Annotated in this window: 105 protein-coding genes, 1 tRNA gene, 2 pseudogenes and 2 CRISPR repeat arrays (1 of these 110 cut by a window edge); of the genes and pseudogenes, 55 read left to right on the forward strand and 53 right to left on the reverse strand. The window is 60.3% G+C overall.

Annotated elements, in window-relative coordinates; all coding sequences use genetic code 11:
- Positions 1-258: 258 nt before the first annotated feature.
- The 3 genes from HMPREF2912_RS08305 to HMPREF2912_RS08315 form a co-directional block, all read right to left on the reverse strand.
- Positions 259-1,449, reverse strand: coding sequence for an MFS transporter (locus tag HMPREF2912_RS08305; protein WP_070530499.1), 1,191 nt, complete (start codon positions 1,447-1,449; stop codon positions 259-261).
- A gap of 101 nt (positions 1,450-1,550) precedes the next feature.
- Positions 1,551-2,834, reverse strand: a complete 1,284-nt coding sequence (locus tag HMPREF2912_RS08310) for a D-arabinono-1,4-lactone oxidase (protein ID WP_070597605.1) — start codon at positions 2,832-2,834, stop codon at positions 1,551-1,553.
- Complete coding sequence (locus HMPREF2912_RS08315; protein ID WP_070597604.1) at positions 2,831-4,003, reverse strand: alanine racemase; 1,173 nt, start codon at positions 4,001-4,003, stop codon at positions 2,831-2,833. The genes HMPREF2912_RS08310 and HMPREF2912_RS08315 overlap by 4 nt, the downstream gene beginning before the upstream one ends.
- A gap of 90 nt (positions 4,004-4,093) precedes the next feature.
- On the opposite strand from HMPREF2912_RS08315, the gene HMPREF2912_RS08320 reads away from it, so the two are divergent.
- Positions 4,094-5,641 carry a succinic semialdehyde dehydrogenase gene (locus tag HMPREF2912_RS08320; protein WP_070597602.1) on the forward strand — a complete coding sequence of 516 codons (1,548 nt, stop codon included), beginning with the start codon at positions 4,094-4,096 and terminating at the stop codon, positions 5,639-5,641.
- Between the two features lie 11 nt (positions 5,642-5,652).
- Positions 5,653-6,615, forward strand: a complete 963-nt coding sequence (locus HMPREF2912_RS08325; protein ID WP_070597600.1) for a winged helix DNA-binding domain-containing protein — start codon at positions 5,653-5,655, stop codon at positions 6,613-6,615.
- Here HMPREF2912_RS08325 and HMPREF2912_RS08330 read toward each other — a convergent pair.
- Positions 6,601-7,509 (reverse strand): cation diffusion facilitator family transporter, encoded by a 909-nt coding sequence (locus HMPREF2912_RS08330; protein WP_070597598.1) that lies wholly within the window; start codon positions 7,507-7,509, stop codon positions 6,601-6,603. The genes HMPREF2912_RS08325 and HMPREF2912_RS08330 overlap by 15 nt on opposite strands.
- Before the next feature lie 144 nt (positions 7,510-7,653).
- Here HMPREF2912_RS08330 and HMPREF2912_RS08335 point away from each other — a divergent pair, with 144 nt between their 5' ends.
- The 6 genes from HMPREF2912_RS08335 to HMPREF2912_RS08360 are packed head-to-tail and all read left to right on the forward strand — an operon-like array spanning position 7,654 to position 12,600.
- Positions 7,654-8,307: an HAD family hydrolase gene (locus HMPREF2912_RS08335; RefSeq protein ID WP_070683823.1), complete on the forward strand. Its 654-nt coding sequence runs from the start codon at positions 7,654-7,656 to the stop codon at positions 8,305-8,307.
- Positions 8,308-8,339: 32 nt separating this feature from the next.
- The gene (locus HMPREF2912_RS08340; protein ID WP_070597595.1) at positions 8,340-9,326 is read left to right on the forward strand and encodes a phosphate/phosphite/phosphonate ABC transporter substrate-binding protein; all 987 of its coding nucleotides are present in this window, start codon (positions 8,340-8,342) and stop codon (positions 9,324-9,326) included.
- Between the two features lie 31 nt (positions 9,327-9,357).
- Entirely contained in the window at positions 9,358-10,158 is an 801-nt protein-coding gene (gene phnC, locus HMPREF2912_RS08345) for a phosphonate ABC transporter ATP-binding protein (RefSeq protein WP_070597593.1), read from the forward strand.
- The gene (gene phnE, locus HMPREF2912_RS08350; protein ID WP_046649249.1) at positions 10,155-10,949 is read left to right on the forward strand and encodes a phosphonate ABC transporter, permease protein PhnE; all 795 of its coding nucleotides are present in this window, start codon (positions 10,155-10,157) and stop codon (positions 10,947-10,949) included. Before phnC ends, phnE (HMPREF2912_RS08350) begins: the two co-directional genes overlap by 4 nt.
- Positions 10,946-11,746, forward strand: coding sequence for a phosphonate ABC transporter, permease protein PhnE (gene phnE / locus HMPREF2912_RS08355; protein WP_070530510.1), 801 nt, complete (start codon positions 10,946-10,948; stop codon positions 11,744-11,746). Before phnE (HMPREF2912_RS08350) ends, phnE (HMPREF2912_RS08355) begins: the two co-directional genes overlap by 4 nt.
- Positions 11,747-11,757: 11 nt before the next feature.
- Positions 11,758-12,600, forward strand: a complete 843-nt coding sequence (locus HMPREF2912_RS08360; protein ID WP_070530512.1) for a MurR/RpiR family transcriptional regulator — start codon at positions 11,758-11,760, stop codon at positions 12,598-12,600.
- On the opposite strand, the gene HMPREF2912_RS08365 is transcribed toward HMPREF2912_RS08360, so the two are convergent.
- Positions 12,597-13,787, reverse strand: a complete 1,191-nt coding sequence (locus HMPREF2912_RS08365) for an amidohydrolase (RefSeq protein ID WP_070530515.1) — start codon at positions 13,785-13,787, stop codon at positions 12,597-12,599. The genes HMPREF2912_RS08360 and HMPREF2912_RS08365 overlap by 4 nt on opposite strands.
- Before the next feature lie 31 nt (positions 13,788-13,818).
- On the reverse strand, positions 13,819-14,904 hold the full coding sequence (gene ychF / locus HMPREF2912_RS08370) for a redox-regulated ATPase YchF (RefSeq protein WP_070597590.1): 1,086 nt from the start codon (positions 14,902-14,904) through the stop codon (positions 13,819-13,821).
- Between the two features lie 47 nt (positions 14,905-14,951).
- Here ychF and HMPREF2912_RS08375 point away from each other — a divergent pair, with 47 nt between their 5' ends.
- Genes HMPREF2912_RS08375 through HMPREF2912_RS08385 form a run of 3 tightly spaced genes read left to right on the forward strand, consistent with a single transcriptional unit; the run spans position 14,952 to position 18,325 of the window.
- A complete protein-coding gene (locus HMPREF2912_RS08375) occupies positions 14,952-16,439 on the forward strand; it encodes an AI-2E family transporter (RefSeq protein WP_070597588.1) in 1,488 nt (495 codons plus the stop codon).
- A 36-nt stretch (positions 16,440-16,475) separates the two neighbouring features.
- Positions 16,476-17,546, forward strand: a complete 1,071-nt coding sequence (locus HMPREF2912_RS08380; protein ID WP_070597615.1) for a DNA recombination protein RmuC — start codon at positions 16,476-16,478, stop codon at positions 17,544-17,546.
- A 35-nt stretch (positions 17,547-17,581) separates the two neighbouring features.
- The gene (locus HMPREF2912_RS08385) at positions 17,582-18,325 is read left to right on the forward strand and encodes a DUF6542 domain-containing protein (protein ID WP_246816501.1); all 744 of its coding nucleotides are present in this window, start codon (positions 17,582-17,584) and stop codon (positions 18,323-18,325) included.
- Here HMPREF2912_RS08385 and HMPREF2912_RS08390 read toward each other — a convergent pair.
- Positions 18,322-19,281 carry a 4-hydroxy-3-methylbut-2-enyl diphosphate reductase gene (locus HMPREF2912_RS08390; protein ID WP_180952102.1) on the reverse strand — a complete coding sequence of 320 codons (960 nt, stop codon included), beginning with the start codon at positions 19,279-19,281 and terminating at the stop codon, positions 18,322-18,324. The genes HMPREF2912_RS08385 and HMPREF2912_RS08390 overlap by 4 nt on opposite strands.
- Positions 19,282-19,423: 142 nt before the next feature.
- Between HMPREF2912_RS08390 and xseA the strand changes: the two genes are divergently transcribed.
- From xseA to HMPREF2912_RS08405, 3 genes are read left to right on the forward strand one after another with little or no spacing between them, the layout of a single operon-like run.
- On the forward strand, positions 19,424-20,665 hold the full coding sequence (gene xseA, locus HMPREF2912_RS08395; RefSeq protein WP_070597584.1) for an exodeoxyribonuclease VII large subunit: 1,242 nt from the start codon (positions 19,424-19,426) through the stop codon (positions 20,663-20,665).
- Between the two features lie 39 nt (positions 20,666-20,704).
- Entirely contained in the window at positions 20,705-20,992 is a 288-nt protein-coding gene (locus HMPREF2912_RS08400; RefSeq protein WP_070597582.1) for an exodeoxyribonuclease VII small subunit, read from the forward strand.
- Positions 20,993-21,346, forward strand: coding sequence for a hypothetical protein (locus HMPREF2912_RS08405; protein WP_070597580.1), 354 nt, complete (start codon positions 20,993-20,995; stop codon positions 21,344-21,346).
- Positions 21,347-21,350: 4 nt separating this feature from the next.
- Here HMPREF2912_RS08405 and HMPREF2912_RS08410 read toward each other — a convergent pair whose 3' ends face one another.
- The gene (locus HMPREF2912_RS08410; protein WP_070530527.1) at positions 21,351-21,941 is read right to left on the reverse strand and encodes a DUF4245 domain-containing protein; all 591 of its coding nucleotides are present in this window, start codon (positions 21,939-21,941) and stop codon (positions 21,351-21,353) included.
- A 201-nt stretch (positions 21,942-22,142) separates the two neighbouring features.
- Here HMPREF2912_RS08410 and glpX point away from each other — a divergent pair, with 201 nt between their 5' ends.
- The 4 genes from glpX to HMPREF2912_RS08430 all read left to right on the forward strand — a co-directional run bounded on the left by glpX (position 22,143) and on the right by HMPREF2912_RS08430 (position 27,021).
- Positions 22,143-23,162: a class II fructose-bisphosphatase gene (gene glpX, locus HMPREF2912_RS08415; RefSeq protein ID WP_070530529.1), complete on the forward strand. Its 1,020-nt coding sequence runs from the start codon at positions 22,143-22,145 to the stop codon at positions 23,160-23,162.
- 98 nt (positions 23,163-23,260) lie between these two features.
- Entirely contained in the window at positions 23,261-24,661 is a 1,401-nt protein-coding gene (locus HMPREF2912_RS08420) for a class II fumarate hydratase (RefSeq protein ID WP_070530531.1), read from the forward strand.
- Positions 24,662-24,829: 168 nt separating this feature from the next.
- Complete coding sequence (locus HMPREF2912_RS08425; protein ID WP_070530532.1) at positions 24,830-25,453, forward strand: TetR/AcrR family transcriptional regulator; 624 nt, start codon at positions 24,830-24,832, stop codon at positions 25,451-25,453.
- The gene (locus HMPREF2912_RS08430; protein ID WP_070530533.1) at positions 25,447-27,021 is read left to right on the forward strand and encodes an MDR family MFS transporter; all 1,575 of its coding nucleotides are present in this window, start codon (positions 25,447-25,449) and stop codon (positions 27,019-27,021) included. The genes HMPREF2912_RS08425 and HMPREF2912_RS08430 overlap by 7 nt, the downstream gene beginning before the upstream one ends.
- A 150-nt stretch (positions 27,022-27,171) precedes the next feature.
- On the opposite strand, the gene HMPREF2912_RS08435 is transcribed toward HMPREF2912_RS08430, so the two are convergent.
- The 5 genes from HMPREF2912_RS08435 to HMPREF2912_RS08455 form a co-directional block, all read right to left on the reverse strand.
- Positions 27,172-28,308: a hypothetical protein gene (locus tag HMPREF2912_RS08435; protein ID WP_070530535.1), complete on the reverse strand. Its 1,137-nt coding sequence runs from the start codon at positions 28,306-28,308 to the stop codon at positions 27,172-27,174.
- Positions 28,309-28,390: 82 nt separating this feature from the next.
- Positions 28,391-28,966, reverse strand: a complete 576-nt coding sequence (locus HMPREF2912_RS08440; RefSeq protein ID WP_070523963.1) for a GNAT family N-acetyltransferase — start codon at positions 28,964-28,966, stop codon at positions 28,391-28,393.
- Between the two features lie 71 nt (positions 28,967-29,037).
- Positions 29,038-30,396, reverse strand: coding sequence for a PhoH family protein (locus HMPREF2912_RS08445; RefSeq protein WP_070683825.1), 1,359 nt, complete (start codon positions 30,394-30,396; stop codon positions 29,038-29,040).
- 373 nt (positions 30,397-30,769) lie between these two features.
- Complete coding sequence (locus HMPREF2912_RS08450; protein ID WP_070683828.1) at positions 30,770-31,432, reverse strand: LGFP repeat-containing protein; 663 nt, start codon at positions 31,430-31,432, stop codon at positions 30,770-30,772.
- A gap of 127 nt (positions 31,433-31,559) precedes the next feature.
- Positions 31,560-32,261, reverse strand: a complete 702-nt coding sequence (locus HMPREF2912_RS08455) for a LysR family transcriptional regulator substrate-binding protein (RefSeq protein ID WP_070597570.1) — start codon at positions 32,259-32,261, stop codon at positions 31,560-31,562.
- 98 nt (positions 32,262-32,359) lie between these two features.
- On the opposite strand from HMPREF2912_RS08455, the gene HMPREF2912_RS08460 reads away from it, so the two are divergent.
- Positions 32,360-32,680 carry a DUF5997 family protein gene (locus HMPREF2912_RS08460; protein WP_083299207.1) on the forward strand — a complete coding sequence of 107 codons (321 nt, stop codon included), beginning with the start codon at positions 32,360-32,362 and terminating at the stop codon, positions 32,678-32,680.
- Here HMPREF2912_RS08460 and glyA read toward each other — a convergent pair.
- Positions 32,677-33,978, reverse strand: coding sequence for a serine hydroxymethyltransferase (glyA, locus tag HMPREF2912_RS08465; protein ID WP_070683830.1), 1,302 nt, complete (start codon positions 33,976-33,978; stop codon positions 32,677-32,679). The two genes, HMPREF2912_RS08460 and glyA, sit on opposite strands and share 4 nt — an antisense overlap.
- Positions 33,979-34,173: 195 nt before the next feature.
- On the opposite strand from glyA, the gene coaA reads away from it, so the two are divergent.
- Positions 34,174-35,100: a type I pantothenate kinase gene (coaA, locus tag HMPREF2912_RS08470; protein ID WP_070523949.1), complete on the forward strand. Its 927-nt coding sequence runs from the start codon at positions 34,174-34,176 to the stop codon at positions 35,098-35,100.
- A 14-nt stretch (positions 35,101-35,114) separates the two neighbouring features.
- Here coaA and HMPREF2912_RS08475 read toward each other — a convergent pair whose 3' ends face one another.
- From HMPREF2912_RS08475 to mca, 3 genes are read right to left on the reverse strand one after another with little or no spacing between them, the layout of a single operon-like run.
- Positions 35,115-35,885: an isoprenyl transferase gene (locus tag HMPREF2912_RS08475; protein ID WP_070523948.1), complete on the reverse strand. Its 771-nt coding sequence runs from the start codon at positions 35,883-35,885 to the stop codon at positions 35,115-35,117.
- 20 nt (positions 35,886-35,905) lie between these two features.
- A complete protein-coding gene (locus HMPREF2912_RS08480; protein ID WP_070523946.1) occupies positions 35,906-36,199 on the reverse strand; it encodes a hypothetical protein in 294 nt (97 codons plus the stop codon).
- A gap of 3 nt (positions 36,200-36,202) precedes the next feature.
- Entirely contained in the window at positions 36,203-37,093 is an 891-nt protein-coding gene (gene mca / locus HMPREF2912_RS08485; protein WP_070524017.1) for a mycothiol conjugate amidase Mca, read from the reverse strand.
- 117 nt (positions 37,094-37,210) lie between these two features.
- On the opposite strand from mca, the gene HMPREF2912_RS08490 reads away from it, so the two are divergent.
- The 3 genes from HMPREF2912_RS08490 to HMPREF2912_RS08500 all read left to right on the forward strand — a co-directional run bounded on the left by HMPREF2912_RS08490 (position 37,211) and on the right by HMPREF2912_RS08500 (position 38,650).
- Positions 37,211-37,702, forward strand: a complete 492-nt coding sequence (locus tag HMPREF2912_RS08490) for a DUF4307 domain-containing protein (protein ID WP_070523944.1) — start codon at positions 37,211-37,213, stop codon at positions 37,700-37,702.
- A 117-nt stretch (positions 37,703-37,819) separates the two neighbouring features.
- Complete coding sequence (gene greA, locus HMPREF2912_RS08495) at positions 37,820-38,341, forward strand: transcription elongation factor GreA (protein WP_010187368.1); 522 nt, start codon at positions 37,820-37,822, stop codon at positions 38,339-38,341.
- Positions 38,342-38,389: 48 nt separating this feature from the next.
- Positions 38,390-38,650 (forward strand): hypothetical protein, encoded by a 261-nt coding sequence (locus tag HMPREF2912_RS08500; RefSeq protein ID WP_070523942.1) that lies wholly within the window; start codon positions 38,390-38,392, stop codon positions 38,648-38,650.
- An 80-nt stretch (positions 38,651-38,730) separates the two neighbouring features.
- Here the strand turns inward: HMPREF2912_RS08500 and HMPREF2912_RS08505 are convergent, their stop codons facing one another.
- The 9 genes from HMPREF2912_RS08505 to HMPREF2912_RS08545 all read right to left on the reverse strand — a co-directional run bounded on the left by HMPREF2912_RS08505 (position 38,731) and on the right by HMPREF2912_RS08545 (position 47,839).
- On the reverse strand, positions 38,731-40,236 hold the full coding sequence (locus HMPREF2912_RS08505) for a hypothetical protein (RefSeq protein WP_070597613.1): 1,506 nt from the start codon (positions 40,234-40,236) through the stop codon (positions 38,731-38,733).
- A gap of 353 nt (positions 40,237-40,589) precedes the next feature.
- Complete coding sequence (locus HMPREF2912_RS13030; protein WP_070683832.1) at positions 40,590-40,841, reverse strand: hypothetical protein; 252 nt, start codon at positions 40,839-40,841, stop codon at positions 40,590-40,592.
- Between the two features lie 1,269 nt (positions 40,842-42,110).
- Positions 42,111-42,914 carry a Bax inhibitor-1/YccA family protein gene (locus HMPREF2912_RS08515; protein ID WP_070597568.1) on the reverse strand — a complete coding sequence of 268 codons (804 nt, stop codon included), beginning with the start codon at positions 42,912-42,914 and terminating at the stop codon, positions 42,111-42,113.
- A gap of 260 nt (positions 42,915-43,174) precedes the next feature.
- Positions 43,175-43,251: transfer RNA gene (locus tag HMPREF2912_RS08520), tRNA-Leu, on the reverse strand.
- Positions 43,252-43,338: 87 nt separating this feature from the next.
- A complete protein-coding gene (locus HMPREF2912_RS08525; RefSeq protein ID WP_070597567.1) occupies positions 43,339-44,292 on the reverse strand; it encodes a Ppx/GppA phosphatase family protein in 954 nt (317 codons plus the stop codon).
- A gap of 16 nt (positions 44,293-44,308) precedes the next feature.
- Positions 44,309-44,857: a DUF501 domain-containing protein gene (locus HMPREF2912_RS08530; protein WP_070520905.1), complete on the reverse strand. Its 549-nt coding sequence runs from the start codon at positions 44,855-44,857 to the stop codon at positions 44,309-44,311.
- A 34-nt stretch (positions 44,858-44,891) separates the two neighbouring features.
- The gene (locus tag HMPREF2912_RS08535) at positions 44,892-45,395 is read right to left on the reverse strand and encodes a septum formation initiator family protein (protein ID WP_070530555.1); all 504 of its coding nucleotides are present in this window, start codon (positions 45,393-45,395) and stop codon (positions 44,892-44,894) included.
- A gap of 231 nt (positions 45,396-45,626) precedes the next feature.
- Entirely contained in the window at positions 45,627-46,904 is a 1,278-nt protein-coding gene (gene eno / locus HMPREF2912_RS08540) for a phosphopyruvate hydratase (RefSeq protein WP_070520900.1), read from the reverse strand.
- A gap of 143 nt (positions 46,905-47,047) precedes the next feature.
- Positions 47,048-47,839 carry a lysozyme family protein gene (locus HMPREF2912_RS08545; RefSeq protein ID WP_070597565.1) on the reverse strand — a complete coding sequence of 264 codons (792 nt, stop codon included), beginning with the start codon at positions 47,837-47,839 and terminating at the stop codon, positions 47,048-47,050.
- A gap of 239 nt (positions 47,840-48,078) precedes the next feature.
- On the opposite strand from HMPREF2912_RS08545, the gene HMPREF2912_RS08550 reads away from it, so the two are divergent.
- Positions 48,079-48,501, forward strand: a complete 423-nt coding sequence (locus tag HMPREF2912_RS08550) for a hypothetical protein (protein WP_070520896.1) — start codon at positions 48,079-48,081, stop codon at positions 48,499-48,501.
- Here HMPREF2912_RS08550 and HMPREF2912_RS08555 read toward each other — a convergent pair.
- Positions 48,498-49,112, reverse strand: coding sequence for a MazG nucleotide pyrophosphohydrolase domain-containing protein (locus HMPREF2912_RS08555; protein ID WP_070597563.1), 615 nt, complete (start codon positions 49,110-49,112; stop codon positions 48,498-48,500). The two genes, HMPREF2912_RS08550 and HMPREF2912_RS08555, sit on opposite strands and share 4 nt — an antisense overlap.
- An 81-nt stretch (positions 49,113-49,193) precedes the next feature.
- Here HMPREF2912_RS08555 and HMPREF2912_RS08560 point away from each other — a divergent pair, with 81 nt between their 5' ends.
- Positions 49,194-50,681 (forward strand): amino acid permease, encoded by a 1,488-nt coding sequence (locus tag HMPREF2912_RS08560; RefSeq protein WP_070597561.1) that lies wholly within the window; start codon positions 49,194-49,196, stop codon positions 50,679-50,681.
- Here the strand turns inward: HMPREF2912_RS08560 and HMPREF2912_RS08565 are convergent.
- The 3 genes from HMPREF2912_RS08565 to HMPREF2912_RS08575 are packed head-to-tail and all read right to left on the reverse strand — an operon-like array spanning position 50,678 to position 55,416.
- Positions 50,678-51,157: a hypothetical protein gene (locus HMPREF2912_RS08565; protein WP_070597559.1), complete on the reverse strand. Its 480-nt coding sequence runs from the start codon at positions 51,155-51,157 to the stop codon at positions 50,678-50,680. The genes HMPREF2912_RS08560 and HMPREF2912_RS08565 overlap by 4 nt on opposite strands.
- Complete coding sequence (gene mfd / locus HMPREF2912_RS08570; protein ID WP_070683904.1) at positions 51,157-54,795, reverse strand: transcription-repair coupling factor; 3,639 nt, start codon at positions 54,793-54,795, stop codon at positions 51,157-51,159. The genes HMPREF2912_RS08565 and mfd overlap by 1 nt, the downstream gene beginning before the upstream one ends.
- Positions 54,796-54,807: 12 nt before the next feature.
- On the reverse strand, positions 54,808-55,416 hold the full coding sequence (locus HMPREF2912_RS08575) for a TetR/AcrR family transcriptional regulator (protein ID WP_070520882.1): 609 nt from the start codon (positions 55,414-55,416) through the stop codon (positions 54,808-54,810).
- 479 nt (positions 55,417-55,895) lie between these two features.
- On the opposite strand from HMPREF2912_RS08575, the gene HMPREF2912_RS08585 reads away from it, so the two are divergent.
- Positions 55,896-56,084, forward strand: a complete 189-nt coding sequence (locus HMPREF2912_RS08585; protein ID WP_070562534.1) for a hypothetical protein — start codon at positions 55,896-55,898, stop codon at positions 56,082-56,084.
- 462 nt (positions 56,085-56,546) lie between these two features.
- Here HMPREF2912_RS08585 and HMPREF2912_RS08590 read toward each other — a convergent pair whose 3' ends face one another.
- The 9 genes from HMPREF2912_RS08590 to HMPREF2912_RS08630 all read right to left on the reverse strand — a co-directional run bounded on the left by HMPREF2912_RS08590 (position 56,547) and on the right by HMPREF2912_RS08630 (position 71,391).
- Positions 56,547-57,266 (reverse strand): trimeric intracellular cation channel family protein, encoded by a 720-nt coding sequence (locus HMPREF2912_RS08590; RefSeq protein WP_246816511.1) that lies wholly within the window; start codon positions 57,264-57,266, stop codon positions 56,547-56,549.
- A 237-nt stretch (positions 57,267-57,503) separates the two neighbouring features.
- Positions 57,504-57,716: a CRISPR direct-repeat array (repeat unit 29 nt; unit sequence CGAGCTATCCCCACGTGCGTGGGGCGTAC).
- A 64-nt stretch (positions 57,717-57,780) separates the two neighbouring features.
- A CRISPR array of direct repeats spans positions 57,781-62,081; the repeat unit is 28 nt; unit sequence GGCTCATCCCCGCTCACGCGGGGAGCAC.
- Positions 62,082-62,172: 91 nt separating this feature from the next.
- Positions 62,173-62,529 carry a type I-E CRISPR-associated endoribonuclease Cas2e gene (gene cas2e, locus HMPREF2912_RS08595; RefSeq protein ID WP_070683833.1) on the reverse strand — a complete coding sequence of 119 codons (357 nt, stop codon included), beginning with the start codon at positions 62,527-62,529 and terminating at the stop codon, positions 62,173-62,175.
- Positions 62,526-63,464, reverse strand: a complete 939-nt coding sequence (gene cas1e, locus HMPREF2912_RS08600) for a type I-E CRISPR-associated endonuclease Cas1e (protein WP_070597553.1) — start codon at positions 63,462-63,464, stop codon at positions 62,526-62,528. Before cas1e ends, cas2e begins: the two co-directional genes overlap by 4 nt.
- Positions 63,464-64,156 carry a type I-E CRISPR-associated protein Cas6/Cse3/CasE gene (gene cas6e, locus HMPREF2912_RS08605; RefSeq protein ID WP_070562514.1) on the reverse strand — a complete coding sequence of 231 codons (693 nt, stop codon included), beginning with the start codon at positions 64,154-64,156 and terminating at the stop codon, positions 63,464-63,466. Before cas6e ends, cas1e begins: the two co-directional genes overlap by 1 nt.
- Entirely contained in the window at positions 64,153-64,869 is a 717-nt protein-coding gene (gene cas5e / locus HMPREF2912_RS08610) for a type I-E CRISPR-associated protein Cas5/CasD (protein WP_070565817.1), read from the reverse strand. Before cas5e ends, cas6e begins: the two co-directional genes overlap by 4 nt.
- Positions 64,870-64,885: 16 nt before the next feature.
- Positions 64,886-66,040, reverse strand: a complete 1,155-nt coding sequence (gene cas7e / locus HMPREF2912_RS08615) for a type I-E CRISPR-associated protein Cas7/Cse4/CasC (RefSeq protein ID WP_070562520.1) — start codon at positions 66,038-66,040, stop codon at positions 64,886-64,888.
- 33 nt (positions 66,041-66,073) lie between these two features.
- Positions 66,074-66,742 carry a type I-E CRISPR-associated protein Cse2/CasB gene (gene casB / locus HMPREF2912_RS08620; protein ID WP_070565815.1) on the reverse strand — a complete coding sequence of 223 codons (669 nt, stop codon included), beginning with the start codon at positions 66,740-66,742 and terminating at the stop codon, positions 66,074-66,076.
- On the reverse strand, positions 66,735-68,480 hold the full coding sequence (gene casA, locus HMPREF2912_RS08625; RefSeq protein ID WP_070565813.1) for a type I-E CRISPR-associated protein Cse1/CasA: 1,746 nt from the start codon (positions 68,478-68,480) through the stop codon (positions 66,735-66,737). Before casA ends, casB begins: the two co-directional genes overlap by 8 nt.
- Positions 68,481-68,580: 100 nt before the next feature.
- Entirely contained in the window at positions 68,581-71,391 is a 2,811-nt protein-coding gene (locus HMPREF2912_RS08630) for a CRISPR-associated helicase/endonuclease Cas3 (RefSeq protein WP_070565811.1), read from the reverse strand.
- 253 nt (positions 71,392-71,644) lie between these two features.
- Here HMPREF2912_RS08630 and HMPREF2912_RS13240 point away from each other — a divergent pair, with 253 nt between their 5' ends.
- Together HMPREF2912_RS13240 and HMPREF2912_RS08640 are read left to right on the forward strand one after the other, a co-directional pair.
- Positions 71,645-72,139, forward strand: coding sequence for a GIY-YIG nuclease family protein (locus tag HMPREF2912_RS13240; protein ID WP_246816504.1), 495 nt, complete (start codon positions 71,645-71,647; stop codon positions 72,137-72,139).
- A 185-nt stretch (positions 72,140-72,324) separates the two neighbouring features.
- Positions 72,325-72,660: a hypothetical protein gene (locus tag HMPREF2912_RS08640; RefSeq protein WP_246816505.1), complete on the forward strand. Its 336-nt coding sequence runs from the start codon at positions 72,325-72,327 to the stop codon at positions 72,658-72,660.
- Here the strand turns inward: HMPREF2912_RS08640 and HMPREF2912_RS08645 are convergent.
- A complete protein-coding gene (locus tag HMPREF2912_RS08645; RefSeq protein WP_070565809.1) occupies positions 72,657-74,291 on the reverse strand; it encodes a multicopper oxidase family protein in 1,635 nt (544 codons plus the stop codon). The genes HMPREF2912_RS08640 and HMPREF2912_RS08645 overlap by 4 nt on opposite strands.
- A 70-nt stretch (positions 74,292-74,361) precedes the next feature.
- Between HMPREF2912_RS08645 and HMPREF2912_RS08650 the strand changes: the two genes are divergently transcribed.
- The 14 genes and pseudogenes from HMPREF2912_RS08650 (at position 74,362) to HMPREF2912_RS08710 (ending at position 86,808) form a co-directional block, all read left to right on the forward strand.
- Positions 74,362-75,621 (forward strand): MFS transporter, encoded by a 1,260-nt coding sequence (locus HMPREF2912_RS08650; RefSeq protein WP_070565807.1) that lies wholly within the window; start codon positions 74,362-74,364, stop codon positions 75,619-75,621.
- A 64-nt stretch (positions 75,622-75,685) separates the two neighbouring features.
- Positions 75,686-77,137 (forward strand): bifunctional UDP-N-acetylglucosamine diphosphorylase/glucosamine-1-phosphate N-acetyltransferase GlmU, encoded by a 1,452-nt coding sequence (glmU, locus tag HMPREF2912_RS08655; protein ID WP_070565805.1) that lies wholly within the window; start codon positions 75,686-75,688, stop codon positions 77,135-77,137.
- A gap of 36 nt (positions 77,138-77,173) precedes the next feature.
- Positions 77,174-78,148, forward strand: a complete 975-nt coding sequence (locus HMPREF2912_RS08660) for a ribose-phosphate diphosphokinase (RefSeq protein WP_070520869.1) — start codon at positions 77,174-77,176, stop codon at positions 78,146-78,148.
- A gap of 170 nt (positions 78,149-78,318) precedes the next feature.
- Positions 78,319-78,366: pseudogene (locus HMPREF2912_RS13245) on the forward strand (hypothetical protein); the annotation flags it as partial.
- 74 nt (positions 78,367-78,440) lie between these two features.
- Positions 78,441-78,578 (forward strand): annotated as a pseudogene (locus HMPREF2912_RS13250) (DNA alkylation repair protein); the annotation flags it as partial.
- A 265-nt stretch (positions 78,579-78,843) separates the two neighbouring features.
- Complete coding sequence (locus HMPREF2912_RS08670) at positions 78,844-79,500, forward strand: 50S ribosomal protein L25/general stress protein Ctc (protein ID WP_070529222.1); 657 nt, start codon at positions 78,844-78,846, stop codon at positions 79,498-79,500.
- 91 nt (positions 79,501-79,591) lie between these two features.
- Positions 79,592-80,140 (forward strand): aminoacyl-tRNA hydrolase, encoded by a 549-nt coding sequence (pth, locus tag HMPREF2912_RS08675; RefSeq protein ID WP_070683835.1) that lies wholly within the window; start codon positions 79,592-79,594, stop codon positions 80,138-80,140.
- Between the two features lie 5 nt (positions 80,141-80,145).
- The gene (locus HMPREF2912_RS08680; RefSeq protein WP_070565799.1) at positions 80,146-81,024 is read left to right on the forward strand and encodes a fumarylacetoacetate hydrolase family protein; all 879 of its coding nucleotides are present in this window, start codon (positions 80,146-80,148) and stop codon (positions 81,022-81,024) included.
- A gap of 95 nt (positions 81,025-81,119) precedes the next feature.
- A complete protein-coding gene (locus HMPREF2912_RS08685; protein ID WP_232770831.1) occupies positions 81,120-81,584 on the forward strand; it encodes a PepSY domain-containing protein in 465 nt (154 codons plus the stop codon).
- A gap of 75 nt (positions 81,585-81,659) precedes the next feature.
- Complete coding sequence (gene ppk2, locus HMPREF2912_RS08690; RefSeq protein WP_070447108.1) at positions 81,660-82,565, forward strand: polyphosphate kinase 2; 906 nt, start codon at positions 81,660-81,662, stop codon at positions 82,563-82,565.
- Positions 82,566-82,595: 30 nt separating this feature from the next.
- Positions 82,596-83,801 (forward strand): sensor histidine kinase, encoded by a 1,206-nt coding sequence (locus HMPREF2912_RS08695; protein WP_070520859.1) that lies wholly within the window; start codon positions 82,596-82,598, stop codon positions 83,799-83,801.
- Complete coding sequence (locus HMPREF2912_RS08700; RefSeq protein WP_070520856.1) at positions 83,782-84,453, forward strand: response regulator; 672 nt, start codon at positions 83,782-83,784, stop codon at positions 84,451-84,453. Before HMPREF2912_RS08695 ends, HMPREF2912_RS08700 begins: the two co-directional genes overlap by 20 nt.
- 86 nt (positions 84,454-84,539) lie before the next feature.
- Positions 84,540-85,283: an ATP-binding cassette domain-containing protein gene (locus HMPREF2912_RS08705; RefSeq protein ID WP_070520853.1), complete on the forward strand. Its 744-nt coding sequence runs from the start codon at positions 84,540-84,542 to the stop codon at positions 85,281-85,283.
- Positions 85,284-85,386: 103 nt separating this feature from the next.
- Entirely contained in the window at positions 85,387-86,808 is a 1,422-nt protein-coding gene (locus HMPREF2912_RS08710) for an ABC-2 family transporter permease (RefSeq protein WP_232770828.1), read from the forward strand.
- 177 nt (positions 86,809-86,985) lie between these two features.
- On the opposite strand, the gene HMPREF2912_RS08715 is transcribed toward HMPREF2912_RS08710, so the two are convergent.
- Both HMPREF2912_RS08715 and HMPREF2912_RS08720 read right to left on the reverse strand, forming a co-directional pair.
- The gene (locus HMPREF2912_RS08715) at positions 86,986-88,440 is read right to left on the reverse strand and encodes a glyceraldehyde-3-phosphate dehydrogenase (protein ID WP_070597535.1); all 1,455 of its coding nucleotides are present in this window, start codon (positions 88,438-88,440) and stop codon (positions 86,986-86,988) included.
- 64 nt (positions 88,441-88,504) lie between these two features.
- Entirely contained in the window at positions 88,505-89,488 is a 984-nt protein-coding gene (locus HMPREF2912_RS08720; protein ID WP_070597533.1) for a nitronate monooxygenase, read from the reverse strand.
- Positions 89,489-89,527: 39 nt separating this feature from the next.
- On the opposite strand from HMPREF2912_RS08720, the gene pth (HMPREF2912_RS08725) reads away from it, so the two are divergent.
- From pth (HMPREF2912_RS08725) to HMPREF2912_RS08735, 3 genes are read left to right on the forward strand one after another with little or no spacing between them, the layout of a single operon-like run.
- Entirely contained in the window at positions 89,528-90,205 is a 678-nt protein-coding gene (pth, locus tag HMPREF2912_RS08725; RefSeq protein ID WP_070597531.1) for an aminoacyl-tRNA hydrolase, read from the forward strand.
- Positions 90,206-90,246: 41 nt separating this feature from the next.
- Positions 90,247-91,104, forward strand: coding sequence for an SDR family NAD(P)-dependent oxidoreductase (locus tag HMPREF2912_RS08730; RefSeq protein WP_070683839.1), 858 nt, complete (start codon positions 90,247-90,249; stop codon positions 91,102-91,104).
- A gap of 24 nt (positions 91,105-91,128) precedes the next feature.
- On the forward strand, positions 91,129-92,760 hold the full coding sequence (locus tag HMPREF2912_RS08735) for a peptide chain release factor 3 (RefSeq protein ID WP_070683841.1): 1,632 nt from the start codon (positions 91,129-91,131) through the stop codon (positions 92,758-92,760).
- Here the strand turns inward: HMPREF2912_RS08735 and HMPREF2912_RS08740 are convergent.
- Positions 92,757-94,322: an aspartate-alanine antiporter-like transporter gene (locus HMPREF2912_RS08740; protein ID WP_070683843.1), complete on the reverse strand. Its 1,566-nt coding sequence runs from the start codon at positions 94,320-94,322 to the stop codon at positions 92,757-92,759. The two genes, HMPREF2912_RS08735 and HMPREF2912_RS08740, sit on opposite strands and share 4 nt — an antisense overlap.
- 122 nt (positions 94,323-94,444) lie before the next feature.
- On the reverse strand, positions 94,445-95,314 hold the full coding sequence (locus tag HMPREF2912_RS08745) for a patatin-like phospholipase family protein (protein WP_070683845.1): 870 nt from the start codon (positions 95,312-95,314) through the stop codon (positions 94,445-94,447).
- A 35-nt stretch (positions 95,315-95,349) separates the two neighbouring features.
- Between HMPREF2912_RS08745 and HMPREF2912_RS08750 the strand changes: the two genes are divergently transcribed.
- A complete protein-coding gene (locus tag HMPREF2912_RS08750; RefSeq protein WP_070530594.1) occupies positions 95,350-95,757 on the forward strand; it encodes a hypothetical protein in 408 nt (135 codons plus the stop codon).
- A gap of 6 nt (positions 95,758-95,763) precedes the next feature.
- Positions 95,764-96,309: a gamma carbonic anhydrase family protein gene (locus tag HMPREF2912_RS08755; RefSeq protein ID WP_070520833.1), complete on the forward strand. Its 546-nt coding sequence runs from the start codon at positions 95,764-95,766 to the stop codon at positions 96,307-96,309.
- 128 nt (positions 96,310-96,437) lie between these two features.
- Here HMPREF2912_RS08755 and HMPREF2912_RS08760 read toward each other — a convergent pair whose 3' ends face one another.
- Positions 96,438-97,094: a hypothetical protein gene (locus HMPREF2912_RS08760; RefSeq protein ID WP_070683847.1), complete on the reverse strand. Its 657-nt coding sequence runs from the start codon at positions 97,092-97,094 to the stop codon at positions 96,438-96,440.
- A 246-nt stretch (positions 97,095-97,340) separates the two neighbouring features.
- On the opposite strand from HMPREF2912_RS08760, the gene HMPREF2912_RS08765 reads away from it, so the two are divergent.
- Genes HMPREF2912_RS08765 through HMPREF2912_RS08775 form a run of 3 tightly spaced genes read left to right on the forward strand, consistent with a single transcriptional unit; the run spans position 97,341 to position 100,843 of the window.
- A complete protein-coding gene (locus HMPREF2912_RS08765; RefSeq protein WP_070563427.1) occupies positions 97,341-98,537 on the forward strand; it encodes an NAD-dependent epimerase/dehydratase family protein in 1,197 nt (398 codons plus the stop codon).
- A 6-nt stretch (positions 98,538-98,543) separates the two neighbouring features.
- Positions 98,544-99,686 carry a glycosyltransferase family 4 protein gene (locus tag HMPREF2912_RS08770; RefSeq protein ID WP_070683849.1) on the forward strand — a complete coding sequence of 381 codons (1,143 nt, stop codon included), beginning with the start codon at positions 98,544-98,546 and terminating at the stop codon, positions 99,684-99,686.
- Positions 99,687-99,706: 20 nt separating this feature from the next.
- A complete protein-coding gene (locus HMPREF2912_RS08775; RefSeq protein WP_070597518.1) occupies positions 99,707-100,843 on the forward strand; it encodes a DUF6882 domain-containing protein in 1,137 nt (378 codons plus the stop codon).
- Positions 100,844-100,846: 3 nt separating this feature from the next.
- Here the strand turns inward: HMPREF2912_RS08775 and HMPREF2912_RS08780 are convergent, their stop codons facing one another.
- Complete coding sequence (locus HMPREF2912_RS08780; RefSeq protein ID WP_070597516.1) at positions 100,847-101,881, reverse strand: enoyl-CoA hydratase/isomerase family protein; 1,035 nt, start codon at positions 101,879-101,881, stop codon at positions 100,847-100,849.
- A gap of 99 nt (positions 101,882-101,980) precedes the next feature.
- Between HMPREF2912_RS08780 and HMPREF2912_RS08785 the strand changes: the two genes are divergently transcribed.
- The 3 genes from HMPREF2912_RS08785 to HMPREF2912_RS13110 all read left to right on the forward strand — a co-directional run bounded on the left by HMPREF2912_RS08785 (position 101,981) and on the right by HMPREF2912_RS13110 (position 105,795).
- A complete protein-coding gene (locus tag HMPREF2912_RS08785) occupies positions 101,981-102,778 on the forward strand; it encodes an HAD family hydrolase (protein WP_239248546.1) in 798 nt (265 codons plus the stop codon).
- A gap of 85 nt (positions 102,779-102,863) precedes the next feature.
- Positions 102,864-103,058, forward strand: a complete 195-nt coding sequence (locus HMPREF2912_RS13105; protein WP_154762160.1) for a hypothetical protein — start codon at positions 102,864-102,866, stop codon at positions 103,056-103,058.
- Positions 103,059-103,245: 187 nt separating this feature from the next.
- The gene (locus HMPREF2912_RS13110) at positions 103,246-105,795 is read left to right on the forward strand and encodes an acyltransferase family protein (protein ID WP_246816507.1); all 2,550 of its coding nucleotides are present in this window, start codon (positions 103,246-103,248) and stop codon (positions 105,793-105,795) included.
- A 69-nt stretch (positions 105,796-105,864) separates the two neighbouring features.
- On the opposite strand, the gene HMPREF2912_RS08795 is transcribed toward HMPREF2912_RS13110, so the two are convergent.
- Positions 105,865-106,185 carry a putative quinol monooxygenase gene (locus HMPREF2912_RS08795; protein ID WP_070520811.1) on the reverse strand — a complete coding sequence of 107 codons (321 nt, stop codon included), beginning with the start codon at positions 106,183-106,185 and terminating at the stop codon, positions 105,865-105,867.
- A gap of 99 nt (positions 106,186-106,284) precedes the next feature.
- Positions 106,285-106,875, reverse strand: coding sequence for a hypothetical protein (locus HMPREF2912_RS08800; RefSeq protein ID WP_070683852.1), 591 nt, complete (start codon positions 106,873-106,875; stop codon positions 106,285-106,287).
- A gap of 157 nt (positions 106,876-107,032) precedes the next feature.
- On the opposite strand from HMPREF2912_RS08800, the gene HMPREF2912_RS08805 reads away from it, so the two are divergent.
- Entirely contained in the window at positions 107,033-107,947 is a 915-nt protein-coding gene (locus HMPREF2912_RS08805) for an AEC family transporter (protein WP_070683854.1), read from the forward strand.
- 36 nt (positions 107,948-107,983) lie between these two features.
- Here HMPREF2912_RS08805 and HMPREF2912_RS08810 read toward each other — a convergent pair whose 3' ends face one another.
- Positions 107,984-109,819 carry an ABC-F family ATP-binding cassette domain-containing protein gene (locus tag HMPREF2912_RS08810; protein WP_070683856.1) on the reverse strand — a complete coding sequence of 612 codons (1,836 nt, stop codon included), beginning with the start codon at positions 109,817-109,819 and terminating at the stop codon, positions 107,984-107,986.
- Between the two features lie 91 nt (positions 109,820-109,910).
- On the opposite strand from HMPREF2912_RS08810, the gene HMPREF2912_RS08815 reads away from it, so the two are divergent.
- Positions 109,911-111,221 (forward strand): hypothetical protein, encoded by a 1,311-nt coding sequence (locus tag HMPREF2912_RS08815; RefSeq protein ID WP_070683858.1) that lies wholly within the window; start codon positions 109,911-109,913, stop codon positions 111,219-111,221.
- A gap of 27 nt (positions 111,222-111,248) precedes the next feature.
- Here the strand turns inward: HMPREF2912_RS08815 and HMPREF2912_RS08820 are convergent, their stop codons facing one another.
- From HMPREF2912_RS08820 to HMPREF2912_RS08835, 4 genes are all read right to left on the reverse strand, one after another.
- Positions 111,249-112,187 carry a 4-(cytidine 5'-diphospho)-2-C-methyl-D-erythritol kinase gene (locus tag HMPREF2912_RS08820; protein ID WP_070623680.1) on the reverse strand — a complete coding sequence of 313 codons (939 nt, stop codon included), beginning with the start codon at positions 112,185-112,187 and terminating at the stop codon, positions 111,249-111,251.
- On the reverse strand, positions 112,184-113,026 hold the full coding sequence (rsmA, locus tag HMPREF2912_RS08825; protein ID WP_070623677.1) for a 16S rRNA (adenine(1518)-N(6)/adenine(1519)-N(6))-dimethyltransferase RsmA: 843 nt from the start codon (positions 113,024-113,026) through the stop codon (positions 112,184-112,186). The genes HMPREF2912_RS08820 and rsmA overlap by 4 nt, the downstream gene beginning before the upstream one ends.
- A 33-nt stretch (positions 113,027-113,059) precedes the next feature.
- Entirely contained in the window at positions 113,060-114,208 is a 1,149-nt protein-coding gene (locus HMPREF2912_RS08830) for a resuscitation-promoting factor (RefSeq protein WP_070683860.1), read from the reverse strand.
- Between the two features lie 246 nt (positions 114,209-114,454).
- On the reverse strand, positions 114,455-114,493 hold the end of the coding sequence (locus tag HMPREF2912_RS08835) for a TatD family hydrolase (protein WP_070565737.1). It continues 786 nt past the right edge of the window; the window shows 39 of its 825 coding nt (coding positions 787-825); its start codon lies off the right edge, out of view; its stop codon occupies positions 114,455-114,457.

Below are 114,493 nucleotides of genomic sequence, written 5' to 3' on the forward strand. Positions count from 1 at the left end.
CCCGAGAAACATGAGTTAGAAGAAATGTTCTAACTCATGTTTCTACCAACCCTCACCGCACATGGCTATAGCCAGTAGTAAATTCACGTCAAGTCGTTACTACAAACGGGGGTAGCCACCACGGGTTAGCTAGGCCGTTCGATCCTTAATCAGTAGCGGTGACTGGCACAAAACGAATAATGCCCCACGCGCGTTGTTGGTAGCACGTGGGGCATGGGGATCTACTGGGCGTCGGAAAGCGCGACGCCAGTGAGTAATTTATTCGTACCGCACATCACCGCGCGCGATGTCCTTGCGCCCGTGAACGAAGAAGTAGACCACCGAGGCCACCAGCATCAAGGCAGCCAACATCCAGTACATGACGGAGTAACCCGCCGCGGAGATGATCTGCCCCAGCAGAATCGGACCAAAGCCAATACCTAGGTCTAGCAGCAAGAAGAAGGTCGAGATCCCCGCACCCATTTCGTGCATCGGCACCAGGCGCACGGCGATAGCCTGGCCCGCCGGAAGAATTGAGCCGTAACCAAAGCCCACCAAGGCACCCGCAGCAATGATCTGCCAATCAGCTGCAGCCAGAGCAAGGACTACCAAGCCAGCAATAAAGAAGACGAGCGAGGAATAGATGATGATGTTGTCACCGCGACGATCTTGCAGCTTGCCCAGCACAAAGCGCAGAATGAGGCTCACCACCGCATAGGCCAGGAAGAAGTAGCTAGCGCCCTTCTCCAAGCCTGCATGGGAGGAGTAGCCGTTAAGAAACGTAATGATGCCCGTGTACGCGACGCCAACCAAAAGGATAAAGACGCCAAAAGGCGCCACCGCTGGGTGCACGATATTTCCCAAGGAAAAGGAGACGCTTCGACGCTCCTGCGCCGGTGCCTTGACGACGAGTCCCAACCCCAAGGCCACTACCGTAAGCGTCAGCGCCACCATAAACACGGTGTTATAGCCAGCTTGGTGGACAATCGCCAAACCAGCCGCTGGACCAAAGGCAGTGGCTAGGGTCGTCCCCAAGGCGAAGTAGCCGGTCCCCTCGGCACGACGGTGGTCCGGAATCACCGATTGCGCCACTGCCATCACAGCAGTCGAGGCCACCGCATAACCGAAGCCGTGCAAAATACGGACGGCAAAAAGCATCGGCAACGAGTGCGCTGGCATGTACAGCGCCATGGCTACAGCCACCACAATAAGCGAGGCCACCAACGAGCGTTTTCGCCCAGCCGCGTCAACGATGTAACCGGAGAAGAGACGAGCAATTGTCGCCCCCACCACAAAGGCACTGGACGCAAACCCGCCCGCCGTATCCGAAGCCTGAAACTGCTCCACGGCATAGAGCGCCATGATGGTCACAAGCAGATAGAAGACCGTGAACTGGGCGAAATTTACCAACCACGCAAACACGAATGTCGGCGTAATGAGGGACTGGGATTCAGAGGACGTTTGAGACACCTTCTTCGATAGCGTTATGGAATTAAGACTTCCACACGCTACCAAAGATCAGAGATACTTTCGAATCCAATCCCCGGGTTGCACTGCGCTTGACGACGCCCCTACCCGAACAGTTTCCGCAGGTAGGATGAACCAAACTTCCACTCCGGATCCATCTTTTCACGCAGCTCGCAGAACTCATCAAATCTTGTATAAAGTTGAGCAAAGTCCTTTCGGGACAAGGAATTCATCTTACCCCAGTGCGGACGGCCACCGGCCGCGCGGAAAATGGGTTCCAGCTTCGGCATGTAGTCCTGCGGATTCAACGCACGCGGAATGTGGAATGCAATGTACATCGACTCACGGCCCGATGCCGTCGAGAGAGCAACGTCATCCGCGGCCGTCGTGCGCAGCTCCATCGGAAATCCGATGCGCCAATCCTGCTCGTCGATGAAGCGACGGATTTCGCGGACGGTGGCGGGGCCGTCGGCAAGCGGCACCGCGTACTCCATCTCGTGGAAGCGCACCCGGCGCGGGCTGACAAACACGTCATGGGCGGCGGCGCGGTAACGGTTATTGGAAATCACCGAGGTGGCGAACTTATTAAGGGTCGGAATCGTTCCCGGAATCAGGCGCCCCAACGCCAAGGCGGCGGCAAAGGCGCCGTTGCCAATGAGCTCGTCGTCGATAAGTGCTTTGAGCCGTGAGCGGCGCTCCCCATTCGGTTCGAGGCGCGTGTTGGCCTTGACCATCGCGCGGTCGGTATGCGGGAACCAATAGGACTCGAAGTGGTCGACGCTGCGGGAGAGCTCCTCCCAGTTGTCCATCAACTCATCGAAGGCAATGCCGGACTCCTCTGCCAGCAGGTCGAAGGCATCCACACACTGCATTTCGACTTCGACGACCACGCCGAGCGCGCCCACGCTGACCACCACGAGGCGAAGTAGTTCTGGATCCTCGTCGATGGAATAGGTGCGGACGTTGCCGTCGGCGTCGATAAGCGTCAGCCCCGTGACCGTGCCTGCAAAGCCCGTGTAATTGATGCCGGTGCCGTGGGTCGAGGTCGAAATCGCACCCGCTAGCGACTGCGGGTCCACATCTCCCTGATTGGCCAGGGCAAGCCCGAATGGGCGCAGCAGTTTAGGCACGTCCCGCAGGCGGGTGCCCGCGAGGAAACGAACGCGCTTGCGCTGCTTATCGACGCTCACCAGCCCACTCACGTGGTCGAGGTTGAGCATCGTCTCCTCCCCCGCCGCGATAGGCGTGAAAGAGTGGCCGGCACCCACCGCACGCACGCTGCGGGCGCGGCTAATGATTCCGGGGATCTCGTCTATGCGGGAGGGCTGTACAAACTCCTGCGGTTTCGTGGTGACCGATCCTGCCCAATTGCTAAATGTGGTTGTCATCGGAGTGTCCATCCTTGTCCTCTATAGGTGTCCCATACATCAACGCCGTCGTGCCCGACGGCGAGGAGGCGGTCGACGTTTTCTGTCATTTCGCCGGCTTTGGCGTGGCGGAACCACACCAGGTCCTCGACTTCTAAGTCAGCCCCGCGCAGCGGGGTCTGCACCTCACCGGCGCCCTCCGTGCTGGAGTAGCTCAGCCCTGCTGGCCACACCGGAACCGGAACGCGATCCTTCGCGGGAGGGCCCGAGGCGATCCAGCCGCCGGAGTTGACCGTGGCCCAGCCCGGCGCGGGCACACGGGATACTTGGCAGACGAAGAACGCGGCCGCCTTGTGGTTAATGCCAGTGAAATCATCGAAGATCGCTGGCGTATAGAAACCAGAGCCTGCGGCCAGCTCGGTCAAGGTTCCCTCGGCCGCGGATTCTTGGAGGCTGCCCGTGCCACCGCCGTTGACGAATTCGATGTCCGCTACCTCCCGCGCGGCCGCCACGCAGGCTCGGCGCCGCGGGGCGAGGTCCGCCATGGACTTTGAACGCAACCAACGCTTGACCGCTCCCACCGGCCCCGGCAGGCCATCCGCTACGGACGCCACCTGCCCTTCATAAGCCATGAGCCCCACAAGCCTGTGCCCGCGCCGAACGACTTCACGCGCCAGCGCTGAGACCTGTTCCGGAGTGCGCACGGGCGAGCGCCGCGGGCCGATGACCGCGCCCGGCAAGTGGAGCGTGCAGTCAATATCGATGGCCACGCGTACAGAACCCTCGAGCAGGCTCAACAGCTCCACGCTATCCACCATGACGGTGATGGACTCGCGCGCCGTGTCATCTGCGGCGAGCTCACGCAGGGCCTTCCGATTAACACTCGGGTAGGCCACCACGATGTCGCGGAAACCCTCCCCGACCAGATGCAGCGCCTCCGGAACGGAATACGCGAGGATGCCTCGGTAGCCCTCATGCTCGAGGGCACGGCGTAGTGCCGCCACGCTGCGTATTGACTTCGAGGCCACGCGGATGGGCAGTCCCCCGGAGCGGGTCGGCATCTGTACAGCGTTGTAGTCGAATGCATCGAGGTCGATAACGCCGACGGGCGCTGGGCTTTCACCAGACCTGACGAGCGGCTCAACGGCCGAACGCACCTGGGCCTGTGGAGTGGTCGCGAGGATTGGCATAGCGTCATCCTAACCACAACTAGTTTAGTTTGTGAGACAAATCTCGAAAAACTCATAGCGGCGTCCCATATTTTTGGGACAATAGACCGCATGAAAACCTTCACTCAGACACGCCTGCCCCAGCGAGTGCACAATTTCTTGGATACGGACCCCGCCCGCGATGTCTGCGGCACGGGTGAGCAGCACCAGGCCCACGCGCCGTTTAGCGGTGACGAGCTCTTTAGCTTCCCCGTCGCCACCGCCGGGGACGTCGAGAAGGCAGTCACCTATGCGCGCGCCGGCGTTGGCCAAGGCGACCGCGCCGCCATCCTGCTGCGCCTGCACGACCTCGTCCACGAGAACGAGGAGCTCATCCTCGACCTCATCCAGACCGAGAATGGCAAATCCCGCTCCCATGCTTATGACGAGCTGATGGATTTGTATAACTGCGCGCGCTTCTATGCCGTCAACATCTGCAAAGCTTTCGGAAACGACCGCCACCCCGGCGCGCTTCCCGTACTGACCAAGACACGCACGCAGCATTACCCGCTGGGCGTGGTGGGGCTCATCTCCCCGTGGAACTACCCACTGTCCCTGGGTGTGGGCGATGTTCTGGCAGCGCTCTCCGCCGGCAATGCCGTGGTGCACAAGCCGGACTCCCAGACCACGTTGACGGCAATTCTGCTTCGGCGCCTCGCCATTGAGGCGGGCCTTCCGGAGGCCGCCTGGCAGCTGGTTCCCGGCCGGGGTGCCGAGGTGGGTGACGCCCTGGTTCCGCTGGTGGATGGCCTCTCCTTTACCGGTTCCACCCAGGCTGGCAAGTCGATTGCCACCCGGGCCGCGGGGCGCCTCATCCCCACCATGTTGGAGTTGGGCGGCAAGAACCCGATGCTCGTGCTTGACGACGCCCCCCTTAAACCCACCGCCCAAGGTGCGGTACGCACCGCCTTCTCCTCCTCCGGGCAGCTGTGCATGTCCGCCGAGCGCGCCTATGTCCACGAGAGCGTCTTTGAGGAGTTCCTCGCAGAACTCAAGAACGCTCTGGACCAGCAAGTGCTCGGGGCGGCATTCTCCGATGCTGCCACCATCGGCTCACTGACCTCGCAGCGCCAGCTCGATGCCGTGGTCGCCCACGTCGAGGACGCCGTTTCCAAGGGCGCCACCGTGGTTTATGGCGGAAAGGCTCGGCCGGATCTTGGGCCCTTCTTCTATGAGCCCACCGTGCTCACCGGCGTGACCCCAGAGATGGATCTCTATGCCACCGAGACTTTCGGCCCAGTGTTGGCGGTATACCCGGTGAGCTCCGATGCCGAAGCCATCCAGCGCGCCAATGACACCACCTACGGTCTTTCTGCCTCAGTGTGGTCCGGAAACTCCCGCCGCGCGTGGAAGGTTGCCTCCCAGCTAGAGGCCGGCATGGTCAACATCAACGAAGGCTTCGCCGCCGCCTACGGTTCTATCGCCGCGCCAGGTGGAGGCGTCAAGGAATCTGGCCTGAACCACCGCCACGGCATTACCGGCATGCGCCTGTGGGCCAACGAGCGCACCGTGGCCGAGCAGCGCCTGCACCCACTTGCGCCGTCGGAGTACGTCTCACCGGAGCGCTTCCGCCAGCTGGTATCGACGGGCATGCAGCTGATGAAGACCTTCCGGCTCTAATGTAGACAGCCATGAAGGAACTTAACCGCGACGAACTTCTAGCACGCCGGCTCATTGCTCAAGGTCTCGCCCCATCGGCCGCGAGATCACAGCTCGCCTCGGCGCTGGACGTCGCTGAGCATCTCCTCGCTCTGCAGGGTCAGACCTACGATGCCGGCATCACAGCACTTGCCCTTCGCGCCGGCTGCACTGATCAAGAGGTGCTCGGTGAAGTTGGACACTATCGCGTGGTGCGCTGTTGGCCACAGCGCGGCACGCTGCACTTCATGCCGGCCGCCGACGTCCGCTGGATGTCCCGCTTGCTCTATCCGCGCGTGGCCTCCAGCCAGAAATCTCGGCGACCGAGCTTGGGGCTCAGCGAAGACATGGTGGCAGCAGCTTCGGAAGCACTACATGGCGCAGCCACCGAGCCTCTCACTCGCACGGAAGTCTACGAGATTTTCGCTGAGGCTGGAGTGAACCCCACAGAAGGCAGGGGCTCCCACCTACTCCGCGCATTCGGCGGTGCCGGTGACTTGGTACAGGGCCCAAAAGCTGGCAACCAAGAGACCTTCCTCCATGTCGACGCGCTGCCTAGCGTCCAGCGCAAGCCAGAGAAGCCACTCTCAGAGCTAGCCCAGCGCTATGTCGAAGGCCACGGCCCCGTATCCGTAGCCGACCTCCAAACATGGTCCAAGCTCAGCAAATCCCAGGCTGCCAAGGCTCTTGCGAGCACGGAGGCCACGACCGTTAGCCATGACGGGCAGACACTGTGGATGGCGGGCTGGCAGGAGGATGTCACCGCGAGCGAAATCGACGGTGCCTTAAAAATCCGGCTCGAACTCCCCGCCTTCGACGAATACCTGCTGGGCTATGCCAACAAGGATTGGATCGTGCCCGATGAGATCCGAGCAAACGTCCTCACTCGAAATGGCCTCAGTTGGCCGTGGGTCATGGAAGGCGGGCGCGGTGTAGCCAGCTTACGGCATCCGTAGGATGCGGCGATGAACCGTTCCTTCGGGCTCGACGTGAATGAAGACCTCGGCGCCGGGAAAAAGCTCATCGATGGCGTCTTCGATGCGGTCGGCGATTGTGTGCGAGTGCAGCACCGTCCACTCGCCGGGAACATCCATGGTGAGGTAAACAAGGCGCTGGCGCCCTGCCGCGACCGTGCGGCGTGAGGTGAAGGAAACATCGTGACGGCCCTCCAGCTCATTGAGCAAAGCATCCAACTTGGCGTGTTCCTCTTTGGGCAGGGACTCCGACAACAGGGAGCTCAAGGATTCCTTGAGCAGCTTATACCCAGTCCACAAGATGTTAATGCCCACTGCCAGCGCAATGACGGGATCCAACCACAGCCAGCCAGTCAGTGCGACCGCACCAATGCCGAGGAGGACGCCGACGGACGTCCAGACGTCGGTAAGCAAGTGCTTTCCGTCCGCCTGCAAGGTAGCTGAGCGGTGTTGCTTGCCTGCGCGCACGAGCAGGAGGCCCACGCCCAAGTTCAGCAAGGAGGCGATGAGTGACAGTAAGAGGCCGAGCCCAGGTTGCTCCAGCGGCTGCGGAGCCAGAAATCGGCGGATGGCCGTGTAGATGATCATCGCGGCGGCCACGAAAATCATCGCGCCCTCTACCAACGCGGAAACATACTCGGCCTTGCCGTGGCCGAACTGGTGGTTTGCATCTGCCGGCTTCGCCGCAATTTTGATAGCCACAAACCCCACGACGGCGGCTACGAGGTTCACGCCGGATTCGAGGGCGTCGGAAAGAAAGCCCACCGATCCCGTCGCCGCAGCAGCGACGACTTTGAGCGCGATCGTGGCCACTGCGGTGGCGATGGAGAGCTTCATGAAGCGTTCGAGCAGCAGTTGCTCGGTTGGAAGAGACATGTGCGTCTTTCTATATGTCCCTCGCTGAGGAAAATTTCTATTTACCGTGAGTCAGGGTACCAAAGGCAAGTGTGTACGTACTGTTCACGCATTGTTTACCGCGTGTGGTCGTAAAGTACATAAACCGTCGTTAGTTTGTACTTCATGTCCAAAGACATATCTCCCCCAGTTCTCCTCTTCGATTTCGATGGCACCGTTAGCCTGGGCCACGGGCCCGTGCTGGCCTATGCTCGCCACATCGGGGAGGCAACCGGAAACCACTCCATCCCCCACACCGCCGAGCATATGCTCTCAACGAACGACGCCTCCCTAGTGCACTATCGCGACGGCTACGACCTCGTCCGCAGCCTCGCCACGGATTGCGATGCCCCGGAGGACTCCTGCCAACAGGCCTACATGGCCTCCCGACTAAACCTTGCGGACACCGGAATCACAGCGCCCGAAGGCCTCGCCGAGTTTCTAGGCTCGTATCCCGGCCGCGTGGTTCTCGCCACCAACTCCCCCGAAACTGGCCTCGCAGAGGCGCTTAAGGTTTTGGGGCTGAGCAACTCCTTCGACGCCATCTACACGAGGGTGGGCAAGCCCGACGGCTTGACTCGAATCCTCGAATCTGATTTCCCCGATAGCCCCATCATCGCTTTCGGCGATATCTGGGATTTCGATCTCGCTCCCGTGGCTGCCCGTGGCGGGCGCACCGTTCTATTGGAAACACCGTTCGCCACCCCCGCAGACGCCAACCCCACGTGGCGCGCTCAGCGCGTCACCGACATCTTTTCTGAACTATCTTCCGCCTTCTAGCACTCCACCCCTCGACACAGAAAGACATTCTCATGCGCCGTTTCTCCGCCCTCGCTGCCTCCGCCCTTGCACTGTCGCTCTCCTTGACCGCCTGCTCCTCTGACTCCTCCTCAACCGATGGCTCGAACTCCCCCGACAAGCTCACCCTCGCACTCATCCCGAACGAGAAGGTCAACGATCTCGTCACCACCGCAAAGCCGCTGACTGACTACCTCTCTGAGGAGCTCGGCATCGAGGTCGAGGGGGTCGTGACCAAGGACTACCAGGCCGCCGTCGAGGCCATCGGCTCCGGCCAAGCAGATATCGCCATCGCCTCCGCCGCGCAGCTGGCCTCCGCCGAAGACATGTACGGCGCTCACGCCGTGCTGCAGGACGAGCGCTTCGGCGCGGATTCCTACGCCGGCCAGTTCGTCACCAACAACCCCGACAAGTACTGCGAGGACGAGCCGGTGGCCTCCACCTATGCTGCCAGCGGTGCCGACTACCTGTACTGCAACGGCACCGCCACCCCGGAGGAGAACAAGGGCCAGGGTCCGAAGGGCCTCGAGGCGCTCAAGAAGATCGATGGGGAGACCACCGTCGCCATGCTGGGTGCTACCTCCCCCGCCGGATACCAGCTGCCGGTCATGGCCATGGAATCCCAGGGCATCGACGTCGACAGCCTCAAGAAGGTGCCAGTGACCTCCAACGATGCCTCCATCATGGCGGTCTACAACGGCGATGCCGAGGTGGGCTTCAGCTTCTGGGATGCGCGCTCCACCATCGACGCATCGGAGGCCCCAGATCTGGCCGAGAAGCTCGTGGTCTTCGGCTACACCGACATGTACCCCAACGGTGGCGTCGTGATTTCTGATGAGGTGCCGGAGGATCTGCGCGGCCAGATCACCGACCTCATGGACGGCTTCTCCGAGGTTGACCCGGACACCATGTCCGCCATCTTCGACATCACCGACTGGGTTCCCGCCAAGCAGGAATCCATCGATATGGCGCGCAAGGTCAACGAGCGCTTCGCCCAGTAGCCTGACGCCCCTACTCAGAAAGGCTTCACCCATGATGGAGGAGAAAGCGTGGGGAATCCGCTTCGAGAATGTCTCGGTGCGCTACCCCAACGGAACGCTGGCGCTTGACGATGTCTCCGTGGACATCGCTCCCGGCGAATTCGTCGCCATCGTCGGCCTGTCCGGCTCTGGCAAATCCACGTTCATCCGCAGCATCAACGGCCTCGTGCAACCGACATCCGGCAAGATTTTCGTCGGCGACCACGAGATTTCTGCGGCGAAGGGAGCGCAGCTGCGGAAGCTGCGCGGCCGCATCGGCATGATCTTCCAGGAGTTCAACCTGGCGGACCGCGCGAGCGTCTTCTCCAATGTCCTCGTCGGGCGCTTTTCTCACAATCCCAGCTGGCGCACCCTGTTGGGAATCTCTACCGCCGAGGACAAAGCAATCATCGCCGAAGCCCTCGACTCCGTAGGGATCCTCGACAAGGCGTGGAATAAGGCCGGCGCCTTGTCGGGCGGCCAGAAGCAGCGCGTGGCCATCGCCCGCGCCCTGTCCCAGAAGCCGGCGATCATGCTGGCCGATGAACCCGTCGCCTCCCTAGACCCGCCCACTGCCCACTCCGTGATGAAGGATCTACGCCGCATCAATACCGAGCGGGACCTGACCACCCTGGTGAACTTGCACCTGGTGGATCTGGCGCAAGACTACGCCTCGCGCATCATCGGCATTCGCCACGGCAAGATAGTTTTCGATGGGCCCGCCGCGGGCTCCACCGTGGAGGATTTCGAAGCCATCTACGGCCGCCGCATCCGCGAGGAAGACCAGCTGGGAAGTCAGGAGAGCCGGGCATGACGGCGGTACTTCCCCCACGGCAGCGCAACTGGCCCGGCATCCTTGGCGGGCTGGCTGCTTTTCTCGCGCTCACCATCGCCACCTGCGTCCCCGCCTGGGGCGGAATCGAGATCGACTTTGGGCAGATCGCTCGCAACTGGCGCAACGGCGCCGACCGCTTGGCCCTGATGTTCAGCCCCGACTGGTCCATCCTCCCGCGCACGTGGGAGCCGATGCTTGAAACCCTCGCCATGGCCGTCGTCGGTGCCGCCATCTCCGCGGTCATCGCTCTGCCCCTATCCCTGTGGGCGGCGCGGCCCACCAACCCATCGACACCGTGGCGCTCGCTAGTGCGCGGCATCGTCAACGTTGTCCGCGCGGTGCCCGACTTGGTCTACGCCACCATCCTCGTGGCCATGCTCGGCGTCGGTGCCCTGCCCGGCATCATCACGCTGGTGCTCTTCGACGTCGGCATCGTGGTCAAGCTCGTCTCCGAAGCCATCGACTCCGCAGATGATTCTTATATGGAGGCCGGCCGCGCCGCCGGCGGCACGCAAACCCAGATCAACCGGGTTACTGCCCTGCCGCAGACCTGGCCGGTCTTTGCCAGCCAGGTGATCTACTCCCTCGAGCTCAACGTCCGCATCTCCGCGGTCCTCGGCCTCGTGGGCGCTGGTGGCATTGGCCTGCTGATCGACGAAGTCCGCGGCTTCTACCGCTATGACGCACTCTCCGCCATCGTGCTCGAGCTGCTCGTCGTGGTCATCGCCCTGGAGATCGTGTCCGTCAACCTGCGAAAGAGGCTGCGATGAGCACTGCACATGTACTTCCCTCCCGCTCCCGCAGCTGGGGAGTCTTCGCTGCGTGGGCCGGAATCCTTATGATCTTGGCGCTGTCCTTTGGCTACATTCGCGTTGATCTGACGGCTCTTAAAGATTTGCCCTCGAACATCTGGCACTACCTCGTGCTCATGTTCTCCAACCCGGACTGGTCCAAGCTGGGTGAGGCCCTCCTGCAGACCTGGCGCTCCGTGGCGATGGCCTGGATCGGTGCGCTGCTCGGCGTGTTCCTCTCCACCATCCTCGGTGTCCTAGCTGCCAATACGGTCTCCCCGGGGTGGGTATGCCTACCACTGCGCGCGCTGTTTGCCATCATCCGCGCGGTACCGGAGATCATCATCGCCATCATTATCCTCACCGTCACCGGGTTAACCCCGTTTACGGGCGCGCTAGCTCTGGCCATCGGCGGCATCGGCACGCACGCGAAGTGGACCTATGAGGCCATTGAAACCGCACCGACTGGCCCGGCCGACGCGGTCAAGGCAGCCGGCGGCAGCCTGGCAGAAATGGTGCGCTGGGGAACCTGGCCCATTGTCCAACCGGAGCTGGCTTCGCTCGCGCTCTACCGTTTTGAGATCAACGTGCGTACCTCCGCGGTCCTCGGCCTCATCGGCGTGGGAGGCATCGGTGACATGCTCACCGGCTATACGCAGTACCGCCAGTGGGACGTCGTCGGCGTCCTGCTCATCGTGGTCATCGTCATCACCATGTCCATCGACGCCATCTCCGGCGCTATCCGCCGCCGCATCGTGGCCGCCAAATTCACCTGATAGATACCCCTATGACTGATTCCGCCCCACTCTCCGCGCACATCACCACGCGCATGCCGAGCCTGCAGCCCATCGAACAACGCGTGGCCCAGGCAATCCTCGAAGACATGGACTTCGTCCTGCACGCCACTGCGGACCAGCTGGCGGCCAAGGTAGGCACGTCCCGTACCTCCGTCATCCGCACCGCGAAAGCGCTGGGCTACGACGGGTACCAGCAGTTGCGTGTGGCGCTCACGCAGGAGATTGCGCAGCGCCCCACCCCGCCGGCGGGTGCCGATTCCACCCACGTCGGCCGCATGAGTACCGAGATTGCCTCCTTCAGCAACTACCTGCATGGGCTTACTTCCCTGCTCAACGAGGATGAGCTAGCCGCGACAGTAGAGGCAGTAGCGCAGGCCAAGCGTGTTCTCCTCGTGGGCAATGGCCTCTCTGCTCCCTTGGCGCAGACCATGGCGCTGCGCCTCACAAGCATCGGGCGCCCAGCCGAGTTCGTGGCGGAGGCCATGGGCCAGCACATCGCGGCGACGCAACTAGACGCAGAGTGCGTGTGCCTCGTCGTTTCCGGTTCAGGGTCGACCACGCTCACGCTCAAAGCCGCGACCGCAGCCTTCGAGGCGGGCGCGAAGCTCATCGCGCTGACCTCGTTTACCTCCTCGCCCTTGGCGGAGCTCGCCTCCTACACGCTGGTCATCCCCTCCCCGGATGGGACATTTCGTGCAGAGCTGCAGGATGCCTCGCGCGTTGCTTTTCTGCTGGTGCTTGAAGCACTCGTGACGCTGGTGGATTCCCACCTCGATGATTCCGCGGCACGGCGCACGGTGCTCTCCGTGCTCCAATCGGCGATGGAAGATTAATTTCCCAGGTAGGCGTAGGCCGCGGCGATGAGCGCCTGCGTCGCGGTGCTGAGCGTCGGCTGCAACTCCGGAGCAAAACGCGGGTTGTGGTTAGGAATGGACGCGCCATCAGTACGCCCGCCAAAACCCCAGAAGCAATACGGAGTACCAAAGGCATCGGGGATCCTCGAGAAATCCTCCGATGCGGTCCACGGTTCCATGTCGAGGACGTTGTCGCTTCCGAGGACGTCGACAAGCTGCGCGCGCACCTTGTTCGTGACTTCCTCATCGTTGACAGTGAGCGGGTAATTATCGCTTTCGGTGATCTCCGGCTCACGTGGGGATATCGCTGCCTGGCACTCGGCGTTGACGATCCGGTGGATGGCCTCAACGATTTGCTCTCGAATCTCCTCGCTATAGGCGCGGACATTGATGCGCAGGGTGGCCGAATCCGGGATGATATTGGCCTTCGACCCCGCTTGCAGCGCGCCGACGGTCAGTACGGCGAACTGGTGAGGATCGACTTCGCGGGACACGACGGTCTGCAGCCGCAACACTATGGAGCTGGCCAAGACGACTGGATCGACGCTGAGGTGTGGCATCGAACCATGGGAACCGTGGCCATAAACGGTGACCGTGAGTGAGGTCGCTGTCGACAAGACCGGGCCGGGCGCAATCAGTACGGTGCCGGCCGGGGCGTTTTTATCAATAAAGATGTGCTGGCCAAAGGCCACGTCAGGCGTGGGGACTTTGCCGGTAAGTCCCGCGTCCACCATGGATTGTGCACCCTCCGCGGTTTCCTCGCCCGGTTGAAAGAGCGCGATGAAAGTACCGGACCACGCGTCAGTGGCCTTCGCCATCGCTTCCGTGGCACCAAGCAAGGCGGTCACGTGGGTGTCGTGGCCACAGGCGTGCATAACCTCGCCCGTGGCCGAGTAGTCCAAGCCAGTGTCTTCAGTGACGGGCAGGCCGTCGAAGTCAGCGCGTTCTAAAACGGTCGAACCCTCACCGTTGCGGAGGATGCCGACGACTCCCCCGCCGAGTTCAAGCACTTCAACCCCTGGAAACTCCCGGAGCTTGCCCGCGATGACGCCGCGGGTGCGCTCCTCCTCCATGCTGAGCTCAGGATGCTGGTGAAGGTCCTTGTACAGGGCTTCTTGCCACTGCGTGGCATGTGCTGCTCGGTCTAGGATGTGGGCGATACTCATGCCCACAGCCTACGCGCTATGAGCGCACGAGCTAGCCGCCGATCTTGAAATCGCAGACGTCGCCATCCTGCATGATGTATTCCTTACCCTCCTGGCGCACCTTGCCGGCGTTACGGGCTTCCGCCATGGAGCCAGCAGCATCAAGGTCGTCGAAGGAGACGATTTCTGCCTTGATGAACTTCTTCTCGAAGTCGGTGTGAATGACACCCGCGGCCTGCGGTGCCGCGGACCCCTGCCTGATGGTCCATGCGCGGGCTTCCTTCGGGCCAGCGGTCAGGTAGGTCTGCAGGCCGAGGGTGGCGAAGCCGGCCTTGGCCAACGTCGCCAAGCCTGGCTCTTCCTGGCCGACAGACTCCAGCAATTCCAGAGCCTCTGCCTCGTCGAGCTCAAGGAGCTCGGTTTCAGTCTGGGCATCGAGGAAGACGCACTCCGCCGGGGCTACGAGCTGGCGCAGCTCCTCCTTCTTGGCCTCATCGGTGAGGACAGCCTCGTCCGAGTTGAAGACATAGAGGAAGGGCTTCGCGGTCATGAGGTGCAGCTCGCGCAGGAGAGACAGGTCGATCTCGTTGCTCTTGGAAGCAGCGAAGAGGGTGCGGTCATCCTCCAAGATGGCCTGGGTCTTCTTGGTCTCTTCAACGGTTTCTGCCAGATCCTTGTTCTTGCGCGCTTCCTTTTCCAAGCGCGGCAGGGCCTTCTCGATGGTCTGGAGGTCCGCGAGGATGAGCTCGGTGTTGATGACCGAAATATCGTGTGCCGGGTTGACCTCGCCGTCGACGTGGATGACGTTCTCATCAGCGAAGGCACGCACTACCTGGCAAATGGCATCAGCTTCACGAATATTGGCGAGGAAGGCGTTACCCATGCCTTCACCCTTGGAAGCGCCTTCCACAATCCCGGCGATATCCACGAAGGACACGGTGGCCGGAAGGATACGTTCGGAGCTGAAGATTTCCGCGAGGCGGTTCAGGCGGGAATCGGGAAGCTCCACTAGTCCGACATTGGGCTCGATGGTGGCAAACGGGTAATTCGCCGCCAAGATGTCGGAACGGGTCAGGGCATTAAACAAAGTGGACTTGCCCACATTGGGCAGGCCGACGATTCCAAGTGTAAGACTCACGGGGCCAATCCTAACGCACCCCGGATCTTTTAAGGCAAGATGGTGGGGTGAGTTCTGATCAGCCATCCCCCAACGCCTCTTCCTCTGAGTTCGCCGCCGCTGAGGCAGCGCTCGGCGGGCGTTTCGATGACTCCGTCGATGCTGCTTCACTGAACGCAGTCTCGCCGCACCCGCCAGGCAACCAAGTGGATCGCTCCGTGGTGGTCGGCGAGGTCATCAAGTCCGCATCGCTGTGGGCACTGCGCCTGACCATTATTGGGCTATTCCTCTATGCCTCGTTCCGCATGCTGGGCAACTTCTGGCGTGGCATTTTGCCGGTTCTCATTGCGCTCATCATCTGCACCGTGCTTGCCCCTGTTGCGAGCGCCATGCGGCGCAAGGGGTTGCCGTCGGCCCTGGCTGCGGCAGTGACCATCCTCGTGTCTTTTACTGCGGTGGGCTCGCTTTTCATGTTCATTGCTCCGGACTTTGCACGGCAATCCCAAACGCTGTACCTGCAAACTGCGGAAGGCATTCAGCGCCTGCAGCTATGGGCACAGGGTCCACCGCTCAACCTCGATCCGGATGAGATCGGCCAATACATCGATGAGATCGCCCTGTGGCTGCAGCGCCAGGCCGGCTCAATTGCGGGTTCCGTGTTCACAGGAATTGGCACGGCGACCTCCATCGTGGTCACGCTCTTCATCATCGTGGTGCTGACCTTCTTCTTCCTTAAAGATGGCCACAACTTCCTCCCCTGGTTGCGCCAGGCCACGGGCCGCCGGACCGGCTGGCACCTCACCGAGTTGCTCACCCGTGTGTGGACCACGCTAGGCGGTTTCGTCCGGGCGCAGGCGGTGGTCTCGCTTGTCGACGCCATCTTTATCGGCCTCGGCCTCGCCCTCATCGGGGTGCCTTTGGCCATGGCGCTGGCCATCATCACCTTCATCGCCGGCTTTATCCCCTTCGTGGGCGCGATTGTGGCTGGTGCGCTATCCGTGACCATCGCGCTGGTCTCCTTGGGCTTTACCAAAGCACTGCTCGTTCTTGGCTTGGTCCTTTTAGTTCAGCAGCTTGAGGGCAACGTGCTCTCCCCGTGGCTGCAATCGAAGGCCATGAACCTGCACCCGGTCATCGTGTTGATCTCTGTGACTGTAGGTTCCGCGCTCTTCGGCCTCGTCGGCGGCTTCCTCGCCGTTCCGGCGGCGGCGACCATCGCGGTGGTCTACCGCTACTTCCAAGACATGATGATGCTCCAGTCCGGCGAAAGGACCGCCGAAGACTTGGAATTCTCAACGGTCGCCGGCTTCCTCATCGGGCGCTACACACAGCAGCAGGGCGACCGGAAGCGCGAACAATGGCTGTCCATCCCGGACCACGCCGCACCCGAAGGCGCTGCGGAAGATGTAGCCCACGACGGCACAAGCCCGTTGGACCAAAAGATCGATGTCGACGTTGACGCAGACTTCAGCGAACGAGATAGCGGTGCCCGCGCGGGAATCAAGCGAGCGATTGGCGCTCTCGAACAGATTTTGCAATCAAAAGACAAGAGCTAAGCCTCCATGTCCGGGGCGCGTGCCATGATGACAGGCATGACGTCTTCCCTTCCCGTAGTGCTCTTGTTCCTCGGCCTCATCATCGGGGCTGCTCTGGGCTGGCTGGCCCGCGCCTATTCCGCACAGTCCGCCCAGCCATCAGAGGAACACCGTGCACTTCAAGAGTCTCAACGCCGCCAAGCAGAACTCGCCCCTCTAGAGAAGGCCATGGACCGTTTGGGCCTCCAGCTCCAAGAAATCGAGGAGGATCGGGCGACATCGCTCGCAGCACTCAGCAGCCAAGTACAAGCGGTGACCCGCACGTCGACACGCCTGTCTGATCGCGCGGACAAGCTGGTCGGCGCACTGCGTTCCCCGAATGTTCGGGGACGCTGGGGCGAGGTGCAGCTCGAGCGCGTCGTCGAGCTCGGCGGTATGCGCAAGCACGTGGATTTTGATTCTCAGGTGAACGCCCGCATCAATGGCTCGCTCGTCCGCCCCGATCTGGTCATTCACTTGGCCGGCGGGCGCAGCATTATCGTGGACGCCAAGGTACCGCTCAGCGCCTACCTCGATGCGATGGAGACCGAAGACCCGGAGGAGCGGGCTGGATTCCTACGCCGCCATGCGCACCTCATGCGTTCCCACGTGCAGGCACTGGCGTCGAAGGACTATATCGAGGCCTTCTCCCCCACGCCACAATTTGTGATCCTCTTTGTCCCCGCTGACACCTTCGTGGACGCGGCCTTGTCTATCGACGCTGAATTGCTCGAGTTCGCCTTCGAGCGCAACATCGTCATCGCTACCCCGAGCACCCTTTTCGCGCTCTTGCGTACCGTTGCGGTGAGCTGGCAGCACGAAGAGATCTCGGATAAAGCCCGCGAGGTCCAGCGTCTGGGCCGCGAGCTGTACACCCGGCTCAACACTCTTAATGAGCACTACGACAAAGTGGGCCGCGGGCTGGAGCGCACGGTCGAGGCCTATAACGCAAGCCTGGCTAGTTTGGATTCGCGCGTTTCGGTCACTGCACGGCGGCTCAAAGAATTGGACGTCCCCGCCCGCGTCGACCGTCTGCCCGTGGAGCCGCGCCGTGTCGGTTCTTGGCCGCGGCGCGCCCAGAATGAATAACGGTTTGGCCAACATTCCCGGTAAGCTCTCTGGGCGTGTCAGTTGCCAAAAATCGTCGCCGCCCTCCCCGCCGCGGGATGCCGCTTACCCGAGCGCTTCTCCTCGGGCTCGTCGTAGCGCTCGTGGCTTTGACGGTCTCAGGAGTGCTTGGCAGCGTGGGTCTGCCGTTCGCCCTGATTTTTGGACTGGGATCGCTCGCCGTCACCTGGCTGGTTGAAACCCGCGGGCTCTACATGCTGGTAATTTCATTGCCCCTGCTCTACGCGCTGGGAACCGTGGGCGGTGGCTTCATCAGTTCCACGTCAGCCTTGCCAGAAGGCGCGTCGCCGTTTTCTAAGACCGCGCTTCTCACCACGGCATTCCCGCTGCTGCAGCACTTCCCCGTACTCATTGTCACAGTTATTGCCTGCGCACTACTCGCAGTCCTGCGACTGTGGCGCAGCGACAATCGAGCGAAGAGCCGTGAGGCTGAAGCCCAGGAAAAGCGCCGCACCGACGCAGCTTCCGACCTTCGAAACCGCTCCGAGCGTCTTTCCGTAGCCGAGCTCCTTGCTCGTGAAGCCACAGGCTCCGGCCGAGTCCGGGAGCGCGACCGCGAAGAACGCCGCCGTATTCAGGCCGAGGAGCGCGAACAGCGCAAACAAGCCTCCCCCGACGCAGATGAGCGGGAGGAATTCCGCCGTGCCGCCGCTGAATCGGCAGAGAATGCGCGGCGCGCACGGGAGCGCTCCCAGCGGTCCTCCCAGCCGCTGGAAGAGAATCTCTACGACGAGGATTAACGCGCGGTGCGTGCCGGACGCAGATCGCGCGGCAAGGAGAATGTGATGGTCTCCGTGGAGGTCGTCACCTGCTCAACGTCGTGGTAGCCACGCTCGTCCAGGAATTCCAGTACCTCACGGACCAGCAGTTCAGGCACGGATGCGCCACACGTCACACCGACGGTGTTCACGCCCTCCAGCCAAGCTTCTTCGATCTCCGAAGCGAAGTCTACGAGGTGCGAGGCCTTAGAGCCTGCTTCTAGGGCGACCTCGACGAGACGCTTTGAGTTGGAGGAATTCTGGGACCCGACGACGATCATGAGATCACACTTCGGGGCAATGGCCTTCACCGATTCCTGACGGTTCTGAGTAGCGTAGCAGATATCATCTGATGGCGGATTCTCCAGGTGTGGAAAGCGCTCACGCAGCTTATTGACGATCTGAATGGTTTCATCAACCGACAACGTGGTTTGCGACAACCAGATGAGTTTCTCATCGTGGAGGAAATCCGGCAGCTTGTCGACGCCGTCCAAGCCATCCACCAAGTGGGTAACCTCTGGGGCCTCACCGGCGGTGCCTTCGACCTCTTCGTGGCCCTCGTGGCCGACGAGCAAGATGTGATAGCCATCGCGCTCAAAGCGCTGTGCTTCCTTGTGCACCTTGGTCACCAGCGGGCACGTTGCGTCCAGCGTTAACTGCTTGCGTTCCTCCGCTTCCTTGCGCACCGTCGGCGCAATGCCGTGTGCAGAAAATACAAGGTGAGCGCCTTCAGGGGCTTCGGAAGCCTCCTCCACAAAGATGACACCACGCTTAGCCAGGGATTCAACAACGAAGCGGTTGTGCACGATTTGCTTGCGCACGTAGATAGGGGCGCCGTATTTCTCCAACGCCTTTTCCACTGTCTCAACAGCACGGTCCACGCCGGCGCAATAGCCGCGGGGAGCCGCCAGGAGCACCTTCTTTGCAGTTTCAGTCATGGCTCCCAGAGTATCGAAAGTCGCGCGCATACTGTAGTTACAGCTTGCCAGGCTCGACCGGTAGCACCAGATGTCCGGCACGCCTCTTACACTGGACGGAACATACCCGAGAGACTAGACCACTCAAGAGAAAGGACTGCGCGTGAACCAACCGGCCAATTCCGCGGAAACGCCGTGGCCCGTCGGCAAGGTCAATGACCAAGTCAAAGGCTGGATCGAGCGCCTCGGCTTCCTCTGGGTGGAGGGGCAGATCACCCAGCTGAACATGAAGCCAACATGGAAGCTCTCCTACATCACGTTGCGTGATGTCGAACAGGAAAAATCTGTTCAGCTGACATGCAACACCTCGCTCATCCGCAACGCCCCCTCACCGCTCAAGGATGGCGACCGCGTCGTGGTCTACGGCAAGCCCGCCTTCTACGCCGGACGCGGAAGTTTTTCCCTGTGGGTCACGGAGATCCGTCACGTCGGTATTGGTGACCTTCTTGCTCGGGTAGAGATGCTGCGCCAGCGGCTGCGTCAGGAGGGTCTGTGCGACGCTTCCCGTAAGCTGCCGCTTCCCTATCTACCGAAGAAGATTGGCCTCATTACCGGCCGCGGGTCCCATGCCGAGCGCGATGTGCTCTCCGTGGCGCAGGATCGTTGGCCAGCGGTTCAGTTCGAAGTCATTAACACTGCTGTCCAGGGAGCCACTGCCGTTACCCAGGTGATTGACGCGCTCCGGACTCTCGACGCGAACCCGGAAGTCGATGTCATCATCATCGCCCGCGGCGGTGGTTCGGTGGAAGATCTGCTTCCCTTCTCCGAGGAGGCGCTCCAGCGCGCTGTGGCAGACGCCCGCACCCCGGTTGTCTCCGCCATCGGACACGAACCGGACCACCCGGTGCTGGATGATATCGCCGATCTGCGCGCCGCCACGCCCACCGATGCGGCCAAGCGCGTTGTTCCTTCCGCCGCCGAAGAGTATGCGCTGATCTCTGAAGCCCGCTCGCGCATAGCGGCAGCGCTGCGCGGCTGGGTGGACAGGGAACGCCGCGGCCTCGAGAGCATCCGCTCCCGCCCGGTCCTCGCCGATCCCATGGTGCCAATCAACGCGCGCCGCGAGGAGCTTGAGCGCAACCTCGCGCTGATTCGCCGGGTAGTTACGCACCAGTTGGATCGCGAAGGTAACCAGGTAGCCTCGTTGCGTGCTCGCGTCTCAGCCTTGGGCCCCTCGGCCACACTTGAACGGGGCTACGCCATCGTTCAGGTGCTGCCTCGCGACGGTAGCGGACCAGAGGTTGTCACGAGCTATGCGCAGTCTCCCCCGGGATCGCAGCTGCGCATCCGCGTTGGCGATGGTTCAATTACCGCCGCCGCAATGGCCTCCCAGGCCGCAGATTAAAACGATTCATTAGAGCACAAGAGAAAAGGAATTGACCCCATGACTGACACAATTGGTGCCGGCCAACCCGGCCAGGACGCGTTCCCACCGGTAGAAGAACTGAGCTATGAACAAGCCCGCGATGAACTCATTGAGACCGTAAAGATCCTCGAACTGGGCCAGATGGGCTTGGACGAGTCTCTTAAATACTGGGAGCGCGGCGAGGCCCTAGCAAAAGCTTGCGAGGCGCACCTCGACGGCGCATCGAAGCGCGTAGAGGAAGCCCTCCGCAAGAATACCGAGGGCGCCGATAGCGCAACCGCCAATGCAGAAGCAGGAGAGGATTAAATGAAGATTTACGGCTACCCGGGGGATCGCGTCGATTTCGTCTCCAAGTCGGGCGGAGCGGGATCCATGGTCTTTGGAGATTCACGCCAGCTCGTCGAGGAGTTTTTCGGCCCGCCGCACACCGTGAGCGGAGAGGAAATCAGCTATTTCTCCGGCTCCATCGTCCTGCGTTTTAGCGCTGATAAGCTCATCGAAATTACCCTCTTCCCCGGCAAGTCCCAACACGAAAAGGTCGATGTCTACCTGGGCAAGACGCGCCTGAGTGGGCTCGACCCGGAGTCTCTCACCAGTGCCGCCGGCGATGCCGTCGAGGTGGAGTGGGATGAAACGCTTCAAAGCGTGACGTTCCGCTAACTATTTACTCGCTGACGACGCTGCCATCCTCAGCAATTTGGAGCGGCTCAGCTTCCGCGAAGGCGGTGAGGGCCGTCTCATAATCAGCGTCGGAGGCAGAGCCCGTAAGAACGAGGCGGGCATCACCCAAGTCAGTAATCCACAGTGGACGCACATCTTTATCGTCACTGCTCAGGATTTCCACGTCGTGGCCCGCCACCTCACGCCGCTCGGAGTTGCCACGATAGTTGGAGTCGTAGGCCGAGGGGACATCGCCAAGCGCCAACTGCGTCTGCGCCGATTCCACGTAGCCCTCCTCGGCGGTAAGCCAGCTCACCACGGCACCGGATTCGCCGCCCATCTCCTTGCGCCGTGCAGCCGTAGGCTGCCAGCCCTCCGGCATGACGGGCTCCCTGATGACGGCCCCGCTGCCGCGCGCCTCCATTTCCAGAAACGTAGCGGCATCCACGTTCTGCACGGGCCCCGGCTTTTCCGGGTTGATCGAGCACAGTCCCGTTGCGCCAACCGCCAGGAACATCATGATGAGGATGACGCCCACCGTCAGGGTGATATCGCGCGCGTCCTCAAAAATCTTTGGTTTATCTTCAGATGCCACCCGCCCAGTATGTCACGCCGCCTCCCGCACTCGCGACAGCGACCTCCCACCTGCCCTTTTGGCGGTCAACGCGGTTGAGACCCTCTTCTGGGGGAGGCATTCGGGCTTGGATACGAGGGAAAAGTGGAAGAATGGAATATGTATTCCGGGTTGTCCCCCACCCCGGGCCGAGCCACCTGAAAAGAAAGGGACTAATCACACATGTCTGATAACACGTCTTATATCCCCGATCGCAACCTAGCCATGGAGCTGGTGCGTGTCACTGAGGCAGCAGCACTCGCCTCGGGTCGCTGGGTTGGCCGTGGACAGAAGAATGAAGGTGACGGCGCCGCGGTGGATGCTATGCGCAAGCTCATCAACTCCGTAGAGATGGACGGCGTCGTCGTCATCGGTGAGGGCGAAAAGGATGAGGCCCCCATGCTGTTCAACGGAGAAAAAGTCGGCACCGGCCAGGGCGCAGAAATGGACATCGCCGTCGACCCGGTTGACGGCACCCGTCTTATGGCAGAAGGCCGCCCGAACGCTATTTCCGTCATCGCTGCTGCTGAGCGCGGCACCATGTATGACCCCTCCGCAGTGTTCTATATGAAGAAGATTGCTGTCGGCCCGGAGGCTGTTGGCTCAATCGATCTCAATGAGTCTGTGGAGTGGAACATCAAATCCGTGGCCAAGGCCAAGGGCATCAAGCCAGCTGACCTGACCGTCGTCGTACTCGACCGCCCGCGCCACGATGACCTTATCCGCCAGATCCGTGAGGCAGGCGCCAAGGTTCGCCTCATCATGGATGGTGACGTCGCCGGCGCCATCGCCACCTGCCAGGACACCAACTCCATCGATATGATGATGGGTATCGGTGGCACCCCAGAGGGCATCATCACCGCATGTGCCATGAAGTGTATGGGTGGTGAAATCCAAGGCAAGCTGTGGCCTAAAGATGAAGCAGAGGCAGAGAAGGCACGCAAGGCCGGACACGACCTTGATCGCGTCCTCACCACCAACGATCTGGTCTCTTCTGAAAACTGCTACTTCGCCGCAACCGGCGTTACCAATGGCGACATGCTCCGCGGCGTATCCTACCGCCCCAACGGCGCCACGACCCGTTCTCTGGTCATGCGCTCCAAGTCCGGCACGATCCGCTACGTCGACTCCATCCATAAGCTGGCTAAGCTGCAGGAATACTCCGTGGTGGACTACACCAACCCCCACGATAAGGAAAGCTAATCCACTTTCCTGCGAAGAGTGCTACGGTGGCCATCAATGCCGTGCCACGGCACACATAAAGAACTCTACAATTCTCATCTCACAGAAAAGGTGACTTCATGACTGAATACCGCATCGAACACGACACTATGGGCGAAGTCAAGGTTCCGGTCGATGCCCTGTGGCGTGCCCAAACCCAGCGCGCTGTGGAAAACTTCCCCATTTCTGGCCGTGGCCTTGAAGCTGCCCAGATCCGCGCACTCGGTCTTCTCAAGGCCGCCTGCGCTCAGGTGAATAAGGATTCCGGCAAGCTGGATGCGGAGAAGGCCGACGCTATCATTGCGGCAGCCACCGAGATTGCAGAAGGCAAGCACAACGATGCCTTCCCGATCGATGTCTTCCAGACCGGCTCCGGTACCTCTTCCAACATGAACACGAACGAGGTCATCGCTTCCATCGCCCACAACAATGGCGTGGAGATTCACCCGAATGACCACGTGAACATGGGCCAGTCCTCCAACGACACCTTCCCCACCGCAACCCATGTTGCGGCGACCGAGGCTGCCGTCAACGACCTCATCCCGGGCCTCAAGGTCCTCCACGAATCCCTCGTGGCTAAGGCCAAGGAATTCGCCGACATGGTCAAGTCCGGACGCACCCACCTGATGGACGCCACCCCGATCACCCTGGGCCAGGAGTTTGGCGGCTACGCTCGCCAGATCGAGCTCGGCATTGAGCGCATTGAGGCAACCCTGCCGCGCTTGGGTGAGCTGGCCATCGGCGGCACCGCAACCGGTACCGGCCTGAACACTTCCGCTGACTTCGGCGGCAAGGTTACCGAGGAGCTCAAGAAGCTCACCGGCGTCAAGGAGCTGTCTGAGGCCAAGAATCACTTTGAGGCCCAGGCCGCTCGCGACGCCTTGGTGGAGTTCTCCGGCGCCATGCGCACCGTGGCTGTCTCCCTCAACAAAATTGCCAACGACATCCGCCTCATGGGCTCCGGCCCGTTGACCGGTTTGTCCGAGATCCACTTGAAGGACCTGCAACCGGGCTCCTCCATCATGCCGGGCAAGGTCAACCCGGTTCTGTGTGAGGCAGCCACCATGGTCGCTGGCCAGGTTATCGGCAACGATGCAGCCGTTGCCTTCGGCGGCTCCAACGGCCACTTCGAGCTCAATGTCTACATCCCGATGATGGCTCGCAACGTTCTCGAGTCGGCCCGTCTGCTGGCCAACGTCTCCCGCGTTTTCGCTGAGAAGTGCGTTGACGGCATCGAGGCCAACGAGGAGCGCATGAAGAAGTTTGCGGAGTCCTCCACCTCCATCGTGACCCCGCTGAACTCCAAGATTGGCTACGAGAACGCAGCCAAGGCAGCTAAGCACGCACTGCACGAGAAGATCACTGTCCGCGAGGCAGTCATCGACCTCGGCTTCGTCGACGGAGAGAACCTCACTGAGGAGGAGCTCGATGAGCGCCTCAACGTTCTCACCATGACCAACCGCGACCGCGACAACTTCTAAGCTCGCTTTCGCGAACGCCGCCGCTCTCCTTCGGGAGGGCGGCCTTCGTCGTTTTCAACGCCCACGCTCAGCGTCATAGTAACCACCGTCATATTTTTAGATCTCCCTTTCAAAAATCACCCGAATTGCACTTGGTGCAAATTTGCACTGGGTGTACTGTTGCACTCTGTGCAAGAAGAAATGTCATTACGCGAGCAGAAGCGCCTCAAGACGCGCCTGCGAATCGAAGACGCCGCCACCCGTCTCGTGGATGAGCGTGGATTCGCCGACGTTACCGTCGAGGAAATCTGCGACGCAGCGGGGATTTCTCGGCGCACGTTTTTTAATTATTTTGATTCCAAAGACACTGCTGTGCTCGGTGCGCCGAGTCACGATTTCACCGAGGAACAGAAGAAGGCTTTCCTTAGCGCCCCTACGGATAGCGTTTTCAGGCTGGCGGTCGACCTAATTAAAGGACACCTCGTTGGCCAGCATGTCAACGAGGTCATCACTGAGCGTCGCCGTCGGATCTCTGGGGACAGCGATGCCGCAGCGGCGGCACTCAGCCGTAAGCGGGCCAAATCGAACGAGATCCTGGAGCTCATCACCGAGCGCCTTGACCAGGATGCTTCCTTGCGGCAGATGCCCGAGGTCACGGCTGAGACTGAGGCGATACTCATTGCCTTTGCTATCAGGGAAGCATTCTGGATAGCCACTGCGTCGCCAGATTTCAGCTGCGACATCCCCTTTGAGGAACGCTTCGAATCTGCGCTCACACTCATTAACAAATTTTCGAAAGGACTGACATGGTAGATACCGCGGCTAAGCCGGCCTCCCAGGCCGGCAGCGGCAAGCCGGATAACAACCTTGCCCTCGTATTCTCCGCCCTCGTGCTCACCATGCTGATGAGCTCTTTGGGCCAGATGATTTTCGCCACCGCGCTGCCCACCATCGTTGGCGAGCTCGGCGGCGTGGACCACATGAGCTGGGTCATCTCCGCCTTCTTGGTCATGATGACAATCGCCATGCCTATCTCCGGCAAGCTCGGTGACATGATGGGCCGCAAGTGGCTCTACATTGGCGGCATCGGCGTCTTCGTCATCGGTTCCACGCTCGGCGGCTTCGCTGATTCGATGAACCTGCTCATCATTGGCCGCGCCGTGCAGGGTTTCGGCGCTGGTTTCATGATGATTTCCTCCCAATCCATCATCGCGGAGGTCACCACCTCCCGTGAGCGCGGCAAGTTCATGGGCATCATGGGCGGCGTCTTTGGACTCTCCTCCGTCCTCGGCCCGGTCCTCGGTGGCTGGTTCACTGACGGCCCGGGCTGGCGCTGGGGCATGTGGATGAACATCCCGCTGGGTCTGCTCGCCATCATCGTATGCACCCTGGTCCTCCACCTACGCGTCGGCGATACCGACCTGCGCAAGTTTGACCTCCTCGGCGCCATCTTCATTTCCATCACCACCGCCTCCCTGATCCTTATGACGACCTGGGGCGGAACCCAATACGAGTGGTCCGACCCGATCATCATCGGCCTGGGCATCACCGTGGTCATCGGTGCCATCATCACCGTCTTCGTCGAATCCAAGGCCAAGGAGCCGCTCATCCCGGTGCAGCTGTTCAAGAACCGCAACATGGTTCTCACGACCGCTGCCGGCATGGTGCTGGGCCTGGCGATGTTCGGCGTGCTGGGCTACATGCCAACCTACCTGCAGATGGTTCACACTCTGACCCCGACCAAGGCGGGTCTCATGATGATCCCGATGATGGTCGGCATGATCGGAACCTCCACAGCCGTCGGTTTCATCATCGCCCGCACCGGTCACTACAAGCGCTACCCCATCATCGGCCTAGCAATCACTGCTGGCGCGCTGTTCTGGATGTCCAAGCTGACTGCAGACACCTCTCTGACCCAGCTCGGTGCAGAGTTCCTCGTCTTCGGCATCGGCCTTGGCTTCGTCATGCAGGTTCTGGTCCTCATTGTCCAGAACTCCTTCCCCATCGCCCTCGTCGGAACCGCGACTGCCGCAAATAACTTCTTCCGTCAGATCGGTTCCGCCATCGGTGCTTCCCTGGTGGGCTCCCTCTTCATCCACAACATGAAGGATGAAATGGCTGCCAACATGCCCGCTGCCATCAAGTCCATGGGTGAGGCAGGCAAGCCCTTCGCGGAGAAGTTTGCCAGCGCTAATGGTGGTTCCTCCAGCCTTACCCCGGCGCTGGTTGCCCAGCTGCCGGACCCCATCAAGGACGTTATCCTCAACGCTTACAACGACGGCCTAACCCCCGTCATCCTGCTGATGGTTCCTATGGCCATCATCGCGCTCCTCCTCATCCTCCCCGTCCGCGAGGAGCACCTCAAGGAGACGATTGATTAGAAGCCACAGCTTCGAGACAAGCTGGCGCTTGACGACGAGCAACGGTGGTCTGGGAGCTGAGATATCCCCTCGGCGTAGAAACCGGGTGAAGTAAGCACAAATCCTCGCTACGAGCATTCACGTAGCGAGGATTTCTTATTGTCACGATGCTTAGCGCAGGATTCCCAACTGGCGTGCCACCTGGGCAGCCACGCCGATGAGCGCGAGCACGCCGGCGAGGATGCCCACGATGGCACCAATGTTCGTGCCGCCGGAGCTCAAGTCCCCGCCGAGGGACTTCTTGGTCACCTTCACAGTCTTGGTGATCTGGTTATCCGAGACCTTTGCCTGGCCATTGCGCAGAACATAGGTGTTAAAGGTGACGGTCGCGGTGCCCTCAGACTTGGCCGTGTAGGTTCCGTCCTCGTTGACTTCAAGAACCTCTGGGTCGCTACTGCTTGGCGACGCCACCGGAACCCCCAGCTTCGCTCCCCAGAATCCATCGATGCGCAAACCCAGGCTTCCTTGGCTTCCGACCGAGGTTCCTCCCGTGGTCATCAGTTCAGCACGGTTTATAGCGCTTTCCGGCACGGCGATGGGGAATGCATGGCGACCGGCCGCCAACCGCGCCGGTTCGGACGGCTTATCATCGGCCGAATAGAGACCAGCTGTCACTTCTCCGATTTGAGCCTGCGCAAACTTCACGTATTCAGGATTAAGAATCGTGTACAGGTGGCCATTATTTGTTGACCATTGGCCGTTCTCTCGGACAAGGTAGTCCCACTCGCTGGGACCGCCGCTTCTGCTTGTAGACCACGATTCAACGGCATGTTCCATGTCCGTCGTGGTCAGGTTGTCCAAGGTATTGTAGTTGTCCAAGATTTCAGGAGTACGTGTGCCAACTGCGCGGCGATGATCAAACAAGAAGTTTCCCTCAGCAGCACGCTGCAAAACCGCGTGCTCGAGACCGCGGTCCCAGGAGATTGAATTCACATATGCCTCGCGGGTGCGGTAGCCAGCGGCACTAGCGGCCTGTCGCAGGGTTCCGCCGTTGAAGGGCAAGTTGGCGTCCCAGGCTTTGCCGCGCAGCTCGCGAACTTGACGGGTAACCAGGTCGATGTCTGACTGCATCACTGGCTCGGCAAAGACATAGGCCAGCGCGCCGTTGGGCTGATTGACGTCGAGCTCGGCCACGGGAACGGAACCAGCCGACGGATAGGTTGCTGCCGTGGCAACAGGTGCGGAGAAAGCACCCACCGACACGGCTACGGCTGCAGTAAGGGCAAGGACAGAAGTGCGCAAGGACATGCTTCACCTTCTAAGCGAGGGGAAATGAGAACAGCTTTAATTCTATCCCCAATCATGCCCTTCCATTAGAAAAGCAGGATAATTACTTTCTCTTCTGGTTGGCTGCTGCCTTCTTCTCCTCGGGCTTCGGCAGAAGAAGCTCATACACGTCCGTATCACGCCACTGGCCGGCGAGCTCACCGTAGGTCATCTTTGCCATGTGGGAGTACGTGCCCACCTTGACGAAGCCGCGGGACTTGTGGAGGCCGGCGGAACCTTCGTTCTCCGGGAAGATCCACGAGTGGATAGCCCACTTATGCAGGTCGCGGCAGACCTCGATGAGCTGATCCAGCAAAGCGCCACCGATGCCCCTTCCCTGGGCTTCTTTGCTCAGGTAGATGGAATCCTCGACGACGCCGTGGAACACAGTGCGGGTAGACGCCTGCGCGGCGCACACCCAGCCGAGAACCTTTGAATCATCCTCCGCCTCAACAGCGACGAACACTGACGCCATGATTTTGACGTTTTTGAACTCTTCAAAGGTCAACGAGCGGGTCTCGTAGGTAGCGTGGCCAGTGTTGAGGCCCTGCTCATAGATTTCTCGCATCTGTGGATAGTCCGCCGCGTTGAAGGGGCGGATGCGGAAATCCTTCTTCTTGTCTTTCGCGTTGTCGCTCATGGAACAATTATTACTGAGCACACGGCGTCAATGCCAAGCTGAGGGCAGAGAGATCGCCGCGCGCGAACGCGTTAGTTCTCCCCCTCCAACAGATCAGTGACCAGCTCTGCAATGGCAGAGCGCTCAGAGCGCTGCAGCGTGACGTGTGCAAAGAGCTCATGCCCTTTAAGTTTCTCAATGACTGCCTGCACGCCGTCGTGGCGGCCAACGCGCAAGTTATCGCGCTGGGCAACATCATGCGTCAGTACAACTCGGGAGCCACGACCCAAGCGCGACAGAACAGTCAGCAGCACATTGCGCTCAAGCGATTGGGCCTCATCGACGATGACGAAAGAATCATGCAGGCTGCGGCCGCGGATATGGGTCAATGGGAGAACCTCCAGCAATCCGCGGTCCTGGACTTCGTCCATGACGTTTTCGGATACCAGGCCTTCCAGGGTGTCATAGACGGCCTGCGCCCATGGATTCATCTTCTCGCTTTCAGAGCCCGGCAGGTATCCCAGGGACTGCCCACCCACCGCATACATGGGGCGAAACACCACGATGCGACGGTGTTCGCCGCGCTCCAGCACTGCCTCCAAGCCAGCACACAACGCCAGCGCGGACTTACCAGTGCCCGCCCTGCCTCCGATGGACATAATTCCAACGGAGGGATCCAAGAGAAGGTCCAGGGCAACGCGCTGCTCAGCAGAGCGGCCTTGCAGGCCAAAGACATTCGCATCGCCGCGCACCAAGCGAACGGTGCCCTCAGCCGTCATCCGGCCCAGAGCGGACTGCCCGCCTGCCTGCAGCGTAATGCCACAGTGCACCGGCAGGTCCTCGACGCGGGTGCCGGCGGTGGTCACGGAGCCGTCGATAAGCACCTCGCCCTCCCCGTAGAGCTCATCGATGACCTCAGCGCCGGTGGGCACCGTAGCCATGCCGGTGTAACCGGTGAGCACGACGTCCTGCGCATGGTATTCATCCGCCTGCAGGCCTACGGCACCAGCCTTGACGCGCAATGGGACGTCCTTAGTCACCAGGACGGTGTCCTTGCCCTCGTGCTGGAGATTCAGCGCGCAGGCCAGAATCCGGTGATCTCCCTCCGGCCCGCGAAAGGCCGCCGGCAACAAGGATTGATCCTGGTGGTTGAGTTCCACGCGCAAAGTCCCGCCCGCTGCATTGACGGGCAGGGGCTGGTCCAACGCCTCATAGGTAGCGCGAAGGTCCTCCAAAAAGCGAAGAGCTTGGCGGGCGAACCAGCCAAGCTCCGGGTGATGACGTTTTCCTTCCAACTCAGAAATAACGACGATGGGCAGTACCACATCGTGTTCAGCGAACTTACGCAACGCCCAGGGATCTGAGAGAAGGACGGACGTATCGATGACATAGGTCTTGGTCAAAACAGAGGCCTCATGCGGCTGCTCGGTGAGGACGGAAGGATTGGTCATAGCGGCAGGGTTCTCCCTTGTTATGCCCGCCCCAACTCATCGACCTGGGACGGCATGGTGAAGCTGGTGGTTTTCGAACTGTCCGGAGACTGTTCTTAGCTTCCGGACACCGTCCACGCTAGAGAGCAAAGGTTGAAATTACATGGGTGCAAGATGAACAGTATTAAAACGACAATCACCAGCGTCACACCATCCCCATCAGGCTCTACGAGCCTGTCGTCTCTCCCCCCACTCCCCCCCAACACTGCAGCTACATTCTTCGGCCCTGCACTTTCACGCGTTGACCGTGAAAAACGAAGAAGCTCCGCACCGTGTTATCAGTGCGGAGCTTTGTCGCTTTAGCTCACAAGGCAGCGAGCCGTTTCATGAGCGCTTAGTTGATGGTGGCCTCGTACTCACCGGACTCACCCTGCATCCAGGAGATGGTGCCATTGGTGAACTCCTGTACCCAGCCGTTGCCCTCGGCCTGCTCCGGGCCAGTCGGCAGGCCAACCTTGCTCTCCAGGCCGCCTTCCTCGGTCCAGGTCTCTGCGATCTTGCCGATGATCGGCTGGGTGCCGTCACCCTCACCGAATACCAGCAGCTTGTCCTTGGCAAAGGTAGCAACGCTTCCCTTGTCGGTGTTTTCAATGGATTCCGGATCGCCCCACTCAGCAGCCTTCTCCTTGATGGCCTGAGCGAAATCAGAAGGAACCTCTACGTCACCATTGGCGGTAGACACGCTCTCCTTGTCGCCCTCAGCGCCAGAGCCATCCTTCGACTCGGCGGAGTCCGACTCAGAAGAATCGGCACCTTCGCTGCCCTCGGCTCCCTCAGAGCCCTCGGCCTCGGAAGAATCGGCGGACTCGGAGTCCTTCATGGAATCCTTTGCGTCCTTAGCGGCAGAACCGGCAGCATCGGTAGCGTCGGACGCAGCGGACTGAGCAGCGTCGCCAGCATCCTTAGCAGCATCCTCAGCGTCGGAACAAGCAACGACACCCAGGGACAGGGTGGCAGCGGCGATACCTGCAGCGAAACGACGAGTCATCTTCTTCATTTTCTTAAGCCTTTCTGTCTAGTTGAGCACTGTTCTAAGTACTTTTGTTGAGAACGAAGCCCACCGTAGGCATGGCCAGCACTTCCTGCCACCACAGAACCTATGATTTGACAACAAAGACGTTGCTTTATCTCCGTTTCCGCTGTTGAGAACCCCTATATCTTTTTGATAACGGTTTGGAAACCGAGCCTCTTTGAGGCTTTCCTTGGGACTTTCTGCGCGCTTGCTTAGCTTTTGCTTTGTCGCGTGCGCTGCGTTTCTGGGCGGAATTGCGAGAAGAATTCCGCGTCCTCCCCTTTGCAACCCCGACGAAGTCTTGGATCTCATCGCCGTCATCAGCCCGGCGCCACACCAGTGCAATCACTGTGCGCGCCACAGTGGGGTCCTCCAAGCCCAGTGCCACGACCTGCTTCTTACTCAGCACCTTCAACAAAGGCCGCGGCGCGATGGCTACGCCCACGTTGGCTGCCACGACCTGCAAAGCGGTGCGCAGCGCCGGCACATCGACGCTGCCGTCCTGCGCAATCCGGTAATTCACTATTTCTTCGGCAACATCCTCCGGCGTGACGTCCTCCCCAACCTCCGCGTAGACAGAATCTTTCGGAACGGCGATGCCGGGTGCTTCCTCGTAGAGCTGGACGACGTGGAAGCTGTCATCAACCCGCGAATCCGGCAAGCGGGTCAGCGCTAGATCTGCCTCATGAGCAAGAAGAACGTCCATCGCGTCATCGGCGTCGACGGTTACCAGGGACTCTGGAGAGTGAGAATCACGGTAGCGACGAAACCATTTGCCGGGTTCTGTGCCAGTGGAAAAGACAAGGCGGAGCATGCACCTCATACTACGGTGCTGCTAGCGTTGTGAGCGTGACTGATACCCCGAATAGTGAAACCCCAGCCAACGAAACCCAGCAGCCTTCCGGCACCGCCATGCGTGCACAAACCGCAGCGAAGAAGTTGGGCATCTACCTGCCGGCCGCCCCGGAGGAGTTTCAAGCCAACGCGGTAACCCACGCGCAGCTGCGCGACTTACAGGAGAACCCGCCGGAGTGGCTCGCTACCCTACGCCGCGAGGGCCCCCACCCGCGCCCGGTCGTGGCACAAAAGCTGGGAATCTCCGTGACCGCGTTGAAGAAGAACGAGATGGACCGCCCTCTCACCACCGCGGAAATTAAAGAGCTCCTCAGCGCGATGCCCGAGTGGCTCGAAGCCGCCCGGAAAGCCCACGCTGAAGAGCGCAAGGAAGCTTAGACCAGCTTCCAGTCCTCAAGGCCGTCGTAGAGCGGGAAGTCCGCGGCGACCTTCTCAACGCGGGCGCGCAGCTTGGCGACGTCCGCGTTCTTACCGTTTGCCAGTGCAGTACCGATAACGTCGGCAACCTCGGTGAAGGCCGCCGTGTCGAGGCCGCGGGTAGCCAGGGCCGGGGTACCAATGCGCAGGCCGGAGGTGACCATCGGCGGGCGCGGATCGTTCGGCACCGCATTGCGGTTCACGGTGATGCCGACCTCGTGGAGGAGGTCCTCCGCCTGCTGGCCATCGAGCTCGGAGTTGCGCAGGTCCGCTAGGACAAGATGCACGTCGGTGCCGCCAGTGAGGACGTCGACGCCCGCCTTGGTGCAATCCTCGGCGGTCAGGCGCTCAGCCAGAATGCGCGCGCCTTCCAGGGTTCGCTCCTGGCGCTCCTTGAACTCCTCGGTGGCCGCGATCTTCAGCGCGATAGCCTTCGCCGCGATGACGTGCATGAGCGGTCCGCCCTGCTGCCCCGGGAAGACGTTGGAGTTGATCTTCTTGGCAAAATCCTGCTTGGCCAGGATGAGACCGGAACGTGGGCCGCCCAGCGTCTTGTGCACGGTGGAAGACACGACATCGGAGTGCGGCACCGGGGAGGGGTGCAGACCGGCGGCCACGAGGCCCGCGAAGTGCGCCATATCCGTCCACAGGTACGCGCCGACCTCATCCGCGATGGAGCGGAAAGCCTCGAAATCAATGGTGCGCGGGTAAGCGGACCAACCAGCGATGATCACCTGGGGCTTTTCTGCCAGCGCCTGCTCGCGCACCTTATCCATGTCAAGGCGCATGGTCTCCGGGTCAACCTCGTACGCGGCAACGTCGTAAAGCTTGCCGGAGAAGTTGAGCTTCATGCCGTGGGTCAGGTGCCCACCATGAGCCAAGGACAGGCCCATGATCTTGTCACCCAGCTGGATCAGCGACGCCAGCACGGCGGCATTGGCCTGGGCGCCGGAGTGGGGCTGGACGTTGGCAAAATCAGCGCCGAAAAGCGCCTTGGCACGATCACGAGCCAGATCTTCTACGATGTCAACGTGCTCGCAGCCGCCGTAATAGCGGCGCCCCGGGTAGCCCTCGGCATACTTGTTGGTCAGAACAGAGCCCTGCGCCTGCAGAACCGCGCGGGGGACGAAGTTTTCCGACGCGATCATCTCGAGGGTATCGCGCTGACGAGCAATCTCACCGTTAATAGCAGCAAAGACCTCGGGGTCGAGATCGCGCATCTCCTGGTAGCGCACGTCTGAATTGTTCGTAGTGGTCATGAAAGCGTGATGTCCCTTCGTAGAGATGGTCAATAAAGCCCGCGGCGCCCGCCCGCGGCACGACACCACCGGCTCTGCAATCGCCGAAGCTAGTTCTACATCCTAACGCCCGCATCCCCCGCGTGGGGGCCTCCGAGAATCTTTTCATTCGGGGCGATTGCCACAGGCGCCCAGCCGAGTGGAACAATAGTCGGCATGGCGCGAATGACCGATGCGAGCCCGTACCTCGATTTTGACCGCGATACGTGGCGTGCCCTGCGTAAATCCATGCCACAGGTGCTAACGGCGACCGAGGTGGAAAAACTTCGCGGCATCGGTGACCGCATCGACCTCACTGAAGTGGCTGAGGTCTATCTGCCCTTATCCCGTCTCATCCACATGCAGGTTGAGGCCCGCCAAAAACTCACCACCGCTACCGAGGCATTCTTAGGAAACCCACCCACGCACGTTCCTTTCGTCATCGGCGTTGCCGGCTCCGTCGCGGTGGGCAAGTCAACGACCGCGCGCTTGCTCCAAGTTCTTCTACAGCGCTGGGATTCCCACCCGAAGGTTGATCTGGTGACCACCGACGGGTTCCTCTACCCCACCGCGTACCTTAAAGAGCACGGGCTTATGCAGCGCAAGGGCTACCCGGAGTCTTATGACCGTCGCGCGCTCATGCGTTTTGTTACCGACGTTAAGTCCGGCAAGCCGCTGGTAACCGCACCGCTGTACTCGCATGTGTCCTATGACATTGTTCCTGGTGAGTTTCAGGAGGTTCGCCAGCCGGACATCCTCATTTTGGAAGGCCTCAACGTCTTACAAACCGGGCCGACCCTCATGGTTTCGGACCTGTTCGACTTCTCTGTTTACGTGGACGCCCGAGTCGACGACATCGAAAAGTGGTACATTGATCGCTTCCTCAAGCTCCGCCACACTGCCTTCCGCGAACCAGGGGCGCACTTCGCGTCCTTCGCGGACATGACGGACGAGGAGGCCTACGTGCAGGCCCGTGAAATCTGGCAGTCCATCAACCTGCCCAACCTCATCGAGAACATTTTGCCCACCCGGGTACGCGCCTCCCTGGTTCTGTGCAAGGGCTCGCACCACCTGGTTGACCGGGTGAGGATGCGTAAGCTCTAGCCCGATCGCCAGGGCTAGCGGCCGAAGCGGCGCGAGCGCTGCGAATAGTCACGCAAGGCGCGCAGGAAATCCACCCGGCGGAATGCGGGCCAATAGGTGTCCGTGAACCAGATCTCCGAGTAAGCGGCCTGCCACAGCAGAAAGCCGGACAGCCTCTGCTCGCCGGAGGTACGAATGACGAGATCGGGGTCAGGCAAGCCCTTGGTATAAAGGTTGCCCGTAATGGCCTCCGCCGTCACGTTGTCCGCAATTTCCTCAGCGCTCAACCCCTTACGGGCTTCGCCACGAATGAAACTCTGCACGGCGTCCACAATTTCCTGGCGCCCACCATAACCGACCGCGATGTTAACGATGACGCCCTGATGATCCTCCGTGGCCTCAGCCGCGCTCTGCATCTTGGCCGTGACCTGTTCAGGGAGCAGATCTAGGTGCCCAACGAGCCGGATCTGGCAATCCAAGTCCCCTTGGGAGAGGTGCGTGACGACATCCGAGATGATGTCGAAGAGCAGCTGCACCTCCTGCTCGCTGCGCTTCAGGTTCTCCGTCGAGAGCAGGTAGATAGTGACAACCTCGATGTCGGTGCCTTGGCACCAAGAGATCATCTCGCTGATCTTCCGCGCGCCCTGCCGATGGCCGTGGCTGATATCCGTAAATCCAGCCTCGCGCGCCCAGCGGCGGTTGCCATCAGCCATGATTGCCACGTGGCGTGGTTGCGGCTTGTTCTTGATTTCACGTGTCAGACGCGCTTCGTACAGGGGGTACAGGAGCTGGCTTAGGAACTTCACGGTGGGAATCGTCCTCTACCTTAAAAGATGGACTTCTTGCTGTTATCGAGGATGCCGGCTTCCTTCATTGCCGAATCGATCGCCTCATCATTGAACGGATCGATGCCGTGATCCTGCGCAAACATGGTTCGACGACGGAAGCGCGAATAGCGGCGGTGAAAATTCCAGCCTGCAAAAAGGACAGCAACACCCATCAGGGCGAGGATGAGCAGACCAATAGGCGAAGCCTTACCAAACTCCGGTCCAACCGGCCCGCTTTGGCTTCCTTGGGCGAGCAGGGCGACGTCGTGCGCTGCGAGGTAGAAAGCGTTCATGCTTTAAGACTCCCCTACTTCTGGAATTCCCGCAAATAAATCATCTTCCGGCAGTGCAGTAGAAACGCGAGTTTTGGCCAACTCGAATTCCTCCGTGGGCCAGTGCTCCTGCTGTACGGACACGGGCGTGGCTAGGAAGGCACCGGCTGGATCAATTTGGGTTGCGTGCGCACGGAGCGCATCCTCACGATTCTGGAAGTAATCCGCGCATTCGACCTGTGTGGTTACCCGCGCCATGATGTCTCCGAACGTCGTATCCCAGCGCGCCAACATCGGCTCATATGGACTGATCTTGCCTTCCTCCAGAAGAAGATCATGGAAGATCTTCATCCTTTGGTATACGAAGCCATGCGTGTAGTACAGCTTCTGCGGCTCCCACGGCTCACCCAATTCTGGGTGGTATGCCGCGTCACCCGCGTTTTCCCACGCCAGCATGGACGCGCGGTACACCATGAGGTGATCCGGGTGTGGATAGCCGCCGTTCTCGTCGTAGGTAATAATGACGTGGGGCCGGAACTCACGGATGATTTCAACCAGCTCTTGGGCTACGTCATCATCTTCCTTAAGCGCAAAGCAGCCCTCAGGTAGTAAGTCCTTGATATTGGGCGCGAGCGGGTTACCAGGAAGGCCCGAATCAATGTGCCCAAGCCAGCGGTGTTGCACGCCCAAGGCGGCGGCTGCTTTCGCCATTTCCTCACGGCGAATGCTGCCCATGTTCTCAAGGACACCGGGGCGATCCATGGCCGGGTTGATAATATCTCCCCTCTCGCCACCGGTGCAGGTCACGACGAGGACTTCCGCCCCCTCCGCGGCATATTTTGCGGTCGTCGCAGCACCCTTCGAGGACTCATCGTCAGGGTGCGCGTGGATAGCCAAAAGGCGCTTCGTGCTCACTGGGTGATACATCTCCCTACATCGTCCCTACTTCGCCTCATTAATACAGAGGCATTAAACAGAGGCCTAGTCTAGTGGATAGTTTCTTCGCGGCGACTGTTGGATAGAATCAGACTCATGTCTGACGCCCAACCTGCTTCTCAACCCGCACGCTCGCAGTCCCGCTACGGTTCTTCCTCTCAGTCCACTCGCACAAAAGGCTCATGGACCAACCGGGCGCTGGTGCTGGTATTCCTGGCTATGCTGATTGCGGCCATTGTCTACGGCGTTCAGTATTTCCGCAGCCAGCAAAAGGTCAACGCAGATATCTCCTACGTCACCCACGAGATCCTGTCTGATGACACAGCGCGCGTGTGGGTAGACATCACCCGCAACCGCGTGGAAGAACCTGCATACTGCATTGTCCAGGCCTTCGACTACTCCAAGGCTGAGGTGGGGCGCCGCGAGGTCGCCGTGCCTGCTGGCGGTGAGTCCGCTCAACGCATCGCGGTGGATATCCCCACCAACCACAGAGCCGTCGCCGGTGGCGCCTACGGTTGCTCCGGAAGCATCCCGTCCTATTTGGACACCAGCACGATGGATACAGCGGGTGAGGCTACCGGCGAGTAAAAGCCCAGCTGTGCTAGTATGTTGAGCGTTCTGAATGGGCCGCGCCACCTGCGCTTTCTGGCCCATCCAATGAGAAATAGACCCGTTCATTAGGAACCGTAAACGGAAGGTTGCACTATGGCTGAGCAGCAGAAGCAGTACATTACCCCGGAAACCAAGGCCAAGCTCGAGGCCGAGCTGCAGGCCCTCATCGACCACCGCCCGGTCGTCGCCGCGGAGATTAATGAGCGCCGTGAGGAAGGTGACCTCAAGGAGAACGCGGGTTACGACGCAGCCCGTGAGATGCAGGACCAGGAAGAGGCCCGCATCAAGCAGATCTCCGAGGTTCTGGCGAACTCCACCACCGAGCGCACCGCCGTCCAGGAGGGTGTTGCCCACATCGGTTCCGTTGTGCACGTGTACTACAACGGCGACGAGGAGGACCGCGAGACCTTCCTCATCGGTACCCGCGCCGCTGCTTCCGATAACAAGGACTTGGAGACCTACTCCGAGCAGTCCCCGCTGGGCGCTGCACTCCTGGGTGCTGCTGAGGGCGAGACCCGCGAGTACACGGCGCCGAATGGCAAGACCTTGTCGGTCACCGTGGTCTCTGCGGCGCCTTATGATTCCGCAAAGGCCGCAACTCCGCGCAAGTCCTAATTTATACTGCTCTTAGGTCATCGTTTTTCCGAGAAAGAGTTTTAACCCATGAAGAAGTTCACTCGTTTCGCTGCCGCTGGTTTGGTTTTTTCCGCTGGTCTCACCCTTGCTGCCTGCCACCCTCCGAACCAACAGGATTCCTCTGAGAAGGTTGACACCGGCGCTTCCTTTGCCGGTGAGGCTCCCGGCGCAGGTGCAGCCGCCCCCTCCGAGGCTGCGGCTGAGTCCGAAGCAGCCACTGAGTCCGAGGCCGTTGCTGCAACCGAGGTTGCTCCGGCTGAATACACCACTGCTCCGGTTCAGCAGTAGGTTCAACGGCAACTGGTAATGAAGCGGCGTCCCGATAGTTGGGGCGCCGCTTTTAGCTTTCTGGGGTCCGCCGTCTTTTTCTACTTTGCCTCCCGGACCCAATCCCCGATAACCCCTGGCAGTACTGCGGGTGCTTCGCCGAGCAGATCACGGCGGTTGGGGTCGCGTTCTACTTGAGTCGTGACGGACTTGACCCGCCTTTCGCCTTCGCCGCCGCGTGCCATGCCACCCATCATGGGCATCATGCGCATCCCCGCACCGCGGGCACTGCCGACTCCCTGCCTCGCACTACTCGCTCCGCCCGGGGCTCCCAGGACACCACCAGCGCCACCAGCGTTGCCGACGCCCCCGGTACCTCCTGTACCGATGGCACCGCCTCCGACGAGGCTGCCTCCGCTTAGCGACGTCCGCCCTTCCCTCTGTTGTCCAGTTCCTGTTACGGCCCCAGGAAGGCCTCCTAATACCGGATGCGTTCCGGTCTGCGGCCCACCGAATGAAGCGCCCGCGCCTCCGAACCCCGCTGCGTTTGTCGTTGGATTCGCCGACATTTCCGGCAAGCGACCGCTGTGGCCTGCCACGCCTCCGGGAAGCTTGTTCCCACGGCCATCAGCAAGACCAATGGCTCCCAATCCCTGGCCTACAGCGCCGCTGCCTAGACCTCCGAGCCCGTTTACACCAGATGGCATGTTTGCCGCGCCGCTGGTAGTTGCCAACGATCCTGGCGCTCCTCCCCGAACGGGATCAAGGGCGCTCAAGCCTGCGTTGGCAGCCGAGGTATTCACCTCACTTGCATTGATCGGCGCTAATGCGTCTCCGAAACCAAGCTCGCTGAGGATGCTGCGCCCACGATTGTGTAGCTCGTTATGAAAGCGTGCGATATCGTCAGCCCCCATCCCCACGCTTTCCAGACCTTGGATGTGGCCGTCCGCAACGCCAAAGGAGCCTGGGCCCATGGTGCCGTTTTCTATCGCTTCGGCTATTGGCTTCGGCCATGTGACTCCATCGGTGTTGTAGCGATTTCCGTCGCCCATGACTGCCCCGAAATGCGTACTGGTGTCTCCGCCGCCGCTGGGCGGCGCTGCGTCCATAAGCGCATGCTGATACGGCATAGCGGAAATCACTTGCTGTTGAAGGACGCCCTGCATATAGACCAAGGCCGCTTGCTCAGCGGCTTGACGCGTAGCAGGCTCTGGGATTGCCGCCACCTCAAAGGCCAAGGCGATGGCTTCCGGCTGTACATTCATCAGCTGCGCTTGGAAGCCGAACAGCTTCTGCTGCATGACGCTCGCATTGGCAATGAAGTGTGTACCCGCCTGCGCAACTTCACGAATCTTCTGCGCTGCGCGTGTGGTGGCTTCACTGTCGTTCTCAGCTTCCAAAGACGCGGCCGAGTTTTCAAGACCCGCAACGATTTCTGCGACTTCCCCACTCAATGCGCCCCACCGCGCATTCGCTTCCGACACATCCCAGAAGCGCGTGCTAAACAAGTTCGATGCTAAGCCCATGATGGAAGCACCGGTGTCCACGATCGGGATGGTGAACCCAAACGGGCTGTATCCCGGGTCTGGTTGCGACACGATCGGCATCGATACCGCCCCGCCTCCCCCACCAGCGTCAGCGACATCCAACCCCCGACTCGTAAGCTCATCCTGCGATTCGAAGCTTGCCAGCTCCGTCTTAAGTGCCTCCCCAAGCCAAGAAACCTGCCCCCTAAAACCCTCTAAAGAATTCCGCGCCGACCCCGGATCCGTTGCCAGCACACGCTGGTGTATTGTGCCGACCTCACTTAGGCCGGTGATGGTGGAGAATCCTCCATCAAGTGGACTGTGCGCCCTTTGTCCAGCTAATGATATATTCCGGCCCAAATTATGAATTGCGTCGACCTGTTGCTTTAGATTCCCTATATTAACAATCATCGTTTACCCCGAGCCCCACCGATTTAAATGACGGACCCAATTACCCTTTCAACGTTTTTGCAGTTATCGACTATCGAAATAGCATCAGAAAAATTGGTCCAGGAAACTGAGAGTGTCCCCTGTACAGTCTCCACATATCCGGTACAAGTCACATTGGATACAAGGGTTTCTTCAACAAGGTAAATGGATTCCCCCTTTTCCCCTTTTACCTCGATCCCCATGGGAAACGCAGAGCGAATCTCGGTGAGATTGTAGTCTCTCGATTCAATGCTCACACTAGCGCTACTTCCATCAATGTCCTCAGCCTCAAATTGGCAAGACCGATATCCAGTCTCACGTCTGACTGAACCAGCGAAAGCTAATCCTCTCCCTTCAAATGCAGTGACAGCGCTCGCGCTACACGGATCAAACACCTGGAATCCAGGCACTGTCCGGTCAAATTCACCTAGCGGTGGAAGTACCCCACCGCCTGCACGAGACTGCTCACTTTGATCTTGAGACTCTCGCGCCGTCGTGGCGGTGGCATCAGCGACCCCCGAGTCCACTGAGCCACCGCCGGCTTTCATGTCAGGAGAATTGCGAAAGTCCCCCGCGTTACTACCATCGCCACGAACACTGAGGCCGAGCGGTAATGCGCAGTTTGACAGCACCCCGATACAAACCGCCATCATCACAAGACCCCCGATTCGCTTCATGGTGTCCCTTCAACTAACTTTCCTGACCGTTAGAAGCCCCTCCCTTGAGCTTTAAGCTCCGAGCGACTTCTGCGACCAGAATGCACGAGAAAGAACAAGAAGTCGCGCCGGTGCCAAATTAGTCATTTTCTATATGAACATTTATTGTAACTATTCGCTCACACTAATAGAACTATCCGTTAATAATAGCTGGTCGTAGCCTGTATGGAGCTTGGATACCCGCCGTGAGCTACATGTGTCTTGGCTGCCGATTATAACCAATTGGGGGTACCCGAATTACAACACTGTCAATTTTTGGGGTGTCGTTTTTCCTCAATTGAGCAGCGATCTTGCCCGCTTTGCCCCACGCCCCTTAGAGCATCGCATCCTTGGGAACATGAAAAACCCAATTCTGTCGGCATGGTCGCGTAAAGCTCAGGGCTAGGCACGGAAACAGGTGCTTGCCGATGCAGTTGCCTTCATTTCCAGCGGACGGCTCACGGAGCCTGTTAACAGCAAGACAAAGACTCACCCACCCAAGAAATCGAACATTTCGCCCACAAGAACCGAACAGGACCTCAGATTTGCAACCATAGCTACCCCCGCAGTCATCCACGTCACCCGCCTTGAGGTACTCGCCACCTATACCGTAATTGGTACACAAATAGATATTTGCGAAGGGAAATCCTGTTCTAACTGTTGCAATCTGCATTAGCTCGCGACAGTCAATGCCAAGATCCCGCCCGCACCTAACGGGCGCTATACCCTTGCTCCAAAAGAGATGCGCCACGCACACAAAGAAACCGACGGCCAGCAACCACAAAGCTTATGGTGCCAGCCGCCGGTTTCGCAGAAGCGGTATGAGACTAATTAGTCCCTGAAGTAGCTCAGCAGACGAAGAATCTCCGTGTACAGCCAGACCAAGGTCACGGCCAAACCAAGAGCGATACCCCAGGCATATTGCGCCGGAGCCCCCTGGCGAATCAGGCGGTCTGCCTGGTCGAAGTCTGTCATAAAGGACAAGGACGCCAGAACAATGCAGACGAGGGAGAAGATGATGGAAAGCATGCCACCATCACGTAGCGGATTAAAGCCAAAGAAAATAGCGCCCAGCATGTTACCCAGAGCCAACACTGCCACGCCGGCGATGAGGCCGAACATGATCTTGTTGAACTTCGGGGTGACTTTGACGGCACCGGTCTTGTAGACCATCAGCATGCCGATAAAGACACCTACGGTACCCATGATTGCCTGGCCGATAAGTGCCATGCCATCGGAATTGCCGAAGGATACGCCGGCAAACATGAGGGAGAATCCGCCCACAAAGAGGCCTTCAAACACGGCATAGATCAACGTGACGGCTGCAGAACCAAACTTCTTGCCAAACGTTGAGACAAGAACAGTAATGAAACCGCCGAGCGCACCGACCAGGGTAAGAATCATCGCGATGCCTGGGTTAATCAACTCACCAACAGCAAAGTTGAGCACGGCCATGACAATGATGACGCCAAGAGTAATGCCAGTCTTGGTCACGACATCATCAACAGTCAGCGGCCGATCGGCGCTGCGATTCTCCTGAATAAATGGATTGTCGCTCTGACCGTAGGGATTTCCACCCTGGGTCTGACTTTGGCTGGACGAGAGGGAACTCATGACGGGGTTGCTAGAACGCACGCGAATCCCGATTCCTTTCACAGTCTTTCTCTAAAAAGCGGCCCCTATGGCCGCCTTATTTGTCGTTTCATCAAGATCAACGCTCCCCACTGCTAGGAAGTTCCCAAAAATCTCAAAATTCGCAAAATTGTCCACGTGTAACAGGAATGCGTCGACAAGCACTGCGCTTGCCGGCGCCCCTGTTGCCGCAAACTATGAAGAGGAGCGCTGGGAAGCGTTCGCTTCCTTCGCCCCGTTAAATTCAGCGTTTCCGCTGGTCATGGTGCCCCCAGTGGGACTCGAACCCACACTGAATCGATTTTAAGTCGACTGCCTCTGCCGATTGGGCTATGGGGGCCAAACCGTGCCCACTCATCTTAGGGCACGGGTAGGCATAGACTGAAAATAGGGTCGGCTTCTGCGCAACTCTTTTGGTTTGAGCTCGCTAGCTGGCGGCGAGGCCGCTAATGATGCCGTCGAGGATGTCCTTCTCGCTGATGAAGAAGGAACGGGCTTCACTGTTGCGCTCAATCATCGTCATGATGCCCTCGATGGCCACGCATCCACCACCGATGACATCTGCGCGCCCAGGGTGGATGACGGGGTTGAGAGCGCGCACATCCGAAGGCAATCCAATCATCTGTCGGGTAAGCACCCGCAGCGCATCGAAGCGAAGCTCGGAACCGTGGATGGAGTCGGCATCGTAGCGCTCCATCCCCTGGGCAAGCGCCGAAAGAGTCGTAAACGTACCGGCACAGCCAACGAAGGTTAGGGCTTTGTCGATAGGAACGATCTTCTCCACTTCGGCCATGCGCTCAGCAACATAGTCGCTAGCAATCTCAATCTCGGCCTCCGTGGGAGGATCGGTGCGCATGATGCGCTCGGTAAGCCGCACGCACCCCATCTGAGCAGAGTGCGAGCCGAGGATCTCGCCGTCGATTGTCCCCACGACGAACTCTGTCGAACCACCGCCCAAATCGATGACGCAATACGGGCCCTCCTCAGAGTGCAGGTCCCCCACCGCACCGGTAAAGGACAGCAGTGCCTCTTCCTCACCGGAAATAACCTCCGCGCGAGCCCCCGGCTGGATTTCACCAAGAAGCTCTTCGGTCATGTTGAAGAACTCGCGGTGGTTCTTTGCATCACGAGTGGCCGAGGTGGCGACCATGCGCACGCGCTCGACCTTTTCAAACTTCATTTGTTTGACGTAGCCTTCGAGCGCTACGCGAGTCCGCGCAAGAGCTTCAGGATCAAACTCACCGGTAGCATCGACGCCCTGGCCAAGGCGAACGATCTCCATCGTGCGGGTGATGTCCCGGATCTTGCCATCCTCCTGAATCTCGCTGATGAGCAGGCGAATGGAGTTGGTTCCGCAGTCGACAGCAGCGACGCGAGTCATAGGGCTAGCCTTTCTTTTAACCGGCGTTAGAAAAATCGAACTGGGTCATGTCGATGCCCAGGTCCCCCACGGTGGGCCAATCCTCAGGGATGGCGCTTCCCCGGAGTTTACCGTGCTCCGCAGCCATCGCGACGGCCTCGGTACCAAAGCGCACGCGGCCCGGCCCCTCAGCTAAGGCATAAGCGATGAGAACGTGGAGGCACTTCACGCGCTCTGGCATGCCGCCACCTGAAAACTCAGTGCCCAGGTCTTCCATGGCGTTACGGGTTTCCAGGTAGTGTTCGTGCGCTGCCTGGTAATCCTGCTGCAGGTCCTCTTCTTGGGCGAGGCGCTGCTCCATCCACTTCATGACATGGGCGACCTCAAGGCGCGATGCTTCGGCAGTCAGGCGCGGGTCGGTGAGGTAGTAAAGGGTGGGAAACGGGGTGCCGTCGGGAAGCTTGGGTGCGGTTTTAATCACCGCTGGGGCTCCGTCCGGGGTGCGGTAAGCAATGTCCACGACGCCGCGCGGGGCGCGACCCAACTGTTCGCGGACGACTTCAAGGTCAGCATCGGTCACGGTCATAGGAACCATTGTGACATGGAGATATGGATGAGTCCTATTCAGCAGGTGTTTCCGGTAGGTTTTCCGCATCTTCCGATACTGAATCCCACAGCACCGTGTACCACTCGCGGTCGTCGGCATCCTCACGACGCTCTGAGGTCACCGTGTCACCAGAGTCCATGCGCGGATCCATGATGCGAAAGGCCATCTCGCCTTCATCCATGACACCGAAGCGGCGGCGCGCCTCCTCCTTGACGTATTCCTCGGATCGATACTTGTCAATCTCCGTGAGGAGGTCATCCTTCTGTGCCTGCTTGGCGACGATTGAGCTTTCCAGCCGCGCAATCTCCGATTGGCCGTGGTAGTAATTTCGCAGCGGAACGGCAATGGATAGCAGTACTACGAGAACTACAGCGATGATCACACCGATCCCGAGGATGTCTAGCCCCTTGGCCTGCACCGGTGCTTTCTTCCGTTTAGCTCGCTGCTCATCGCGGGCACGCGTGCGAACCGGAACGGTGTTCCGGCGTTTCGTGCGGGGAGAAGTAGTGCGTGCCATCGGAAAGCCATTGTATCCCGGACCGGCCCAGGTGCTGTGCGGCGCGCGACGTGTCCCAGAAATAACATGCGCCTCAGAAGTTTTGGGCTGGGCCTGTTCGGGGCCGGACAACAGGAAAGGTGCCACGATCAAAACGACTAAAAGGTGCCACAGTTTCTGTGGCACCTTTTGTTTCACCAGTAGTTCAGCGAGTGGTCTGTGCAGACCACTGCTGGAAACCGGAGTTAATTCCTAGCCCTGGAAGCGCGGGAATGCGGAGCGGCCGGCATAAACTGCGGCGTCACCCAGTTCCTGCTCAATGCGCAGCAGCTGGTTGTATTTGGCAACGCGCTCAGAGCGGGCCGGAGCACCGGTCTTGATCTGGCCGCAGTTCAGAGCAACGGCGAGATCAGCAATGGTGGTGTCCTCGGTCTCACCGGAGCGGTGGGACATCATGGTGCGGTAGCCATTGCGGTGTGCCAGCTCAACGGCGTCGAAGGTCTCAGTCAGGGTACCGATCTGGTTAACCTTCACCAGCAGAGCGTTGGCGGCCTTCTTCTCAATGCCTTCCTTCAGGCGAGCCGGGTTGGTGACGAAGAAGTCATCGCCGACAATCTGCACCTTGTCACCGATAGCTGCGGTGAGCTTGGTGTAGCCCTCCCAGTCATCTTCCTGCAGCGGGTCCTCGATGGACACGATCGGGTAGTTGGCGATGAGGTCCTCGTAGACCTTGGCCATCTCCTCAGCGGTGTGCTCGCCGCCCTCGAAGTGATACTTGCCGTCCTTGTAGAACTCGGAGGATGCAACGTCGAGGGCCAGGGCAACATCCTTGCCCGGCTTAAAGCCGGCCTTCTCGATGGCCTCAACGATGAGGTCCAGAGCTGCCTTGGTGGACTCAGCCTCCGGAGCGAATCCGCCCTCGTCACCCAGGCCGGTGGACAGGCCCTTGGACTTAATAACGGCCTTCAGTGCGTGGTAGACCTGTGCACCCATGCGCAGAGCCTCGCTGAAGGACTCGGCGCCAATCGGGGCGATCATGAACTCCTGAACGTCAACACCGGAGTCAGCGTGGGCACCACCGTTGACGATGTTCATCATCGGAACGGGCAGGACATGAGCGTTCGGGCCGCCAATGTAGCGGTAGAGCGGAAGACCAGCAGACTCGGCAGCGGCCTTGGCGGCTGCGATGGACACGCCCAGGATGGCGTTGGCGCCGAGGCGGGACTTGTTATCCGTGCCGTCCAGCTTGATCAGGGCCTGGTCGATGAGACGCTGGTCATCGGCCTCGAAGCCGGCAAGTTCATCAGCAATCTCTTCGTTGACGTTCTCAACAGCCTTCAGAACGCCCTTGCCCAAGTAGCGGTCACCACCGTCACGCAACTCGTGAGCCTCGTGAACACCGGTGGAAGCGCCAGACGGAACGCCGGCGACACCGCGTGCACCATCGTCGAGGAATACTTCAGCCTCAACGGTGGGGTTGCCGCGGGAATCAAGAATTTCGCGTGCCATTACGTGGATGATGTCAGCCATGCTGCTTTCACTCCTATAGAGCCAAATTGATCTTGGGTTCGTGTTCTGGGAGGGGCTCCCAAACCACCTGGGGACAATTGTTCCAGAAAACTTCGGAACGTGTCGGGCGGAAACGGACAACGTGACATAGATCTAGAAAGAGGCTAGGACACGGCAGGCTGTTCAATGGCGTAGGAATTTGCGGCTGCTGCGACTTTGCGCAGGTAGTCCTCAGATTGGTTGTAGTTGAGGACGGCCGAACGCCATCCCTCTGGCGTGGAAAGATCCCTATCTCCGTGACACAGCAGTGCGGCAGCACCCAACGCGGCATCGTCGATTTGATTGGGATCAGCAACGCCATCGCCGTTGGCATCTCGACCTAGATGTTCCCACGAAGAAGCGATGAATTGCATGGGGCCAACCGCCCGATCAAACTCGGCATCGCCATCAATGGCGCCGCCATCGCTATCAGGAACCAAAGTGGTGTTGTTAGTTCCGTCGAGAGGAATGCCCACGATGGGCGGGTCGGGATAACCATTCTCATCGAGGGATGAACGGTCGAAGAGGCTTCCGTTATAGGTCCCGTGACGAGTTTCTACCCAGCCGATACCGGCGAGGGTATTCCAGCGCAGATTACAGTTCGGCCAGGATTGCCGCGCGATCAACTCGGCGTTGCCGTAGGCCCGCAATGCCTGGGCGGGGATACTGGTGGCGTCGGCAAGCTGGTCGGACCACCACGTCAGCTTGTCCGCCGTGCGCCCCAGCCCGTCGACATCAATAGCGGGCACCTCTGCCCCGCCCACGGGTGGAAGTTCCTCTGGGACGGGGGAAAGCTGCCGGAACGGGGATGGCTTATCCAGGAAGGAAAGACTCCAGGCCACCAAGGAAATGATCAGAATGATGGCCAAGACAATGCCGAGGCCACAGCCCCCGATCCTCCTAAGCCCCTGCGTCATAAAGGTGAATACTACAGCCCGTTGCAGGAAGGGGGTCGAGCGACACAGAGGGCGCCACGAGGCGACCGTATAGGCAAGACCTACGACAATCGCGGAACAAAAGTTATGTCCAAATGTTCCCATGCGTAACATTCTGCGCTACACTGCAGCGTTGAACAGAGAGCCGAGGCCCTGCTGGTGCTCCACGTTCTATCACTGTCCGTTCTAGAAACGTGTCTTTCTCTTAGCCAAGGAGTTCCATGTCCATCCGTCGTATCCTCGCTACTGCTTCCGCCGTTGTCGCCCTCGGCGCAATCACCCCCGCCACCGCTTCTGCCGCTTCCCTGACTGAGCTGGGCGGCTTCCTCTCCCAGGGCATCCAGTCCGCTGATTGCAACACCCTGCGCAGCACCCTGACGCTGATTGATCAGAGCACCGAGGGCGAGCTGCTTACTCCGAACACCACCCGCAACCAGCTGTCCAAGAACCTCACCGCACTGGGAAACTCTGAGGAACTCGGCCCGCTGGCCTTGGCCGCCGTAAAGTACTCCGGCCAGACCGCCGACCGCGCCCTCGAGTGCAAGATCGTCAAGGAAGACACTCTCGCTACCGGTGGCACCGGCCTATCCTCCACGATCGCTGACTACGCTCCCTTGCTGTCCTCGATGATCCAGAAGGGTTAGTTCTTTTCGCGGGCCTTACCCTCGGCCCACAGGCGCTCCTGCTCCTCTACCCCCACGACGTCCTCCGTGCCGTCGAAAAGGTAGGGCGCGCGGGAGCGCATTTTGTTGACGAAAGACATCGCGACATCGTCGAGAGTAAAAGCCCCACGGCGTGCCGCGATCTCGGCGTGAAAGAGGACCTGCAAGAAGATATCGCCCAATTCCTTAAGCAACTCGGAATCAGTGGCACGCTCCCGCACCGCCTGGGCGAATTCCGCCGACTCTTCTTCTAGATACGGCAGCAAGGTCTCGTGGGTTTGATCGCGCTCCCACTCCCCGATGCGCCGCGCACGCGACATCACCTCACGTGCCTTCCACATCGGTTCCTCAAGGGAGGGGGCGAGGATGAGGTCCGCATCAGCGTCGATAAGCGCACGCACCTGCGGGTGTGATGGATCTGTGCTCACCACAACACCATGGCCTTCCGGATCCTCACCGCACAACAGTGAATCAAAGTCCCAGCGCACCTTCACCGGAACTTCATCAGTGAAAACAACAGGGCCCTGCAGTTTCCCAACGGCCTCCATAGGGATTAACGTGGGCCAGCGCGGATCTAACAACAGGACAGTCATAAGCAACGAGTATAGGTCCCCAGTTCTTTGAACTTTCGCTGCAGTTGCGCAAACGCCCGCCTAAAGGGGTATTTTTAACCAATGACCACTTCCAATCTCACCGAATCGCCGCGCACGCACTCTGTGACGTTGTGGACGCTCATCGCGCTCATCATCGGTTCCACGGTGGGCGCCGGAATCTTCTCTCTTCCGCAGAACATCGCCTCCGTGGCCGGCCCTGGCGCCATGCTCATCGGCTGGCTCATCGCAGGCGTCGGCATGCTCTCTGTCGCCTTCGTTTTCCAGATTCTTGCCCACCGCAAGCCACACCTCGACTCCGGTGTGTACTCCTACGTCCGCGCCGGCTTAGGTGACTTTATTGGCTTTACGTCCGGCTGGGGCTACTGGCTCGGTTCCGTCATGGCGCAGGTGGGCTACGCCACCTTGTTCTTCAACACCATTGGCCACTACGTGCCTTTCTTTGACGCCGACCACCGCTGGGTCTCCGCCATCGCCGTATCGGTGTTGTCCTGGGGAATCTTTGCTGTGCTGGCGCGCGGTATTAAGCAGGCGGCGATCATGAACATGGTCACCTCCGTGGCCAAGATCGTCCCCATCCTCGCCTTCATCGTCATCCTCGCTTTCGTAGGCTTTAGCTGCGACAAATTCACTCTTGATTTCTGGGGTGAGGCCTCCGATAAGTCCCTCTTCGAGCAGATTCAGGGCATCATGCTCTTTACCGTGTGGGTCTTCATCGGCGTGGAGGGCGCATCCGTGTACTCCAAGCAGGCGCGCACGCGTGCCGACGTCGGCCGCGCCACCGTCATCGGCTTCATCAGCGTTCTGGCGTTGCTGGTATCCGTGTCCACGCTGAGCTTCGGCGTGCTTACCCAGGAGGAGCTCGCAGCGCTGCCGGATAACTCGATGGCGTCCGTGCTCACCGCGGCCGTAGGCGAATGGGGCGGCGCTCTCATTTCCCTCGGCCTGTGTCTCTCCGTGCTCGGCGCCTACGTGTCCTGGCAGATGCTGTGCGCGGAGCCGATTGTCCTGATGGCTGTCGATGGTCTTCTCCCCCGCAAGATCGGCACCGTGAACATCGCCGGTGCGCCGTGGGTAGCGCAGCTGATTTCTACGCTGACGATTCAGCTCTTCGTTATCGTCTTCTTCCTCAATGAAACCTCTTATAACGCGATGGTGCAGCTGGCCACCATCATGTACCTGCTGCCTTACATCTTCTCTTCCCTTTACCTGGTCCTCTTGGCCGTGCGCGGCAAGGGGCTGACTCACCCGCATGCCGGGGTGCGCTTCGATATTTCAGGTCCGGAGGTGAGCCGCCGAGAGAATCGCCGTCACCTCTGCATCGGCCTCGTCGCCTTCATCTATTCCCTGTGGCTCATCTATGCCGCCGACCCGGTTTATGTTCTTCTCGGCGCGCTGGCCGTGGTCCCCAGCATGATTCCTTATGTGGCCACCCGCCTGTACAAGAAGGAACGCGTGTTCAACACCTTCGAATGGTTCGTGGTAGCGCTGGTAGTTATCGGCGCGGTTGCCGCGGTGTGGGGCTTGAGCACGGGCCGCCTAGCGCTCTAGAAAACCTGGGGCGCCGAGCGGCGCGATAGCACCGCATAGGCGATGCAGCTTGCTATCCACAACACGTGGCCGATAGCGCTGATGACGAGGAAGATGCCTCCAGTGATCGAGGCCGCTTCCTCGTTGCCAAACCACCACGTCGGAACAGTGGCTGGTCCGACGTCCCCAAAATCCGGCACGTTGGCATTGCCCACGATAAAGCCAATGAACACTAAAGCCAGCGACACCCACGCCCATGCCAGCTTGCTTGTGTAATCACCGCGGATGAACAGCGGGAGTAAACCAAGCAGCACCCAGATGCCAACCAGGATTACTCCGAACATCATCAGCATGAAGGTGAGCCAGCCACCGTTCTCACCGCTGAACTTGATCACCAGTGAGACGGGGATGCTGAGCAGCGAGGCGGCCATCCACACCGCCACTAGAACGATTCTGGGATTGGACCGAGAAATTCCGGCGGCGGTGCTGGCGTCCATTATTTTTCTCCTACGCTAATGACATTCTTCTTAGTCTTAGCACCGCTGACGTCGACGCGCTCGAGTTCGAACATCGAGGCCAAGAAGTCCGCCACCCACTGGAGGAGTTCGATGTCACGCAACTTGGGGTCCGTGACGTTGCGTCCGGCCTTGGGGAAGTTGAGCTGGATGGCCTTGGCCGCTGCACGGTAGTTGGAGCCTGGGAAGAGGCGCTTGAGGCGTACCTGCTTGGAATCCGCCAGCTCCACCGGATGGACCTTGATGCGCGTGCCCTGCACCGTGATATCGCTGACCCCGGCCCGGCGGGCCTGGTGGCGCAGGCGATCCACGGCGAGCAGGCGCTCGACCGGCTCCGGAATGGGCCCGTAGCGGTCCTGCATTTCCTCCACCACATGTGCCAGGTCCGCGTTGTCCTTGGAGGCCGCCAGCTTGCGGTAGACCTCCAAACGCAAGCGCTCGGAGTTGATATAGGACTCCGGAATATGGGCATCCACCGGAAGATCGATGCGGATTTCCTTCGGTCCTTCGTCCGTGACCACGGGGGTCTCACCACGCGCGAGCGCCTTGAAGGTCTCCACTGCCTCACCGACAAGACGCACGTAGAGGTCAAAGCCCACACCGGCGATGTGGCCCGATTGCTCGGCGCCCAGCACGTTGCCGGCGCCGCGCATCTCAAGGTCCTTCATGGCCACGGCCATACCGGCGCCCAGATCGTTGTTTTGGGCGATGGTGGCCAGGCGGTCATAGGAGGTTTCCGTCAGCGTGGCGCCCTTCGGGTACAGGAAGTAGGCATAGCCGCGCTCGCGGGAGCGGCCCACGCGCCCGCGCAACTGGTGCAGCTGGGACAGGCCCATGTGGTGGGCGTTCTCCACGATGAGGGTATTCGCGTTCGCAATATCCAGGCCGGTTTCCACGATGGTGGTACACACCAGGACGTCGAATTCGCGGTCCCAGAATCCTTGGACGGTGCGCTCAAGGACGTCCTCGTTCATCTGGCCGTGTGCCACGACGATACGCGCTTCTGGGACCAGGTCCCGCAGCTCGCGGGCCTTCTTTTCGATATCCGCAACCTTGTTGTGGATGAAGAAGACTTGGCCGTCGCGCAGCAACTCGCGGCGGATGGCCGCGGCCACCTGCTTATCCTCATACGCGCCCACATAGGTCAGGACCGGGTGGCGGTCCTCCGGCGGGGTCAGGATGGTAGACATCTCGCGGATGCCCGCCATGGACATCTCCAAGGTGCGCGGAATCGGCGTCGCGGACATGGTGAGCACGTCCACGCTGGCTTTGAGCGCCTTGATGTGCTCCTTGTGCTCGACACCAAAACGTTGCTCCTCATCCACCACGATGAGGCCCAAGTTCTTCCACTGCACACCGGTCTGCAGCAGGCGGTGGGTACCGATGACGATGTCCACGGAACCATCCGCCAAACCAGCCAGAATCTCCTTGGATTCCTTGGCCGAGGTAAAGCGCGAAAGCACCTCGATATCCACCGGGAAGCCCTGCATGCGCTCGCGGAAAGTATCGGTGTGCTGCTGGGCCAGCAAAGTGGTGGGCACGAGGACCGCGACCTGCTTGCCGTCCTGCACGGCCTTGAAGGCTGCGCGCACCGCAACCTCGGTCTTGCCATAGCCCACATCGCCGACGACCACGCGGTCCATCGGCACCGTGGATTCCATATCCTGCTTGACGGCGTCGATGGCCAGCATTTGGTCCTCGGTCTCGACGAAGGGGAAATTATCCTCCATCTCCGCCTGCCACGGCGTATCAGGGCCAAATTGGTGACCGGGTGCGGCCTGGCGCTTGGCATAGAGTTCCACCAGCTCACCGGCGATCTCGCGCACCGCGGCGCGCGCCTTCTTCTTGGTGTTCTTCCAGTCCGAGCCACCCATCTTGGACAACGTCGGCGTCTCACCGCCGGTGTATTTGCTCAGCAAATCCAGCGAATCCATGGGGACCCACAGCTGGTCAGCCGGCTGACCGCGCTTGGAGGCGGCATACTCCAACACGATGTATTCGCGGCGCGAAGTCTCGTCACCGGATTGAACGGTGCGCTCGGCCATCTTGAGGAACTTGCCGATGCCATGAGTCTCATGCACCACGTAGTCCCCCTGCTTGAGTGCGAGGGGATCCACGCGGTTACGGCGCTTTGCTGGGCGACGCTTCGCCCCCGCAATATCGCCCACACGGTTACCCGTCAGATCGGTTTCCGTGATGACCACCAGCGGCAGCGCCTCAGCGTCCTTGAGCTTGCGTACCTTCGGGAACACCAGACCAGCATGGGACAAGGCCTGGTAGAGCGTGACCTCGCCGGGACTCGGCTCCCAGCCAGGTGTGGCCACCTTCGTGGGGATACCCTTCTCCGCAAAGCGCTCCACCATGCGCTTGATAGCGCCTTGCGCAGGGGCAATGAAGGCGGCACGCCCGCCGGCCGTCGTGTGCGCCAGAAGCTGCGCCATCATGGCATCAATCTCTGGAATATCACCGCGCGGAGTTGGTCCGGGTTCAAAGTCCAGCGGCAGAGTCTCCGATTCAGCCGCCGCAAACATTCCCGGCGGGGCGAAAGTCCACAACGGGGCTTCGATATTCCGGCACGTCGCCTCCAACGACTCATAGGAGCGATAACTCGACGCCGAGGTATCCAAGCCCTCAGCAGCCAACGGGCCATCCGCACCCATTGCGGCGGCCTCCCAGCCAGCCGCCAAGAACTCCGCATCGGTGGATTCCAGGTCAGCAATTCGCGTGCGGATCTTTTCCGGTGCCACGAGCAGCACGTGCGTGCCCGGGGCAAGCAGTTCGGGGAGGGTGACAAAGGGGGCGTCGGCAAGCACGGCCAGCACGGCTTCCATACCTTCGGCCGGGATGTGCTCCCCTACCTTGGTCAGAAGCTCCGCCAGCGCTGCGTTGCCCCCAAACTTCTGCGCCAGCTCGCGGGCGCGCGCGGCGACCTCATTGGTGATCGGCAGCTCGCGGGCGGGATAGATGGCGACCTCTCCCACCTCGATCTCGGGGATGGCGCGCTGGTCAGCCACGGAGAACTGACGGATATCCGTAATCTCATCGCCCCAGAACTCCACGCGCACCGGGTAATCCGAGGTTGTCGGGAAGACATCAAGAATGCCGCCGCGCGTGGCGTACTCACCGCGCTTGGCCACCATGTCCACGTGCTTGTAAGCACGAAACTCTAGCTCCGACAGGATATGCGCGAGCTCGTGCTCGTCCTCTTCCTTCAGGAAAATGGGCGCGCGGCCCTCCACCTTGCTCAGGATGGGCTGGCAGTACCCGCGGGCGGAGGTCACCACGACCTGGGCTTTGCCCGCTCCCACGAGGTCGAGCACACGCGCGCGCTTGCCGACGATATCCGCGGCCGGCGACAACCGCTCATGCGGAAGCGTCTCCCATGCCGGGAAGTAAGCGACCTTATCCCCCAGCATGGCTGTCAGCTCCGCGGTAAGGTCCTCCGCCTCGCGCCCGGAGGCGGTCACCACCAGCACCGGTGCGTGGTGCGCCAAGGTACCGATGGCCCAGGGGCGGGCCTGGTCGATGCCAGTAATGTGCAATGAGGCTTCCCCCGCTTGGGAGGCGAGGCCTTTAAGTTTCGGATCTGAGGCGGCTACTTTTAAAAGCCCGCCCAGCATCGGCGTTGCCACCTACTTGGCTCCCTTCAACTTCGGTGCTGCTTCCATGCCGGAAAGACCATTCCAGCACAGATTAACGATGTGCGCGGCAACTGTCTCACGCGAAGGCTCACGCTCATCCAGCCACCACTGGGCTGTGGTGGCCACCATGCCGACGAGCGCCTGGCCGTAAAGCACCGCCAGCTCTGGGTCGAGCCCGCGGTGTTCAAAGGCCTCACCGAGGATGTGCGCGATCTGATTAACTGCTGCATTCAACAACGTGGAGAAACTACGCTCATCCCCTGGCTTGGAATCGCGCACGAGGATCAAGAAACCATCGGTTTCCTCTTCCACATAAGTCAGCAGCGCGACGACCCCCTGCTCGATGCGCTCGCGCCAAGAACCCGTCTGTAGCGATTCCGTCACGACCTTCTCCAAGGCGACAAGCTCGCGATCAATGACGACGGCGTAGAGGCCTTCCTTGCCGCCGAAATGCTCGTAGACCACTGGCTTAGACACACCGGCGCGTGCCGCAATGTCCTCCACGCTGGCGCCATCGAAACCGCGCTCTGCGAAGGCCGCACGGCCAATGGAGATCAACTGCTCACGGCGCTCACGCCCGGTCATCCTTTGTCGAACCATGTCTTCTACTGTATCTCCCTCACCGGACATGGCCCGCACCAGCTAAAAGTAAGCCGCAAGCAACGGGAACGCGAGTCTTGGCCACCTGTTTAGGTCTGATACGCACCCGTCGGGTAACATGTCCCCCAGCGCTCATAATGTGGGCGCGTTTCCCCATGGTGTAATCGGCAACACTACGGTTTTTGGTACCGTCATTCTAGGTTCGAGTCCTGGTGGGGAAGCAAAATAATGCACCGTTCTACCTGTATTGACACAGGAGAGCGGTGTTTCGTTTTGACTTTGACGGCAGTAAGAAGACTCGCTAGCGAGGCCCTAGCGAGACTCTTTCCGCGGGCATCATCACACAGGGGTATACGGATGTGACAGCAGAGAAAACGGCAGTTGCGTCCGGCTGCTCACTACAGCTCCAATCCCGCCTATTCCTCTCATTTATTGTGTAACTCAGGCAGACGAACCATAGAAAAGGTACGGTCTGAGTCATGACGATGTTCCACTCCACGGTGCGCGGGATGGACAAGATCACCTTCAGCCACTCGGGTCAGGTAGACAAGGCCCTGTCGGTCGCCCGTCGCAGCACTCAGACCCGACAGACCCGCGTATTCAACCAAATTGGGGGCAGGATCAGCCGCCAAATCAACCGGCAATCCCAGGGATCGACGGGCAATTAATTGAATATGGCCCCATTATCGGCCATACGTACGCCGGCCCCATTCCTCCACCCCACATCATCAATGGTTGCGAGAAAATTCAGCCAGGGCTTGGCGAGCGAATTCTGGACGACGCCCACGAAGACACAATTGCGGATCGGCTGAACACTCAGAAGGCGTTCGATCACGCCCTTTGGGAGGCCAAGGCTGGCTTTCGCGTCGCCGCGTTCATTACATTCGCTTCCATTGCCGGCATTTTCTGCTGTTTGCTCTTTCTGGAGCCACCGGAGTCTTTCGTCGGCGCTACGATCCTTGGCTTAGCATCCCTTACTCCTCTCGTGAGGACTTTCCTCAACCGAAACCAACAAAAGCCTGCGGCTAACGAACTTGCTGTAAATCCCGAGGAAAATAAACAGGTCTAATCAAAACCAAGAAATCAGCAACCAATAGGAGCTGTAGATAGGCCGAGGTCCGGCCGAGAACCTATTTACGTTTTCTACGGCCTCGCCGAAAGCCCCTAATTTCAGCTTTCCGTGCAATCGATGCCACCTGCGCCGCGGTGTAGTTCAAGGGAGCAATGCCAGCGCGCGGAAGCACCCATCCGCGCCAATACGCCATAACTGCTAGGCCAAAGCCCACGAAGGGCGAGATGACCATGCCGAGGGCAAACTTGTCAAAGTGCCCGAAGGATGCCATCACGATTCCTGTAAGCACCGCCGGCACGGCATAGAGTGGGCTGCCGCCAAAGACCGAGGGAATCTGGCCGGAAGCAACATCGCGTACCATTCCGCCACCCACTGCGGTCAAAACGCCCAAGAATACGCAGGCGATGAACGGCATTCCATGGGTCAGCGCCTTCACGCATCCAGTCGTGCACCATACGCCCAAGATGACAGCATCCGCGTGCTCGAGGAAGATTTCCCAGGCCTTGCCCTTCAGGTCCGTCAAGAAAGCAATGAGCGCGCCCACACACGCCAGCGTGAGATACAGCGGATCAGAGATAGCCGCAGCCGGACCGCTGGCGATCAGCATGTCACGGATCATGCCGCCAGCCAGCGCCGAAAAGAGCGCCAGAAAGACGAAGCCAATAATGTCGAATTCCCTACGGCGTGCAATCGTGCCACCGATAATGCCGTTGAGTACCACACCGATGAGATCAAAGACCTGGTACAGGGAATGGATGAGCGGGTCGACGTCCTGAATCACAGATACTGACCCTAGCGTACTGCGAAAGGAGAAGACCTAGTTTTCTCATGAAAAGAAAAACTACGAAATTAGGACAGTGTTGAAACTCCAGCGAAGAAAAGCGCGAAATTCTGCAACGGAGTGCACGCCATATCGAAAACAACAACGACTGGGAAACTCGCTCGACTCCACGTTGGACACAACGCTTCCAACGGTCTATACAAACTCATACCTGTTTACGTGGTGAGCGCTACCTAGGTTATCCCCACATGCGTGGGGCATACATGTTGCTTGACCCGAAGTCAGTGACCCGAGACGAGCTATCCCCACGTGCGTGGGGCGTACTTGACGACCTGTCACGCGCTTGGGTGTCCTCGCGAGCTATCCCCACGTGCGTGGGGCGTACACCGCAAACCTTAAAGAACTAGAGGCCTTTTGCGAGCTATCCCCACGTGCGTGGGGCGTACTCTCCGACAACTGCACGGACGCCGTCCCGACAGTAGATCCGACTATAGCAAACTGTAGTCGTCCTAGCGCTTCCGCGGTCAGGTGGGGAGCACTTAGCGAGTGGTGTGAGGGCGCGGGCCTAGTTGGGCTCATCCCCGCACACGCGGGGAGCACCGCAAATGTAGTAACCCCTACGTGCTGCGCAGCGGCTCATCCCCGCTCACGCGGGGAGCACGTTACCCGTGTACCTCGCAGACGCCCCCGAGTGGGGCTCATCCCCGCTCACGCGGGGAGCACCTGCTACATCAACGCCGCCGTGCAGTTCTTCGCGGCTCATCCCCGCTCACGCGGGGAGCACTATTGGTGGCGCGCCGAATGCTCTGGACTTTGCGGCTCATCCCCGCTCACGCGGGGAGCACGGAAGATCGGCTCTTACGGGGGCGGCGAGTTTGGGCTCATCCCCGCTCACCCGGGGAGCACGATCGACCTGTGGCCTGAGGCCGAGGATGAAGAGGGCTCATCCCCGCTCACGCGGGGAGCACAGCCTTCTTGGCGCGCTCGATAGTCCAGGTGGAGGCTCATCCCCGCTCACGCGGGGAGCACTCTGTTGGTCAGCTGAATGCTGAGGTTGCTAAGGGCTCATCCCCGCTCACGCGGGGAGCACTACGAAGCCCTCAACACTGTTTCGCCCGTCATCGGCTCATCCCCGCTCACGCGGGGAGCACTCGTCGATGTCGATGACGTTGAAGCGGGTGCCGGGCTCATCCCCGCTCACGCGGGGAGCACACGAAAATACGGCCCTTCTTGCCCTCGCCGCCGGGCTCATCCCCGCTCACGCGGGGAGCACACCTTGGAACGCTGCAACCCGAGTAGCTCACCCGGCTCATCCCCGCTCACGCGGGGAGCACGGTGTAGCCATGACGGCGGGCACTGGTGGACTGGGCTCATCCCCGCTCACGCGGGGAGCACCATGAGCCGGTCCTCGGGGATAGCGCGCAGGCCGGCTCATCCCCGCTCACGCGGGGAGCACGTCTTTCTTGGCGATTCCGCGTACAGCCCACCCGGCTCATCCCCGCTCACGCGGGGAGCACCTGCTTGTCGGCACGCAGGCATACGACCTGCTCGGCTCATCCCCGCTCACGCGGGGAGCACTGCTTATGCCCAGGCGTATCTGGAGGCTAATGGGGCTCATCCCCGCTCACGCGGGGAGCACGAGCCATTAGCCGTCCGCATGTAGGGAACCCACGGCTCATCCCCGCTCACGCGGGGAGCACGGCAGCGCATCCCAGTTCCCAGGGAGTGTCTTGGGCTCATCCCCGCTCACGCGGGGAGCACCCAACCGTGTCAATGAAGCGGCCCGCCCCGTCCTGGCTCATCCCCGCTCACGCGGGGAGCACGTAGAACCGGCGGAGCAGCGGAAGATGGCGGTGGGCTCATCCCCGCTCACGCGGGGAGCACGCCCGAGTATGGGCGTTGACTTGCTCTACTGCGGGCTCATCCCCGCTCACGCGGGGAGCACCTCTCCCATCTCACGACTGCTCCCCTGCTGTGGGGCTCATCCCCGCTCACGCGGGGAGCACGTCTCCGGGGGCGGAAGTAGCGGTAAAGCCGTGGGCTCATCCCCGCTCACGCGGGGAGCACTTACAACCTTGAAGTCGTTGGTGGTGTGGTGGGGGCTCATCCCCGCTCACGCGGGGAGCACACGTCGAATACGTCCTCAAACGACACTGGATAGGGCTCATCCCCGCTCACGCGGGGAGCACAGTGGCGTGCCATTAGCGCTTACCTCCTTGTGGGGCTCATCCCCGCTCACGCGGGGAGCACGTATCGGGTGAGTTTGTCGCGGAGGATGATGGCGGCTCATCCCCGCTCACGCGGGGAGCACGCTGTCGTCTGTCTTTGGGGCGGGTGGTAGGACGGCTCATCCCCGCCCACGCGGGGAGCACGACCTGGGCGATATTCAGAACATGACCGCGCAGGGCTCATCCCCGCTCACGCGGGGAGCACCGCGTGTACGACTACGACGCACCGGGTCAGCCCGGCTCATCCCCGCTCACGCGGGGAGCACTCCGGCAGGGTGACTTCTCCCGAGATGCGGATGGGCTCATCCCCGCTCACGCGGGGAGCACGAAGACGTCCCACATAGGTTCCGGCTGAATCGGGGCTCATCCCCGCTCACGCGGGGAGCACCTGCGCTTTGGCCTGCAGGTTGTTGCTGATTGGGGCTCATCCCCGCTCACGCGGGGAGCACGCCAAAGCCACCGCGGCAAAAATCAACGACGTCGGCTCATCCCCGCTCACGCGGGGAGCACCAGTTTGATTTGAGCGCTGGGGAGGCTGAGGCGGGCTCATCCCCGCTCACGCGGGGAGCACCGGATATTAGTGATCTGCCAGAAGTTAGCTACCGGCTCATCCCCGCTCACGCGGGGAGCACCCAGGCGATAAGCTCTTCCCTCATCCGTATGACGGCTCATCCCCGCTCACGCGGGGAGCACTCGATCGTTAGCCACATACTGCCCGGTTCGCCCGGCTCATCCCCGCTCACGCGGGGAGCACCATGTTTGCGCCGTCGCTAGTGAGGGTTGACCAGGCTCATCCCCGCTCACGCGGGGAGCACGACCCCGAATTCGTCGTTAAGTTTGCCCGTGCCGGCTCATCCCCGCTCACGCGGGGAGCACAGAGCGAGCATCTTTCAGCTCTGCGGTGATTGCGGCTCATCCCCGCTCACGCGGGGAGCACCAGGCCGCAGAAGCCGAGGCTACGGCCCCACCCGGCTCATCCCCGCTCACGCGGGGAGCACCCTTGAACTCCTTATGGATGCCGTTGAGCTTCCGGCTCATCCCCGCTCACGCGGGGAGCACAAACTATGGTGTTGCGCCGGGGTATCGCGGGACGGCTCATCCCCGCTCACGCGGGGAGCACGGTGCCGTTGTGGGGCTGCATTCCATGTGGGCGGGCTCATCCCCGCTCACGCGGGGAGCACTCCATCTGCATTTGCGACTGGCACATGAGCGCGGGCTCATCCCCGCTCACGCGGGGAGCACGCGACGCTCGAAGGTGAACTTTTCGCCAGCCGGGGCTCATCCCCGCTCACGCGGGGAGCACTCACGTTCGTCATAGAAGACAGTGAGGTCTCCGGGCTCATCCCCGCTCACGCGGGGAGCACATAAAAACGCATTCGAGGGTAATCCGGTGGATGGGCTCATCCCCGCTCACGCGGGGAGCACTAAATGACTACTACACATTGCTGCCCTGAGTGCGGCTCATCCCCGCTCACGCGGGGAGCACTGCCATTCAAAATGCTGGATGCGCCCGGTGACGGGCTCATCCCCGCTCACGCGGGGAGCACTTGCTACGCAGAAAGTCGACGAACTCCCCGAACGGCTCATCCCCGCTCACGCGGGGAGCACCCCAGACGAGCTAGAAAACGACTTTTGAAAGTCGGCTCATCCCCGCTCACGCGGGGAGCACTCTTTACTAGTCTTATGGTTCTCGTTCTTATGGGGCTCATCCCCGCTCACGCGGGGAGCACGGAGGTCTTCGATACCACCATCGGGTTGATTGGGGCTCATCCCCGCTCACGCGGGGAGCACACCTACATTCCGAATGCTCGCCCGGTGGTTGGGGGCTCATCCCCGCTCACGCGGGGAGCACGAGTCGGGACTCGACGTCGCGCCCCCTATCAGCGGCTCATCCCCGCTCACGCGGGGAGCACGCTTGGTATTCGGATTCAATCTCACGTGCGGTCGGCTCATCCCCGCTCACGCGGGGAGCACGCTACGGCGAGCCCCACGACGACTACACCGAAGGGCTCATCCCCGCTCACGCGGGGAGCACACCTCACCGAAAGAGACATGCAAAACACCCTGGGGCTCATCCCCGCTCACGCGGGGAGCACGCACTCAGCGATGCGTGTGGGGCTGTAGCCATCGGCTCATCCCCGCTCACGCGGGGAGCACCCCCAACGTCACTCAGCTTGTACTGGCCGAGCGGGCTCATCCCCGCTCACGCGGGGAGCACTACACCCCGGGGCGCGCAGGCCAAAAAATCCAGGGCTCATCCCCGCTCACGCGGGGAGCACGGTAGGCAGTAGGGCTTGGTGTGCCCCTGGCTGGGCTCATCCCCGCTCACGCGGGGAGCACACGTCCTTGCCCCCGGGTTCCCAGGTGTTGAGGGGCTCATCCCCGCTCACGCGGGGAGCACCGGCGGCGGCTGATGCTGCTACGTCTCAGGAGCGGCTCATCCCCGCTCACGCGGGGAGCACACGGTCACCGGCCTTAACCAGAATGCCGTCATGGGCTCATCCCCGCTCACGCGGGGAGCACTCGCCCGCGGCATGTCCTACACGCCGGTGCTGGGGCTCATCCCCGCTCACGCGGGGAGCACACTTGCTGAGCAGCGTATAAAGGAGCCGAACCCTCAGTTTACATACGGCTTCTTCTCGGAAGAGACACAGAACCTGTCTAGAGTTCCTCAGCTATTTTCGTTTCTGTTTCTGGTATGCCGAACGAATCCGTCGGGCTTGTGACCAACCAGTCCTGTTTTGAACTTTCTTGCTTCCAGGAGCAGGACGAACCATGAGCGTGACACCATCAAAGTCTTGTGGTTGCCAATGATGCCGGTGAGTCCGGAATTCTAAACCCTGTTCGTTTGCTGCCGAATAGACCAGTAATGCTCTACCGTCCTTACACAGTTCAACGGTTCGCTCCCACAACAAGTCACGAATTCGTGCGGAAGGGCGGCCGACAAAGACACCCGGCGTTAGTTCAATCAGCCATTTTGATAAGTCACCCCGAAGCCCAGCGGGGCATGCAGTTACGACAAGAACGATCACGAAAGTGTCTCCTCTTCGGCCCAATTCACTCCTGAAGCAATGACTTCGAGTTCACTCCACAGCATGAGTTCGACATCACTAACAAGCTCATCATCAGGGATATCGAACAGCGACTTAAGGTCTTTGACCATGCGCGGCATGAGTCTATGTGAAACAACGTAGTCACGAATGTGACGGCGAACTTCTACGGTTGGCTTTCCTTTGGCAGCCGCGACAGTATCAAAAGCAGCGGGAATTGAAATCTCTGCCTTGTACAAATCAGCTATGTCATAAACAAAGGCGCGGTCAGTTCCCGTGTGAACAACGCCTAAAGCGGGAACGAATCCTAAAGCAGTGATGACAGCGTGAGCTACTCCGTAAAGTGCTGCACTTGCAGCAGTCAGTGCCTGATTAATCGAGTCAGAGGATTCAAAATCATTTGGATCATAGGAGCGCCGATTCCAATAGACTCCGGTTCGTTTCGATTCCGCTTCATAGACCTTCTTCATCCTCGCGCCTTCTCGGCCGCGTAGTTGTGCCATGGTCAAACCCGACACATCCTCACCTGGAAAGCGCATGGCATACATGCGGCGTGCACAATTCAATCTCTTGCGTTGGTGAGTGACTACCTCCGCTTGGATTTCTGCCATGCGGCTTGATTTTGCTGGCGGACGGCCGTGTGCGTAGTACCGCACACCGCGCTCTCCTACCCAGACGGTGCTTACGCCGGCGTCGCCAAGCAGGGCCATCGCAGCATAGGTAATCTTTGTCCCCGGCCCCAATAGAAGAGCTGCGATTTGGGTAGCTGGAAGATGAGCAATGCCCCGTTGGTCCATTATCGTGAGCGAATTGCCATCACGATTCACTACACAGCGTTCGGCGTAAAGAAAACTGATCCGGTCCCCTACGCGCGCCAAAGCCTGGCGTGCGATAGGGACCTCATGTGGCGTAGCCATTAAGAAACTGCCGCCAACGTCATCAGACCACAACCATAACCACGAGCACGCCCTATACCGTGAGTAAGAGTGGAGCGGAGGAGCGCAGAATCTGTGACCTCCAGGGTGCCACGATAGCGGGCCGTTACAATGCGGATGTGGCGTCGGTTCCCACCTTTGCGGAAATCAAGGGTCCGCCTCTCCACGATGGCTGTTTCATCTTCTACCGACCAACGTGCTCGTTCTTCCGCAGGCACCGTGTCATTGGCACGCGGAGCCAACGCAAAACCAGCCTTTTCCGCCCGAGAATAGAGCCACTCAAGCTGATGCTCCACTGAAACGTGGGCTTTAACTTTGCCACGTTTTCCGTTGTTGGACTGAGAATAGGTTGGGTTTGCAAGCAGCTCAAACCTCCAGTGCTGCCCCTTCTGCAAGGACCCCAGAAGGCGAGTGTAATCAAGGGACTGGGCGGGCCGTGTGTCATAGCCAGCCTGCTCTACGATTCCAGACGCCGTCGGTTTCTCGGGGCCAACAATGTAAAGAGCGTTTTCGTGACTATTTCGATCAATCCGCCATAACAACCGTGCTTCATCGGTATCGATGTCCGGCGGAAAAGCTGCACTAACTGCCGCATGCATGGCATGTGGATTCGTAAGGAGCTTCCGCCCTTGACGCAACTGAGGGTTGATCAGGATCTTAGTTAGCGTGGTCACGCGTTCATCACCGCTTCCATAAATGGGTCCGGCCGCAGCTGCGATGCGTCCAAGGGATTATCAACCATGGCGCGCTCACGTTGAACAACCGTGCGCCAGGAGTACTTTCGGTGCCTCGGATCGAACGACACGGGCACGTCTTGCAACGACTCCCCGAGTTCACCTGGCTTTGCATCGCGATAAATCGGCAGGGCTACCTTCTCTCCACAGGTCTTCATGTACTCCTTTGTGGCATGCCACGTAGAGTGCGCTTGAAGCGACTCAACCGCGGGTTTGCCGTCGATTCCCTGCACCAAATTTGGCGGTGCCGGACATGAACGTCGTCCCAAGAAAATGGGGAATGCAGGTTTGTTCAGCGCCTCAGCCAAACCTTCAAGCAAACCGCGGTCCTCTGCCTCGATGGCGGCAACAAAGGCAGCATCAGAGAGGAAATAGCGCGTAATCAATTTTGCGGATGCATTTGGATTCCGCTGCCAATTCTGTGCGGTCTGGTAATCACGCAGCAGACTACCGGACTGGTCAACCCGCACAGCGAAAGTAAGACGGGCGAGGTCCTCAATGTCGTCGGTCCGCCGGCGACCTTCCGCAGCGGCAAGCATACCGAGCACTCCGGATTTCGATGGTATCTGCGAGGTTGTTCGCGTCGCATAGCGCGAATCATTGCCCCAAGACTGCAAGGGGGCCTTGAGCAACAGTAATAAGCTCGATGTCATGAGGTGACTCCCTTCACTAGGATTGGGAGGAATTCAACGCTGCGGCAAGACGGTCCGCTAGTTCGGGCAAAGTTACGGTCTCAGCGATGTCAGCGAACGGTGCTCGCGCTACGCTTACACCAACCGCGAATGCAGCCAATGGCTTCAGACCGTAGTTCTCCTCAAACTCCCTTTCTTCCTTTGCCAGAGCTTCGGCACCTGCTAAGCGCAAGTTCTTGTCGTCGGTGGCTTGGACAGGTTCTTCAAACGCCGTCACAAGGCTGACCGGACGGGTATCGCGCACTGTGACATAGACCAGCTCAGGCAGCGTGTGGTTGGCAAAAGAATTGATCTTGCCGGTGGGCATGGATTTGATGAACGCGTCGACAAACTGAACCGCAGCCTGCTTTGCGTTCTCTTCGGAGTCGAGATTCTTTGTAAGGCCAGCTACGTTCACAGTGGCGAACCGGTACAGGGTAGAAGACATCATTTGTACCGTGCCGATCATCCCAGCACCCGTCTCTTCACCATCTTCTGCGAGATCATCGACCGCAGTGAAATAGTCGAATTCTGGAGCGCTGCTGTGGATACCCAATGCATGAGCAACCTGCACTGCGGCATCAACATTGAAGGCAGCGTCATCAGCAATCATGCGACCAAACATCGCCATATCGACAGAATGCTGCGTATCGAGGATCTCTTTAGCCTCAGCCTTTTTGATCTTCTCTCCGTCAGCATCGACGATCGCTCGGACTGCGCGATCAATCTGCTGCGGGCTCAAGAAGATGAGGTACTTAGTTCGCGGATAGCTAGCTTCCTTAATGAGCTCCTCTTTGTCCTCGGCGTCGGACTTTTCTAGTTCCTTGATCCGCTTGCTATCGACTTCGGTCGAAATACCTGCGGCCTTGAAAAGATCAGAAACCTGTTTGATAGCGCGCTTAGAATCCCAGCCATCGTGGTTCTCAACGAGTTTCGCGATCTTCTCTGGCAGGCGCTTTGAGCGGTCCCCCACGAACTCAGGATCGACGTTCTTTTCAAAGTAGTTTCGAATTGCGCGCTTCCAGGATTGTGAGGACACGCGCTGGCGCGGGACCCCACCAAAAATTGCGGACTTGGGAGCACCCGTATCGTCTCGGTTGATCAGAGACGGCGGCAGGGTTTGTAGTGCGTGGATATCAATAACAAGGGACATGGTGAACTTTTCCTTTCAGTTCAAGATTGTTGTTTAGGATTCAGTAGCTTTCGTGCTCTTGACAAAAGCACCAGCGGCAAAGTCACGCCCCCATCTCAAAAGAACCCCTTGGCGGCGATTCTGATCAGCTTGGGTGGAGGTCCGAGCGCTGAGAATTCTGAGGTCTTGTGCAAATTGCCCATAGTCAAAGCCAATCTTTGCGCCGCGAAGCAGCGTGATGAGCGAGCGGATATGGATCAATCGAGATGCTTCATCGCGTGAAACGAGCATGGCATCGAAGCGGGGCTTTGTGGACTGCGATTCGCTCTGTGCAAAGAAGCGGCCACATGCATGGGCAAAGCTTTGACCTTCAACGTGGGCGTCAGTCGTCGCACTTTGCATGTGAATGCCAAACATGACGAGGGCATGAAATGCTGCAGACTCCGACGCTGAAGGAGCGTTTCCTCTGCCGAGTTCCTTCTCGCTAAGAGGCGGATGAAGGCTCAGCAGGACTTCCTCTAGAGCTAGAGGTTGGTCGTTGAGGGGCACGGAAGCATACTTGCGAAGTCTCGCAAGCGTTGCGCGTGCCTGTGCGCTTTGCGAATGGTTTGGCGAGCGCAAGATAGCAAACTGAAGGTCGTTCGCAGTCCGAGCAACTGCTTGGCGCAAGGTTGGCCCTGTCGACGTGCTCGGGTAATCAGTGCTAGTTGAAGTGTTAGTCATCGGAGTCATCCTCGTGTGAGTTTCCAAAGGCACCTGTGTCTGGGATGGTGAGAGAAGCCGTCAACGGTAGGTCTTTATCGAGCCTTCGATGCAGTTGTCGGTAGAGCGAGCCGGCTGAAACTATTCGTCCCTTACCGCTGTCTCCGGCGTCGACTTCTCTGCCCACGATGGCCTTTGTTCCTGCCCCACGAAGAAGTTCGCGGGCATCACGAAGAACCTGTTCGCGGACCTGCTTTTGCCAATCAATCTGCCTTTTCTCAGCGTTGTCAGAGCTCAACCCTGCCATCCATGCCAGGAAGAGCGGTTCAAGACGAGCATAGAAACGGTCAGCAGTACTGCTTCCGAATTCATAGTCACTGCCAGCGGCGACGAGCAACTGACCGGCAAACCAGCCGAGGCTGATTGCAGCTTTGCCAGTTTTCTCAGCGGAGGTACGTACGGCATTGCGCACCTTGCGTCCAGTTTCATCGGCACGCAGTACGACGAGTGGCAAACCTATCGTGGCGATAAACGTCGAGGCCACGGACGACTCCTGCGGGCCGTACTCCATCGACACCAATGCGAGATCGAGAAGGCTCTTGTCCAAGTACCCATCCGCTTCGAGAGCCGCCAGGTTGGAGAGGTTCCTCGGTCGCTTCGGAGCTTTGTTCTTTCCGTTATCGAATCCGGGGTCGTCCTCCAACGCGATCAATGCATCGAGTGCTCGCCACATTGTCCGCGTCGGGTCATAAGGGCGCGCATAGTAGGCGTCGGTGCCTTTCTTCGATTGATTCGGACTGTAGCGGTAAGGAGTCATGGGATCGCCCATGACATTCTTTCCTGCATCTGGAATACGGTCGCCGTTCGAGACCAATACTTGAACCGCGCGGTCGCCTTCAAAGAAGAGGCGAATACGCCGTGCCTGCCAGGTCGCAAGATCGACCGCACCGTGTGGGACGGCACCAATGTCATCGCTTGATCCCGGCCGCTGCGCTGCGGTGTCAGGTTCACGTTCCCAAACGGGAGTATCCGCGCTCACAGCTCCTCCCTCTTGGGAATCCAAGACCGCTGACGGCGGGGTATTGAGAATCAGAGTCTCAAGAATCCCACCTTCGCCTAGGACAATCGTGCCGCCAGTGCGTCCGGTCCAACCAGTTCCGATGGGGTAGCCTCGTCCGCCTTTAACGCGGGGATCTCCTTCCGCACCCGACTTGATTCCCGAGTAATCGAATGCCTGCGCATGGATCAGCCATCTAGCGGCCTCATCGAGAGCGAGAGATTCTCGTCCTTCCGCTGTACGCATGGTGAAGAAGTCATCAGCAGCTTCCGGAACAATGAAGGCTACAGGTTTTGTGGCTCCTGACTTCGTATGCAAGTCCGCGACTTGCATGAAGGGAGCAATCGGTGAAAGAAGATCGAACCGATCTTCAAGGCCATCAAGGTAGTCAAGGACCGCGTCATCACGCTTCTCGTTTACAAGCTGATCACGCAGATCATCGAACCATTCCGGCCAATCAAAGTCTTCCCAATTATTGCCCGCGTAACTCTCCACAAGATCTAGAGCATGCGCCCGCCAAAAAATGGCCAGCAGCACACGAAGCACCGCGTAGTCCTGAGTTGGTGAGTCACCAACGACTTTGTAAGCGTCACCGCGGCCAGAAAAGATATCGCGGATGCTCAGGGTTACAGGCTGGTTGGTACCATCCATGCACTTGATCCATGGCTCATCGAGAAGGTTAAACGTTGAGGTGTCAGTCATTCTTCTTTCGCCTCCTTTCTTTGTCTTGTTGTGGGTTGTTGATTCTCGTAGAGGAGCCTCTGAGAGGAGGTGCCCTCAGAGTACAAAGGGCGACGGACATTCACTCTCCTCCATCGCTAAGAATTTCGATACCCAGCTCGGAGGAATAAGTCACGGTAAACCGCCCAAGCTGTGCGGTGTCAGAATCGTCGAGCAGCAATGCCAGTTGTCCCCTTAGAAGGAAATGCGAACGCCATTGTGCCGGCGTAGCTTCTTCCAAAGTGCTGACGACCGCCTCAAAATCAGATTCCCACCTCGTCAAACGAGTCGGTAGACGGACCGTGCTCGAAGCCAAATGGAACGCAACGTTGTAGGACAGCTCGGTGCCATCAAGTACTTCTTCCTCAAAGCCCCACGGCTGATAGCCGTATTCAGTGCTCCTAATTGGAATGACTTCCACCGAAGGTTCAGCATCTCGGACTTGAGTAGCTCCGCGTTCATCTCCCGATGCTGCGTCATCGCTAATGAGTTGTTGGAAAAGATCGTGGTATTTGACGCGGGGCCACGGGCGCGGCAGCTGATGCGTCGATGATCGGGTATGAGCTCTATCTTCGGTCGAATCGCTGTCATTTTTTGCGTTCTCCCACGCCTCTTCCCACTCCTCCGGCGGCATAAAGTTCTTGTCATATGCTGCTTGGACAAGTCCTTCAATATCGTCGGGGCGTCGAAAGAGTTCTGGAAGCATCGCATACGTCGATAGGAGCAGGGTTTGGCCGTAGATAAACTCCGCTCCCGAATCAAACTCAGGGACGGGTTCGTGCTTAAGGAGTCCTCGAATCATCACCCGTGGCTGTTGTAGCTTCTCCGGTCGATCAGTGGCTGGACGCGCATGGCGATGCAAACGTCCGATGCGCTGGATAATGAGATCCATCGGTGCGATATCCGTGACAAGAACATCAGCATCAATATCGAGGCTTTGCTCCGCCACTTGGGTTGCGATCACAATCTTGCGCTGCGGACGCCCACTTCCCCGGTGAGAATCAGGTCCGAGTTCCTCGCGAAGGCCATCTTCCTTCGCTACGCGCTCCCACGCAACGAAGCCTGCATGGTGTAGCTGTACTTCGTCGCCGTAAACGCCTTCTAAAACGCGATATGCCTCTTGTGCGCGGGCAATCGTGTTGCAGATGATGAGTGCGCAGCCGCCTTCATTGAGGTAATAATCCGCGAAGCTTACGAGCTTCTCCGCGTCATCGTCTAGGTACTCAATGCGTGCTTCTAAGTTCGTTGGCGTTGGCGGCACCGAATGAAACTCCACGGAATCCCTAGTTGCAAGCGTAAGCAGTGGATACCCAGTAGGTTCTTCATCAGGCCAGGGTGCGCTGGAGTATGCCTGTACCAGTGAACGTCGCTTATCTGGCGGAAGCGTCGCTGACATGAGAATGACGCTGGCACCGTAATAACCAAGCCACTCAATGGTTCTTTGGAGGTAGTCACTGGTGTAGACGTCGAAAGAATGCACCTCGTCAAAGATGATGACCTTCCCCGCCAGACCCACGTGCCGCAGCATGTGGAAGCGCTGCTGAAGCGCCATCATCAAGACTTGGTCCACAGTGCCGACCACAAAATTGGACAACAGCCCCAGACGGCGTCCAGACATCCATTGTGACGCAATAACTCCGCCGCCTTCGCCGGAGTCCTTGCCAATTTGCGAGAATTTCAGCTGCCGGTACGGCTCCGAAAGATCGTTCTTGGAGTGCGCAAGGTACATGCTCCTCACCGAGTCAACGCTATTGTTCGAGGCCCATTCAATAGTGCGCTCCAACAACCCATTAGCCGTTGCCATGGTCGGTGCCGCGAAGAAAACTCCTTGCGCTGCACTGTTAGCCCCCAGGATTTCTGCAGCAGCAAGGGCTGCTTCAGTCTTTCCAACTCCAGTTTCGGCCTCAATGACAACAAGTGCTGGCCCTTCCAGCTGTTGCGCTGCCTCGACGACTGCACGCTGCACCGGCCGGGCACAATACTCCCCCGGCCAGTCAAACGAGCGCCGAAAGTGAGCGTCAATATCCCGCCAGTCCCCTCTTTCAGGTTCCCAAGGCGTCGTTACGTCGATAGTTGCGGCAGCTGCCTCGACCCGCTCAAGCTGCGTTCCGCTCACGTGCAGTGTGAACGCGTTCTCATTAGAAGCCATCCAGTCCGCCATCACCACGAGCCCAGTGAGAATTTCCGCCACGCCTTGATGCAGCTTGTTGCCACGACAAACCTTCTCAATCACTGAGTCAGCACCACAGGGATCCGTCATAGCGTCGAGCAGTTCTTTGTGCACGCGCTTCCATGGATCGGGGTAATCCTCAATAAGTTCGCGCACCTGCCTCGAGGGTTTATTCGCGATGCCGTGGTGTGCGTTAACAACCGCCGCCAATGCGTTAGCTTTTGGGAGACGAACACCTCGTGCACATAACCACTGAGATAGAATCTCTCCTGACGCAACGCCATGCGGAAGCTTGTCAAAGTTGGCCTCATCAACACTGAGTTCAATATCTAAACCCGCATCTGAGACGGCATGCACGAGATACGCTTTATCACTTTCCAGGAGTAGGCGCTGGAACGTGCGTATTGCTTTTCCCACATCATGGACTCCCGCAAGCCACACATATAGCGCCTCAACCCCAGACTCATCGACCCCCAGCCCTTCTGAAAGATAGCGCTTCACAGAAGCAGCCAACCAGGAGTTATACAAGAAAGAGGCAGCGCATGCCGAATCCACCATATGCTGCGGCAGCGTCAAGAAATCTGTGCCATCACCTGATTTAGCCCACAAACTTTGAGCTTGCGGACTACGCTCGCGCGCCCAGCCATCAGCCCTAAGACAAAAATCACGTGTCCGGTCCGGAATTAAACTTGAGTTCGGTCCCTGTCCAGCAGTCTTTTCCATGATCATCCTTCATAAGAAGTGGTTTAAAACGAGCATAGCATTGTTAGCATTAGCAAGTTCATTGTTTTCTGAAAATTGTTCTTTAACAATCGCAATGTAGGCTTCATGATGGGCCATTTAACTTCCCTGCGCTGCTGGGATGAGCCCTTGCTGATGCTTAACACCATCACTTCCCCGCGTCAGCGGGGCTTTCTTTTATCTGAAACACCCAATCTGCGGACGCTGGGCCCCAGGCATCGTCTACGTTGTCATCATGGCTTCTCCCCTCGACTTCAAGCGCTTGGAACTTGACTCAAACACACCCATCGGCCCCATCTTCCCCGCCAATGAGCGGTGTGGAATCTATGTCATCGAGTTCGACGATGGCACGAAGTACGTGGGCCAATCCATCGACGTCGTCAAGCGGTTCAGAGATCACACTCATGGTTCCAACCACCATGAATCCTGGGGCGATGTCGTAGCACTATCATTTGCGCCCGCACCGCCTTTGGAGCTGGACATCCTTGAAAAACAAATGATCCAGTACCAACTCGATGCCGGCGTCTTACTCCGCAATCGCAGCGGTGTATTAGCTTCCGAAGGCCCCAGCCCACTCGATTTAGTCATAACCGTCACCGATCAAAACATTGGATCCTTGGGGATTGGGAACCATCACAGTTTGATCGCGCAGCTTTTGTCCGTGGCGCTGAAGCATCGGGGCCAACAAAGCTGGAAAAGAACGCACCCCCAGAAGTTTCTCAAGCCGTAATCAAAGACATCGTCTTCGCCCTCGAGCACATCATCCCTGTTGCGCCAGAAACAGAGAAAACGTACTGGACGTTGTCGGACTATCCTTCAACCGCTGGTGGCCGATATGCAACCCTCAATACCGGGATACTTGAGTTTCTTGTCTTCCCGCGTAGCAGTGTCATCACTGATCCAACTAACTTAGACTTGGGTTTTCTTGACGGCTACACCCTCGGCACCGGATTCTTTAGCCTTCTTCCACGCGAGGGCGGCGATTGGAAAGCAGAATCCGATACCGTTTGGTTTAGCAAATCCCCTTACCACTTCGTCTCTTCCCATGATTACAACGTCACGCCAACTGAGGCTTATTACTACCCCATCGGCCAACTAGAGGAAACCTTCAACGCTCTAAATCCTGAAGTCATCTCTGACGCACGTAAATTCGCAGTCACCTTGATGCGCAACCGCCCACCCAACCTCTTCCGCCGCTGGCACAGCTCGGCGCTAGCGGGCCGTGCCTACGAGAGCATCGTGAAGGGTTAGCCCTTCGCCTCCGGCGTCGCATAGGGGCTGCGGGAGGAATCCACCACCTGGCCGCTGTGCGCGGAGTGGGCGGTGGCGGTTTGGTCGAAGACTAAGGCGGCTGGTTTCACGCGCACGTCGGGCTTTTCACCCTTATTGACCATGACGTACTGCCCCATCATTCCTTCATCCTCATGCAGCAACATGTGGCAGTGGTACATGTACGGGATGGTCTTGTCCGGGAAGTGTCCAAACTCCACCAGCAGGCGCGCGGTGGCCTTCGGCGGAAGGTTCACAATGTCCTTCCACCCGGAGTTGAACACATTCATTTTCTCATCGCCGTCCCAGTCCAGGACCTTGAAGCGGGCATTGTGGATGTGGAAGTTGTGCGGCCAATCAGAGTTCTCATTGGTCACGGTCCAGATCTCCGGGGCGTCATGATCAATGACGGTATCCACCCGCGCCATGTCCATCTGCTCACCATTAATCATGAAGGTGTTGAGCACGAACTCGCGCTCCGTGAGTCCATCCGTCGACGGGGTCTTCGCCGCGGCCGGGTCAAGCGTTGCCGGCAGGGCCGGTGGCTCCGTCGCGGACTCCGCAGGCCCGGAGATGGTGAGAATGTCAAAGGAATCCTGGAAGCCGAAGTCAGCCGCATCCTTGTCCTTGGGCACCCCAAAGTTATCCTTGCGCGGCACCGAGCGCAGCTGTACTTCCTCGCCGGGCTCCAAATCCACGATGATTTCGGCACGCTCGCCCGGGCCGAAGAGGAGGGAGTCGACTTCCACGGGGGCGTCGAGAAGCCCTGTGTCCGTGGCAATGACGTGGAAGGGGCCGTTGCTCAGCTCCAGTGTGTAGAAGCGCATCGAGGCACCGTTGAGCAGACGCAGGCGGACCCGGCGCGTGATGGCGTCGAAGCGCGCGTTGGTAATGCCGTTGACCAGAGGCGTGGTCCCCAGAAGCCCCAGGGTGTTATCGCTTTTCTCATCGATCTGTCCGTCCTCGGTGAACTTCGCGTCCATGATGACCACCGGGATATCATCCACGCCGTAGTCCTGGGGCAGATCAAGATCTGAGGCCACGTCGTCATCAATCAGGAACATCCCCGCCAGCCCGCGGTAGGCATGCGTGGCCGTGGCCATGTGCGGGTGCGGGTGGTACCACAGCGTGGCGGCCGGCTGGGTGATCTCCCACTCGGGTTTCCAGGTCTTGCCCACCTCAATTGGCGAGTGCGGGCCGCCATCCGAGTAGGCAGGCAGCTTCATGCCATGCCAGTGCACCGTGGTCATCTCGATGAGGTTGTTCGTAATTTCCGCGCGGACCTTCTCCCCGCGCCGGGCGCGCAAGGTGGGCCCTAAGAAGGGACCGTTGAAACCCCACGTCCGCGTGCGCTCGTTGCCAGGGAGGACCTCCGAGTAACCGTCCTGCGCGGTCAGCTTGAAAACTCGCGTTCCGTCAATAACTTCGCCCTCGTCCACAGGCGGGATGGGCAGGGCGCGCGGCTCACCGTCGTAGCCCTGTGGCTCCGGCTGATTCTTCGAGGACGATGCAGAGCATGAGCTCAACCCCATTACGGCGGCACCGGCGATGGTGAGCACGGAGCCTTGGACGAAGACACGGCGGGACACTGTGGGACGAGCGGAGATAGACATGTTTTCCAGGATAGAGATCAGGCAAACCTTAGGGCCCGGATAAGGTCGAGCCGGGCTTAAGATCACAGTCATGGCTTCGCGTTCTGCATCTCCCCACGGCTCTTCACCGTCCCAGGAATCCGCCAATGCCCGCCGCTTCGTCTGGTCGAATGGCCTGCAGGGCGTGGGCGATCAATTGCTCTCCGGCAAGACGGTTCTACCCTGGCTGTTCAGTGCGACCGGGGTGCCGGGCTTCTTCACGGGCCTACTAGTCCCCTTGCGCGAGTCCGGCTCCATGCTCCCGCAAGCAGCGCTCACCCCATGGGTGGTGTCCCATCCCGCCCGCAAGCGCCTGTGGGTACTGGGCTCGGTGGGCCAGGGTGTGTGCGCGGCGATCATTGCAGCGGCTGCCGTGCTTGTTCGCGGCCCCCTCCTCGGCCTCATCGTCTGCCTCGCGCTTGCTGTTCTCGCCGTGCTCCGCGCGCTGTGTTCGCTCACCGGCAAGGACGTCCAGGGCCGCACCATCTCCAAGGGGCGCCGCGGCGTGGTGACCGGACGGGCCACGCAGCTCGGCGGGGCAGTCACCCTGATTACCGGTGGCATCCTCGCCATGCTGGGCGAGCTCCCGCGGTGGAGCCTGGCGGTACTGCTAGCTATCGGCGCGGCCACGTGGTTCCTAGCGGCAGCGGTCTTTCGCAGCATCGAGGAGCCAGTGCCGGAGGACTCCGGCCAGAAAGGTATGAACCGCAGCTGGTGGAAGGACACCTGGCAGCTGTATACCCAGGATGCCCGCTTCCGTGGCTTCGTCAACGTCCGCGCCCTGCTGCTGGTGTCTGCCCTGTCCACCTCCTTTATCGTGGTGCTTTCGCAGAGCATCGGCTCACAGGCTTTGAGCGGGCTCGGCGGCTTCGTCTTGGCCTCGGGATTGGCCAGTCTCGTCGGCGGCCGGGTTTCCGGTGTGTTGTCCGATAAGTCCTCCCGCCTCGTCATGTCCTGGGCTGCGGGTGCCGCGGCGATCATCTTGCTGGGCATCGTGGCCTGTGCCGCGTGGGCGCCGACAGCGGTGAGCATGTGGGCCCTTCCCCTCGGCTTCTTCCTGGTCAACCTGGCGCACGCCGCTATCCGCGTGGCGCGCAAGACTTATGTGGTGGACATGGCTGGTGAGGATAAGCGCACCCGCTACGTCGGGGCTGCAAACACCATGATGGGCGTCATCCTCCTCGTCGTCGGCGGTATCTCCGCCGTCATCGCGCTGGCGGGCCCTTCGGCGGCCATCCTGTTCTTGGCTTGCATCGGTCTGGTCGGCGCGTGGCGTGCCCGCGCACTCCCGGAGGTCTCACACGGGAAGTAGGCAGCACGCGTTATGATGAAACACAGTAAGTCCTGACCCCCAATCACAGGAGAAGCACACACTCGTGGCTGAAGTAACTGACTGCGCCGCCATCGTCCTTGCCGCAGGCGCAGGTACCCGCATGAAATCCTCAACCCAAAAGACGTTGCATGAGATTGGCGGGAGGTCACTTCTCGGCCACGCCCTCCACGCAGCCGCCGGCCTCAACCCGGAGCACCTCGTGGTCGTCGTGGGCCACCAGCGCGATCAGGTCTCCCCCGCTGTCGATGCCATCGCCGAGGAACTGGATTGCGCAGTATCCCAGGCCGTTCAGGAGGAGCAGAACGGTACCGGCCACGCCGTGCAGTGTGGCTTGAGCGCTCTGCCGGACTTTAACGGCACCGTCATCGTGACTAACGGTGACGTTCCACTTCTGCGCCCGGAAACTTTGAGCCAGCTGCAGGAGACCCATACCAGCGAGGGCAATGCCGTAACAGTTCTGTCCATGACGCTGGAGGATCCCACCGGTTATGGCCGCGTGCTGCGCGCCGAGGATGGATCCGTCACCGCCATCGTGGAGCAGAAGGACGCCTCTGAGGAACAGCGAAAGGTGCGCGAGGTCAACTCCGGCGTCTTTGCATTCGGCGGTGCCGTGCTTCGTGACGCTTTGACGAAGCTCAACTCCGATAACGCCCAGGGCGAGCTCTACATCACCGATGTGTTGGAGATTGCCCGCGAAGACGGCCACCGCGTTGGTGCGCACGTCGCCACCGATCCGGAGGAGCTCTCCGGCGTCAACGACCGCGTGCAGTTGGCTCAAGCCGGCCGCCTGCTCAACCGCCGCGTGGTTGAGGAAGCCATGCGCGGCGGCGCCACCATCGTTGACCCCGACACCACCTGGATCGGCGTCAACGTGACCATTGGCCAGGACGTCACCATTCACCCCAACACCCAGCTGTGGGGTGCCACGACCATCGCCGATGGCGCCGAAATCGGCCCCGACACCACGCTGACCAACATGCAGGTTGGTGAAGGCGCACACGTGGTGCGCACGCACGGCTTCGACTCCGTTATTGGCAGCAACGCGCAGATCGGCCCGTTTACCTACATCCGCCCCGGCGTCATCGTGGGTGAAGAAGGCAAGCTGGGCGGCTTCGTCGAGGCAAAGAAGGCACAGATCGGCCGCGGCACCAAGGTGCCTCACCTGACGTATATCGGTGACGCCACCGTGGGTGATTACTCCAACATTGGTGCTTCCTCCGTCTTCGTCAACTACGACGGCGTCAACAAGCACCACACCACCATCGGCAGCCACGTGCGCACCGGCTCGGACACCATGTTCATCGCCCCCGTCACCGTCGGTGATGGCGCTTACTCCGGTGCGGGTACAGTGATTAAGGACGACGTTCCTGCGGGAGCGCTCGCGGTCTCCGGCGGCAAGCAGCGCAACATCGAAGGTTGGGTGCAAAAGAAGCGTCCGGGCACGCCGGCAGCAGAAGCCGCCGGCAAGGCACAGGACGCCGAGGCTGACGAATAGACCACTAACTAACAACAAGTAAAGGGATATCTACCTATGACTGGCAAGGTTACCGGCAGCAGCAAGAACATGATGCTCTTCACTGGGCGCGCTCACCCAGCGTTGGCTGAGGCTGTGGCCAAGGAGCTCAAGACCGATCTGGTTCCGACCACCGCGCGCGATTTCGCCAACGGTGAGATCTTCATTCGCTTCGAGGAGTCCGTCCGTGGTGCCGACTGCTTCGTGATGCAGTCCCACACTCAGCCGCTCAACAAGTGGTTGGTGGAGCAGCTCATCATGATCGACGCGCTCAAGCGCGGCTCCGCTAAGCGCATCACCGCCATCCTGCCCTTCTACCCATACGCACGCCAGGACAAGAAGCACCTGGGACGCGAGCCTATTTCCGCCCGCCTGGTGGCAGACTTGCTGGCTGCTGCTGGTGCCGACCGCATCGTGTCCGTGGACCTGCACACCGACCAGATTCAGGGCTTCTTCGATGGCCCGGTCGACCACATGCACGCGATGCCGATCTTGGTGGACTACATCAAGTCCAAGTACCCGCTGGACAACCTCGCTGTGGTCTCCCCCGATGCTGGCCGCGTGAAGGTGGCGGAGAAGTGGGCGCACGAGCTTGGCGACGCCCCACTCTCCTTCGTTCACAAGACCCGCTCCACTACCGAGGCCAACAAGACGGTGTCCAACCGCGTCGTCGGTGACGTCGAGGGCAAGGACTGCATCCTGCTCGATGACATGATTGATACCGGCGGCACCATCGCGGGCGCTGTCCGCGTGCTCAAAGAAGCCGGCGCCAAGTCCGTGGTTATTGCGTGTACCCACGGTGTCTTCTCCGACCCGGCCCGCGAGCGCCTGTCCGAGTGCGGTGCTGTCGAGGTCATCACGACCGATACCCTGCCGCAGTCCACCGAGGGCTGGGACAACCTCACGGTCCTGTCCATCGCCCCGCTGCTGGCTCGCACCATCCACGAAATCTTCGAGAACGGTTCCGTGACTACCCTCTTCGAGACTCACTAGAGCCTTCACCGAACCTGCTGCCGCCACTCTCAGTCCTTTGGGACTGCGAGTGGCGGCGTTCCTATGGTCATACTGTTAGGGTGACCAACCCCCAGACAGCATTTGCCGATGTACAACGAGCATTAACGTCGCTCGCCGATGCTTCCCAGGCCGAACCCATGTCCGCCTATATGAAGCACCAATTTGCCTTCTTAGGCGTGAAATCGACGCCACGGCGGCAGGCGGTGCGGTCAATCCTTGCCCGCTGCCCCCTAGATTGGCCGATGATTCTGAGCATTCTCCGTACGGCGACGAGTTCTTTATCCGCAAGGCAATCGGCTGGGCGCTGCGGGATCATGCGCGCCGCGATCCAGAGTGGGTGCGGGACTTTGTCCGCGACCACGAGCTGGCACCATTGTCTCAGCGCGAGGCGCTCAAACACCTTTCTTAGACCATCGTCATCTCCTTTAAGCAGGAGCGATAGCAAAAGGATGTGTTTTGTGGAGGCGGTCAAGTACGTGCTATGCTTTCCGAGTCTCGGCGAGGGAGAAATCCGTTATCGACGCGATTATATAAGTTAAGCAGTGAATTCTTTTTGCGGAATTCTTTTAAGCCTGCGATGACTCGTCCAAGACGTCCATCGGCAGGCTTTTGTCGTATCTACACGGTTCTTCATGAGCCCTTGCCGCACAACGATACTTTAAGGAGATTTACTTATGGCTTCTGAGCGCCCCGTATTGAAGGCTGAAGTCCGTTCCGAGTTCGGCAAGGGCTTCGCTCGCCGTCTGCGCGCTGCAGGCAAGATCCCGGGCGTCGTCTACGGCCACGCCGTCGACGTTCTGCACTTCGCCGTTGACCGCCTGGAAATGACCGCACTGGTCCGTAACCACGGCGTCAACGCCGTGTTCGAGCTGGAGCTCGAGGGCGAGCAGCACCTGGTCATGGTCAAGCACATTGACCAGAACGTCCTGACCTTCAACATCGACCACATCGACCTGCTCTCCATTAAGCGTGGCGAGAAGGTTGAGGTCGAGGTTCCGGTTGTCCTCGAGGGCGAGCCGGCTCCGGGCCTCATGTCCATCCAGGATGCCGACGTCCTCCTCGTCGAGGCAGACGTGCTCAACATTCCGGAAGAGATCGTCGTGTCCATCGAGGGCCTCGAGGACGGCACCGTGGTCACCGCCGGCGAGGTTTCCCTGCCGGAGGGCACCACCCTTGCTGCCGAGGAAGACACCGTCATCGTCTCCATCTCCGAGCCGGAGGTTGATGAGGACGTCGAGGCTGCCGCTGAGGCTGCTGAGGAAGGTGGCGCTGAGGCTGGCGCCGAGTCCGCCGACGAGTCCGCTTCCGAGGAGAAGAAGGACGAGGAGTAAACTTCCCCTCACCTATCTAACGCACCGCGCCTGCCCCCAGCTTTCTGGGGACGGACGCGGTTCGCCGTTTTTCGCCCCTACGCTGTTTAGAATGGGCAGCGTGACTTCTTCTCCCTTTCTCGTCGTTGGTCTAGGAAACCCCGGCCCGAAGTACACCGGTACCCGCCACAACATCGGCTTTGACGTGGCTGATGAGCTAGCCCACGAGCTATTCGCTACCTTTTCAGTTCACAAGAAGACGAACACCGATATAGCCGAAGCGCGGCGTGGGGACACCAAGGTGATCGTCGCCAAGCCGCGCAGCTTTATGAACCTGTCGGGCGGACCCATCAAGGCCCTCGCCCAATACTTCAACGTTCCTCATGATCACATCATCGTTGTCCACGATGAGCTGGAGCTCGACTTCGCCACCATCAAGCGGCGCCTCGGCGGCGGGGACCACGGCCATAACGGGCTGCGCTCCACCACGAAATCTCTGGGCACCAAGGACTACCAGCGCCTTTCAGTCGGCATCGGCCGCCCGCCCGGGCGCATGGACCCAGCCGCATTTGTGCTTAAAACATGGAACAAGCAGGAGGCGCAGGAGGTCCCCATCATGTGCGCCGACGCGGTCGATGAGATTCTTCGCGCGCTAGACTAACTGCCATGAAACTCGCTACCCTCCGCACCAGTTTTGGCACCTGCGCTATCCGTATTGACGGCCCCAACGTGGGCACCGAGCTGGATTATGAGGACGTAGGAGAACTGCTCGCCAGCCCCGATTGGTACAAAGCTGCGCAGCTCTCCGGTGAGCCCGTGGTTTTCGACGACGCCGACCTCGCCCCCGTCATCCCGAACCCAGGAAAGATCATCTGTGTTGGCGTCAACTACGCCAAGCATGCCCGTGAGATGGGCCGCGAGCTGCCTACACAGCCCACGCTCTTCATCAAGTTCCCGGAGGCTCTGACCGGGCCCTTCGACGATGTCTATGTGCCGGACTATGCCACGAAGAAGCTGGACTATGAAGGAGAGCTCGCCGTAGTCATGGGCCGCCGCGCGCACCGGGTGAGTGCGAAAGATGCGCTGGATTACGTGGCCGGCTATGCCATTATGAACGATTACACTCTGCGGGATTATCAGCGCGCCACCACGCAGTTCCACGCCGGTAAATCCTTCTACCGCACCGCCGGCTTCGGACCGTGGTTGACCACGACTGATGAATGGGCCCCGGGCAAGGCCGCGCGGCTAGTCACGACCGTCGATGGTGAAGTCCGCCAGGACGATAACACCGATGACCTCATCTTCTCCGTGGCCGAGCTCATCGCCTTCTGTTCCTCCCTCTACCCTCTGAATCCAGGCGATGTTATTGCCACCGGCACCCCGGAAGGCGTGGGCTTCGCGCGCGGCGAGGAAGCACTGCTTGGCGACGGCTCCCGCACCCGCATCAGTATCGAAGGGCTCGGCGCGATTGAGAACACCACGCGCTTCGGCGAACCTCCCGCTGCCGGGGGCTGCGGCGAAGACTGTACCTGTCACGGCCGTTAACATTCAGCCTTATCCAGGATCTTCAGCGAAAACTGACAGGCTTCGTTAGGGTGGGACACCACACGTGCCCGACTGACCAAGGAGGATGAGCCTCAATGACTCTTTGCTCCCGCTTCACCGCCGCAGGCCTCGCACTATGCGCCAGCACCGCGCTGGTTGCGTGCTCTTCAGATAAAGAGGCCGATCCCGCCCCGACGCCGACTCCCGCGTCTGTGGAAACCGTGACGGAAACAGCCGTTGCAACTGGCGCGGACCAGGGCGATGATGATGACGACGATGACCGCGATGACGACGCCCAGCAGCCTGCAGACACCGCTGCTGCCGGGGACGCCGGAAATGCAGTGGATTCTGGGAAACTCACCGGCGATGACGCATTCGAGAAAGCTTTAGCCCATGCCGGCGTTGATGCCCAGGCCGTCACGGAGAAGGAAGTCGACTACGACGATGGTGATGACGGCAAGGGCCCGCACTGGGAGATTGAATTCAAGGCTAATGGCCAGGAACATGAACTCGACGTCGACGCCGCCAGCGGCGCGGTGACGCAACACGAGGTTGACTAAATACCTCCCAATTCGCCCCACTTACCTAACCCCCGCGGTTAGGTATTTTCCCAGCTAAGCGGTAAATTTAGAGGTATGAGTTCACAGTCTAAGAAGTCTGCCACCAAGCCGCCGAAGCTAGATAAGCAAGCCTATGAGGACGAGCTCAAGCGCCTCCAAGCAGAGCTCGTCGAGATGCAGCAGTGGGTCGTTGAGACCGGCGCCCGCGTGGTCATCATCATGGAAGGCCGCGACGCCGCCGGCAAGGGTTCCGCCATCAAGCGCATTACGCAGTACCTCAACCCGCGTACCTGCCGCATCGAGGCGCTGCCGAAGCCCACCGACCGCGAGGCGGGCCAGTGGTATTTCCAGCGCTACATTGAGAAGCTGCCCACCGCCGGCGAGATCGTCATCTTCGACCGTTCCTGGTACAACCGCGCCGGCGTGGAGCGTGTCATGGGCTTCTGCTCCCAGCAAGAATACGTGCGCTTCCTTCACCAGGCTCCGCTGCTGGAGCACATGCTCATCGAGGATGGCGTCATCCTTCTTAAGTACTGGTTCTCCGTTTCTGATGAGGAGCAGCTCGCACGCTTTAAGTCCCGCCGCAACGATCCGCTGCGCCGCTGGAAGCTCTCCCCCATGGACTTGCAGTCCATTACCCGTTGGGAAGACTACTCGCGTGCCAAGGATGAAATGTTCGTCCACACCGATACCCCGTCCTCCCCGTGGTACACCGTGGAATCCGAGGACAAGAAGCGCTCGCGCATCAACGTGATCAACCACATCCTCAAGATGGTTCCGTACCAGCACGTAGAGCAGGATGTTCCTGAGATCCCAGATCGCCCCGAGCTCGAGGCCGAATACGTACGCCCGCCGCGCAATGAATTTGCCTACGTACCAGATGTCGCAGCCGATTTGGAGCGCGACAAGGTCAACGGCAACGGCTCCGGCAAGAAGCAGGGAAAGAAAAAGAAGGGCAAGAAGGACAAGAAAAAGAAGTAGTACTTTCGGCATGTACTACCATGGCCGTCTATGAGCTCTTCCCGCACCGCGCGTACCTTCCTGTCCTCGGTGCATTTGGGGGACGCGCTACTCGCAGGAGTCGCGGGGCTCGTAGCGGCCTTTTATTGTGCCTTGGCGTTTTCCTCTTCCGGAACGGTGGAAGTACTCGAGGCTCTCTTGTCGCTGCTGTTCATACCGTTCTTCCTCGTGTGGCGCTCGAGGCCAATCGTGAGCGCAACAGGATTCCTAGTTCTGCTCCTGGCCTGGGCTGTCATATGGATGAACCAGCTCCCCACCAATAGCGGCCTCACCCCGTGGGCGCTGACCGCCCCCATGGCCGTGTACACCACCTCGCGGTACATCACCCAGAGGCTGGTTCCGCGGGTGGTCCTCCTCATCACCGCACTCGGTACCTTTATCTCCCCCTTCATGTGGCGCATCGACACTGAGACTTACCTTCTGCGCTATGAGGTAGACACACCCTTCCTTGCCATGGTGGTGGCCCATTGGGCAGTGCTGGGCAGCACGTATTTCATCGCTGCCCGGTATTTTGACCGTGATCGCCAACGGGAGATACTAGCCCGCGAGCGCTTCCACCAGGCACAAGAAGAAGAACGCCTCCTCATTGCACGGGAACTGCACGATGTCCTTGCCCATTCCCTCACCCTGATTAAGGTTCAGGCTAATGCAGGCATCGTTGCAGCGAATACGGACTCCGGCGCGGCTGAAGAAGCACTTCTTTCGATCCGCGATAATGCGGATACCGCCCTGCGCGAGGTTCGCGGAATCGTCGCTGCCTTGCGCTCACCCCGACCCACGGCTCTGGAGCCTGCTCAACAACTTGAGCACATCGAAGGAATCCTCGAAGGCTTCCGCGCTGCTGGGCTGAAAGTCGACGCAAACCTCCCAGCTGAATACGCCGTGCCGTCGTTGGTGCAGATGGCATTGGTGCGCATTACCACGGAGGGCTTGACGAATGCTCTGCGCCATCAGGGCGTCGGCACGCATGTCGTGGTTGAGCTTGTACTTGATGACGCCGCCGCGCTCACCCTCACCTCCACCAATCCTCATCCCACGCCAAGCAACGTCGCGGGCAGCGGCGTGGGCTTAGTCGGAGTAGCGGAACGAGCTCGTTCGCTCGGCGGTCGCCTCGACTATTCCGGCGATGCTCATTCCTTTTCCTTGCACGCACAGATACCGATGAAGGAGACCAAGGATGCCACACAGCAGATCTAGAATCCGCGTCTTATTGGCCGATGATCAAGCAATGCTGCTCTCAGCGTTGTCTACCATCCTCACTGCGCAAGAAGACATCGAGGTCGCGGCAACCGCTGCCACTGGGGCGGATGCCGTGGCAGCAGCACTAAGCCACCACATTGATGTGGCTATCCTCGACATTCGCATGCCCGGCATGGACGGCATCGGAGCGGCTCAAGCCATACTCGAGCGCAAGCCCGAGTGCCGCATCATCATGCTCACCACATTCAATGATGAAGAACTCGTGGCGCGGTCCATCTCCGCTGGCGCCCACGGCTTCCTGCTGAAGGATGCCGACCCAGAGGTTCTTGTGACCGCCGTTCGCAACGTGGCGCAAGGAGAATCGGTGCTGGCCGCCGGGGTAACCGGCCCAGTGCTGGAGGCTTATCGCTCGGCGCTGACGCGCGAAAACCTCAGCGCCCAGGAACGCCAAGGACTCAGTCTTGTAACACGCCGCGAGATGGAAGTGCTTTCGCTCATCGCGCGTGGTGCTACAAATGCGGAGATAGCCGCCGACATGGTCATCGCAGAAACCACGGTGAAAACTCACGTCTCCGCGCTCATGTCTAAACTCGCCGCACGTGACCGAGTGGCCCTCGTTCTCTTAGCGCAGCGTGCTGGGGTTGCCTAAGCTCCTACCACGGTAGGAGGTCTGCTCGCTGAAGACCATCATGCAGGCGGATTCCTTTATGATGAGCCCCGGCGATACTGCATTTTATGAATTGCGATATCTCTTTTGAGCACATCTCGAAGTCTTTTGGTCGGCAACGAGTCCTCGATGATGTTTCCTTCCGCATCTCCCCGGGCCGCGTGCATGCGCTCCTCGGGCGCAACGGAGCAGGAAAGTCGACGCTCTTCTCCATCCTCTTAGGTCTCCTGCCGCCCGACTCGGGCTCCATCAACGTGGCGGGCCAACCATGGAGCCGCAATGTACTTCGCCGCATTGGTGCCTCAGTGAACGGGCCAGCCTTTTATGGCCATCTGTCTGCCTCGGCGAATCTTCGCGTTCACGCTCGACTTCTAGGCCTTCCTGATTCCGAGATTGACCGGGGTCTCTCCATCGCAGGGCTCAACGGCGTTGGCTCCAAGAAGGCGAAATCCTTTTCCACTGGTATGAAAGCCCGCCTGGCGTTAGCGCAAGCTCTCCTCGGCAATCCAGAGGTACTTGTTCTTGATGAGCCCCAGAATGGCCTCGATCCCCAAGGCATCATGGAGTTGCGAGAGCTACTACAACAACTAGCCGCGGCTGGGCACACCGTTATCGTCAGCTCCCACCAGCTTGGAGAGGTCCTGCACCTTGCCCATGACATCACCGTCTTGGCCGAGGGTACGATTCGCTATTCCGGTTCCCTGCACGAGCTAGCTCCACGTGGTCAGTTGGAGGAAGAATTCTTCCGACTTACCTCACCGAGCCACCCCTCCCAAGCGCCTACCAACCGGGAAGGAGAGTCACGTGCCTAAGCACACTACTGCCCCTCGCCCGAGTTACCTTTCAGCAGAACTACTGCGCAGCCGTGGAAGCGCCTTACAGTGGTTGCCTTTACTTGCTCTACCGCTGGTCCTCATGACGATGATCTTCTCATCTATGGCATCGGTGCACAGTGATGCCACAGGCGTCTTGGCTTGGCAATCCTTGTTTGTTACCGGCATGTATTCCCCTCTTACTGGGCTGTTCGCTACCATTCCAGAACGCCGCGAGACCATCACTCGCAGCGGCGGAACGCAATGGAGAAACCTCAACCCGCGTCTCGAGAATGCTGCCCGCTTTATCGTTGTCATTGTCAGCCTTGCGCTCTTCCATATTCTGAACTTTGGTGTTTCTTGGTTCGTTGTCGCTGCCCAGGGGCGGGAGAATCATGAACTTATCCTCGTAGCTGGGCTCTACTCCTTCCTTGGCGCGCTTGGCATTGCCGGGCTTTCCGCCGCCTGTGCCCGCCGACTGGGCTTCGGCTTAACGCTGGTAGCCGCGGCCCTATGGCAAATAATCAGCATCCTTCCGTGCACTGTCGAATCAGGCAGGTGGTGGGCCTTTCCCCCAGCATGGCCGCAACGATTGCTTCTGCGCGCATTGCGTATTCACCAGAACTCGGTGCCTCTTGAACCACACGACCCACTTCTCACCAGCAGTCCACTACCGGCTTTCATATTGTGCGTCATCCTCGCCGTTCTCGGAGCATTAGCCGCGGTCTACACGCCGCGACGATACCGGCCAATGTTCTCGCTGCGACACCGTTTCGCGCGTTCCACAACGGCCCAGACTGATGCCGACGTTGCTAATACCACCATGGAAGAAGCCCAAGTATGGCAGCCAACGAGCCACCCCCGTGCGGCGGCACAGTCCTCGCTGTGGTCCACGTTGCTAGGACTCCACCGTGCAGCTTTTAGCCCAGCGGTGTTCTCTTGCTTGATGCTCAGCATTCTGGCGCTAGGCTTTGTCGCCCTGCAATATCCCGCTAACTACGTCGAAGGTTTCTTTCACTACTTTCTGCTTCCGGTCGGCGCAGGTATCTTGCCGGTCCTCGTTTGGCCCCGTGTAGCTGATTCATGGCCGTTGGTCCATATGGAAACACGGTTCGGCACATCCGGAATTCTCCTCTGGTTCCTGTGTGTCATCCTGGCGGTATGCGCTGCCGCATACCTGGCCAGTGCGCTCGCAGGTGGTGATGGCGCTGCACAGTTTTCCGCTTTGCCCCTTGCGGTTGGGGTGGGCTATGTCATCGCAGCTGTATCACTCATTCTGGTGATTCGCTTCGGCACTGTGAGCGCTATCGCTCTCACAATCGTAGGGACGATTGTCTCCGTCACCTTGGGCGGCGATGTCTTGGCTGATACCGGTCTGTGGGTACTCGCCTTCCCCGCCTGGCCTTTGGTTGCGCACTCACCTTTGCGCTATGCCGTCGCTGTGGTGTTGGCCGCAGTGCTCGGGGTGGCCGCGACATTGCGCGCACGACATTTACTCCATACTCGAGCGCTGTCTTCCCGCTAAAACTGACCAATCTGACGAAAACAGTCTAGATTTTTCGATCTCGGCCCCTACTTTTGGCAGATCGGGCAGTTGTGGGCGTGAAGCATCCTGGCAATGCTAGGTCGCAAGCCGAGCAGGACCCTAAAACAGCACTACCGCCCGCGCCATGCAGCACGGGCGGTAGCAGTGTTTTAGCGTTTAGAGCTCAGAAACATCAACGCGCTTCGGGTAGACCACCGGGCGAGCGCCGGCGATTTCCTCGACGATGCGGATGACCTGGTTGGAGTAGCCGAACTCGTTGTCGTACCACACGTAGAGCACGAGGTGCTTGCCGGAGGAGATGGTGGCGAGGCCATCGACGACACCAGCGTGGGTAGAGCCCACGAAGTCAGAGGACACAACCTCCGGGGAGGCAATGTAGGAGATCTGCTGGCGCAGGTCAGAGTGCAGGGAGACGTTGCGCAGGAAGTCGTTGACCTCGTCGCGGTCGGCTTCCTTCTCCAGCTCGAGGTTGAGCACAGCCATGGAGACATCCGGGGTAGGAACACGGATGGCGTTACCGGTGAGCTTGCCAGCGAATTCCGGGACAGCCTTGGCCACAGCCTTGGCGGCACCAGTCTCCGTGAGCACCATGTTCAGGCCGGCTGCGCGGCCGCGGCGGTCACCCTTGTGGAAGTTATCGATGAGGTTCTGGTCATTGGTGAAGGAGTGTGCGGTCTCCACGTGTCCGTGAACCACGCCGTAGCGGTCGTTGATGACCTTGAGCACCGGGGTGATGCCGTTGGTGGTGCAGGATGCGGCGGAGAGGATCTGGTCGGAATCCTCGATATCGCCGTGGTTGATGCCGTAGACGATGTTCTTCAGGTCGCCCTTGCCCGGAGCGGTCAGCAGCACGCGAGCCACACCCTTGGACTGCAGGTGCTGGGACAGGCCCTCGCGGTCGCGCCAGACACCGGTATTGTCCACGACGATGGCGTTGTCGATGCCGTACTTGGTGTAGTCGATCTCCGCCGGGTTGTTGGCGTAGATCATCTGAATCTTGGTGCCGTTGGCCCAGATGACCTCATTCTCCTCGTCGACGGCGATGGTGCCGTTGAAAGCACCGTGTACGGAGTCACGACGCAGGAGCGAGGCGCGCTTGAAGATGTCAATGTCGCCCTTCTTGCGCACGACGATAGCGCGCAGGCGCACGCCGCCGTAGGCAGCTTCGCGGGCGATGAGGATGCGGGCTAGGAGGCGGCCGATGCGACCAAAGCCGTAGAGGACAACGTCGGTGGATTCCTTATCCACAGCAGCGCCGACGAGATCCACGAGGGTCTCCTCGAGGTAGTTGCGCAGGTTGTCGGAGCCGGATTCCTCGAAGCCAGTGGCCAGGCGGCCCAAGTCGATGGAAGCGGTGCCCAGGTTCATCGAGCACAGTTCCTTGAGGATGGGCAGGGTCTCTGCGGTGGGAAGCTCGCGCTCAGCGATGCGGCGGGCGTAGCGGTGCGCCTTGATGATGTCGATATCGGTCACACCGATGAGCAGGCGGCCGTAGATAGAGGTGACAACGTTGTTATTGCGGTGCAGCTGGTGGATGAGCGGGATCATCTCTTGGGCCAGCTCCAGGCGCTCGTTCCAATCCTCGTGCCCAATGTGCGCGTTCGAAGTCACGTACTTTGTATCCTTTACTCGTCAAAAAGGGTGTAAAACTATGTCCATCCGTAAATCTTAACCCCTATTCATGCCCGTTTGGGTGTAGTTGCGCGAGGATTTCCGCCACACTACCCCCGCCGATTTTCTCCACGTCGACGCCCACGAGGCAATAGTCCACGTCGGCGTCGAGCTGCGCACGACGCGTTTTCAGCAACGCGTTGAGATAGGGGTAGACCAAAGGCAGGTCCGGGTGTACCCGTGTGTAGGCAGTCTCCAGCCCGCGGGCGTAGCGCCCGGAGAACGCGCGGGTCGACACCGTCCGGCCGCCGCGGCGCAGAAGGCCACGGTTGTGCTCACTCGTTCCGGCTTCATCGGACAGCAAGAAGGCAGAGCCACAGCTGACTGCCTCTACCCCCGGCCACGCCAAGGCCTCGGCGACATCCTCCGCGGTGCGCAGCCCACCCGCGGCAATGAGCGGAATGCCCGTGACTTGATGCACCGCCGCAACAAGTTCTTTGAGCGGGCGCGGATCGGGTTCCGCACTCGGGTCCCATACACCGCGGTGTCCCCCGGCTTCAGGCCCTTGCACGCACAACACATCGACGCCGCGCGCGGCCGCGGACTGCGCCTCCTCCGGGGTGGTGACCGTGGTCCACGCCTCAGCCCCAGCGGCGTGGATGCGCGCAATCTCCTCTTCTTCAAAGACCCCGAACATCGACCACAGCACCGCTGCCCCACCATCCAGCGCGGCGTCGAGCTTGTCCTGCCAACCGAAGTCTAGGGGGACGTCGCCAAGCACGGCGTTCTCTTCGGCGGCAAGGGACCGTGCAGCCGCGAGCTCCGATTCTGTCAGCTCCCTCTGCGGATAAAAGAGGTTGACGCCGAAGCGCGTGCCGGCGCACGCAGCGATGGCCTCCCGCGCGGCGTCTACTGAAGAGCTCCCCAGGCCCAGCGCGCCAAAAGAACCGGCGGACTCAGCGGCGGCAACCAGTTCAGGCGTGGTGGGCCCACCGGCCATCGGGGCAGGTAGGACGGGACAGGTGATAGCCTCTAGAAGTTGACTCATGGTCCCCCAGCCTAAAGAAAATCCATCAAGGGAGTTGTTGTGTCCGCCATCCGTGACTTTTTCACCCGTCTCTTTGGCAGCGCTGAGGCTGCGCCGAAGAAGACGAAAAAGGCAGTCAACCCTGGACTAAGTCCAGCCGATTTAAGCGCTAAGTGGCTCATCGTCGGCTTAGGCAATCCCGGCGCGAAATACGCCGCGACCCGTCACAACGTGGGGTACATGGCGGTGGATGATCTCCTCGCCGAATCTGGCGACATGCTTGAACCCGTCACCGGGCACCAGCTCAGCGCCGCACAGCTCGAGCTCGGGGGCACGAAGGTCGTGGCGCTGCGCTCACACACGTACATGAATCTCTCCGGTGATCCCATCGCACCCTTGGCCGCGCAGCTGGGGGTTGCGGCAGAGAACATCATCGTCATCCACGACGAGCTCGACCTACCCGCCGGCAAGGTGCGCATTAAGAAGGGCGGCAACGAGAATGGCCATAACGGCTTGAAGTCGCTGAGCGAGCGCCTGGGCACGCGCGATTATCTGCGCGTGCGTGTGGGCATCGGGCGCCCGTCCAAGGGTGGTTCCATTCCGGACTGGGTGCTCGCGCCTGTCGACGCCAGCGCTGCCCTCGATTCCACCATCGCCACCGCTGCTGAGGCCGCCCGCCTCATCGTGACAGAGGGACTCAGTAAGGCCCAACAGGAAATCCATTCCCGGGCTAAATAAACCCCGGCGCGGCCGCGCTCAACGCCCTACACTGTCCAAGTATGAGCCGCGCGAGCAAGAACCTGCCTTCTGATCATGACCCTCGAACAATCGTCATTACCGGTGCTTCGAGCGGGGTGGGCGCGGCCGCGGCCCGCATCCTTCACCAGCGCCGCCCGCAGGATTCGCTCGTGCTCGTGGGCCGGAACCCGGAAAAGACGCAGGCCGTAGCCGAAGAAGTTGGTGCGGCCTTTCACGTGGCCAACTACGAGTCTTTGGGCCAAGTTCGCCGCCTCGCGGAAGAGCTAAGCCAGTACCCGCAGATCGATGCCTTGGGCAATAACGCCGGCGGCATGTTCGACGGCCCCTTCACCACCGCCGATGGCTTCGAGCGCACGTGGCAGATCAACGTTGTGGCGCCTTTTCTTCTGTCCTCTTTATTGCGCGATACCCTGCGGGCCAGCGACACCACCGTGGTGCAAACCGCCTCTTTGGCCAACGTCCTGTATTCCGCTTTCGACCCCGGTGACCCAAATACCTTTGAAAAATTCACCGCGGAGCGCGCTTACGGCAACGCCAAGTTGGGCGATATTCTTCTGACCCGCTACCTCGACTCGCACGGTCTGACCTCCGTGGCCTTCCACCCGGGCGTGTTGAATACTGGCTTCGGGCAAAACTCAACGAGTAGGACGAGCAAGCTGTATTCGACCACTGCAGCCAAGCATTTCTTGGGCAAGGCAGACAAGGGCGGCGAGAACCTTGCTTATTTCCTCAGCGGCACCCCGGGCATCCATTTCAATTCCGGCGAGTACTACAACAACAAGCGCAAGCCAGGCCTGCAGAGGCCGATTGCGAAGAAGCTCTCGGTGGCGCGGCGAGTCTTCGATGATTTGGGCCGCCAGCTCAATGTGGAGTGGTAACAGCCAGCGGCTAAACTAGCCCGCATGAGTATTGCCTCCGAAGCTTCCCGCCGCCGCACATTCGCCGTCATCGCCCACCCGGATGCTGGTAAGTCCACGCTGACGGAGGCGCTGGCACTTCACGCGCACGTCATCAACGAAGCCGGCGCGGTGCACGGCAAGGGCAACCGCAAGTCCACGGTCTCTGACTGGATGGAGATGGAGAAGGAGCGCGGCATTTCCGTGGCCTCCTCGGCCCTGCAGTTCGAGTACGCGCCCGAGGGCCACGAGGGCGAGCCCTACATGATCAACCTGGTGGACACCCCGGGCCACGCGGACTTTTCGGAGGATACCTACCGCGTGCTCACGGCGGTGGATGCTGCCGTCATGCTTATCGACGCCGCCAAGGGCCTCGAGCCCCAGACCCTCAAGCTGTTTCGCGTGTGTAAGGCCCGCGGCCTGCCGATCATTACGGTGATCAACAAGTGGGACCGCGTGGGACGAGAGCCGCTGGAGCTTGTCGACGAAATCGTCAACGAAATCCAGCTGCAGCCCACCCCGCTGTACTGGCCGGTGGGTATCGCTGGCGACTTCCGCGGCTTGGCCCACATCAACGATGACGGCGAGGCTGATGAGTACGTGCACTTCCTGCGCACCGCCGGTGGTTCCACCATCGCCCCGGAGGAGCACTACGCGCCTGAGGATGCAGCCGCGAAGGAAGAGGACGCTTGGGAGACGGCCGTGGAGGAAGCAGAGCTGCTGGCAGCCGACGGCGCCCTGCACGACCAGGAGCTCTTCGAACAGTGCGTGACGTCCCCGCTCATCTTCGCCTCCGCGATGCTGAACTTCGGCGTGCACCAGATCCTGGATACTCTGTGCGCCATCGCCCCGGCTCCGCGCTCGCGCGAATCAGATCCGCAGGCCATCGAGGCCGCTACCTCCGCCATCGATGAGGTACGTGAGGTCACCGATGACTTCGCGGGCGTCATCTTCAAGGTGCAGGCGGGTATGGACCGCAAGCACCGCGATAACCTGGCTTTCATGCGCGTCGTCTCCGGTGAGTTTGAGCGCGGCATGCAGGTCAACCATGCGCAGTCTGGGCGCAGCTTCTCCACTAAGTACGCTCTGACGGTCTTCGGCCGCACGCGTGACACCGTGGATACGGCTTACCCGGGTGACATCGTGGGCTTGGTCAATGCCGGTTCCTTGGCACCTGGTGACACGATTTACACGGGCAAGAAGGTGCAGTTCAAGCCCATGCCGCAGTTCGCGCCGGAGGCATTCCGCATCCTGCGCGCGAAGTCTTTGGGTGACTACAAAGCATTCCGCAAGGGCTTGGACCAACTGGCTGCGGAAGGCGTGGTCCAGATTCTGCGCAACGATACGCGTGGCGATGCCGCCCCGGTCATGGCTGCGGTGGGCCCCATGCAGTTCGAGGTCATGCAGGCTCGCATGGAGGTCGAGTACAACGTGGAGACCATCACCGAGCCCATCCCCTACTCGGTGGCCCGCCGTACCGACGCCGAATCCGCGCCCGAACTGGGCCGCCAGCGCGGCGTAGAAATCTTTACCCGCACCGACGGCGAGCTCATCGCGCTCTTTGGTGATAAATGGAAGCTGGCCTTCATTGAGAAGGAGCACCCGGAGCTCACCATCGAAACACTTGTGGCGGATTAGACCGTGAGCATCAGCGGAATGACCACGATTTTGACTATCTGCGCCACCACAATGGTGGCCGCGTAGCCAGTCATAATGCGGGAATCCGTGCTGATTCCTGTGGCGTAGTCGACCACGGCAGGCTGGCCAAAGATGCCGGAAACGCCGCCCGCGGTGCGGGTTTCTGACTGGCCGAGGAACCTGTTAGCCACAGCGAAGAGGACGACGACAACCACGGTAATGATGGCGGCGAGAACCATGCATTTCAGGCCCATCCAGGAGAATGCCGTGGACTGGAAAGCCTCACTCGAGGCCAAGCCCACCGAAGCCAGGAAGATAACCAGGCCCCACTGCTGAAGAGCCAGATTGATTGAAGCCGGAACCTTCCAGGGCACGCGGCGCGTGCGGTGCAGAGCACCGAGGACAAGTCCGGTTATCAATGGGCCGAGTGCAAAGCCAAGCTCAAAGGACGCACCACCTGGTAGCGGAACCACAATGAGCGCGATGAGGTAGCCCAAGAACAGACCACCACCGACAGCAACCCAGTTCAGCTGGGAATACCCCTGAACCGAGTCACCGAAGTAATCACGAATATCGCCCAGGCGGTCTTGATCCACAATCACCGTCACCCGGTCACCGGCATCGAGGTGCGTATCGAAGCTGGCCAGGAATTCTTCATCGCCGCGTTGCACGTGGACAATGCGGCCACCATAGCGCTTGAAGAGGTTGAGGTCCTCCACGGTTCGACCGGCAATATCGGAGTTCGACACCACCACGGTTTCAATGACCAAGCGCTTGTCCACGAAGGGCACTTGAGGCTGACGCTTGCCTAGGGCAGCGGTAAGCTCGTGCCTTTTCGCCTTCGTCACGAGTACGCGCAGGATGTCACCCTTGCGAATCTCCGGATGGTCCCCGGCCACGGTTCGGATATTGCCGCGGCGAATCGTGGCGATAACAAACTGATCCTCGAATCGCTCCACCAGCTCCTCGTAGGTGATGTCCTTGGTCACCCGAATAGTCCGGGAGCGAAAGACCTCCTCCGCGGAATTGTCCTTGTCCTTAGTGGCCGGCCAGGACTGCTTGAGCAGAAAAGCTACCAGGAGGATAGCGACGGCCACGCCTACCGGATAGCCCAAGGAGTAGCCCACGGCGGGCAGTTCCTCGCCCGTTTGCTGTTGCGCCACGGCAAGCGATGCCGTCGAGGTCGTCGCACCGGAGAACACGCCCACGGAGAGCAAGGGCGACAGTCCCAACCAGCCGCCCGCGAGAAGTGCCACGGCGGCAGCACCCACCACCGCTATCGCGGCAGTAATCATGTGCTTGAGCTGTTCAGAGAAGCCTTTGAAGAAGCGCTCGCCGGCAGACAAGCCCTGCATATAGATGAAGAGGCCAAGGCCCATCTCCTGCAGGCTGCTGAGGATCGTGCCGTCGAGATCGATAAAGGCGCCGATGGCCAATCCCACGAACAAGGTGCCGGCTGCGCCGAAGCGCAGCGGGCCGAAGGGAATCATGCCAAATAACGTGCCGAGCAAAGCAATAAAGAAAATGCTCAGCCAAATATTTCCATCAAATAGTGCCAACACGGGAAATCATTGTAAGAAAACACTCAGAAAACTCCATGCATGGGTCCGCTTCTCCTCCCTAGAGGAGGCGCGACTCACACCGTGTTGGCAAAAGTGAGTCGCGCACGACCCCGCTGAGCTCACTAGCTGCTGAGGAATTCCTTCCACGCCGGCCATTCGGCATAGGTCTGCGCGCGCCCAGCCTCATAGTTGGAGCGCAGCTTTGTCACAGAACGCTCAGTCGATGCCACCTGCATATCCTCCGGGAAGAAAAGCTGTGCGCTCCCCTCCTTTTCCAGCTCCAGAAGCCGGCCCTTGGAGGCGTTGTACCGGGCCGGCCGAGCAATCATCGCCTCCGCTACGGCAGGGTACTTTCGGAAGATTCGTCGCAGCGCCGCCGGCCGCCCCACCTCAGGCCGCACGTAGCCACGCGGTTTCGACCCCAGGAACAGGAACTTCTCAAACCCGGCCTTCTCCGCCTGCTCGATGAGGATGCCGCCGGATTCCCCCATGGCGCCGTCGACATACGGCGCACCGTCGATGACGCGCATCGGCATGATCAACGGCAGCGTCGAGGAGGCGCGCACACGCACCATCAGGTCTTCCTGCGTCTTGATGTCTTCACGCCCCCAATACACGCTCTCCCCCGTATCTGCGCGCGCGGCGGAAATGCACACCTGCGCCGGGTTAGCGTCAAAGGCTTCCCAGTCAAAGGGCATGTCCTGGTCCGCAGCCTTCTCGTAGATGAACTCCGCATTGAAGTAGCCGCTACCGCGCAACAGTGAGCCCAGGCCGCCGAAGCTGGGGTTCTTGGCAAAGTCCACGAAGGATTCCTCGGAGCGAACCACATCGCGGGAAAGGAAGTTCACGGTGTGCGAGGAGCCCGCGGACACGCCTCCGACCCAGCCGAATTCCACCTCCTCCTTTAGGAGTTTGACGATGCACGCGGCGGTATAGGAATTGCGCATACCGCCGCCTTCAATGACGAGTGCTGTATCTTTCGCGTCAATCACACTGCACGATGGTACCCCCGCGCTAGGATCGCGCCATGAGTTTGTTTTCCGCGGTAAAGGATATCGTCGATAAGCTCGGCGGCTCCCCCACCGTCCGCTTGGCCTCCCCGGATCCCCACGCCGTCGAGGTCTCCGTAGACCACCTGTCCGTCCACACGGCCGGCGGCCTCATCATCCTGGTTACCTCCCCAGCCGGCGCACAGGTACTCAGTGAGGTGGCGCGCTCCGGCGAGCCCGCGCGCTTAAGTGGCTCTAAGACCACGGTGCATCTTTCCCCCACGACGAAGGCACAGCGTCCGGTCCATGATCCCAAGCGGGGCTGGGCCATCCCGCTATCCCCTGCGGAACGGGACATGCTGGCCCAGATCAGCGCCACGCCCGGCGATTATGAAGTCTCCGAGTCGCTTGCGGTCTCCATCGAAACCACCCCTGAAGAAAGCTAGCCTGCCATGCTCATCCTTCCCTTCCAAGGACGCACTCCCCGCATCCACCGCAGCGCCTGGATCGCCCCGAATGCCACCATCATCGGTGACGTCACCATCGGCCCTGACTCCTCCGTGTTTTATGGCTCCGTGCTGCGCGGGGACGTTGGTTCCATCCGTCTAGGCGCCCGCGTCAATATCCAGGACAACTGCGTCATCCACGTTGAATCCACCGAGCCGTGTGTGCTGAAGGATGATGTCACCGTGGGCCACATGGCCATGCTCCACGGCACGCGGGTGGGTGCGGGCACGCTCGTCGGGATGAAAGCCACCTTGCTCTCCGGCTCCACCGTGGGCCCTGGCTCTCTCATCGCCGCCGGCGCGGTGGTGCTCGAAGGCCAGGACATTCCCGCCGGCACACTAGCCGCCGGGGTTCCAGCCAAGGTGCGGCGCGAGCTGAGCCCTGAGGAATCCGCCGCCTTCATACCGCACGCCGCGCGCTACGTCGAAATTTCAAAAAATCAGGCGCTGCTTGGCGACGCCCTCCCTCTCGACGCCGTCCTCTACGACTAGCAGTCGCAACTGCCGTTGTTGCCAAAACTCCCGAGCCTGCCGCACGATCTGGCCAGAATTTTGGCAACTAGGGCAGTTCCACCACCGCGAAGCTAGGACAGCTGCCGAGTCGCCTTGAAGGCAAGCCCCTAAAGCAGAGCGAAGATGCCCATGACCACCAGGAAAGCGGCCACGCCGTAGCCGCTCCACAATGCCACGGTGGTGGAGTTCTCCCGGGCCCACGCAAAGGCGCGTCCGGCCCAGGACTGTGGCTTCGCCCGCACCAGGGCGATGAATAATCCGCACACCGTCGGCAGCGAGAGCGCAAACGTGGCGTAGAAAAAGAGGCCACCGTACTTAACGGTATTGCTAAAGTCCCTGGCCGCTAGGTGCATCAGGCCATAGAAAAAGGGCACGGAGGTCAAGGACTGGATAACGCCCATGGCATAGCCCACCACAACGGTCTTAGCCGAAGGAGTGCGCAGCGGGCCGAGCAGTTTCTGCACCATATCGTTGGGTTCGCCCTGGGAGCGCCAGGCTAGAAGTCCCAGAGCAAGGCCAATGACTACCAGCCCCCACCCCAGCAGAGGCGATTCCAAGGCCGCGGCAACCTTGTCCTGGATACCGACGAATACGAACATCACCACGGCGGCTGCGGTGAGCACACCGAACCAATCGCCGACGATGACGAGGGCCGCAATCTTGCGGTAGCTCCCCCGCGGAAGCATGATGCCGATAGCCACCAGGATTCCGATCAGTAGGGCGTTGACGGAATCGGCAAAGGCATTGAGCACGGCTTCAAGCATGCGGGCCAGTGTACAGGGCGCGTTTGCAGAACTTACTCTGGACACCGAGCCTCCTGCGCCCTGCACCATGCTTTGCTCTAGTGGTGCAGCCCGAGGAAACATTCACTCACTGTTTACCGTTAAGGGCCCTCATGTGAGGGCCGTCAACGGTAAGGTATTGAAAAGTGCTTGCCGCCGCGACGGGGTTTCCCCATCGTCGGCGGCGCCGTAGCTCGTGCCCCCGACAGTGATGTGGAGAGATAAGTAATGAAGGTAGCGATTCTCGGCGGAGACGGCTTCTGTGGGTGGCCCGCTTCCCTTTATCTCTCCGACCAAGGCCATGACGTCATCATCGTGGATAACCTCTCCCGGCGCGCCATCGATGAGGAGTTGGGCGCGGAATCCTTAACACCCATCGCCTCCATTGAGGAACGCCTGGCTGCGTGGACCGAGGTTTCCGGCAAGACCATTGGCTTCCGCAACCTCGACGTGGCCCAGGACTACGACGACCTGCTCGAGTTCCTCAACACTGAGCGTCCGGATGCCGTGGTGCACTTCGCTGAGCAGCGCGCCGCCCCCTATTCCATGAAAAATTCGCGCACCAAGCGCTACACGGTGGATAACAACATCAACGCCACCCACAACCTGCTCGCCGCCATCGTGGAATCTGAGCAGGATATCCACGTCGCTCACTTGGGAACCATGGGTGTCTACGGCTACGGCACCGCCGGAATGAAGATCCCGGAAGGCTACCTGGACGTGCAGGTGGATGCGGGTGAGGGGGGCGTCGTCAAGCAGCAGATCCTGTACCCCTCCAACCCGGGCTCGGTCTACCACATGACGAAGGTGCTGGACCAGCACCTGTTTGCCTACTACGCCAAGAACGATGAGCTGCGCATCACCGATCTGCACCAGGGCATCATTTGGGGCACGCACACGGAGCAGACCCAGAAGGACGAGCGCCTTATCAACCGCTTTGATTATGACGGTGACTACGGCACGGTGCTCAACCGCTTCCTCATCCAAGCCGGCATCGACTACCCACTGACCGTGCACGGCACCGGTGGCCAGACCCGCGCTTTTATCCACATCCGGGACATGGTGCGCTGCATCGAGCTAGCTTTGCAGAACCCGCCGGCGCGCGGTGAGCGCGTCAAGATCATCAACCAGATGACGGAAACCCACCGCGTACGTGACTTAGCGGAGTTGGTTGCGAAGATCTCTGGCGCAGAGGTGGCCTACGTGCCGAACCCGCGCAAGGAATCCGCGGAAAATGAGCTCCACGTCACCAACGACACCTTCCTCAACCTGGGGCTGGAACCGACCACCTTGTCTGAAGGGCTGCTGCACGAGGTGGAGGAAGTCGCACGCAAGTACGCCGACCGCGCTGACCGCTCCAAGATTCCGGCGCAATCGCTGTGGACGCGCCAGCAGCACGCCGGCGTCCCCTCCACGGAGGCCTAGTCCTCCGTGCGCATCGCAATCGTTACCGAGGTCTTCCTCCCCAAGATCGACGGCGTGGTCACGCGCCTGACGCGCACTCTGGACCAGCTGGCCGCGATGGGCCATGAGGTCCGGATTTTTGCCACGGGCAAGGCCCCTGACTCCTACGCTGGTTTTGAGGTCACCCGCATACCCAGCTTGTCGCTGTGGGTCTACCCGGAAATCAAATTCGGCTTGCCCTCGTGGAAGTTCTTCAAGGAAATCAGGGATTTCGATCCCGATGTCATCCACGCGGTCAATCCCATTTGGACAGCAGCGCTCGGTGTCTTTGCCGCGCAGCGCGATGCCGTGCCGCTGGTGGCTAGCTTCCACACCAACGTGCCTGAATACGTCGATGCACTGGGCATCGGGTGGACCCGCCCGCTGACTGAGGCCGCTCTGAAGTACCTGCACAACCAGGCTGCGGTGAACCTATGCACCTCAGGCCCCATGGTGGATAAGGCTCGGGAGGTGGGGATCCACAACGTGCACCTGTGGCCCAAGGCTGTCGATACGCAGGCCTACCACCCCAGCCGCGCCACCGCGCAGATGCGCGAGCGCCTCACCGGTGGACACCCGGATTCCCCGCTGGTGACTTATATCGGGAGGGTCTCCAAGGAGAAGGACTTAGAGCGCCTCGACCACGTGATGCAGCTGGTTCGGGCAGAGCTTGGTGACGCCCGCCTTGCCGTCGTCGGCGATGGCCCTGCGCTGGAGGAGCTCAAGGCCAACTTCGATCCTTCGCACACCGTGTTCACCGGTTACTTGTCCGGTGAGGAGCTCGCCGCTGCCTTCGCTGTCGGAGATGTCTTCCTCTTTCCCTCCGCCACGGAGACACTGGGCCTTGTGGCGCTGGAGTCCTTCGCCTCGGGAGTGCCGGTCATCGGCACGAATGCTGGCGGTATTCCCTTCGTCATTGAGGAGGGCGTTACAGGACATCTCATCGAACCCGATGCCGATGATGAGGCCTGGGCCAGCGCTACCGTCAATCTTCTTCGTGACGCCACGCGTCGGGAGACGATGGGTGCTGCCGCCCGCCGCGAAGCCGAAAAGTATTCCTGGGTAGAATCCACCCAAGCCCTCCTTCAGGCCTATGAGGAGGCTATCGAGCATCCCTTCTTCAGGGAATAAATCCAAGTCAAGGAGCACTAATGGACTCAGCCCAGGACCTGTACTCCGCTGGCGCCTTCATTCAAGCCGGCATCGACGCCGCGTTCTCCTCACGCTTGGGCGACGTGCGCGACGTCGAGGTGAACTTTGCATCTTCCGACTCCGAGCCCGCTACCGATCAGCGCGCAGTGGTGCGTTTTACTACCGCCTCTGGGACCTATGATTTCGATGGTCTGCGCCTAGCCACAATCCAGGATGGCCGCTTGCACTGGTCTACGGGGTTGACGGAACACGCGCCGCAACCGGAGTTCCACGGTCCGCAGCCCGATTCCGCCCTGCTGCGCGGCTTGGCGCGGCGGCTGGTGGGTGACCGCCCAGTCATCCGCGTCCCGCAGGGCGAGGGCGAGGCGCTCGTCGCCGTCGACTTCGCGGAGATCCACCCGGATCCCCGTGTCAGCATCCTGGCCGGGCTTGAGCATACGGGGGATATTGAGGGAGGCGTCGACGAACGCCTCGCCACCGCCGAGCTCGCCTCCTATGTGGGCATGGCAGCAGATGTTGTACAAGGCCTCGCGCACTTCCACGGCACCCGGATCACGGCTCTCCCCCATCCCTCGGGCCGCGGCGGGCTCAGCGCACGCGATGTGCTGGCCGACGCCCACTTTATGGCCACCGAGCACAATTTCTTCCTGGAGGCCCGATTCCCCAACCTGTGGGCTGACCTTGACCCTGACACGTCGCGCACCGTGGTGAACTCCGATTATGGTTCGCTTACGGTTCCCTCCCATCTCATCGCCACCCTCAACGCCACGACGAACACCTTTACGTGGGCATGGGCGGACGAGCTCTCCGGTTCCATGTCCGCCCACGCCGCGGCGAACCTTCGCCGCTTCGGATATGACAATGCCATCCCCGAGCTGATTCGCGCCCGCGTACCCATCCCCGAGGCACGCTCTCTGCGCTTGCCGCAGTTAGCCATGCCAATTCTGGGGCTGTGGACCCTGCTGCCAGTGCAGCTACCCGACGGCCGCCAAGGCCTGGCGCTTTCTGACGCCCCCGCGTTTCACCTGCCCGCGCCGTCACGGGCCGCCGCGCAGGCCACGCTCAATGTTGCGGTGCCGGCGGGAGTGGATGAGCAACGGGCGCGCGCCGCTTACCAGCGGGCACGCCCGCTATAACCGCTAGGAGCTGAGCACCGCGCGGAATTCTTCGACGTCAACGTCCTCCGTGGTCGCCGGGTTAAACGCTGCGTCCTGGGTCTTGTCCACCAGTACCGCACGCACGCCTTCGGAAAAGTCGGGGCGGCGGTACATGTGCATGCCCAGTTTGAGTTCTAGCAGGAGCGCCTCACGGATGTCGTCGACAGCGGCTTCCGCCTCATAGAGCTCATTGGCCGCGATGATGGCGGCTGGGCACGCGGCTGCCATGAGGCGACGCACCTCGCCGGCAATCTGCGGGCGCTTGTCCAGCTCCGCGGAAATCTCCTCCCACGTGGGCAGCGCGAAGGTCTCCTCCAGGTCTTGAGCCACCTGCTCGAGCGGTGCTGGCTGCTGTGGCGCGGGTAGGGCCAGCTCTTCCAGTGCGGCATCAATACCGCGCTCGATAGCGGCTTCAATCAGCTCGGCTGCATCCTTGACCACGTGGGTTGCCACGCCCGTCCACAGCATGTCCGCGGCATACATGCGGTACCCGCTCAGACCCCAAAACTTTGCCAAACCCGGCGAGGCTACACCGCGGGTGCCCACCATGCGCTGGGCCGCATAAGCTACTCCGACGTCCGTGACGTAGCCGATATTCATCTCCGGCATCGAAGCGAAGGCCTTTTCCGTCACCACGCGGTGCGAACCGTGCAGGGAAATGCCCAATCCACCGCCCATGACGACGCCGTCGATGACGGCGATGTAGGGCTTCGGAAACTCGGCGATATCGCCGTTGGTGAGGTACTCGCTGGCGAAGAAGGCATCGACCTCTTCCAGCTTGCCTTCCGCGATTCCCTCCCGCGCGTGGCGCACGTCGCCGCCTGCGCAGAATGCCTTGGGACTGTTGGAGTAAATAAGGACCTGCTCGATGTCGTCATCCTGCGCCCACGCTTCGAGGGAGCGGCGGATGATGTCAATCATGTCCGGGTTCAAAGAGTTCAGGGCCTTCGGCCGGTTGAGCTCGAGAACTCCGGTGTGGTTGCGCACGGAAACGAGTACTGGTTCAGTCGTAGTCATGCGCACCAGTGTTCCATATCACAAAAGTTTCAGCCACCTATTTCTTGGCGCTACGTTGGACATGGTTCCCCGCCTCTAGCCCAACACTTTTAGATTGGTGTGACTTACTTGCTCCCACAACTTGTTGCCCTTGATATGGACGGCACGCTCCTCGACGCGCATGGCCAACTCCCTGCAGACTTTTCGGAGCTCCAGGACCTGGCCACTGCCCGCGGCTGCGAACTGGTTCCGGCCTCGGGGCGCCAACTGGCCACCTTGAAGGACATGTTCCCGAAAGGCGAAACGTTTATCGCCGAAAACGGCTCGGTCATCATGCGCGGCGGTGAGATCATCGCGGCATTCCCGCTTGCGGAATCCACCGTGCACGCGGCACGAGAGGCTGCTGCGGCCATCGGCGTGGAACATACCGTAGTTCTATGTTCCCCGGAGACCGCCTACGTTGCACGGGATGTGTCAGACGCGGCACGTACAGAGATTGCAAAGTACTACAAGGCGGTCACTTGGGTCGATGACTTGGATGCAGTGCCGGATAGCAACATCATCAAGATTGCTATTTTCTGCGAATCCGGTACTGAGGCGCACATTTACGATCCCATCGTCCGCGCCGTCCCGGAGGACAATGTCGCCGTATCCGGCAAGGTCTGGCTCGATGTGATGGCCCGCGGCGTGGAAAAAGGTACGGCGCTAACTAAGCTCGCTGAGCTCGCCGGTATTCCGATCGCAGCCACTGTGGCCTTCGGTGACTACCTCAATGATTTCGAGATGCTGCGCGCCGCCGGGACGGCTGTGGCCATGGAAAACGCGCATCCTCAGCTGAAGGAAATCGCAGATATCATCGCCCCGGCTAATACCAACAACGGGGTTAGCACCGTCCTTCGCCAGCTTTTGCGCACCTAACACGCTCCCCCGCAGCCTTGCCCGAGTAGCCCGCACGCACAGAGTAGGATTACTCGGGTTACTGAGCCTCAGTACCCGAACCCCGGTGTCTACCTGCGGAGTGTGTAGTGAAGAAGTTTTTGCGGTCGATGATGTCACGTTTGGCAAAGGGCGAGTCGTCTGCATCGAGTCCCGCTCCGTCCTCCTCGGCGGATTCCTCGAAAACTACCTCGTCTTCACCCGCTGCAGCTTCCGCACGCACTGCGCCTGCTACGCCCTCTCAGTCCCCGCCACCTGCTAAGTCCACCGCGCCTGCCGCGAACGATAAGCCTGCTAAGGCAAGCGCCCCTAAGACTCCACCGGCACCCACTGGGCACGGACCCCGTAATGCCCAGCGTCCTGCCGCTCGGCCTGGCCGCGTACGCCCGCGTTCGGCTGAAGACTTCACTCTAGATCTGACTCCGGATGCACTTCCCAAAGCCTCGGCGGTGAAAAAGGCCAAACTAGTTAAGGCCCGCGAGGAAGCCGAAGTAGCTTCGGCCAGTCGGCGCGGCCCACGTCGGGCCATTCCGCGGCATCCGAACCCGCACGCCCCCGCCCAACGACGCCAAGCACCTGCAACGCCCAGCGCCGACAAGGCTTCAACAACCAAGCCATCACAAACTCAGCCCGCTGCGAAGCAGCCACCTGCACACGGCGACAAAGCACAGTCTCCTTCCCCGGCTCCAGCACACCCCAAACGGCAAGAAGGAGCCGAAAAGGCCACGTCGGCCCAGAAACCCAAGAAAGCCCCGGCGACTGCAAAGGCCAACGAGGAGACAAAGACCGAGGCGGCCGCAAAGCCCCGGGAAACCACAACGCCTCAGAAGAGCAAAGAAACTGGGGATTCCAAGCAGCCTGAGAAGAAGGCTTCAACCGGCACCGAGAACGAGATTTCGCGTGCTCTGGCCCGCCGCTCGCAATCCGTCGGGGCGTTAAGCGCCAAGCAGGAAAAACGCCGATCAGAAAAGCGGCGAGTAGCACAGGCTTCCCCCACTGCCGCCGCTGCAGCCGCCCCTGCAACCGCAACCGTCGCGGCGGGCACAGCCGCCGCAGCTCCAGCAGCTGCTTCTGCGTCCGCCCGCAACGCAGCCGCCTCTGCCCCCGCTGGCTCAAAGCGCCGTGCGCGCGCCCGCCTGCGCCAGGTTCCGGGCTTGGATGGTCTGCGCGGTCTAGCGGTTCTCGCCGTGGTGATCTACCACTTCTTCGGGGATATTCTCCCCGGCGGATACCTCGGTGTGGACATGTTCTTCGTCCTTTCCGGGTTCCTCATCACCTCGCTGCTTGTTCGCGAGTTCAACGTCACTGGACGCATCAGCCTCAAAGGCTTTTGGCTCCGCCGCTTCCGGCGAATCCTCCCGGCCGCACTCATAGTCCTGTCAATATGCACAGCGATAGTGGCGCTCATTGGTGGGGACCTGGCCGTTGGCATCCGCGAACAATTCTTGGGCACGTTCTTCTTTGTCAACAACTGGACCCAAATCGCCACGAGCCAAACCTATTTTGCGCCTAATGAAGTGCAGGTTTTCGCGCACTATTGGTCCTTGGCCGTCGAGGAACAGTTCTACCTGATCTGGCCGCTTTTGATGTTTGGCGTCTTTGCCATTTCCCGCCGCAAACCCAAGCGCCTGCCCATCGCCGTATCGCTCATCCTCGCCATTGCTTCAGCCGTCGCCATGGCACTGCTCTATAGCCCAGGCGAGGATCCCACGCGTGTGTACTACGGCACCGATACCCACGCGTTCGGTCTCCTCATCGGCGCAATGCTGTCCCTCCTCATGACCTCCACTGACAAGGACATGGACGCGGATTCTTGGCCGGCCGCAAACAAGGGCATACTCGCCGGAACCGTTGGTTCCTTCGCATTAGTTGGTTACCTCGCGCAATTGGTGTGGATGGGCGCAGATCGGGATTTCACCTACCGCGGCGGCCTCGTCCTTACCAGCGTCCTCGGCGCGGCAATGATTTGGGCAGTGGTGCGCGAATCTGGTCCCCTCACGTGGATCTTCCGCACCCGTGTGATGCGGTGGCTGGGCCAGCGCTCCTTCTCCCTCTACCTCTGGCACTGGCCAGTGGTAATGATTGTCCACGCGCTGTCCGACGCCCCCTCCTGGCTCCTAGGCCTCCTTTCGCTTCCGCTGAGCTGCGTGCTGGCTGAGGTGACCTACCAGTTTGTAGAAAACCCCTTCCGCCGCGCCGGATTCCGCCCTACGTGGCACGCCTACTGGGCTGCACGCCCCAGCGCGCAAGAGGTCAAAGATGGTTTTGGCAAGGCCATGTGGCCTGCCGTTCCCGTCCTCGTTGTTCTTTCCGTACTGGGCGTGGGCTACGCGCTGGTGACTTCGGAGGATAAGAGCGAACTGGAGCGCGAGCTCGAGCGCATGGCGCTGTCCAACGAACAGGCGGAGAATTCTGCCCCGGCACAGTCATCGTCTGTCCCCGCAAAGCCTTCCGAGACCACGAAGCCGAAGGAAAAGCGTGCGCTTCCCACTGGAAACGAGATTAGTGCTATCGGTGATTCCGTCATGCTCGCTGCCTCCGAGGCTCTCAATGAGCGTTTCCCGGGCATTAGCATCGACGCCACGATCTCCCGCCACTATTCGGCAGCCCTTCCCGTCATCAAGGCGCAGAAGGATTCCGGGCAGTTGCGCTCTACCGTGTTTGTGGGCTTGGGAACCAACGGGGCTACGTTTGAGGGCCAGATGGACGAGCTCATCGACATCGTCGGCCCCGAGCGCACGCTGATCCTCGTCTTGCCCTACGGCGAGCGCGATTGGATGGGACAGGCACGCGCCGAAATCATTGACGCCGCGACTGCTCACGACAACGTCTACATCGCAGACTGGTGCGGCATGGCCCAGGAGAACCCGGCCATGCTTTACGACGACGGCGTCCACCCGCTCCCCGAAGGCGCACATCTTTACGCGGATGCGCTGTACGACGCCATGGAGCAATACGCCAACGAGGAAAAGGACCTCACCACCGTCTGCTCCCGCTAGCTAAAAAGCCCCGATCATCGCTAAAAGCCGCCCGGCTTATGCCGGGCGGCTTTTGTCAACGCGTGGGGTTTAGACCGAGAATTCAGCCATCTTGTCCCATTCCGTCTTACCGTCAATGTGCGTGTTGATGATGTCCGGGGTCTCTACCAGGTACTTCGGCAGCTCCTCGCACGAACGCTTGAAGTGCTCGGTGTTGACGTGGTCGACATCAGTGCCGTCCTTATAAGACTCGAGGAGCAGGAAGCGCTGCTTGTCTTCCGGATCACGGAACCACTTGAAGTCGATGCAGCCGGGCTCTGCCTGGCAGGCCTTGGTGTACCAGTCGATCTCTTCCAGGAAGGTATCGGCGTACTCGGGCTTGACGTGGAACTGTACGTTGATCAAAATCATGGGCCCCACTGTAACCTTCTCCGCGAAAACGTGCAGAAGGCCCTGCCTGTAGCGGCAGGGCCTCCTGTAATAGCGGCCTATCACCGGCCGCCTGAAGGTCTACTTGTTGAAGAAGTACTCCGCAACGTAGACGTGGGTGCCGTCGAAGGCCTGCGCAACACCGAAGCCGGTGCCGTCAGTCTTAGTCACGGGGACGTCGCGGTTGAGCCAGTTCACGCGATCCTTCGCTTCCTGCTCCGTGAGCTTGTAAATGTTACCGCTGCCCTCTTCCAGGTGAGTCAGGCCATCGCCAGCATTGTCTTGGAAGGTAACCTTGCCGGCCGCAGCCTGGTTTGCCCACTCCTGGGCAATGTTCTTGGCGTTGGCATCGTCGTGGTGGCCCTGCTTAATCAGGTGGGCATGGGTTGCGCCAACGAGCTCATCGGCCACCGCCGGGGTCGGCTTCTTGATGAAGTCCGGCAGCTGGACGTTGTACTGCTTAGCCAGGTCATACGCCTGCGCAGGAAGCTCAACTTCAAAAGAGTTGACCTGCTCCACAGCCTGGGAAGACAGCTGGTTCAGGTCCTGGGGCTGTGCGGACGATGGGTTAGCCGGGGCGGCCTGGGCAGCAGACACCGAAAGAAGGGCGGTGAGGGATACCGCCACGGCGGAGGTAGCGGACAGACGGGAAACGCGACGCAAAGAATTCATAAATACCACTGTGCCATAAGTCCGCCCGCGTTAAAAAAGACTTCCCGGTCATACGGCATTTTCGATATCACTTTGTTATCAGCTGCCGGTGGAAAAGACTGGCGTGGAAGAATGACCGAAGACTTGCTTTTAGAATTCTTCGAGAGGTTGATCACTGGTGCTGGATGTCTTAACCGGGTTTGCCATCATTTTTGTGGTTATCGGTGTGGGGTTCATTCTGGGGCACCGGGGCGTTATCGGCCACGGTGAGGCGCGCCTGCAGTTCAACCGCACTGCGTTCTGGGCTGCGACTCCGGCGCTCATCTTCTCCAGCGTGGCCACCTCGGATACCTCTACTTTTATGTCTCCGGTTGTCGCTGTCATCGCGATTGCTTCGGTCGCCACGATGGCGCTGTATGGCTTTCTCAGCCTGGTATTCTTCCGCCGCAGCGGGGCTGAGACGATGGCCGGAGCGGCCGCGGCCAGCTATTACAACTCCGTCAACATCGGGCTGCCCATCGCCACCTATGTCATCGGTGATGCCACCTTTGTGGTGCCAGCACTCGTGCTCCAGATGGCAGTGCTCTCCCCCTTCATCATCGCCGGTCTCAATGCACAGGGGACAAGCCTGCGCTCGATAAGCAGCTCTGTGTTCTCTGGGCTTACGGCACCGGTTGTCATCGCTGCCGTCGCCGGCTTCATCGTTTCTGCGGCAGGCTGGCACGTGCCAGAGGTCATCATGGCGCCCCTCGAGATCCTCGGCGGGGCCTCCATCCCAATGATCCTGATGAGTTTCGGAGCTTCCCTCACTGGAGACGGGTTGCTGGCTAGCGACCGCCTACCAACCATGACCGCCACCGTGCTCAAGCTCGCAGCCATGCCAGCCATCGCCTTGGCGACGGGCCTAGCCTTGGGCCTGAGCGGCAAGGAGCTATACGCGGCACTCATCTTGTCTGCGCTTCCGACCGCGCAGAACGTTTACAACTACGCCGCGACCTACCAATCGGGAGAGACGGTGGCGCGCGATACGGTCTTCCTCACCACTTTTCTCTCCTTGCCGGCCATGCTCGCCATCGCAGCATTCTTCGGGTAAGACTGGCCTTCGCTGGCGAGCACTAGCCGTCGAACACTAGCCTTCCAGCTTCTCCCCCAGCTCCAGCCATTCCATCTCTAGCTCCTCGCGCTCGGCGGCCACCGCTTTGAGGTCGGCGTCGAGCTTGGCCAGCTCGCCGCTGTTTCCCTCTCCGGAAGACATCTTCTCCGCGGCCTGCGCCATCTTTTCATTCAGCTTCGCCGTCTTGTCGTCGAGCTTGCCCATCTTGCGCTCCAGCGCGTTCATCTTCTTGGTCAGCTCGCGCTCCTCCTGGGAACTCAGCCGTTTTACCGGGGCGGTTTCCGTACGCTGACCATCGGCGTTCTTCGAAGCCTCGCCCAAGTCGAGCACACCACCGGCGGTGGCGGCTTCCATCTCCTGGCGGCGGCGCAAGTACTCCTCGATTCCGCCCGGCAGGTTGGTGAGCTTGCCATCCCCAAACAGCGCATAGGTGTTGTCCGCGATGCGCTCAATGAGGTAGCGGTCGTGAGAAATGACCACCAAGGTTCCCGGCCACGAGTCCAGCAAGGATTCAAGCTCTTGGAGGGTATCGATGTCGAGGTCGTTCGTGGGCTCGTCGAGAAGCAGCACGTTTGGCTCCGCCATGAGCACACGGGTCAGCTGCAAACGGCGGCGCTCACCGCCCGATAGGTCACCGACGGGTGTGCGCTGGCGCTTGGCGGAAAAGCCCAGGCGCTCGGCCAGCTGGGAGGCAGAAAGCTCTTTCTTGCCCAGGTGGACGTAGGTGGCGACGTCTTCGACGGCGTCGAGAAGCCGGCGCTGTGGATCCAGGTCATCGAGCTCCTGGCGCAGCCACCCCAGGCGCACGGTCTTGCCCTCAATGCGCTTGCCAGCGGCAAGCTCGACTTCGCCAGCAAGCGCGCGCAGCAGCGTGGTCTTGCCGGAACCATTAACGCCGACGAGGCCGATGCGCTCGCCCGGCGCCAGCCGCCAGGTGAGGTGATCCACCAGCGTGCGGCCATCTGGTGTCGTGACCTTTGCATCCTCAAGCTCGATGACGACTCGCCCCTGGCGCTGCTTAGAGAAGGCCATGAGCTCGACCTTGTCGCGCGGCGCGGGAACATCCGCGATGAGTGCCTCGGCTGCCTCAATGCGGTAGCGCGGCTTCGAGGTACGGGCAGGCGCCCCGCGGCGCAGCCACGCCAGCTCTTTGCGCGCCAGATTCTGGCGGCGCTGCTCGATGGCATCGGCTTGGCGGGCGCGCTCAGCGCGGGCAAAGGTCCAGTCGTTATAGCCGCCCTCGTAGGCATCGACGACGCCGTCGTGCACCTCCCAGGTCGTGGTGGCCACAGTGTCGAGGAACCAGCGGTCGTGCGTGACAACGACCACCGCCAGCTTGCGCGAAAGCAGGTGGCTGGCCAGCCATTGCACGCCCTCGACGTCGAGGTGGTTGGTCGGCTCGTCGAGAACCACGATGTCGAGGTCTTGAACGAGTGCGGCGGCCAGGTTGACGCGGCGGCGCTCACCACCGGAGAGCGATCCCACAGGGGTGTCTAGCCCTAAGTCAACAATGCCGAGGCCGCCGAGGACATCGCGCACCTTGGCGTTAGAAGCCCACTCGAAGGTTTCCAGCCCGAGCGGTTCGATGATGACTTGGGCGATGGTGAGGGACTCCTCCAGCTCGAACCGCTGGGTTACCACCGCCATGCGCAAATCCGAGTTGTGGGATACGCGGCCCGCGTCCGGCGGCTCAATGCCGGTGAGGACCTCCAGCAGCGTGGTCTTGCCGCCGCCGTTGACGCCGACGATGCCGATGCGGTCACCGGTTTGAACACCGAGGGAGACCCCGTCCAGCAGGGTCTTCAGACCAAAGGACTTGGTTACATTTTCCAGGTTAATGAGGTTCGCCATATCGAGAGTCCATCTTAGTGCCTCAGCCCGGTTACCCCCGCACCATTACCTTTATTGCTATCGATTTTCATTTCCAATACTCTGCAACACCATGAAAAAAGAACACCTCATCCTGTGCGCCGCACTTTCCGCAAGCATCCTCACCCTGTCCTCCTGTTCCTCCCCCGAGAGCAATGACGCTCCGTCTCCCTCCAGCGCTGAAGCCTCCCACGCGCATGACGAACACGGTGAAGGCCATAACGGAGAGCACAGCCATGACGGCTTCGAAGCCTCTGCTGGCGAAACCGAGGTGGCAGAGCTTCCACCTCGTGTCCTCATCTCCCATAAGGACGGTCTCACCACGCTCGATGGAGAGACCGGTGAGGTCATCGACAACGAAAAGCTCAAAGCATTTCTCCGGCTTAGCGATGCCGGCGATAACCGCCACATCATGGTGACCAAAGGCGATAGCTTCCTCACCTACGACACCGGGCGCATCACCAAGCCACACGGAGATCACAAGCACTACTACGCGGCTCAGCCGCAGCTTGACGACGCTTCCATCGACGCACCTCACGCCGGCCACGTGGTTCACCACGATGGTTTTACCGCGCTCTTCTCCGACGGAGATGGTGTAGCAAAGATCTACAAGACCGAGGACTTCGGCAAGGAAGACGCCCAGCCGGTCAACACCGTCGAGACAGGTGCTGCGCACCACGGCGTCGCGGTTCCGCTGAAAGACGGCTCCGTGGTCACCACGAAGGGCACCGAAGATGAGCGCCACACCATCCAGCATGTGGATAAGTCTGGCAAGGTCCTTGCGGAAACCACCGAGTGTCCTGGTGTTCACGGCGAAGCTGCCGCTGGCAATGGCTCCCTCTTCTTCGGATGCGAGGACGGGCCCATCGTCTTCGACGGAACTGAATTCCACAAGATCGACGCTTCCGCCTATGCAGGCAAAGACGGCTACCAGCGCTCCGGCAACTCTGCAGGCTCAGAGGAGTCCAACGTCATTCTGGCGGATAACAAGACCGACAAGGATGCCGACTTCGAGCGCCCCACCTCAGTGACCCTCATCAATACGGAGGACTACTCTGCCACGAAGGTCGAGCTCGGCGAGTCCTATTGGTTCCGTTCCTTGGCCCGCGGGCCCTTGGGCGAGGCACTGGTGCTCACGACCGACGGCAAGCTCAACATCATCGATCCGGATTCCGGCGAGATAACGAAAAAGATTGACGCCATCTCCCCGTGGAAGGAAAACGAGGAGTGGCAGCAGCCAGGGCCAATCCTGAAGGCAGCCAACGGCTATGCCTACGTCACCGACGCAAACAAGCAGGAACTGGTCGTTCTTGACCTCCTCGGCGACCAAGAACCACAGCGCTACAAGCTCGATGTCAAGCCCGTAGAGATGGCCGTCCTCTAAGGGCCTCCACCATTCACCCTGCTGGTGTTAGACCAGCGTTGCGCCGGTAGCCGGCCCATAGGTCACCAATCCGCGGGTTCCGCGGTTATCGGCGCACACCTGGGCCACCACCTCCTGCGCGGTCTCCTCGTCTTCGCAGAGGAAGGCGCAGGTAGGACCGGAACCGGAGACAATTCCCTTGAGGGCACCGGCGGCCTCACCAGTATCCAGAATCTTGCGCAAGTCCGGGCGCAGCGAGAGTGCTGCTGGCTGGAGGTCATTGTGCATCACTGCGGCGAGCTCGCGGGGGTTACCGCCTACGAGGGCTTGGCCCACGGCTTCAGTATCGAGGTGCGGGGCGCTTCCGCGTCCGGCATCCCGCAGCTCATCCAGCTTGCGGAATACCGACGGCGTCGACAAGCCCTCAGCATTGGTGATGATCGCCCAGATATAGCGCCCACGCGCCAGCATCGGGGTCAGAAGCTCACCGCGGCCGCGTCCCAAAGCCGTGCCGCCTATGAGGGTAAAAGGCACATCGGAGCCGAGTTCCGCGGCGAGTTCGTAGAGCTTTTCCATGCTGAGAGGCTCCCGACCAAACTCAGCGCTCAGCGCGTGATTGGCCAAAAGCAGGGCCGCGGCAGCATCGGCGGAGCCGCCGGCCATCCCGCCGGCAGCGGGGATGTTCTTTTCCATCGTGAGCGTGCCAGCTGCCGGTAGCATGAGGTTTTTCGTCACCAGCTCCACCGCGCGCCATGCCAGGTTCTCGGTCGATGCCGGCACACCTGTCGCGTGGTTACCCGTGACCTCCACGGCACAGCCCTCGCCCCAGCGGTAGCTCACGCGGTCGTGTACATCGAGGGATTGGAACACGGTGGCCAGCTCGTGGAAACCATCCGCGCGGGCCTCGCCCACACCCAGGTGCAGATTAACCTTGGCGTGGGCACGCGCCTGCCAGAGCTGCGGAGACTCGTTTACCGCCTTGCTCATGAGGCTTCCGCCAATCTAACGAAGTCCTCCACACCTAGCTTCTCGCCGCGCAGGCGCGGATCGATATTCGCCGCGCGCAGCGCCTCCTCGGCTGCCGCGGCGGAGCCATAAAAGCCCGCCAAGGCGGCGCGGAGGGTCTTGCGGCGTTGGGCAAAGGAGGCGTCAATCAGCGCGAAAAGCCGCGGGCGCAGCGCCTCGTCGAAGGGGCGGGTGCAGTCAATGCGCACCAGGCCCGACTCAATCTTCGGCGCCGGCCAAAACACGTTCTTGCCGATTGTCCCGGCTTGCCTAACCGGGCCATAAAAAGATGCCTTCACACTAGGAATGCCGTAGACCTTGTTGCCCGGCGCGGCGGCGAGGCGCTCAGCAACCTCCAGCTGCACCATGACCAAAACGCGGCGAATGGATGGGTAGACCTCCAGCAGGTGGAGCAACACCGGTACCGCGACGTTATAGGGAAGGTTGGCCACCAAGGCGGTGGGGTCCCCCAACTCACCTGCTTCAACGGTGAGCGCATCCTTCTCCACCACGGAAAGGCGATCCGCAAAGTCGGCTGCCCGCGCGGCCACGGTATCCGGCAGTTTGCCAGCCAGACGCGGGTCAATCTCCACGGCCGTCACGTGCGCAACTTCCCCCAACAGCCCCAGGGTCAGCGAACCCAGCCCGGGGCCCACCTCAACCACGCGGTCCTCTGGGGACAAGTCGGCAGCAGCGACGATGCGGCGGATGGTGTTCGGGTCATGCAGAAAGTTCTGGCCCAGCTTCTTCGTCGGCGTCACGTCAAGCTCAGCGGCGAGTTCGCGGATCTCCACTGGGCCCAGCAGATGGGGTTGAGTCATACCACTCAGACTAATACGCGTGGCTCGTAAGCTTTAGCGCAGGCCGAGCTTGGCGGTACACGCAGGCCATGCACCCCAGCCCTGCGCGGCTTGAACCTTCTCTGCCACAGCGATCTGCTGCTCGCGAGAAGCCTGCCATGCCTCCGGGGCATACTCGGTGCCACCAAAAGCAGCCCAGGTCGACGGGGTGAACTGCAGGCCACCGGAGAAACCATTGCCTGTGTTGATTGCCCAGTTTCCGGTTGCCTCACACTGTGCGATGGAATCCCACACGGAGCCATCCGCAACGGCCGGCGCGGTGGACTTCGGCTTGGTTCCGCGCGCAATCACGGCAGCAACGGCCTCCCTGCGCACGTCTTCCTTGATAATCTCGTTGGATTCTTCCTTGCCGTTGACCTTGACAATCTTGCGGGTCACGGCGCGCGAACCGGGGGTTCCCTCCTCGCGGACTTCCTCAGTGCCTTCCTCGAGCTCTGGGTCATCGACATAATTAGCCGGCGCGTCAAAGTCCTCCGTCTTTTCCTCTTCGGAGATCTCGACGCGGTCCACAGTAATGGCGGTACCCGCCTTCACCGGCGTATCCAGAGCTGGGGATACGCGGTCATCCTTGCCCACCGTGATTCCACGAGCCTCGAGCACGTCCCCCACAGTCTTGGCCGCAACGCTGGCATAGGAAACGGAACCGCCGTCAGTAAGCTTGACGATCTTCGGGGACACCACTTCAAGGTTCATTCCCTCAGTCACCGTTTCATCCTCCTCCACGGTCTTGGAACCGGAAGTGATGGCAGCACCCGGGGCGATTCCATCGAGGCCGCCCAGCAGGTCAGACACCGTGAGATCGGTGGAAGAGAGCTGCTTTTCGACGCCATCGATGGTAACCGCGACAGGCTTGGCAGTGCGAACGGTGATCGAATCACCGTCAGCAACCTGCTCCGACAGGGCCGGGTAGACAACGTCCTCTCCCCCAACCTTGACTCCGGCAGCCTCGAGGGCAGCGTTGACATCACCGGCGAAAGTGGCCAGCTGAGTGGTCTCGCCGTTCACGTCAAGCGTGATGTCCTTCTGCGTGCTGACGGCAACGACGCCGCCCACGGCTAGGGTGCCAAGCACACCACCGGTAGCCATGCGCAGCGGCAAAGAGCGGGAATTGTTGATTCGCTTGATCTGCTTCTTCGGGGACATAAACCTTTACTCGTCTTCACGATGCTTCGTATTCACAATGCAGCAACCCGCATTCTGAACACCTGTCACGGCGCGCCCCACGCGCGCCCGCCGGCGACATCAATACCGGACTAACTTTGAATAACAATACGGTAACAGAACGTAACTTACGAAATGCATTCACGCGCCGCGGCCACTAGCAGCACACTCGTCACAACAAACACGTGCGCCACCACTGAGCAGCACCTTTAGATAAAGTGAAAATCCTCACACGCCAAAGACCCGCGCGAAGGTCGTGGCCACCTC

This window comes from Corynebacterium sp. HMSC056E09 (genome assembly GCF_001813425.1).
In the GTDB taxonomy this organism is placed as follows: domain Bacteria; phylum Actinomycetota; class Actinomycetes; order Mycobacteriales; family Mycobacteriaceae; genus Corynebacterium; species Corynebacterium hesseae.

Coding starts and splice junctions, on each gene's coding strand:
- HMPREF2912_RS08310 (WP_070597605.1), bottom strand. CDS start 2,834: ATGACAACCACATTTAGCAATTGGGCAGGATCGGTCACCACGAAACCG.
- HMPREF2912_RS08315 (WP_070597604.1), bottom strand. CDS start 4,003: ATGCCAATCCTCGCGACCACTCCACAGGCCCAGGTGCGTTCGGCCGTT.
- HMPREF2912_RS08320 (WP_070597602.1), top strand. CDS start 4,094: ATGAAAACCTTCACTCAGACACGCCTGCCCCAGCGAGTGCACAATTTC.
- HMPREF2912_RS08325 (WP_070597600.1), top strand. CDS start 5,653: ATGAAGGAACTTAACCGCGACGAACTTCTAGCACGCCGGCTCATTGCT.
- HMPREF2912_RS08330 (WP_070597598.1), bottom strand. CDS start 7,509: ATGTCTCTTCCAACCGAGCAACTGCTGCTCGAACGCTTCATGAAGCTC.
- HMPREF2912_RS08335 (WP_070683823.1), top strand. CDS start 7,654: ATGTCCAAAGACATATCTCCCCCAGTTCTCCTCTTCGATTTCGATGGC.
- HMPREF2912_RS08340 (WP_070597595.1), top strand. CDS start 8,340: ATGCGCCGTTTCTCCGCCCTCGCTGCCTCCGCCCTTGCACTGTCGCTC.
- phnC (WP_070597593.1), top strand. CDS start 9,358: ATGATGGAGGAGAAAGCGTGGGGAATCCGCTTCGAGAATGTCTCGGTG.
- phnE (WP_046649249.1), top strand. CDS start 10,155: ATGACGGCGGTACTTCCCCCACGGCAGCGCAACTGGCCCGGCATCCTT.
- phnE (WP_070530510.1), top strand. CDS start 10,946: ATGAGCACTGCACATGTACTTCCCTCCCGCTCCCGCAGCTGGGGAGTC.
- HMPREF2912_RS08360 (WP_070530512.1), top strand. CDS start 11,758: ATGACTGATTCCGCCCCACTCTCCGCGCACATCACCACGCGCATGCCG.
- HMPREF2912_RS08365 (WP_070530515.1), bottom strand. CDS start 13,787: ATGAGTATCGCCCACATCCTAGACCGAGCAGCACATGCCACGCAGTGG.
- HMPREF2912_RS08380 (WP_070597615.1), top strand. CDS start 16,476: ATGACGTCTTCCCTTCCCGTAGTGCTCTTGTTCCTCGGCCTCATCATC.
- HMPREF2912_RS08390 (WP_180952102.1), bottom strand. CDS start 19,281: ATGACTGAAACTGCAAAGAAGGTGCTCCTGGCGGCTCCCCGCGGCTAT.
- HMPREF2912_RS08400 (WP_070597582.1), top strand. CDS start 20,705: ATGACTGACACAATTGGTGCCGGCCAACCCGGCCAGGACGCGTTCCCA.
- HMPREF2912_RS08405 (WP_070597580.1), top strand. CDS start 20,993: ATGAAGATTTACGGCTACCCGGGGGATCGCGTCGATTTCGTCTCCAAG.
- glpX (WP_070530529.1), top strand. CDS start 22,143: ATGTCTGATAACACGTCTTATATCCCCGATCGCAACCTAGCCATGGAG.
- HMPREF2912_RS08420 (WP_070530531.1), top strand. CDS start 23,261: ATGACTGAATACCGCATCGAACACGACACTATGGGCGAAGTCAAGGTT.
- HMPREF2912_RS08430 (WP_070530533.1), top strand. CDS start 25,447: ATGGTAGATACCGCGGCTAAGCCGGCCTCCCAGGCCGGCAGCGGCAAG.
- HMPREF2912_RS08435 (WP_070530535.1), bottom strand. CDS start 28,308: ATGTCCTTGCGCACTTCTGTCCTTGCCCTTACTGCAGCCGTAGCCGTG.
- HMPREF2912_RS08440 (WP_070523963.1), bottom strand. CDS start 28,966: ATGAGCGACAACGCGAAAGACAAGAAGAAGGATTTCCGCATCCGCCCC.
- HMPREF2912_RS08445 (WP_070683825.1), bottom strand. CDS start 30,396: ATGACCAATCCTTCCGTCCTCACCGAGCAGCCGCATGAGGCCTCTGTT.
- HMPREF2912_RS08450 (WP_070683828.1), bottom strand. CDS start 31,432: ATGAAGAAGATGACTCGTCGTTTCGCTGCAGGTATCGCCGCTGCCACC.
- HMPREF2912_RS08455 (WP_070597570.1), bottom strand. CDS start 32,261: ATGCTCCGCCTTGTCTTTTCCACTGGCACAGAACCCGGCAAATGGTTT.
- HMPREF2912_RS08460 (WP_083299207.1), top strand. CDS start 32,360: ATGCGTGCACAAACCGCAGCGAAGAAGTTGGGCATCTACCTGCCGGCC.
- glyA (WP_070683830.1), bottom strand. CDS start 33,978: ATGACCACTACGAACAATTCAGACGTGCGCTACCAGGAGATGCGCGAT.
- coaA (WP_070523949.1), top strand. CDS start 34,174: ATGGCGCGAATGACCGATGCGAGCCCGTACCTCGATTTTGACCGCGAT.
- HMPREF2912_RS08480 (WP_070523946.1), bottom strand. CDS start 36,199: ATGAACGCTTTCTACCTCGCAGCGCACGACGTCGCCCTGCTCGCCCAA.
- HMPREF2912_RS08490 (WP_070523944.1), top strand. CDS start 37,211: ATGTCTGACGCCCAACCTGCTTCTCAACCCGCACGCTCGCAGTCCCGC.
- greA (WP_010187368.1), top strand. CDS start 37,820: ATGGCTGAGCAGCAGAAGCAGTACATTACCCCGGAAACCAAGGCCAAG.
- HMPREF2912_RS08500 (WP_070523942.1), top strand. CDS start 38,390: ATGAAGAAGTTCACTCGTTTCGCTGCCGCTGGTTTGGTTTTTTCCGCT.
- HMPREF2912_RS08505 (WP_070597613.1), bottom strand. CDS start 40,236: ATGCCGATCGTGTCGCAACCAGACCCGGGATACAGCCCGTTTGGGTTC.
- HMPREF2912_RS08525 (WP_070597567.1), bottom strand. CDS start 44,292: ATGACTCGCGTCGCTGCTGTCGACTGCGGAACCAACTCCATTCGCCTG.
- HMPREF2912_RS08530 (WP_070520905.1), bottom strand. CDS start 44,857: ATGACCGTGACCGATGCTGACCTTGAAGTCGTCCGCGAACAGTTGGGT.
- HMPREF2912_RS08535 (WP_070530555.1), bottom strand. CDS start 45,395: ATGGCACGCACTACTTCTCCCCGCACGAAACGCCGGAACACCGTTCCG.
- eno (WP_070520900.1), bottom strand. CDS start 46,904: ATGGCTGACATCATCCACGTAATGGCACGCGAAATTCTTGATTCCCGC.
- HMPREF2912_RS08545 (WP_070597565.1), bottom strand. CDS start 47,839: ATGACGCAGGGGCTTAGGAGGATCGGGGGCTGTGGCCTCGGCATTGTC.
- HMPREF2912_RS08550 (WP_070520896.1), top strand. CDS start 48,079: ATGTCCATCCGTCGTATCCTCGCTACTGCTTCCGCCGTTGTCGCCCTC.
- HMPREF2912_RS08555 (WP_070597563.1), bottom strand. CDS start 49,112: ATGACTGTCCTGTTGTTAGATCCGCGCTGGCCCACGTTAATCCCTATG.
- HMPREF2912_RS08560 (WP_070597561.1), top strand. CDS start 49,194: ATGACCACTTCCAATCTCACCGAATCGCCGCGCACGCACTCTGTGACG.
- HMPREF2912_RS08565 (WP_070597559.1), bottom strand. CDS start 51,157: ATGGACGCCAGCACCGCCGCCGGAATTTCTCGGTCCAATCCCAGAATC.
- mfd (WP_070683904.1), bottom strand. CDS start 54,795: ATGCTGGGCGGGCTTTTAAAAGTAGCCGCCTCAGATCCGAAACTTAAA.
- HMPREF2912_RS08575 (WP_070520882.1), bottom strand. CDS start 55,416: ATGGTTCGACAAAGGATGACCGGGCGTGAGCGCCGTGAGCAGTTGATC.
- HMPREF2912_RS08585 (WP_070562534.1), top strand. CDS start 55,896: ATGACGATGTTCCACTCCACGGTGCGCGGGATGGACAAGATCACCTTC.
- cas1e (WP_070597553.1), bottom strand. CDS start 63,464: ATGGCTACGCCACATGAGGTCCCTATCGCACGCCAGGCTTTGGCGCGC.
- cas5e (WP_070565817.1), bottom strand. CDS start 64,869: ATGACATCGAGCTTATTACTGTTGCTCAAGGCCCCCTTGCAGTCTTGG.
- cas7e (WP_070562520.1), bottom strand. CDS start 66,040: ATGTCCCTTGTTATTGATATCCACGCACTACAAACCCTGCCGCCGTCT.
- casB (WP_070565815.1), bottom strand. CDS start 66,742: ATGACTAACACTTCAACTAGCACTGATTACCCGAGCACGTCGACAGGG.
- casA (WP_070565813.1), bottom strand. CDS start 68,480: ATGACTGACACCTCAACGTTTAACCTTCTCGATGAGCCATGGATCAAG.
- HMPREF2912_RS08630 (WP_070565811.1), bottom strand. CDS start 71,391: ATGGAAAAGACTGCTGGACAGGGACCGAACTCAAGTTTAATTCCGGAC.
- HMPREF2912_RS13240 (WP_246816504.1), top strand. CDS start 71,645: ATGGCTTCTCCCCTCGACTTCAAGCGCTTGGAACTTGACTCAAACACA.
- HMPREF2912_RS08645 (WP_070565809.1), bottom strand. CDS start 74,291: ATGTCTATCTCCGCTCGTCCCACAGTGTCCCGCCGTGTCTTCGTCCAA.
- HMPREF2912_RS08650 (WP_070565807.1), top strand. CDS start 74,362: ATGGCTTCGCGTTCTGCATCTCCCCACGGCTCTTCACCGTCCCAGGAA.
- HMPREF2912_RS08660 (WP_070520869.1), top strand. CDS start 77,174: ATGACTGGCAAGGTTACCGGCAGCAGCAAGAACATGATGCTCTTCACT.
- HMPREF2912_RS08670 (WP_070529222.1), top strand. CDS start 78,844: ATGGCTTCTGAGCGCCCCGTATTGAAGGCTGAAGTCCGTTCCGAGTTC.
- pth (WP_070683835.1), top strand. CDS start 79,592: ATGGGCAGCGTGACTTCTTCTCCCTTTCTCGTCGTTGGTCTAGGAAAC.
- HMPREF2912_RS08680 (WP_070565799.1), top strand. CDS start 80,146: ATGAAACTCGCTACCCTCCGCACCAGTTTTGGCACCTGCGCTATCCGT.
- HMPREF2912_RS08685 (WP_232770831.1), top strand. CDS start 81,120: ATGACTCTTTGCTCCCGCTTCACCGCCGCAGGCCTCGCACTATGCGCC.
- ppk2 (WP_070447108.1), top strand. CDS start 81,660: ATGAGTTCACAGTCTAAGAAGTCTGCCACCAAGCCGCCGAAGCTAGAT.
- HMPREF2912_RS08695 (WP_070520859.1), top strand. CDS start 82,596: ATGAGCTCTTCCCGCACCGCGCGTACCTTCCTGTCCTCGGTGCATTTG.
- HMPREF2912_RS08700 (WP_070520856.1), top strand. CDS start 83,782: ATGCCACACAGCAGATCTAGAATCCGCGTCTTATTGGCCGATGATCAA.
- HMPREF2912_RS08705 (WP_070520853.1), top strand. CDS start 84,540: ATGAATTGCGATATCTCTTTTGAGCACATCTCGAAGTCTTTTGGTCGG.
- HMPREF2912_RS08710 (WP_232770828.1), top strand. CDS start 85,387: ATGACGATGATCTTCTCATCTATGGCATCGGTGCACAGTGATGCCACA.
- HMPREF2912_RS08720 (WP_070597533.1), bottom strand. CDS start 89,488: ATGAGTCAACTTCTAGAGGCTATCACCTGTCCCGTCCTACCTGCCCCG.
- HMPREF2912_RS08730 (WP_070683839.1), top strand. CDS start 90,247: ATGAGCCGCGCGAGCAAGAACCTGCCTTCTGATCATGACCCTCGAACA.
- HMPREF2912_RS08735 (WP_070683841.1), top strand. CDS start 91,129: ATGAGTATTGCCTCCGAAGCTTCCCGCCGCCGCACATTCGCCGTCATC.
- HMPREF2912_RS08750 (WP_070530594.1), top strand. CDS start 95,350: ATGAGTTTGTTTTCCGCGGTAAAGGATATCGTCGATAAGCTCGGCGGC.
- HMPREF2912_RS08755 (WP_070520833.1), top strand. CDS start 95,764: ATGCTCATCCTTCCCTTCCAAGGACGCACTCCCCGCATCCACCGCAGC.
- HMPREF2912_RS08760 (WP_070683847.1), bottom strand. CDS start 97,094: ATGCTTGAAGCCGTGCTCAATGCCTTTGCCGATTCCGTCAACGCCCTA.
- HMPREF2912_RS08765 (WP_070563427.1), top strand. CDS start 97,341: ATGAAGGTAGCGATTCTCGGCGGAGACGGCTTCTGTGGGTGGCCCGCT.
- HMPREF2912_RS08775 (WP_070597518.1), top strand. CDS start 99,707: ATGGACTCAGCCCAGGACCTGTACTCCGCTGGCGCCTTCATTCAAGCC.
- HMPREF2912_RS08780 (WP_070597516.1), bottom strand. CDS start 101,881: ATGACTACGACTGAACCAGTACTCGTTTCCGTGCGCAACCACACCGGA.
- HMPREF2912_RS08795 (WP_070520811.1), bottom strand. CDS start 106,185: ATGATTTTGATCAACGTACAGTTCCACGTCAAGCCCGAGTACGCCGAT.
- HMPREF2912_RS08800 (WP_070683852.1), bottom strand. CDS start 106,875: ATGAATTCTTTGCGTCGCGTTTCCCGTCTGTCCGCTACCTCCGCCGTG.
- HMPREF2912_RS08810 (WP_070683856.1), bottom strand. CDS start 109,819: ATGGCGAACCTCATTAACCTGGAAAATGTAACCAAGTCCTTTGGTCTG.
- HMPREF2912_RS08815 (WP_070683858.1), top strand. CDS start 109,911: ATGAAAAAAGAACACCTCATCCTGTGCGCCGCACTTTCCGCAAGCATC.
- HMPREF2912_RS08820 (WP_070623680.1), bottom strand. CDS start 112,187: ATGAGCAAGGCGGTAAACGAGTCTCCGCAGCTCTGGCAGGCGCGTGCC.
- rsmA (WP_070623677.1), bottom strand. CDS start 113,026: ATGACTCAACCCCATCTGCTGGGCCCAGTGGAGATCCGCGAACTCGCC.
- HMPREF2912_RS08830 (WP_070683860.1), bottom strand. CDS start 114,208: ATGTCCCCGAAGAAGCAGATCAAGCGAATCAACAATTCCCGCTCTTTG.